The organism is Pedobacter sp. Leaf41 (assembly GCF_001422545.1).
GTDB lineage: Bacteria > Bacteroidota > Bacteroidia > Sphingobacteriales > Sphingobacteriaceae > Pedobacter.
In genome coordinates this window covers 173,015-288,357 of record NZ_LMLE01000006.1, presented here as the reverse complement: position 1 = coordinate 288,357, position 115,343 = coordinate 173,015, and the positions used below count along the sequence as shown (strand labels likewise).

Below are 115,343 nucleotides of genomic sequence, written 5' to 3'. Positions count from 1 at the left end.
GATGAAATCTTGGGGCGAAATCGGTGATTCGATATTTTCCATCCTCAGCGGTAATTTCGGTTCTTAAAACATTGGTATTTTCAATATAATATTGCGATGAAGTGAATTCACCTTGCGGTAAAATCGAAAATTCGCCTCCTTGATTTTTATCTAATAAACTTCCAAATACAAACGGACTATCAAACCGAGGCCAGCATAGCCACGATATGTCTGTATTTTTATTTACATGCGCCAAAAAAGCACAGTTCCCTATAATTCCAGTTTGATAAAGATGTTGTTCAGCCATACGCTCATTTTGTGTTTATTGATTAACAAGCTTTTGCCAAAAATGTTGGAGGAAATGATGATTTTAAGGAGAATTAACGTGAAGCAAGAAACAAGCCTTTGTTAAAGAAGCCTGATTGATTATAAATATTTTTTGCTGCAGCAGCCTTTAATATGCTGTCATTCTGAGGAACGAAGAATCTACAACCGATGAAACAGATTCCTCGTGCCTCGGAATGACAGAAGTTAAAAAATATTGAAACGTAAAGCAGGGCTGTAATCGGCAACGAAAGGGTGAACGTTAACTTTAAAGAACCTCATCCTATCAAAGAAAATAGTTGGGCTAGTTACTCCAATCACTCTCCTTGAAAAGATGGAGACAAAGGTTGCTGCTTTGAACCAATCTGTTCAAAAAATTTTGAAGTAATTATTTTAATAAATAAACATTAAAATTCTCAGGAAGGTGTAGATACAGCACTTCCTTAGTTTTAAGATTCATGTAGGCTGGCAACAAAAAAGCCAGTTCGAACGATTTCAAACTGGCTCATTTAATTATATTGATTATTTTAGATTACTGTTCCACTAGGTAAAACAGCACCTTTCTTTACTACTACAATTCCGTCCTTCACTGCATATAATTCGAAATCACCATCCTCTAAATGAGGACCTCCATTAATCTTAACATCATTGCCAATTCTGCAATTTTTATCAATGATCGCGTTATTGATGTAACATCTGTCGCCAATGCCGATTAAAGAATTTCCTTTTTCAGTTTCAGACTGTATCTCTTCAAGGGTTTGATACCTATCGCTACCCATTACATAAGTATTGGTAACTACGGTATCTTTGCCAATACGTGCCCTTATTCCTAAAACAGCGTGTTCAATTCTACTGGCCTGAACAATGCAACCTTCAGCAATAATGGCTTTTTCTAGTGTTGTGCCCGAAATTTTTGAAGGAGGCAACATCCTGGCTCTTGTGAAAATAGTATGATTACTATCAAACATGTTGAACTTAGGAATTTCGTCAGTTAAACCTAAATTAGCTTCAAAGAACGAGGAAATATTACCGATATCTGTCCAGTAACCCTCGTACTGATAACTCAATACACGACTTTCATTTATCGCTCTTGGCAAAATTTCTTTACCAAAATCTTTTTCATCTTCGTTCTCGTTTAAAATATTGATTAAATAATCACGATTGAAAACATAAATACCCATCGAAGCCAAAAAGTTACGTCCTTCTCCCTGCATTTCCGGACCAGTATCAGATACCCAAGCTTCCAAACCTGTTTTAGGCTTTTCAGTAAAGGAAGTAATCATGTTCTCTTCATCCGCCTTCAAAATACCAAAATCTGTTGCATCTTTTGCTGTTACCGGAATGGTGGCAATAGTAATTTCAGCCTGTGCTTCAATGTGCTTCTCAATCATATCTTTGAAATCCATCTGATACAATTGGTCGCCAGATAAAATCAAAATATAATCGAATTCATGAGAAACGATGTGATGCATACATTGACGTACCGCATCAGCCGTTCCCTGGAACCAACCAGCATTCTGTACCGTTTGTTCCGCTGCAAGAATATCAACAAAGGCCGTACTAAAATGGCTAAAGTGATAGGTGTTCTTAATGTGTTTATTTAAAGATGCCGAATTAAACTGGGTAAGCACAAACATACGGTGGATGCCAGAATTAAGGCAATTAGAAATAGGAATGTCTACCAACCTATATTTCCCTGCAATTGGAACTGCAGGTTTTGAGCGTGTCTGTGTGAGTGGCGATAATCTAGATCCCTGGCCACCGCCAAGGATAACGCCTAAAACTTTGTCAGTCATGTTTAAGCTTATTTAAGTATTTGGTATAATTCTATATAGTTCAGCGCTGCCCTATCCCAAGAATGATCAATTTTCATCATGGTTTTACGTACAGCCTTAAAAGTTTTTTTATCATTATAAAAGCCCACTGCCCTATCAATTGCATGGGTAACATCCCAAACGCTGGTTTGGTCATGGCAAAGGCCAAAACCACCATCACCAATATCTATCACCGTATCTTTCAACCCTCCTACTCTCCTCACTATTGGAACCGTTCCATATCTCAAAGCATACAATTGATTTAAACCACAAGGCTCGACCCTGGATGGCATCAAAAGAAAATCTGCTCCGGCATACATTTCATGCGATACCTGTTCGTTGTATCCAATGTAAGCATTATACTTGCCGCCAAATACATCTTTCAATTGGTTTAACCTCCCTTCAACCCAATTATCACCTGAACCTAAAACCAACACATTAATATTTTCGCGGTGTTGCTGCAATGCAGTGTAAAAAATATCAGGCAATAAATCTGCACCTTTTTCATCAACCAATCTTCCGATAAAGGTAAACAAGGGCTTAGATGCATCTAATTGAAAAACATCGCAGAGCGCCTTTTTGTTTGCTGCTTTTCCCGCTTCAACCGTTTTTAAACTGTAACTTTTTGATAGCATGGGGTCAGTTTCCGGATTCCAAACCTCGGTATCAATGCCATTTAAAATACCAACAGATTTCCATCGTTCCTGGCGCAACAAACTTTCCAAGCCTCTGGCGTTGTCCATCATTTCATCCAAATAACTTGGCGAAACGGTAGTAACTCTCCAGGCACATTTAATGGCCGATGCTAAGGGGTTTATGGCATCTTCCCAGCCCAACAATCCGCCTTTCCATAAATCGAAAGCTGGTAAATAGTACAATTTTTCCCAGCCGAATTGCCCCTGGTATTGTGCATTATGTATCGTTAAAACGGTAGGTACTTGATTGAGTGAACTATATTTTAAGCAATTCGAAACCATAAAAGGAATCAATCCGGTATGGTGATCGTGGCAGTGAATGATATCCGGGCGATGTTCCCATTGCGCCATCCAATCTAATGTTGCAATTTGAAAGGCGATAAAACGCTCGGTATCATCATCATAACCATAAACGCTTGGTCTATCGGTTAATCCCTGAATATGAATGATATATAGATCAAAACCGAGTTTATTGGTTTTTTCTTTTAAAACGCGATAAGAAAAATGATGATTGCCATAGTTAGACCAGGCATCGTAAGCCACTTCAAATTCGCTTTCCCTTACAAACTTTGTTTCGTATGCAGGAACAACCACCTTGGCAATGTGGCCAATTTTATTTTGGTATTTCGGTAAGGCCCCAACAACATCTGCTAAACCTCCAACTTTAGCAACAGGGTAACACTCGGCACTGATATGTATAATTTCCATTAAATATTTGGTGTAGATAACTTCGTTAAGTTAGCAATTGTTTTCTGATTTGAAAATAATTCAATATTAATTTTCGGCAATAGACTTTACCTGAGATTTAGAAGATTATCGCAGATTGAAATTAGATATTCCTTAATTGAATGATCATTTTTTGAAAGTGAAAGTTCATCACTTTTGGCCTGGTGCAGCCCTGCTTTTCATTACAATCTTTTTGTTGCTGTCATCCTTAGCCTACCGAAGTCGCAACAAAAAGGATCTCCATTTCAATCAGGCTTATTGAACGAAAGGCTGTATCTACCAAGGTGCATCACCGCATCAAATTTAACTGCTGCGAAATCAGCGGGCGTTCCTTAAAACAAAAAACCGCTAGATTTCGCCAGCGGCTTTTAACAACAAAACAAATATATAAATCAATTACCCTTAATATTCTTCAGCAATGATTTCGTAAAAATCTCTAATCGGTTGAAACTGCGGGTGTAAGGAAACCACATCACCGAAAATCAATAAAGCTGGCGCAGTAATCTTTTTATCCTGAACAACTTCCGCAATAGTATCCACTATGCCTACGGCAATTTTTTCATGCACCGTAGAGCCATTCTGGATTACAGCCACAGGAAGCAAACCTTTGTTTTCACCTTGAAAAATGGAAGCAATCTCTTCTACTTTTTCAATTCCGTTCAAAACTACAATCGTAGCCTTTGTTTTCGCTGCAATGTATAAATCTTCAGAGATTTCTCCCTTTGAGTTTGTTCCAGTTACTGCCCAAAAGCTTTCACTTAAGTCTTTGTAAATCATCGGAATTTTCTGCAAACTTGGCGCACCAGTGGCACTCGAAATACCTGGGATGATTTCAGTAGGAATGCTATATGATTCTGCAGCATCGATTTCCTCGTAACCTTTAGCAAAGAAAAACGGATCGCCGCTTTTCAACCGAACCACATGACCATAGTTTAGTGCATAATCGATGATCAGTTTGTTCACTGCCTCTTGAGAGAAATCTTCATCGTCGGTTCTTTTACCAACGTATACTTTAGGAATTCCCTCTGGCGCATAACACAGTAAAGCTTCGTTCACATTTGCATCATATAAAACAACATCAGCTGTTTTCAATGCTTTAACACCTTTTAAACTAAATAAATCAGGGTCGCCAGGACCAGCACCTATCAGCGTAATTTTTGGTTCAATGTTCGCTTTTTCTACTTTACTTAAAATCATGTCAGGAATTTTAGCTCGTGATTATTTTTATTAATTAATCAAATATACAAAGTCTATAGAAATTGTAGTAATTTATTTTAAAATAATTTATATCACCGCGTTTCGTCATTGAGAGGCACGATAGTTAAAGATTGCTTAGGCCCTCGTAGTGAAAACTGTTTTAAGCTTTGTCATTCTGAGTGCAACGAAGAATCTGCAACCGATTAGCATTGCCTCCAGTAGGTTAACAATCTGAAGAAAAAAAATTTTCTACAAGTTGCGGCATCATTGCAATTCAAAGATTTCTCGGCTTCGCTCGAAATGACGACAATGGTTGAAAGTGAAAATAAAAAAAGTCTTAGCGGGACGCTAAGACTAGAATAAGATTGCTTCATGACTCGCAAGGACGAGCAAGTGATTTTACTTCTATTATAATTTATTTACAAGGCACTTCAGCAAAAGTAAACTTACCCGCATCGTAATTAATAGGTTTGCCCTTAACAAAATACGACCGGCCTAAAGTGGTTTCAATTTGAGCAACCCCCATGATTAATTTCCCATCCTTCTTTAAAAAAGCCAAGGGATTTGTAAATGCTTTTGTAGTATCTGCGCCAGTGTTAAAACGATAATCAACTAACAAAGTATCACCGTTGAATTTGCCGTCTATCTTCCCGTTGTTCTGAGGTTTATCGCCATACTTAATTAACAATGAACCCGTAACTTTACCCGATGCCATTGTTTTTACAATCATAGCAGCGCTGTCTTTTTCAAACGCCGAAGCATAACAGGTTTCACTTATTAGCGAATCTTTCTTTGCGGTTTCAGCTTTTTTATCTGATGAGTTACAAGCGTAAACAAATGGAAATAGAGCAATGACAAGGTAAAAAATTTTGTTCTTCATCTTCTGAATTTTAAGGGTTAAATTGATTTATTAAATATAGGAATACGATGAAATGTTTTTGCTATTTCCATAAGGCAAAATTTGAAGTTTACTTATTTTCCTTTATTAGCTGAACAACAATTTCGTTAAAGTCGTTCCGTTTATTTTTTATCACCGAAAAGAAATCTTTATCGAAAGTTTCAACTGTTTTGAGCGCAAGTTTAGTTATAGAAATTCCCGCATCGGTTAGTTGAATAACTTTTGCCCTCGTATCAGCACTATGTTCTTTGCGAGCGATTAAGCCTTTTGTTTGCAAGGTTCTTAAAACTGTTGAAGTTGTCATTGGATCTATTTTGCTATGCGATGATAAATCAATTTGGGTAATATCTCCTTTTTGATTGGACAACCATAATAAACTAGCCAACAAAACAAATTGAGAATGCGTTAAATTATGCACATCTAACGCTTTTTTTATGCCTCTTTGCCATATTGCAGTTACTTGCCAAAGCAAAAAGCCTGAACTATCATCGGCATTTTTTACACTAAAACTTTTATCAGGCATTATTTCTTTAACATTTTGTTAGTAATTAGTTCGAAATCGAATTGCTTAATTTCAAAAAAGCCAAACCGAAATGGGTAGCCCCACGATTTCTTATTCTCTATAAATTGAAGTTCGGAAATCAATGGCAATATCGAAACTTCGTTGCAATTGATGAAATTTATATTTTTTCGATAAGGTTTGAAATTCTCTGAAATCTCAACTTGATAAGGTTCATCTTCTGTAACGCTTCCAATTGCTGTAAAAGCCCGGCATTTTTCATCACTTTCCATAAATTGTTTCAAAGAATAAAAGATTATCCAATCATTCGGTTTTAATCTTTTTAAGGCTGGTAATTTACCTAGATTAGCCTGCATAAAACCACCCTCAATACCTCTTTTCACATGATCTTTACAAGTAGCTGTAATCCAATATCTTGCTTTATTTTCCATTTAATTTTTTGAAGCATTTTTAATTTGGTTTGTAATGTCGTCTTCTAATTGCGCTACTATTCCTTTCATCACTATCCTGTTCCATAAAAAGGATAAAGCCCCGGTCATCGTCATCGTTATGGTAATTTTTAAGCCTTCAGCAGTTTCTTCATACCAATGTTCGCCATTCATTTTAGCTAATGGAAAATTGGTTTCGTCTTTAAAATAGGTGTATGGTTTTACATCGATAAGCTTAATATTAACATTTGGACCACCTTTTGGTTTAAATAAGAAACCCGAGCCGGTTTCAAACTTACCTTTAAGCTCTGAATTTTCTACCGATGTATCCCAATTTTTCCAATTGTTTACATCTGACATAAGTTTCCAAATTTGCTCTTTGTTGATTTCTTTTGTTGTTAATGAAAATGTTTTCTGTAGCATGATTTTTAAGATTAAATTATAAGTGCAATTATAATAAGTATACTTACTAAATGCAAATAAAAACTTGATTTTATTTTAATCTTCTAAAAAACTTACATCAAAATATTATGTTCTGGTGTAATAGCAGGCGGCAGGTCGGTTTCGTCAAGCATATCCCGCATATCAATTTCGATTGTTCTGGAGATATTCGTGATCGGAACATCATTTGCATTACCTTCAAACGGATTGGAGGAGCTTTCTCCCACAACATCTAAAGAATTAAAAACCCAGGTTAACAAAATAGCAAACGGAATATTTAACCAAATTGAATAACCTTCAATCAAGGTACCATTACCCAGTTTATTAAAGTCGTTAAGCAAACCATAAGGAACTAAAAACACGAAAAGATTAAGCATAATGGTTGCAATGGACGAGAAATGCCTCGGGTACGGAAAGTTTTTGATTCTTTCGGCTTTGCCTTGATTATCGTAAAAAACAGTGATTGCATTTTGCAAAGATTGCAATTGAAGATCGGATATATTTCCACTTGCAAATAACCTATTAATGTGGCTTGATTGTAGCGCCATCAATTGTGTCGCCTTATTTTTCTTTGTTAAAACGTAACTTAATTCATCAGCTGAAAGATATTTAGCTAAAACTTCTTCAAGTTTGTCTATTTTTTCTGCTATATGGTAATTTCTGGAGTATTCAACATTTCGGGGATCATCCATATTTTCCCATGCCCGTGGTTCTCTAAGTTGAAAACGCAATGCTGTTAGCCAAGCAAAGTGGCGGTAAAAAATCACTTTAACTTCAATACTTTTATCTTTTGATTCTAAAAAATCGCGGATCATCACACCAAATGCCCTGCTGATATTAATAATGCCGCCATAAATTTGTCGTGCTTCCCATAATCTCGAATAACTGGCGTTATTCTTAAAACCAATGATAAATGATACGGCTGTACCCAAAAGCGCAACCGGAACCCACGAAATAGAAAGAAAGGTAAAGCCACAAAAGTGATAAAGAATTGTTGGAATTACAGCAAGAATCGTTAATCGATATAGATCTCTACGAGTCCATAAAATAAATTCGAAAAAGGTATACTTTCTTCCGGCATGCATAATTTAGTCTTTAGTTTCTTGTGAATGTTTGTTTGAGGGATAAGCGAAGATAAAAAAAATAAAAATTTTGATGATGCTCTGAAGATAAACTTCCACATCAGGATTCGACCGGACGGAAATAAACCCGGTTGAAGTGAAAATCTTTTTTGTAGCAGCAACCTTAAATAAAGCTGTCATGCTGAGGCACGAAGCATCTGCGACCTATGGAACAGAGGCCTCGTACCTCAGCACGACGAAAGTTTACAAAAAATTGGAACGAAAAACGGGGCTGTCGTAACCGATGCCCCGCTGAAATTGCTTTCCTCTAATTAAGAGTTTCCATTATGATATTTGGTTATGGTTCTCCGTAGTTTTGCCAAAAACATCCCCCATTTCCATTGTATTTACTCAACAGCCGCTCTAAACATTAAAGCGCCAACTGTTAAATTCGTTCTGCTATCTACTAAAATAGCTGAACCATTTGCTCGGTTATCATCATATAAATCGAAAGCTAAGGCATCAGCTGTTTTAACAATTACTCTACCAATATCATTCAATTTGAATTCTTCTGCGGAATGTTTTTCTAGCGTGTTAATATCTACCTTATGCAAAATTTCGCTGATTTTACACTTTGTTAGTTTGCTGTTATGCTGAATTAAATATGTGATTGATGTATCTAATGCCCGTCCATCCATCCAGCATAAGTCTGCCTCAATTAATTTCGATTCTTGTGGCAAAGCTGATGCATTCACAATGGTATCTCCACGACTAATATCTACATCATCTTTTAAATGGATAATAACCGACTGACCAGCATGCGCAGCATCTGGGGTTTGATCAAAAAATTCAATTTTTTCGACAACAGAACTCGCTCCTGACGGTAAAACGGTAACCTTATCATTTAGGTTAAAAGTTCCGCTCAGCACACGCCCGGCGTAACCGCGGTAGTCGTGGAGCGCTTCCGTTTGCGGACGGATAACCCATTGTACAGGCATACGAGCTAAAGTTGATTTCTCCAGGCTATCGGTATCTACCTTTTCAAGAAAATGCAGCAAGCTTTCGCCTTCGTACCAATCCATCCGCTCAGAATTCTGAACGATGTTATCTCCTTTCAGGGCACTAACCGGAATATAGTTCACATCAACTAATTTCAGTTGCTGTGCTAATACTTTGTATTTCTCTATAATTGAATTATAAACTTCCTGACTATAATCAACCATATCCATTTTGTTTATACAAACAACAATGTGTTTGATACCCAATAGAGAAACCAGGTAAGAATGGCGGATGGTTTGTTCAACCACACCGTTTCTGGCATCGATTAGAATGATGGCAAGGTTTGCTGTTGAAGCACCCGTAACCATGTTTCTAGTGTATTGAATATGGCCAGGCGTATCAGCGATGATAAATTTGCGTTTATCGGTTTGAAAATATTTGTAAGCTACATCAATGGTAATTCCCTGCTCACGTTCTGCCCTTAAACCATCGGTTAAAATGGCTAAATCTATTGTTCCATCGTCATTTTTTCGGTTAGAGCTTTGTAAGGCTTCCAACTGATCAGCTAAAATAGAATCTGTATCGTATAACAAACGGCCGATTAGGGTACTTTTCCCATCATCTACACTGCCTGCTGTAAAAAATTTTAATATGTTCATGTTTTTAGATATGAGAAGTTAGATTTGAGATATGAGAAATAACCAATCTTCTAACTTTATTAATTTTATATCATTTCAGATTTCAGATGCAAGGTTCTCAAGTCTCACATCGCAATACTCAAATCTTTTAAAAATACCCTCCTTTTTTCCTATCCTCCATTGCGGCTTCCGAAACTTTATCATCCATACGGGCGCCACGTTCGGAGATTTTTGAAGCACTGATTTCAGTGATAATATCATCAATCAAAATTGCTTCAGATTCTACCGCAGCGGTGCAAGACATATCGCCAACGGTGCGGAAGCGTACTTGTTTACGAAAAACGATATCTTCATCATCCATATTTAAAAACGGAGAAGCGGCCATCAATTGCCCATTTCTGGTGATTACTTCACGCTCATGGGAGAAATAAATGCTTGGCAGTTCGATGTTTTCTCTTCGAATGTAGTTCCAAACATCAAGTTCGGTCCAGTTACTGATTGGGAATACACGCACATTTTCGCCTTTATGGATTTTACCATTGTATATATTCCATAGTTCTGGGCGTTGGCGTTTTGGATCCCACTGACCGAATTCATCGCGAACAGAAAAGATACGTTCTTTGGCCCTGGCTTTTTCCTCATCTCTCCGAGCCCCGCCGATGCAGGCATCAAATTCGTATTTTGCAATGGTATCTAACAAGGTTACGGTTTGCAAAGCATTTCTGCTGGCATTTTTACCTTTTTGTTCTACTACTTTTCCCTGGTCGATTGATTCCTGAACAGAACCAACAATTAACCTTTCACCAATCCTTTCAATCATCTGATCACGATAGTCGATCGTTTCCTGAAAGTTATGTCCCGTATCAATGTGCACTAAAGGGAATGGAAATTTCCCAGGGCGAAAAGCCTTTTCTGCCAAGCGAACCAAAGTAATCGAGTCTTTACCACCAGAAAATAATAATGCCGGTTTCTCAAATTGCCCAGCAACTTCACGTAAAATATGAATCGCCTCGGCCTCTAGTTCATCTAAGTAATCAAAATTATATGTACTCATTTGTAAATGTTTGAATTTTGAATGAGAGAATAAGTGACTGAGATTTTCAACAGTCTAATCTCTTTTAAAATGTTATATTCTTTTGTTGTTGTTGTTGTTATTTGTTGGAATGTTTTAAAGTTGAATTACATAGTTCCATACATTTCTATTTCTATAACCTCATCCTATCAATGTTGGGGCTTTGGCTTATTTTGTGCTCTCCCTCTCCTTGAAGAGATGAAACAAAGTGCTTGCGTTAAATCATCACGATTTATCCCTTGGCCGTTAACTCCCTCTCCTCAGGGAGAGGATGTGCTGAAGTGCTTACGAGCAGTTTCTTTCATAGGGTGAGATTTTGCAATAGTCTTAATCACCCTCGAACCTTCTACCTTCAACCTTTTTACCCTCAAGCTCCACAGCTTCCGTAGCATGCAAGCCACATTCCTTTTTACTTTGGTCTTCCCACCACCATCTTCCGGCTCTAAAATCTTCACCAGGTTGTACTGCTCTTGTACAAGGGGCACAGCCAATGCTCGGAAAACCTTTATCGTGTAAAGTATTGTAAATGATATTATTTTCTTTAATAAAAGTTTTTACATCTTCCAATGTCCAGTCAAAAATGGGGTGGAATTTGATCAATTGATTACCTTCATCCCATTCTAAATCGTGCATATCTTCACGGTTAGCGCTCTGCTCAGCCCTAATCCCGGTTACCCAAATTTCGTTTCCTGTTAATGCTCTTTTCAGTGGTTCAATTTTACGGATGTAACAGCATTCTTTTCTATTTCCTACTGATTCGTAAAAACTGTTTGGCCCTTTTGTATTTACCATATCCTGCAAAAGTTCATTTTTAGGATAATAAGCGTGAATGGGTTTGTTGTAAGCTTCTAAAGTACGGTTCCAAACATAATAGGTTTCTGGAAACAAACGACCCGTTTCCAGTGTGAACACTTTTATAGGAATATCATCGGCAAAAATTAAATGCGTAATGGCTTGGTCTTCCCAACCAAAACTGGTTGAAAAAATAATTCGATCTGCATATTTATTGGCCAAATACCGCAATTTCTCAATTGTACTTAAGCCTGTAAGTTCCGCCTTTAATTCCTCTACTCCCATCACTAAATTAATTTTAAAATAAACAAGATCACACTACGCAAACTTACGATCATTACGATGATACCAACTGCTACCATGATCGTTTTCGCTGAAATTTTGTTTGAGACTCTTGCCGCTATTGGCGATGCGATTGCGCTGCCAATAATCAATCCTAAAACGGCTTCCCAGTGTTTGCCCCCTAACATCGTAAAAAAAGTTAAAGAACTTAGCGTTGCGATAAAAAATCTGCTGATTTTTACCGTTCCTAATGAAAATAAGGGATGACGGCCACCGGCAATAAGACTTGAAAGCACTATAGAGCCCCATCCGCCACCAAAAGCAGCATCGATAAAACCACCTACAAAGCCTAAAAACCCAATCTTTCTTATCTTTTGATCGGCTTTTTTTCGTTTTATATTGAACGCTTTCATCAAAATTACACCACCTAAAAATAAGGTGTAAACGGCCACTACAGGTTTAACATAAGCACTATAATGCTCTAATGACGATAAAATGTATGCGCCTAAAACTGCACCAATCACTGCAGGAACGATCAATATTTTGAACAACTTCCAGTTTACATTTCCCATGCGGTAGTGCATCCATCCGGCAATTCCATTACTCATCACCTCAGAGATATGAATGGCCATACTCGCTGATGCCGGCGGTAAACCCATGGCCAAAGAAAATGAAGCCGTAGTAACCCCATAAGACATTCCGATAGCACCATCAATTAAAGCGAATACAAAGCCTGCGCCTAAGAACCAATAAAATAATGGATCAATATTCAGCAGGAAAGTCTGAAATTCAGGTTCGGTATTCCAAAGCGTTAACCCGATAGAACCAATTAATAAAATTGCAGCAGTCCAGATCAACCACTTAATATTGCGCTCTGCAAAGCTTTTTCGTGGGTTGATTAAACTTTGTGTAACCTTATTCAGCTTCTTCACTTTCGACGAAAAATCGCCGTTAAGTGTTTGCCGCAGAGCACTCATATTTTGTAAGGTTTCATCCAGCTCTGCCGGAATTCCCTCGTTCAATATTTGCTTTAAACGTTTGGCAATAGTTGGTGATTTGCCGTTTGTAGAAATCGCAATTTTTAAATCGCCTTTTTGAACGATTGAACCCAGATAAAAATCACATAAATCAGGTTTATCAGCTACATTAATAAGCAAGCCTTTTTCGTGTGTTACTACCCTAATTTCTTCGTTTAAAATATTATTGTTTGTTGCAGCGAAAACGATGTCGATATTTTCCAAATCAGAAACATCAAAGCTTTTTTGTTTCACTTTGATTTGTGGATAATCCGCGATAAGGGCATAAACCTCAGGAGAAACAATTTCGGCTACAATGGTAATTTTAGCCTGACGACTGTTATTTACAATTGCTGTTAGTTTCTCAAGCCCAATATTGCCCGCACCAATTAATAATGTACATAGCTTATTTAGTTTAATAAAAACTGGAAAAAGCTGATTACCTTTTTCATCATCAGAAAAAGGCAATGCATTATCAGGTTGGTTAGGCAATACTTGCATATTGTTTTACTAAGTTTTTAAATGAAGGATGTAAAGAAACTACCTCACCAAAAATTAAAAGTGCAGGCGCCTTAATATTTTCCTGCTGCACTAAGCTTTCGATGGTTTCCACTCTTCCAACAACTAGTTTTTCATCTTCAAATGATCCGTTTTGAACCACTGCTGCCGGCAAGTGTTGCCTGCCTGCTGCTTTGAAAATTTCTACAATTTTAGCTAGTTTTTTCAAGCCCATTAATACCAAAACTGTCGCATTTGATTCTGCTGCCTGATAGATATCATTGGAAACCTCTCCAGAAGTAGTTGTTCCTGTAATTACCCAAAAACTTTCGCTCAATCCGCGGTGTGTTACCGGAATTTGCTGCAAACCCGGAACTCCAATCGAACTCGAGATGCCAGGAATAACATCAACAGGGATGCTGTAAGAAGCTGCATAATCCAATTCCTCGTAACCTCTGCCAAAAACGAAAGGGTCGCCGCCTTTTAGCCGAACCACATGGCCGTAATTTAACGCGTAATCAATCATCAGTTTATTGATAGTTTCCTGCGGATATGAATGCTCTCCAGAACGTTTCCCTACGTATACTTTAATCGCATCAGCTGGCGCATGTTCTAATAAGGCTTCATTGGTTAAAGCATCGTATAAAACAACATCTGCAGCCTGCAAAGCTTTAACTCCTTTTAAGGTTAACAAATCCGGATCGCCCGGACCAGCGCCTAAAAGGGTAATTTTTGATTCTTTATGTTGATTATTCATAATTTTAAATTTTGAATGAATGAGTTTTGAATGAGTGAATGTTTTGACTATCGATTTTGCTAATTGCATATTCAATCATTCTATTATTCTCTAATTCTTTCATTTTTATTTCATTGCTACGGCTCTTTTTTCCTTAATCTGGTTTAAAAAAGCATCAGCTTCATTAAAATATTGCTCGGCAAACGCTGCTGTCGGCTCGTTTTTATTGATTTGTAAAACCAAATCTGAAAAGTTGCTTGATAAATTAAATTCACCGGTTTCTACGTAGTGATTATCAAATTCTCTGATGACGCCAACCTGGGTGCTGCTGTTTACCCCTTTATTTAAAAGCAATGATTTTGCAGCGCTAACAAAAGTGCTGTAGGTATGATAGATCGCATCAGCGTAGGCACCTTTTTCTAAATTCTGCTTTGCCCAACCAAATTTTTCATCAGCCTCTAAAAGTAGAGTGGCTACTAAATCAATTACTACGCCAGCACATTCGCCAACACCAATGGCAGTTACAAATTGCTCTACGTGGCCCCAATCCACAAATTCTTCTTGCTGAAGATTGGTTAAATCTGCCAATGGTTTTAAAAGTTGATAGAAGTGGTCTTTTCCTTTTCTATCATAATATTGGTGGAAATTTTCGTTCTCTTCGTTATTTGCTTTAAAATCATTTAAAATGAAATGCAAAACGCTGGTCGCTCTTTTCGATGGCACTTTAATAACACGTTCTGCCACACGCCCAACACCGTTTCCAACTGTTCCGCCGCCAAGCATTACCTGTACCGCTGGAACCACTTTCCCCTCGGCTTTTACCGAACTTCCGTGAAAACCAATTTCTGCTAACCCATGCTGTCCGCAAGAGTTCATACAGCCACTGATTTTGATATTGATGTTTTTCTCGTAAATAAATTCAGGAAAATCGGTGTAAATCACGTCTTCCAAAACCTCTGCTAACGTCATGGAATTAGAGATACCCAAATTACAAGTGTCGGTGCCTGGACAAGTGGTAATATCCGCCAGACTATCAAAACCAGCTGTTGTGAAACCAATTTTATTTAATGCTGAATATAATGATGGCAAGGCATTTTCGCGAACAAATTTCAGAAGCAAACCCTGATTTTGAGTGATGCGGATTTCATCAGCGACATAAGGCTTAATGGCATCAACAAAAGCACGGGCTTTCTCAGTCTTGATATCGCCAACCTGCACTTTCACATAAACGGCATAAAAACCATCTTGCTTTTGCGGAACGACGTTAGTTGCCGACCAGTGTTTATAATGCGTTTCGTTAAGAATTTCAACCGCCGGATATTCTTGTTCTAATGGTAACGCTGGTTGTTGAACGACATCTCTATCGATTTTAAAAGTTTTTACTTTGTTCGCGATTCGCTCTTCAGCAACAAGACGTATAACTTCTTCTAAGCCCAACTTCTGAACTAAATACTTTAAACGGGCTTTATTTCTGTTTGTGCGTTCCCCGTAACGATCAAAAACACGCAAAACCGATTCTGTAAACGGAATAAGCTGATCTTCGGGCAAAAACTCATGAATTGGACTAGCTAAAAACGGTTGTGCACCAAGGCCACCAGCAAACAGCACCTTAAAGCCACGCTCGCCATTTTCGTCAATTTTTGGGATAAAACCTAAATCATGAATATAACTAAAAGCCGTATCCTTATCGCTGGAGGAAAAAGAAATTTTAATCTTTCTGCCCATCTCCTGGCAAATTGGATTGCGCAAAAAATACTTGAAAACTGCATACGCATAAGGCGAAACATCAAAAGGTTCGTCTTTATCAATTCCAGCATTTGGTGATGCCGTTACGTTACGAACGGTATTTCCGCAAGCCTCACGAAGCGTAATGTCATCTTGCTCGAGCTTTGCCCAAAGTTCCGGCGTTCTATCCAAACTCACATAATGCAATTGAATATCCTGACGGGTGGTTAAGTGTAAATTGCCACTCCCATATTCATCGGCGATATCCGCAATACGCAACAACTGCTTAAAAGTAACCTTACCAAATGGGAGTTTAATCCTGATCATTTGTACCCCAGGCTGTCTTTGTCCGTAAACACCACGGGCTAAACGTAAACTTCTAAATTTCTCATCGTGAATGGTTCCATCTCGAAAAGCTTTAATCTTATTCTCTAAATCGATAATGTCTTGCTCGACAATCGGATTTTCGAGTTCTGTTCTGAAACTTTGCATATTGTGTTGTTAGCTTTATTCAAAAAATGCCTCTCTTATAACTGAGAAGCATCAAATATTTTATACCTATAAATTATCCAAATACCTTCCCCTACTGCGTTTTAAAACAATATTGCATCGATTTATTACAAATTTTGATAGATATAAAATTGAAGTTCATCTGTCAAATATATAAAGTATATAGGAATAGTAGTAATTTTTCTCAAAAAAGTTTTTGTTGTGAATATCAGAAGAAAAGTTAGCCGCAATTCATACCGAGGAAAATGAGAATTGATTGAGAAAAAATCGACTACACTGTAAGGGCGTTTTCACAATGTGATGATATGAAAAGCAAACGTTGTAGGATTGCTTCGTTCCTCGCAATGGCGAACAAGCAAAATACACAATAAGCAATTCCGGCCGTGATTTCTTGCCTGAGGCAGGAAGACGATGAGCGAAGAAATCTTAATGATACCTACTAATAAAGAAAAAAATATACGAAACGTAACGGTTAAATACTATCGATCCCCAACTTCAACGTATCTTCCCTACCAATTACATCAGCAATGCTGGTTTCACTGAGCACCTTAAGCGTTGCATCTCTTACATCGATAAATGCACTTCGAATACCACAAGTTTTTTCGTCAACACATTCATCACATTTGTGATAAAAATTTAAGCTGGCACAAGGAACCATAGCAATTGGGCCATCAGTAACACGCATTACCTGCACCAACAGAATTTCTTCGGGCTTTTTGTTTAAACTGTAGCCACCACCAGCACCTTTCTTACTGTATAAGAAGCCGGCGTTACGCAAATCTAACAGAATTTGTTCTAAGAATTTTTTAGGAATATGCTCCTCCTCAGCAATCTTTGAGATTTGCATAGGTGGTTTTTCTACATTTTTGCCAAGCGCAACGAGTGCCTTAATGGCGTATTTAGTCTTTTTTGATAGCATATATCTTACAAAGCTAATAAATTAAGTACAATTATGAAATATGCAAATATGGACATGCAAATGCCATGTAGCTGGTTTTGGTATCTATAAAAATATTAAGGCATAACGAAAATAATCATATCGTCCCACCAATAATTATTGGCTGTAGTGCCAATGCCATGCAAGAGGATATTAAAAAATGCTTAGCGGCTGGCATGAAAGATTTCTTAGCAAAACCTTTCACTTTAGATGATCTCCGCATGGTCATGATCAAGTGGACCAAAATTGAAGAACGCATTTAATCAAACAACCGTAAAAATAGTTCCAGTTTGAAACTTAAGTAGCAAAGGCCACGTTTAAAATCTATTTTTACATCCATACTTCATTTTTTTTATGAAACGAAAGATTAATTTCTTACCTATACTTGCCGTAATTGTTCTATTTTTTGCGCTTAATTCTTATGTGCTTTCGGGCTTTGGCACGCTCAACGAATCTTCCTTACTTGCTCCATTTTTTTGGGTATTCATTATTGGATTAACAGTTGCCCTGTTTTTCGCGATTACACAAATGCGGACAAATGGAATGGGTAAATTTTTCCAAATTATTACGCATGCATTTTTAATTGTGTTTACCGCGGAAGTAGTTTTTGCTTTTTTTCTACTCGTTGGAGATTTATTTCGGTTGGTTCTTTCGATATCCTCAAACTTTCAACCAGATGGATTTCAGGTGTTGGGGCGAAGCATTTATTGGGTAGATTTTGCCTTTGTAATGTTCTGCCTTACCGTTCTATTGTTCATTTTTGGGATTACGAGAGGCAAATATGCCTACAGGGTGATCAAACACAGCCTTTATTTCGATGATTTACCGGACAATTTTGACGGGTTCACCATTACGCAAATTTCCGACATTCATGCGGGAAGCTTTACTAAACCCAAGCAGGTACAAAAAGGCATCGACTTGATTAATGCGCAAAAAAGTGACCTGTTTGTTTTCACCGGCGATTTAGTAAATAATGCTGCTTCGGAGATCGTACCCTACATTGGCCATTTTTCACAAATAAAAGCGCCATTCGGCCAGTTTTCTGTTTTGGGCAATCATGATTATGGAGATTATATCAAATGGCCATCAGAAGCGGATAAGATTAACAATTTACAGCAATTAAAAAGCTATCATGCCGAACTTGGATTTAAACTACTATTGGATGCACATGTAGAGTTAACCAAAAATGGGGAGAAAATTATTCTTGCGGGTATCGAAAACTGGGGACTTGGATTTGGGGAACGTGGCGATTTAGCTAAGGCTTTGGCTGGCACACATGTGAACGATTTTAAGGTGCTGCTTTCTCATGATCCATCGCATTGGGAGGCACAGGTAAAAAATAATCCATCAAAAATTCAGCTGGCATTAGCTGGCCATACCCACGGGATGCAATTCGGTATTGAAGCGTTTGGCATTAAATGGAGCCCGGTTAAATATCGTTATAAACATTGGGGAGGCATAAAATTTGAAAACGGACGATATCTAAATGTGAACAGGGGCTTTGGCTTTTTAGGTTTTTCAGGTAGAATTGGAATCTGGCCGGAGATCACCGTAATTGAGCTCAAAAAGACCTCAAATAAATGAAACCACTTATCATACGCATATATTTAGCCGTTTAGTATTATCTTGTTATAAAATTATAAAACAGATGAAATTATTACTTTTATTCATTTTCACGTTTTCAATATTCGAAACACCAACTATTGAAAAAGACAGAGATAGATGGAAGCCTTATTACTCCGATACCAAACCTCAAAAAAATGCTGAAAACTGGTTCTTACCGTTTGATGTAAGCGATCGTAAAAAGATTAGCAACATCAAGGTTATTAGCATTTTCGGCGATCATCGAGATAGTTATTATAAAGGCCATATTCATACTGCTATTGATATTAATCCGGTAAAACCTACAACAAAATTAATTCCGGTTTATGCCATGGCCAATGGCGTAGTTTGTTCCGTTCATTTAGGTGAAAACCAAAAAACGGTGGTGGTTAGACATACTTTGAAAGATGGAAAAACCATCTTTACAAGCTATAAACATTTAAAAGAAGTTTATGTAAGCAATGGGCAGCAAGTGGATCAAAAGACCAAATTAGCTCGGTTATTTACAAAAGACGAAAGCAAAAAGTATGGTGGAGACTACCATCATCTTCATTTAGAAATACGCATAAAGTTTGATGATTACGGTTGCGCAAGCTGGCTTACGTTTAATAATACACAACTAAATGATCGCTTTTATAATCCCCAGGTATTTTTAAAACAATATGTAAAATAAACAGGCTGAATTTGAGGATAAAGCTGATAATTGATCAATGCTGAAGTATTTGAAATTATACTCACGCCTAATCATCTCCAAGTTATTAAGTGGAAAATTGTGAAAGGATTAAACAATCTGTTCAACACCTACAATCGAAATGGATCAGCAATACATATTCACTATATCTTGGAAGTCAAATTAGCAGCAACTCAAACAAATGCTGCTTTATTTAGTTTACCTTTAGGCGCTGAAAATTATAAAGCAATATATGACCATTTATCCTTTACCAAACAACGAGCCTGAGAGATTAAATGCTCTAGGATCTTATAACATTTTAGGAAGTGGCCAGGAACAAGATTTCGATGATTTAACAAAGCTGGCCGCCGAAATTTGTCAAACGCCAATTGCTTTGGTTACCATTTTGGATGACAAGACACAGTGGTTTAAATCGAACTTTGGAACAGAACTCACTCAAACTTCGAGAGAAGTTGCATTTTGTTCTCATTCTATTGCTGGCAATGGCGATATCATGATCGTTAATAATGCATTGACGGATGCCCGCTTTGCGCAAAATCCTTTGGTTACCGGACATCCGGAAATTATTTTTTATGCTGGCGTACCACTGATTAATCCCGAGGGTTTTGCTTTGGGAACCTTGTGTGTGATCGACCATCAGGAAAAAGGCTTAACTGACAGTCAGATTGCTGCGCTAAAAATTCTTGCCAAACAGGCGCAGCACCAGTTAGAATTAAGAAGGAAGGTTAAAGAGTTGGAGCTGGCCAACTCAGCTTTGAGTGAAGCAAATCTTTTTATAGAAAAGTTTGCACAGCGGGTAGCTCACGACATTAAGAATCCCTTATCCAGCATTATTTTATCTGCAGAATCTTTAAGGAAGAAATTCGATACACAGGGCGATGAAAAAGCAGTGAGACTGATTCAAATTGCCTTGCGCTCCGCCAGGAATTTGGTGACCTATGTTGATGACATGCTTGATTATTCGAAAGCACCATCAACCTTGTTAGCTAGGCAAGAACATGTTGATTTTCGTTACCTGCTGGAAAATTTAATTCCGATGTTGAATGTGCCCCAAGATTTCGAGATTACTATGCCTGAAAGTGTAAGTATCAAAACTTCTAAAATTGCGATGGAACAAATTATGCTCAACTTATTGAGCAATGCCATTCGCTATAACGATAAAAATAAACCACAAATCCAGGTATCTTGTTGTTTAGAGGATGATCAATATGTATTATCTGTGAAAGATAATGGCAGAGGAATTTCACCAGAGAACCTGCAAAATATCTTCCGAGAAGGCTTCACGGCCCAAGGATATGATCGCTTTAACCGAAAAGGAAATGGCTTTGGCTTAGATGCAGTAAGTAGCCTGGTAGCCAAACTGCAGGGCAGCATTAAAGTCGACTCGATATTGGAGCAAGGAACCACCATTTTTATCTCGCTTCCTGCTTAATTAATTTCTAGCGATATCCTTTTTAATTAAAAAGTGATAAAGGAAAGTTCCAGCGTTGTTAACACAGACTTTCACCCAATCCTATCTAATAGCAATCCTTAAAATTCTTTTGAGCCTAATGCTTTATCAACCAAAATTCCATTTACCATTTTTAAATTAAATGTTAGCTTACGTTTGGCTATCAATCGACTAGAAAATCAAGATGGAAATACACAAAAAAAGCCGCCTCAAAATTTGAGACGGCCTTAACCTATTGAATATACTTTATTAGTTAATAACCATTGTTACCGAATTCGGCAGCATTAGTAATGGCATCTAAAAAGTATTGTGGAATCGGCCTAACCGTATGTTTCTTCGGATCGAAGTTAGGGGCAATAATAGGGTTGGTTTGCTGAAAGTAAGCAGTTGATAAGTTTCCGGTTCTTTTCAAATCAATCCAACGGGTATGCTCACCAGCCAACTCTCTACCACGCTCTTTTAAAATGTATGCTACATTCATTTCTGCCGGTGTAGCCAGCATTTCGCTTTCGCGGCTAGTAACCGCAGCACGCTTACGAATTACATTTACATAATTAGACGCTTTCAAAACATCGTTATTAGCTAAGATGGCCGCTTCTGCAGCAATTAGATAAACCTCACCTAAACGCAAAATTGGAATGTCTCCCAACCAGTTTTGATTTGATTGTGCGTACATTTTACCAGAGAATTTTTTGAACGCTGGAAAAATATTAATCAAACTTGGCTCGTTCGGGAACGAAGCTGGTAATTTATAATTATTCGTGGCAGGGTCAAAAAGATCACTAGGATCTGCAACTAACGCAGGGATTTTCTTTTTGTCTGCCGCAGGAATTGTCCAGTTTGGTGTAAAGACAGAAAGCCCTACATCATTAGTCATATTTTTTTCCTCTTCGAAAGTACCACCTGAAGCAAGAAAATAATCCGGACCAGTGTAAGCTTGTCTGGTACTTAAAATAGTTTTACCCACAATTGAAGGATCTTTTTGATAAGCAGTTGCCAAAGCAGCAGTAATTACTTTGTCAGCACTTGCATAAAACTTATAAGTAAAGGTGTTCGCAAATCTGGTATCTGGTGTATTTTCCCTCGGATCGAAAATATTCGTTAGCAAATATTTGGTTGGTTTATATTGTTTAGAATTTGATCTTCCATAAAGTACAGTTGTTTCAGTTGTACCCCATTCCGCACCTCTACCACCTAAATCAGGCAAGTAATACTGACGGGTACGTCCTCTGTTAAAACCTTCAGGATTTAAACCAGAAACATCCACCGCCTGAAGAAAAAGAAACTCTGTATTACTCTTATTATTTTTCAAATCGAAAGCTTTTGCAAAGCCCGAACGTGTAGCATCACTTAAGTACAGTGCAGCATTGTATTTTGCCGGATTGTTAATTAATTCTTCGGCAGTTGTTAATGCAAGTTGTGCATATTGTTCTTTTTCACCTAAACGAGTGCGTTGTAGGTACACTTTTGCAAGCATTCCATAAGCCGCTTTTCTTGCTATCCGTCCTCTTAAAGCACCTTGAGTAATAGGCAATTTTTCACAGGCAAACTTCAGGTCAGAAATAATTAAATCATAAATTTCCTTCTCCGTACTTCGCGTTGGCTGAATATTATTTCCTTCTGTTGCTGCAGATTTTGTAGTCAAGTAAACTGCTCCAAACTGCTCCACCAAATTAAAGTAAGCCCATGCTCTCCAAAAATAAGCTTCAGCAACTTTTGCATCGATATCCGCCTGTGAGGCAAAACCTTTAACTTTCGAGCTGTATTCGATGGCCGTATTTGCCAGTCCAATTGCAGAATAACAACCTCCCCAAATGGTTTTGAGTGTAGACAAGTTGGTGTTTAAAGTGTTATCGTAAGTGGTAATGCCGATATCCGAACCTGCATAATTGATCCATAAATCAGTCCCCATTTCTGATGGACCGATGAAATCTACTTTACCATAGAAGAAGTAATTATCTACATAAATGGTATTAATCAATCCTTCAAAACCCGATTTATTGGTATAAGCCGTTTCTAAAGTAGTGGCACCAGGATTTACTTCATCAAGATATTTTTTACATGAAGTTGTGCTAAGCGAAAAGACTACAATTAAGCCTAGCGAATATTTATATAATGTTTTCATTCCCTATTTCTTTAAAATTAAAATGATGCGTTTAAACCAAAAACCATTTGCCTGTATAATGGAAAGCTATCGTTTCCAGCAGTTTCAGGATCGATATTTTTCAGCAAATCACTCTTTGCAAATACAAAACTGTTATAGGCTGTGCCATAAAATCTGATCTGGCTAAATCCAGCTTTGGTACTTAATTTGGTTGGCAGAGTATAACCTAGCGTAATGTTTTTTATTTTGAAATATGATCCATCAACAATTGATAGTGCACTAATTAGATTATTGTTTACAGCCCCAAGCGTTGGTCTTGGAAAATCATTAGTCGGATTTGTCGGTGTCCAATAATTATAGGTATCGGGCTGTGCAACAGAATTCCAATATCCCAAAAGTTGAGCATTAATGGTTTGTCCATAGCGCATGGTCATAAATACGGTTAAATCAAATCCTTTATAGGCGAAGGTATTTTGCAAACCTAAGCTAAAATCTGGTGTGTTGTGTCCCAGAATCATTCTATCTGCAGCAGTATATGGGTGAACGCCATTATCACTCACACCCGAGGCATCAATTCTAGGCACAGTCGCCAATTTCATATCGCCAGGTTTGGCGCCATATTTTGCAGCCTCCGTTTCTTCACCTAATTGCCAAATACCCAATTTTTTATATCCATAAATTACAGTTTGTGGTAATTGGCTGCCCACAAAAAGGTTATTGGTAATTAGCGAGGTTGCCGCTACAGAGTTTCCTAAGTCAATCTTAGTTAGCTCTTCTGTAGCTCTGGTAAAAGTAAATGCAGAATTCCATCTGAAATTTTTCGTATCGATATTTCTACTGTTAATAGTGATCTCAACACCTTGATTTTTAGTTTCACCAATATTGGCGTAAATGAAATATTGGTTTTTAGCATCGTAGCCACCATCCGTCGGCGGCAAGTTTCTTGGGTATAGTACGCCCTTAGATTTTGTGTGAAAATACTCTCCGGCAAAATCTACTCTTCCGTTAAATAATGTAAAATCTAAACCTAAGTTGAAATTGTATGAGCGCTCCCAGGTTAAGGCTTCGTTACCCAAAGCACGATTGGTAGAATACAATGGTAATGCAGTAGAACCTCCTAATGTAAGTGGAAAATCGCCAGATCTTGAAGCCACCAAAGTGCTGTTATTGTAAGCAGGGATATTTGGATTTCCGGCAACACCATAACCCGCTCTTAATTTCAGGTTAGTTACATAAGCTTTACTAAATTCCATAAATTTCTCGTCACTAATACGCCACGCCGCAGAAACTGATGGAAACGTAGACCACTTATCTATTAACTGCGATACACCATCCCAACGATTGGATGCCTGAAAAAGGTACTTTCCTTTGTAATTATAGTTGATTCTTCCGGCGAACGACATTCTGTTTTGTTGCGTATAACCTGTTGCTTTAGTGGTAGACAACGTTGCAGCTGCCAGATTATAGAACTTGTAGTCATCAAACTCAAGCCCAGTACCATAAATAAATGAGCGTTCTCCTCTTCTATCTTCAAATGATGTGATTCCTGTTACAGTAAACTGATGGTCCTTTGCAATTGTAAGATTATAGTTGATAATGTTCTCCCACAGATAATTGTAAGCAATATTATTTTCATAGCTGGCTTCTTTTGCGGTTCTACCTTCCGATAGGATATTATAAGAACGTTCGTTTGCAAAAGTACCTTGTCGGTTAGCCGAAAGGGTTAAACCTAAATTTGAACGGATAGACAGATTTTTAATTGGCGTAATTTCCACATAAGGATTTACAGCCAGGAAAAGACTTTTTGTATTGTTGATAAATACACCATCGGCGTAATTAGCAATCGGACTTACCGCAGAAACACCAGCAAGTGGAAGTGCGTTTACCGAACCATCTTCATTATATGCCGACCCTAGCGGATAAACACCAAATGCTTTATTAATCCGGCTATTCGTTTGGTCACCATCCCTTAAGTTGACGGTAGTTTGTAGCCCGGCTTTAAAATATTTGTTGAAGTTTACATCTACCCCACCGCGAACATTATAGAATTTAGATTGATCGCCTTGGTAAATACCCTTTTCTTGAATGTAACCCAATGACATGTATCCTTGTACCTTTTCAGAACCTCCACGAATGGAAATGTGGTGATTTTGTTGTGATCCGTTACGTAATGTTTCATCTACCCAATCAACCCATTGGCCATTGTTAATTGCGGTGATTCCCGATGCTGGCACACCTGCATCTGTTAAGTTTGCCGGATATCTACCATTTGCAGCGAAATAACGTTCGTTAATGTAACTTAACCAGGCATCGCGGGTTAAAGCTTTTGGAAATTCTGCTCTGCCGTTAGTACCGTAATACGAATCAACATCAATTTGTACCTTACCCGCTTTAGCTTTCTTAGTGGTGATCATGATTACGCCATTTGCACCAGCCACACCATAAATTGCAGTTGATGAAGCATCCTTCAATACATCAATGGTTTCAATATCGTTTGGATTTAAGCTGTTGATGTTTCCAATAATTCCATCAATAACATACAAAGGATTTTGAGAAGCACCAGGAATTGAACCGACGGTAATGGATCTATTTCCCCTAAGTAATACATTTGGTGATTGACCCGATTGCCCACTGGTACGCTGAATATCCAAACCGGCAACCCTGCCCTGTAAAGCTTCCATTGGGCTACTTACCGGACTAATGGTAATGTCTTCGCTTTTTACACTAGATACTGCACCTGTTAAATCTTTCTTCTTAACTGTGCCGTAGCCAACTACCACAACATCCTCGAGATTCGCTATATCCTCGCTCATCACGATTTTAACCTCTGTTTTTCCATTTACCGGAAATTCAGTCGACTTAAAGCCTACCAAACTTAAAACTAAGGTTTCATTTCCGGTCTCGATATTTAGCGTAAACCTTCCGTCTGCATCTGTAGCAACCGCGGCACCGCCTCCCTTAACTTTTACCACTACGCCAGGTAATGGTCCGCCTTTAGCGTCCACAACAGTTCCTCTTACCGGAACCACTTTCGTTAGCTTACTTTTTGAGATGGATACCAACGGTTTTGGCAATGCTACCGCAAAAGACAGAATAGGTAGCGTAACCATTCCTCCTATTACACCGAGAATACTGAGTGCCTTAAACAAAGGATTGTTATGTAAATTTTTGCTCATCGATTTATATTGGTTAGTTAAAAAAAGTTCAATAAAATATCATAAACGTCAAAAATACGGTTATGAATTTGATCTCGAATATTCGCATCACTTTTTTTACAAATGAGATTAATATTCTCTAATAAATTTTATCTAACCACAAATTTAGCAAGGACTCCTAACTTTTAACTGTACAATACTATCGATGAATTGTAAAATATTATCTAATTTCTATCAGTACTTCAGCAATAGATTTTTGCAAAATTGCCACAGCATTTTCCATCTCTTTTTCATTCAAACTGCCAAAGCCCAGGCGGGTAGCAATTAAATTTTTATTTTGATACAAGGTTGTTTTAGGCAGAAACAATCCGTTATCCAGACATTTTTTTTGGAACTTTATTAAACTAAAACTTGGCAGCCATTCTATCCAAACCGCCAAGCCCTGGTTAGGAACCTGAAATTTAATCGATCCTTCCAGTTTAAGATGAAGTAGCTCAACAAAATAATCCCTCCGCTCCTTGTATATTTTTTTATTTTTCTTCGCCAGGCGATGAACTTCTCCTTCTTCAATCCATTCGGTAAGTACCTGTTCCTTAATTACGTCAACACCGGATGCTAGTATGCGTTGATGTTTTTCTAATTCAGCGATGAAATCTGGCGGTGCCGACACAAATCCATAGCTAAAACCTGCCGGAAGAGACTTTGCAAACGAGCCAATATAAACCACATTCTTATAAGTATCAATAGCGGCTAACGGAAGCACAGTATTATTATCAAAATGAAATTCGAAATCGTAATCATCTTCAATGATGATAAAACGGTATTCTCTAGCCAGTTCCAATATTTCTATTCTTCGCTTTGCGCTTAAAGAAATTGTTGTAGGATAAAGATTTACGGAGGTGAGGTAAAGTACCTTAATTTGATGTGCTTTGCATATTTCACGAAGATTGATCACATTAATCCCCTCCTCATCTATTGTAACGGAAATAATTTGTGCTCCGCTATCCAGAATACTCATGTTGGAAAAATAATAGCCTGGTGAAGCAACAACAACCTTATCGCCAGCATTTATCAACAATTTCAGTACAAGAAATAAGCTGATTTCATGATTGGTGGTGGTGAGGAGATTTAATGGTGCTATTTTTAACCCGCGGGTTAGGTTTAGGTAATTGCAAAACTGCGCTTTAAAATTTAGGTGCGCTTGTGTTTGCAGTTGTTCCCAAACCCCGTTATTTCTGTTTCTCTTTAATTTCGAAACATACAACCGGGCCAGTACGTCCGTATGCACAAGCCGGGCATCGGGCAAACCATCATTAAATTGAAGGGATAAGTCACTTCCCTCAACTGGATTATCCAGAATATTTGATTTCTTAAAATCAAAATCGACAGCAACCGGGAGGTCATTTGGTAAAGAACGAATCCCCTCTTTCTTCACAACCTGCTTCTGACTAGATAGTATAAAGGTACCCTTACTCGCTGAAATTTTTATAAACCCTTGCGATTCTAAATCGTCAAAAGCTTTGATTAGCGTATTTCTATTTACACCCAATAGCCTACACAAAATTCTGCTGCCTGGCAATTTCGTTCCCTCGGGAAGAAAACCGAGTTGTATAGCTTTAATAAACTCAAAAACGATTTGTAAATAAATAGCTGTTGCGCTTTTCGAATCGAGCTGTATAAAACTTTTAAAAGGAATTTGAACCGGACTATCCATTTTATTTAAACTGGTATACTTTAGTGGTACGGCAAGATACTACTTTTGAAAAAAATTAGCCAAGTGAAAAAACTTTATTTTGCGTTACTGCTACTCTTCAGTGCAGAGTTATATGCGCAACAAAAACAAGATACTGTAATTAAGATTGATGATGTGGTCATTAATGAAAATGGTTTTAAAACCCCAATCTCAAAACAGAACAGAAATGTTTACGTAATCGATCAAACCGTAATTGCCAAATTGCCCGGTCGCAGCATCCAGGAATTGCTTCAATATGCCAATGGTGTAGATTTAAGGCAACGCGGACCTTTCGGCGGTCAGGCAGATATTAGTATTGATGGTGGGAGTTTTGAACAAACCGTTGTGTTATTAAACGGAACCAAAATTATTGATAGCCAAACGGCACACAACATGCTTAACCTGCCGATTCCGGTAGAAGCAATTGAAAGGATAGAGATTATTAGAGGCCCTGCCGCCAGAATCTACGGCATAAACAGCCTCACCGGCGCAATTAATATCATCACCAAAAAGCCTACACATTCTGGTGTGCTGGCAGATGTACATGCCGGATCGAACTTTGAAAAAAATACGGAAGGCACTGGAAAAACTTTTTATAACAACGGAGTTCAGTTGGGTGGCGTATTGAGCAAGGAGAAGCAACAACATTCGCTTTTTGGCGGTTTCGATAAAAGCAATGGCTATCGTTTCAATACGCAATTCGAAAACACGAAATTGCTTTATCAGGGAAATTTCCAGATTGACGATGCTAATGAAATTATTGCCGCGGCAGGTTATACCGAAAATGAATTTGGTGCCAACGGTTTTTATGCCGCTCCAGGCGATAGAAACTCGACAGAAAAGGTTCAAACTACGTTAGCATCAATCCAATCTAAACATATTTTATCTACCCGATGGACTTTGCTGCCACGCTTAAGCTACCGGTATAATTTTGATGATTACCGTTATTTTGGCAATGTAAATCCGAATGCTGGAGTAAGTAAACATGCTACCAATTCATTCGCAGCAGAAGTAACCAGCACATACAAAACCAATACTGGCGAACTCGGTTTCGGTGCCGAAGTGAGAAGCGAAAATATCAACTCGTCAAATATTGGAAATCACCGCCGTGAAAACGCAGGCTTCTATACTCAGTACCGCACTAGTTTCTTCGAAAGACTGGATATAAATGCCGGTGCCTACATTAACTACAATTCCTCCTATAAGTGGCAAATTTATCCAGGGATAGATGCGAGTTATGCCATTGGTAACGCACTCAAACTAATTGGTAGTCTCGGTACCAGTCAGCGGATTCCTTCTTTTACCGATTTATACCTTAACCAACGACCAGGAAACATTGGTAACCCCGATGTACAACCCGAAAATGCGTTTCAAAGCGAAGCGGGATTTAAATTTCTGGAGCGCAATTTCACCTTCAACTCCAGCTTTTTTTATAGAAACATAGATAAATTTATCGATTGGACAAGACTCGTAGCTACCGAACCTTTCCAGGCCAACAATGTGGGTACAATGGTTACCAGAGGGATTAATTTCCGCTCTAATTATCATTTAGCGCTACATGACCAATCCAACTTTAATTTTAGTTTGGCCTACTCTTATTTAGATTCGAAGTTTAAAAACATGGCGCAAGTGCTGGCTTCAAAATACCAATTGTCGGCGCTAAAGCATCAAGTTACCAATACCGTAGATTTCAAGTATCATCACTTTTCTGTGCTTTTGGCCACGCGATTTAATCAGCGGATAACCGGTCCATCTTACTGGATTAATGATTTCAGGTTGAGTCAATCTATTAATAAATTCACCATTTACATGGATGCACAAAATATTTTTGACACCCGGTATTTCGAAATTGGAGCCATTCCCCTTCCCTCCCGTTGGGTAAGTTTAGGAGTAAAATTTGTAACGCTGTAAATACGATAAGCATTTAAAAAACTTATTCGTAATTTTGCAACAATGATTTTTTATAAAACTGATGAACAAGTGGAGCTGATGCAAATCAGTGCACTTTTAGTAAGCGAAACCCTTTCCGAAATCGCTAAAATATTACGCCCCGGACTGCAGACCATTGAAATTGATAAACTTGCCAATCAATTTATACTTGATCATGGCGCTGTACCTTCATTTTACAACTATAGCGGTTTCCCACATCATATTATTACTTCAGTTAATGATGTAGTGGTGCATGGTTTCCCCGGTACAGAAACCCTAAAAGACGGTGATATTATTTCAGTTGACGTAGGTGTGATCAAGAACGAATACCATGGCGATCATGCTTATACTTTTGTAATTGGTGAAGCAAGTCAGGACATCCTGGATTTGGTAAGAACGACAAAGGAATCGCTCTTTGTTGGCATTAACGAAGCAGTGGTAGGCAAACGTTTGGGTGATATTGGTTACGCCATTCAAAATCACAACGAAAAGCAAGGCTATGGTGTAGTGAGAGATTTTGTTGGTCATGGTTTAGGCAAAAGCATGCACGAAGATCCTCAAGTGCCTAATTATGGCAAACGAGGTTCGGGTTTAATGCTTAAAGAAAATTTGGTTATGGCCATTGAACCGATGATTAACTTGGGCAAAAAAGATGTTTACATCGAAAAAGATGGCTGGACCGTAAGAACTAAAGATGGTAAACCATCCGTTCATTTTGAGCATGATGTCTGCGTGAAGAAAGGGAAAGCTTTAATCCTTTCAGATTATGCGCCAATTGAGGCTGCCGAGAAAGCAAATATTAATTTGAATACAAGCTACCAAAGCGTGTCAGCGGTTTAAAACGCAATAAATATTTTAAGTTGTGGTGGTTCCCAGCTGGGAACCACCACAACTTAAAATCAACCTCCTAATTTTCTCTACTTTCCAGGTTAAAGATCTGATTATCGGCACTCGCCCATTCATTATCTTGGTGCGTCACCATGATTACAGTGGTTTTTTGCTCCTCAAATATCAGTTTCAGCCTTTCCATCATCCGGTTTTTGAGTGCAGCATCAAGTGCAGAAAAAGGTTCATCCATCAACAATAATTTAGGCTTAGTAGATAGCGCTCGCAAAATAGCAAGGCGCTGCTGTTGGCCACCTGAAAGTTGTTTTGGATAGCGATATTTAAGTTGATCTAACTCACCCATTTCCAGCAATTCACGGATATAATTTAAATCCGTTGTGCCATAGCTCAGATGCTGTTCAACCGTCATGTTCGGAAAAAGTGCATAATCTTGGAAAACAAAGCCCACCTGGCGCTCCTGCACTTTTTTATTGTATTTTGTTTGGCCATCGAACCAAATGTTATTTTCAAACTTAATTGTCCCTTTATCTGGCAAGACAAGCCCGGCAATAATTTTTAACAAAGTCGATTTACCAGCTCCCGAAGGGCCTAAAATTCTGGTGACTGAATTTGATTGGAAGGCGCTCTTAACCTGAAGTGCCAAACTGCCAGAACCATTACCCATTTTTTTTTCAATATCTATCTCTATCATTCGAATGGGCTTTTAACTGCATTTCTATTGATGATAAAAACGCCTACTACGATGATGAAAGTGATGGCAAATAAAATAAGAGCATAAGAGTTGGCTGATGCATAATCCATGGTTTCCACTGCATCGTAAATCGCTATCGATGCTACTTTCGTTTGCCCGGGGATGTTTCCACCAATCATTAATACCACACCAAACTCTCCCAATGTATGTGCAAAAGTCAATACCACAGCTGTAAAAATAGAGGCTTTAATATTTGGCAAAAGTACCTTAAAAAAGGTTTGCGCTTTAGATTTACCCATCATGTAAGAAGCCTCTGCCATTGATTTTGGCAGGTGAGAGAAAGCTGCTTTTAGCGGACTGACCATAAAAGGAAGACTATAAATAATGGAAGCAATGACCAACCCTTTAAATGAAAAGACCAGTTGTAAATCTAAATGCGCCTGCAGCCACTCGCCAAAAGCATTACTCGGACTAAAAGCCAAAAGCAAATAGAAACCAAGTACCGATGGTGGCAATACTAAAGGCATGGTAATAAGCGCTTCGGCAATAAGTTTTAGAACAGTTTGCTTCCGCGATAGCCAATACGAAATAGGAACCCCAATAAAAAGCAGCAAAATGGTGGTAATGGCAGCCAACCTCAAACTTAGCCAAATCGGTTCCAGATCCATTATTTTTTAAGGTTAGTTTGGTAGATGATAACCATTGTTTTTAATAATTTTTCTGGCTGATGCCGACGAAAGATATTCATAAAATTTTAATGCATTATTTATTCCTGATTTTTTTGCATGCGACAGCAAAATAACCGCTTGTTCAATATTTTTATAACTTTTTTGATCTACCCTCGCCCATTTCAACTTAGCATTAAATCCGTTTTCATATAAGAAAGATTCGGTGGTAAAACCTAAACCTACAACTCCAGTTTGAAGGTAGGTGTTCACCTGGGCGATACTTTCTCCAAATACCAGTTTATGTTTTATTTTGTTCTCTAAATTATAAAATTTTAACGATTGCAGGGCGGCATAACCATATGGTGCAGTTTTTGGGTTGGCAATAGCCATTTTTTTTACCACATCCATCGATACCAGCTTTTGCCAATCTTTTATATCGCCTTGCACATTTCCACATATAATAAGACTGCCTAATGCATAAAGTTTTGGTTTTTGAATTCCATAACCTGCAGCAAAAAGTTTAGCGGGAAATTCTGTATCTGCAGAAAGGAAAACATCGTAAGGCGCCCCATTCATAATTTGAGTCGTAAGCTTACCAGATGCTCCTGAAATCACTTCGGTGTTGATGCCTGTCTGTTTTTTAAAATCGACTTGCAATTTTTTAATCACCGCTTGGGCATTTGCAGCTACCGCAATGCGAAGGGTTTGAGCGTAGATTTGTGCATTAAACAGCAGTAATATGCCGATGCAAGCCATCATCTTATTGGCAACTGTCTTAATTCTGATCATTTAGCAAACTCAATTTTTATACTCGTAACTTGTTTTATACATCTCGCTGCCCGCTTATCGTTTTCTACAATAATTCTAAACGGACCTTCAGTAGAAAGAAGTGGCTCATTGTCCACAGTATCTGCCAAAATAATCTTTTCATCTGTAAAATCCGCATCCAATTCGGCCAAAGAAAATACGACCTGATAACCATCAATCGCCTCAATAATCACATATTTTGTTAAGTTTTCTCTTCGTAAATCTTTACCGAGTGTGACCCCACCTTTAGCCAAAACCGTAGAAAGTAGCACGCCAGAATATTCATAATTTGTGCTATCACCATCTTTCCGTGAAACTTTAACCCTAGGCATTTTCGCCAAATCGGCTGAGGTTAGCGTGTAAGGTTTAGTAAGCACCCCACTTATCTTTACGGCATCGGTAGTCTGGGCGAAGGTTCGGCTAAAAGAACAGATCAGCAAAAATGAAAGAATTAATTTGGGGATGATATAGGGTTTCATAAATTTAATAGGTATGCTAATAAGCTAAAGTGAGCAAATATAATTTATAACAATCGGTTTTGAATTTGTTTAATTCAACTTTCGATATTCGTTGGGCGAATGGCCTAAAGGTTGTAAGATTGCTGTTGGTAGAACAACATCATTTTTACCATTATCAAATGCCAAGGATTACTAATATTCCGCCGATTGAAGTTCACATTATGGAAAATAATGAAGATGCTGGTGGTATTGGCGAGCCAGGTTTACCCCCATTTGCTCCGGCATTAACCGAGGCCATTTTCGATTTAACAGGAAAAAGGATAAGAAAATTACCATTCGATATGGCAAGTATTTAATTTTTATGCCAATCTTGCGGTTTGGTTCGAATAAAATCCCTGTATGAAAGAAATTGTTGATATTCTAGCTGCTTATCAAAAAGCCATCTCCGAAAATAAAAAGTCGGCCTTGGCAACGGTTGTAAAAGTAGAAGGTTCATCGTATAGGCGCCCCGGTGCCCGAATGTTGGTAACCGATGATGGATTTTTAACTGGTGCCATTAGTGGTGGTTGTTTAGAAGGTGATGCGCTCAGAAAAGCACTTTCGGCTATTCACCAGCAGGAAAACAAATTGGTCACCTACGATACCACCGACGAAGATGATGCAAAATTCGGTGTTCAGCTGGGCTGCAATGGCATTGTTCATATTCTTTTTGAGCCCATTTCGCCCGAAGACAAAGCAAACCCGATTGAGATTTTAAAAGCAGCAAATAGCAGAAGGGAAAACTGCGTTATTGCCACTTTGTTCTCATTAGAGAGCAAAAATCAGCCCGGCTCAATCATGTTATTCAGGGAGAAAGATAGCCTGGAAAAAATAACTGATGCCATTATAGCTTCCATTAAAAATGATGCTTTTGATGTATTAAAGTTAGGGTTATCGAGATTTGAAACTTATACTATTGAGGATCAGCATTTTGATGCCTTTCTGGAATTTATCCCTCCTCCTATTCAGTTGATTATTGCCGGCGCAGGAAATGATGCACAACCCCTTGCTGAGATGGCAAACATTTTAGGCTGGGAAATTACCGTTGTTGATGGCAGGCAAACACACGCTTCGCAACAAAGGTTTCCGAATGTGAAACAGGTTTTAGTAGCTAAGCCAGAAGGCCTTTTATCACAAGTAGAAATAGACCGGCAAACAGCTTTTGTGTTGATGACCCATAATTACAATTACGATACGGCACTTTTAGACTTGCTCTTACAAACGAATGCCCCTTACATTGGCACCTTAGGACCGAAGAAAAAGTTGATCAGAATGTTGGAAGAACTGAATCAACCGGAACAGGAAAGTAAAATAAATGGGCCAATTGGCTTGGATATTGGAGCGGAAACTGCCGAAGAAATTGCGATTTCTATTATTGCAGAAATTAAGGCCACCTTTTCGGGCGCATCTGCAGGGATGCTGAAAGACAAGAAAAATCCAATTCACGTTTACGATAACAAAAGCAGTTAATGAGCACCGCAATTATCATTTTGGCCGCAGGAAATTCCAGCAGATTGGGAAAGCCGAAACAGCTTTTAACCTACCAGGGCCAAGCTTTAATTGATATTACAATTGCAGCATCGGTAAAAACAAAGTTTCATCCGATCGTGATCGTATTGGGTGCTTATGCCGAAGAAATAAAGCAACGCTCTGCAGTAGCTGAGGTTTTTTATGTTGTAAATGAGCGCTGGGAAAATGGCATGTCGTCGAGCATTTCTTTCGGCTTACAAACCGCGTTAGCTATCGAACCTAAAATTGAAAATGCTATCTTTACAGTAGCAGATCAGGTACATATTAAGGCGGAAATATTCGAACAGTTAAATTCTGTTCATCAATCGACACTAAAAAACATAGTTACCTGTGCCTATGCTGAAACAACTGGCACGCCAACATTGTTCAACAAGAAATACTTTGAAGAATTGCTAAATTTAACCGGTGAAACTGGCGCTAAGCAATTACTGAAGACGCATGGCGATGACACCGTTAACATTCCATTTGAGTTGGGAAAGATTGATATTGATACTGAAGCAGATTACAATAATTTAATTAACAATAGATGATAGCAGATTCGTTTGGAAGGGTGCATGATTATTTGCGAATATCGTTAACCGATAATTGCAATTTCCGCTGCTTTTATTGTATGCCAGAGGAGGATTATGATTTTACTCCAGCATCGCGTTTAATGAAACCTGCTGAGGTACTCGCTTTGGCAGAACTTTTCGTAGCGCAAGGGGTAAAAAAAATCCGTTTAACCGGCGGCGAACCACTCGTTCGTAAAGATGCTGCAGAAATTATAAAAGGATTAGGCAAACTTCCGGTAGAATTGGTAATGACCACTAACGGAACCCGCCTTGCGGAAATGTTGTCTGTTTTAATTGAATCGGGTATTAAAACCATTAATATCAGTCTCGATACTTTACAGCCTGAAAAGTTTTTTATGATCACCAGGCGTGATGTTTTTCACCAGGTGAGAAGTAATATCGAACTGTTATTACAGCATAAAATCGCAGTAAAAATAAATATGGTGGTGATGAAAGGTCTTAATGATGGTGAAATAAATGATTTTATCAAATGGACAAAGCACAGCCCTATTCAGATCAGATTTATCGAGTTTATGCCTTTTTCAGGTAATAAATGGACAAGCAATAAAATGTTTTCCCTGCAGGAAATATTGCATGTTGTAGAAGAAGATTTTACCGTATTGCCTGTAAAATCTGCACCTCATGATACAGCCAAACACTTTATGATTCCTGGGCATGAAGGGTCATTCGCCATTATTAGCACCATGACTGCTCCTTTTTGTAGCACCTGTAACCGCATGCGCTTAACCGCTGACGGCAAACTGAAAAATTGCTTATTTTCTGATGGGGAAACTGATTTGCTAACGCCATTAAGAAACAAGGAGGATGTACTTCCCTTAATCTTTGCCTCCATTTGGAGCAAGAAAAAGGAATTGGGCGGACAACTAATTACCCATTTTGAAAACCTGGATGCTGACGCGATCAAAAACCGAAGCATGATAACCATTGGGGGATAAATGATAAGTGTTGAAGAGGCTAGAAAGCTAATTGGAGACCATATTTCTCCACTTAAACCGGTTTTAAAACCACTGCAGGAGGCTGCTGACCATATCCTTTCTGAAGATATCATTGCCGAATTCGATATTCCTGCTTTTCGTCAATCTTCTATGGATGGTTATGCCATCATTTTCGACGATGTGCATGAAGAGTTGCATTTGATTGGTGAGATGGCTGCCGGAACTGCTCAAAAATTAATCATATCCAAAGGCCAAACCAGCAGAATATTTACCGGCGCACCGCTGCCCGAAGGTGCGGACACAGTGGTAATGCAGGAAAAAACCAGCAAGAAAGATGATCGCATCACGTTCGATGATGAGAAGCTGGTAAAGGGTGCAAACGTGAGGGAAATTGGTTCGGAGATCCGTACTGGCAAGCTGGCTATGGCAAAAGGCGATTTACTTAGTCCGGCGGCTTTGGCTTTTTTAGCTGGCATTGGAGTAAGCGAAGTAATGGTTTATCCCAACCCAAGTGTGGCCATAATACTTACAGGAAACGAGCTACAGCAGCCAGGCTTACCCTTACAATTCGGACAGGTATACGAATCAAATTCTTATTCGCTTGCCGCCGCTTTAAGAAACGAAGGCATTTTTAATGTCGAGATTTTAAAAGCTGAAGACTCTTTGGAGACATTGACAGCTGTTTTGAGAGAAGCTTTAGTCAGAAATGACGTGGTTTTGCTCACTGGTGGTGTAAGTGTTGGCGATTACGACTTTGTGCTTCAAGCTGCGGCAGATTGTGGCATAAATCAAATTTTCCATAAAATAAAACAGAAACCTGGAAAGCCACTATTCTTTGGAAAAAAGGAAGACAAAGTTGTTTTTGGCCTTCCAGGAAATCCATCTTCTGTATTAAACTGTTACTATAATTATGTGGCTCCTGCGTTAAACCAGCTTTCAAATAAAGCAAACAGTTTAAAATCAATTCAGGCGGAATTAACACATCCCTATCAAAAGCCACCGGGATTAACCCATTTTTTGAAGGGAAATTACAAAGATGGAAAAGCCACTCCGCTTGGTGCTCAAGAATCTTACCGATTGAGTTCTTTTGCCCAGGCAAATTGCCTGATTCAGTTGAATGAAGGGCAAGAAAATTTCGCTGCGGGAGAAAATATAAATGTGATTTTGATTTAGGATTTGATTTAAATGGAGATAGAAATCATCAGCTTTGGAAAAATATCAGAATTCATCAGCAATCAAAAAATTACTATTGATTGTGGAACTACTGATGAGTTGAAGACACACCTTGAAAATATTTTTCCGCACCTTGCGGGAATGAAATACAAATTAGCGCTGAATAAAAATCTCGTTCAGCAGAATAGTGAGCTCAAAAATAGCGACAGCATTGCAATTATGCCACCATTTTCAGGAGGATAAAATGAATACGGAACGATACCAGAGGCAAATTATTCTAGGTGGATTCGGCATTGAATCTCAGCAGCGCTTAACCGAAGCGAAAGTTTTGGTTATCGGTGCCGGCGGTTTGGGCTGCCCTGCCCTACAGTATCTTGTAGCTGCGGGTGTTGGCTGCATTGGCATTGCCGATCATGATGTGGTGGAACTTTCCAATTTGCAAAGGCAAGTACTTTTCGGGATGGATGATATTGGATTATCAAAAGTGGAAGTTGCGGCGAAACGGCTTCAGCAAATGAATCCAGAAACCGAGTTAATCCTCCATCCTATTTTAATTAACAGAACAAACATCATCGAAATCATTTCTGGCTATGATCTTATTTTTGACGGCACAGATAATTTTGAATCGAGATACTTAATTAATGATGCTTGTGTCTTGCTTAAAAAACCATTGGTATTTGCTGCCGTTTCTGGCTTTGAGGGGCAAATTGCTATTTTCAATGTGGCTAACGAGTTTGTCATTAGTACCAATTATCGCGATTTATTTCCTGTTCAACCAGTCGCTAACGAAATCCCTAACTGTGCCGAGAACGGTGTTTTAGGTGTTCTCCCAGGAATTATCGGAACGATGGCGGCGGGAGAAGTCATTAAACTACTTACGAAGATTGGCAAACCATTAATAAACAAACTACTTCATTATAACCTGCTCAGTCAGGAGCAATATGAGATCAATATCAGTCCTTCAGATGATTATCAAAAAGTAACAACAGAAGCCGAATTAATGAATAATAATATTGAGAATCCGATACAAAGTTACATCGAGATTGATGCTGAAAGGATGATGGAGCTGAGTAAAAAAGATTCTACCCTAATTATCGATGTTCGGGAGCGGCATGAATTTCCGAGACTAAATGCCAAAACTTTCCAACAAGTTCCCATGTCGGAATTTGATAGATTTGCCTCCTCTAACATCGAGGCAGATCACATTGTTCTGCTTTGCCAACATGGCATCAGAAGTGTTGCAGCAGCAGAAAAACTGCATCAAAGATATGGAGATAAAAAAAGAATATACAGTTTAAAAGGCGGTATTGCTAAGTGGAGAAACCATTTTTTTAACCTTTTAGTATGAGCGAAAAGAAAATCAAGAATATATTTGTCGATGGCCCGGTTTCACCAGAATTTATAGCCAAAAGCATCGCCAACCACAATACTAAAACCGAAATCGGTGGTCATAGTATTTTCATGGGACAAGTGAGAAAGGATGAGATTGACGGAAAGATAGTTTCAGCAATTAACTATACTGCATTTGAAGACCTGGCATTAAATAAGATGCACGAAATCAGAGAGGAAATTTTTGACAAATATCCACTGAGTTGCATGCATATCCACCACAGTTTAGGGACAATCAGAGCTGGTGAAATTTGTCTATTCGTATTCACCTCTTCGAAACACCGTAAACCTGCTATCGAAGCCTGCAACGAACTGGTAGAAAGAATTAAATCAGAACTTCCCATCTGGGGAAAAGAAATATTTGCCGATGCAAGTCATCAGTGGAAAGAAAATATTTAAAAAATGGTGAACATCACAAAGAAGTCAAATACCTTAAGAAAAGCGATTGCAAGTGCAACAGTTCGAGTTTCCAAACAAGAAACAATCGATGCGGTGGTACAAAGAAAAGTACCTAAAGGTGATGTTTTCGAATTTGCCCGAGCAGCCGGTTTATTCGGTGTAAAACGCACTAGCGATGTCATTCCAGATTGCCATCCACTTCCTGTAGAATATTCTTCCATAACTTTTGAGATTAAAGAGATGGAAATTGAGATTTTGGTTGAGGTGCATACCATTTACAAAACTGGTGTTGAAGTCGAAGCCATGCATGGTGCTTCAGTTACGGCGTTAACGATGTATGATATGCTGAAGCCCATTGATAAAGGCATCGAAATTAAAAACATCAAGTTACTTGAGAAATCTGGTGGAAAATCAGATTTGAAAAACAAACGATTCGCTGAGCTTAAAGCTGCTGTGGTCGTTTGTTCTGATTCGATTTTTCAAAATCAAAATGAAGATTTATCGGGCAAAGCGGTAATTGCCAGGCTGGAACAGTTTGGAATAGAAACCTTAAAGTACGATGTTGTACCCGATGATGTGGATGTAATTAGAAAGGTTGCTACTGAACTTTCTAATGATCAACACCAGTTATTGATTTTTACTGGCGGAACCGGTTTATCGCCACGTGATGTTACACCGGAGGCCATTACGCCACTTTTAGATCGCGAAATTGAGGGCATTATGGAAACCGCCAGGCGCTACGGACAAGAGCGAATGCCTTATGCCATGCTTTCAAGAGGTGTTGCTGGTTTTATTGGAGATACGCTGGTACTGACTTTGCCAGGATCGAAAAACGGAGTTGAAGAAACAATAGACGCACTTTTCCCACAAATATTACATCTATTTAAAGTTAATAAGGGGCAAAAACATTAATAAACGACAGGTTTTTGTCCTTTGTTTTCAAAAAATTTTATTGCTTCTTTAATGTTTCCATCGGCTAACAAATCATCGAAACGGTCTTGTTTTGAAATCAGAACATCTGGAACAATATTTGGATGATAAACGCCATTTCTATCACTGTAATAAGAAGTTGTTAAGGCCATTGTCGCATCAAATGGAAGCTGCCAGTAAATATTAGCGGTTGTGGCACCGTAGGTAGCTTGTCCTATAAATTTTGTATTGGGTCTACCTTTAAATGCAATTGCCGTTACCTCCCCAGAGCTGGCCGTGAAGACGCCTGTTAAAACAGCTACTTTTGATTGATCTAACAATGCTCCGTTTGGTTTAATGTATGACATCTTCTTAGTTTCAAATAGATAATTGCCCGCTCTTAATTCATCTACACTTTGGGGTCTCTTGTTCACATCCATTACGCCCCAAATTTTATTATCTCCTAGAAAATCATACAAAGCCAACAGCATTGGCATAGAATTTCCGCCGGTATTGAAACGTAAGTCAACTATCCAACCCTCAATTTTTATATCGTTTTTAATAGCGGCTATCTGGTCATACATCGGCTGAGCAGTTTTGTGAATGTTTTCGGCGCTCAAATCGAAAAAGACCATTGCAGGCATTAGAATGTAAACATATTTTTCACCAATCACTTTTACCTCAAAGACAGGCTTACTATCGTACTTTATCTTCCATTGATCACTGTAAGCATCTTTCGAAACCATTTTACCTTTTGCTGCATACTTTTGTTTTTGGTAATAAACATTACAATGAGTTGCTCCAATTTGCTTAAATAGAAGCGGTAGTTCATTCAATGATGATTAAAATTGCCGTAAGAGGTTAACTTTTTGTTTGTTTCAGCTTCAACTGCTGACCAATCTACGCTTCCTTTGTGTAAGTATTTCTTTTTCAAGGCAGAAAAAACTTCCTTATAAAATATCGCAATACTATCCTGGCTTGTCTTTTTCTGAGCCCTTAAATTCAGAGAAGCGCTTAAAACAAATACCAGCAACAAAATTTTTTTCATCAATACTTACTCAAAAGATTAATCAGTGTTCAGCTATTTTAAAACAATCAAAGCAAAACCGCAGAACTTTATGGATCAGACGATGTTTTTGAAAGAATGGTTGCAAGTTGTCTCCTTGAAAGCTTTTTAAATCGTATAATGCAATGGGCAACAACATTCTACCTCACTTCGAAAAAATAGCTACCGGCTGAAATATTAATGTTATTATCAATCAGCTTTCCATTTAAGTATACTTTTTTTCCATTGATAACAGGAATTTCAACATTAGCTGTAGCATTCGCCGGAACCTTAACTTCATACTTAACACCCTTTGCATTCCGCTTCCATGACGATAAAATGGTGCCATAAGGGCTCTCGTGACTGGCCGTAAAATGTTCTAAACCCGAAACAAAATGTGGTCGTAAAAGAATATTTTTAAACCCAGGATTTTCTTCATCAATTTTGATTCCGCCAATCCCTTTAAAAAACCAGGCGCCTATTTCACCAAACATCATATGGTTATCAGAAATATCTCTTGTGGCTTTCATATCCCAGTTTTCGAGCAAAGTGGTCGCACCGTTTACAATCCACCATCCCCAGCCCGGGTAAGTATCCTGCGTTGCCAGCTTGTAAGCCGTTTCGGCTTGTCCATTATCGCTTAGCGCATTTAAAACCGCTTTAGCCCCTAAAACTCCAACATCTATGTGCATACCATCTGCAGCTACTCTTTTTGCCAAATTTTCGGCAACCCGCTGTCGATCGGTATCAGCTACTATATTCCACTGCAAAGCCATGCTCAATTCTGTTTGCACACCCGAACCATAAATTCCTGTTTCCGAATTGAAGTACTTATCATTGATGGCTTTTTTTATTTTTGCCGCCAATGCGCTATAGGTTAAATAATCATTCTGGTGATGAAACAGTTTGGCCGTTTTTGCCAAAATATCAGCATCAACATAAAAATAAATCGATGAAGTGTACTCCAGGTTCGATGTAGATTTTACGGGTACCCAATCTCCCCTTCCAAAACTTGTTAAACCATCCTTACTTGTGCTGTTGATGTAATTTACATACTGTTTAATGTTCTTATAATTATCTGCAAGCGCTTTAGTATCGCCATAAAACTGGTAAATATTCCAGGGAATGATGGCAATAGTGCTGGTCCAATCCGTCCCATTTGCAGTGCCGTAACCCCATCCACCTGTTGGAATAATATCTGGCAAAACGCCGTTTGGCTGCTGCTCATCGCGATGGTCAGCCATCCATTTCTCATAAACCGTTACGGCGTCGAAATTGTACAGGCCCGTTTCTACAGCAAAGTGCCCGTCGCCCGTCCATCCGTTCTTTTCCCGTTGAGGACAATCCGTTGGAAAGCCAAATAAATTCGATAAATAGGAGTTGTTTGTTGCCCACCAAATTTTATCAATTAATGGATTTGATGATGAAATTTTGCCTATCGCAGGTACGTCGCTGTGCATAAAATAACCCACTAAACTTTTTTCTTCCAACTTAATAACCTTGCTGGAGGTAACCTCAACATACCTGAAACCTTTGTAATTAAATAAGGGCATAAACTCTTCTTCGCCACTGCCTTTTAGAATAAAAATATCGGTCTGGAAGGGATCTTTATCATCTTTAGGGCGATAATAAACATCGATGTTAGATAAGTCTGCACGACCACTCGAATCCAACCTTTCTGCATGTTTTAACCGAATTGCTGTTCCTTCTGGCCCTGATACTTTTAGTTTTGATACGCCGGCGATGTTTCTTCCCAAATCAAAAAGATAGGTGGTATCACTAAATTTGCGTAGTTTTCTTGTCTTTATTTCCTCCACGTTCCGAATGGGATGCATGCTTTGAGCCACAATGTTTCGGGAAGGAGAAGCTCTTAAAGTGATACCTTTCCATTTCGAATCATCAAAATCAATCGTGTTCCAGCCTTTTTGTTCCAGGCGGGCATCATAATGTTCGGCGGTGTAAATGTTGTTTGATATAATGGGGCTCAAACTCGTTTTCCAATCATTACCCGAGGTTACTACATCAGTTGAACCATCGGTGTAAGTAATCCGAAGATCGAGGCAAAAAGTCGGCCGGGCCCTCCACGGTGCTTTATCAAAATTCCAAACCGCTAATGCCTGATGATTGTACCAGCCATTTCCCAGCAACACACCCACCGCATTTTTTCCCTGTTTCAGCTGTGATGTAACATCATAAGTCACATATAAATTTCTTCTATCAAAACGGGTATACATAGGATCTAAACGATGATTACCTACTTTTTCCCCATTTAAATAAAGCTCGTACAAACCCGATGCAACAATATAAGCCCTAGCCGATTTGATTTGTTTACCAGAATTAAAGACTTTTCTGAAATAAGGTGCCGGTCGGGTATCAACATCATTTCTGTCGCTAATCCAGGTACCTCGCCAGTTTTCCATCCCCATCATACCTGTTTCAAAACTCGAGATCGTTGACGAAACCAATTTATTATCTTTGTCAGCTACCAAAACCCTCCAGTAATACTTTGTAAACGGCCTCAAAGCCCTCCCCTTGTAAACCACTAAGCTGCTGCCTGACGATATTTTACCAGAATCAAAGTTAACGTTGAGCTTCCCCGTTAGGTTAAGCGAATCGGTGCCCACAATAACTTGATAGCTTAATTGCAAAGCGCCTCTTCTATCGTCATTCATCTTCCATGATAGCCTTGGCTCTGGATTATCAATACCGATGGGCCGCACCAAATGATCACATTGAAGACCAATTATTTCTGCTGCAGCAACAACTTGTATTGTCAGCGTGAGTATGAACGAAAGAAGAATTAGTTTGATTATAAATTTATTCATCGTTTTGATCCAGCTATTTGATGCCTGGTTAGTTTGATTAGGTTAAAAAAGCTTGGTGGAAAATATAGGCTTGATAGCAAATAAAATCACATCAATCGTTTTAGCAATTGCTCGAATATAAAAATATTAAACTCAATTATCTTCCAACTATCGATAATAACGATTGTCTCTTTTTTGTTTCAATAACAAAACAAGACTTTATAATTCTTTATGCGAATCCATTACCGAGCAAGGCATAATAAAAAAGCAAGCTTACAAAAACAAAATAAAACAACCCAAAAACGATGACTGGAACTTTGTTTTTGATTTTGAAGATCCAGACGAAGGCAGGCAAAAGTTGTAAAGCGTGTAAGCCAAAAAAATGTGCTATTCTTAAATCTCCATGCTTTATGCTCCAGTTAAAAAACCAAATTCCCTGCCCACCATCAGGAGCGCCAACGGTGTGCGCCATCCGTTGACCGATAAAGCCACCCTGAAAAGCAAAAAAAATAGAGGTAAGTAACCCTAATCTAATGGCCCAAACCATGGTCTCGGGTAATGCTGATGATAACGGTTTAAAAAACCGGATTGATAAAGCGAGCGAAAATATTGTTTGTAAAACGATGACAACCCCCATCAACGCATATAATATGATATTATAGGTGCCTGCCTGATTGAAGTGAGAAAGCTCGCCCCTCGCCGCCTGAGTGGCAACGCACAGCATCTCGAAGCTCATTGCGAAAACAGTAAACCTGACAAAATATTTTTTAATTTTCTCTCCCTCAATGTAACCCAGCAATACCACCCAGGTAAGCGAATAAATGGCTATGGAAAGCGCAAACTTAAGTGGCTTGATCCATAAATTGATGCCCAGCACTACCCGGTTTTCAAAGGGCAATAGGATCAGGAAAAACAGGGCCAACAGCAGGTGAATAACACCACAATAAAACAATAACTTAGTGGCACTTTGGCGATGCCTGATTAAATTCAACAATGTTTTCATTGGGGCAAAATTGCTTAAAAGAAAAGCATCCAAAAATAACCTAGGTTACTTATTTCCGGTCGACGTTTTAGAGTTTCCTGCCCGCGATATTTCTCCTGATTCGACTTAAACTTTGAGGGTGTATGCCCAGGTAGGTGGCCACATGTTGAATCTGTATTCTTTTCAATATTTTTGGGTAGGCTTTAATAAGATTAAGATATCGCTCTTCTGCAGACAAATTGGCAAGATCATACCGGGATCGCCCAATACTGATAAAAAGGCTTTCGGCGATCAATCTTCCAAAGCGCTCGAACCTGGCACCCAGTGAATAAAGCTCCTGCATATCGTCATAGCTCAGGCAATAAATTTCAGTATCTTCCAGGGCCTGGATAAAACTGGCCGAAGGTTGCCGCGTCAAAAAGCTTTCATAGTCACCAAGCCACTCGCCTTCAAAAGCAAACCAATGGCTTTGTTCGCCTTTTTCAGTGATGGTGAAATATCGCAATCCACCACGATTGATAATTACCATAGACTTGCAAATATCTCCGGTACTCAAGATAAATTCATTCTTCCTTACATTTCGCCGTTTGAGGCGTTTCATAAAAAGAAGAAGTTCCTCCTGATCAAAATCAACAAGTTCAGTTAAAGCATTGATGACATTTTCGTCCATAAACCGCAGCTACGTTTTGCGTAAAGATAAAATGTATTTATGATACCTCATCAATCGAAACTCCTTAATAAAGCGGATGGATTTACAATCTCAAATTAACAGTTATCAAAACTTTTAAACGCCATGTAACTTTTTCAACCAGGGTAATCGCCATCAATACACCCAACATCAACAGCACCAGTGCAAGCTGGAAGGATTACATTGTATCCGTAAGAGACATCGAAGCTGCTACAAGCTACAACTTGCTTTCTAGCTTACCGCAAAACATCCAGGATGTAGTGGAAAAGGTGAAAGATCCGGGCAATTAGTACTTAAAAATCTTTTTCTAACTGAAGAGGCTGTCTCATAAATCAGTTTATCGTTGAATCTTGTCACGTTGAGCTTGTCGAAACGCCTCAAAAAGCATATTTCGCAAGCCCTTCGACAAGCTCAGGATAACATTTTTTATTTATGATACAGCCTCTTTCACAGTCAAGCTGAATAGTGATCAATATTTACTTGCCTGATCATCCATCACGATTTGGATAAAGTGATTAATATTTACCTTAAGGAATAAATATTTGAAGCTGTCCCTTCATCAGCTGATGAAAACGCTGGCTAAGAAACATTATTCACTCATCATAAAATTCGCAATCCTTGCGAAGATAAGATCGTGGATGCTAGAACCGTCGACGCGGTAAAATTCACCCATTCTTTTTTGTATGTAACCTTTAAAAGATTGATTAATCATAATTCGATATAATCCTTCTTCACCTTTAACACCACTAATCACGACCACTTCACTCCCGATTTTTAATTCTTTTAACGTTGTTGCTGCCTTGAAATTCATAAGGCAAAAATTACTAAATTATTTAGCATAAAGAAAAGTGTTTATCAACATAGTTTAGAAAATAATAAACCTACAGGGGTTAGAAAGTTGGTTTACAATAAATCTCTTTGCTTCGAAGTTTCTTATCTTTAACTCCACAGCTATGGAAAAATTAAGTCTACTGTTTCTCTTTTATGTGTTCTTAGCGCTCCAAACTATTGTTGTGCATACTCAAAAGCCTTATCGCTTGAAGATACCATCGACCAACTATACCGCTATTAATTCAACTTTCTTTGTATCATTTTAACCTTTGGCCCGCAAAAATTTAAACATGAAATATGTATTCATTTTACTCCTAACATTTTCGTTCAAATCTAGAGCACTAAAACTTACGTATTAAAAAAGTGGTAGTATTTGCAGGTGCAAACCATAGAAAATATATGCATGATATTTTTCGTCGCATGCCCGGTGTAAGAGTTCAAAATATTAATGAGGTTGAATGATCACCATGAAAAATTTGAATATTGCAAACACAAAATAATTTACATACTTGAGATGAACCAAACGGGCGAAGATTGAAACCCTTATAATAAACAATTAATATAATATGGAAAATAAAAGTGACGATATAAGAGGAGCGATAAAAATTTTCATCGCGAAACGCTTCAATTTGCACATTGATAAGGCCAATGAAAGTGAAGTGGTGGATTCGATTTCAAGAAACTCCATCTTTGTAGGTGGCCCACTCTGGACACTTATCTTTGCGATCATTATTGCATCTGTAGGGCTTAATGTGAATTCTACAGCAGTTATTATTGGCGCAATGTTGATTTCTCCACTCATGGGTCCAATAATGGGTATTGGCCTTGGGATTGGAACTAATGATTTTGAACTGGTTAAAAAGGGAGGAAGAAACTTACTCATTGCCACGATCATTAGCATTATTACTTCAACAATATATTTTTATATTACCCCGCTACACGAGGCGCAGAGCGAACTGCTAGCCAGAACCACTCCTTCTATTTGGGATGTATTCATTGCTTTTACAGGAGGACTGGCAGGAATTATAGCCGCCACAAGGAGAGAGAAAAGTAATGTGATACCTGGCGTAGCAATAGCAACGGCGCTGATGCCGCCACTTTGTACAGCTGGCTACGGCCTTGCAATGGGTAATTGGCTTTATTTTTTTGGTGCGCTTTATCTCTTTTTTATCAATAGTATTTTTATCTGTATCTCTACTTATCTTATTGTACGGTTTTTAAAGTTCGATAAAAAACATTTTGAAGACCCAGGGGTAGAGAAAAAAGTATCGAGATATATCCTTATCAGTGTTCTTGTCACTATTATTCCAAGCATTTATCTCGCTTATGGCATTGTCCAAAAAAGTATTTTTGAAAGCAATGCGCAGACTTTCATTCGTGAACAGTTTAATTTCAAAACAACTCAGGTGATTAACCGAAATCTTCGTTACTCAAAAGGCGAAAAAGAGATAGACTTGTTGTTAATTGGTGCTGAACTTCCCCAACAACTTATAAATACTTTAAAAGGGAATCTTAAAAAGTATAAGCTGGAAGGAACAAACTTAAAAATAAGACAGGGACTTAACGCCCGGCAAGAAATTGATTTTTCACAAATAAAGGCGAGTATTATGGAAGATGTTTTTAAAAAGGAACAACAACCAGGTAAAACTGTCAAAATTGATAAATTTTCTCAGCCGCTGCCGGAGATTAGGGCCGAATTGATTCCCCTTTTTCCCGAAATCAAGAGCTACGTACTTTCTCACGTTATAATCAACCGGTTGGATACACCAATTAAAGATACACTCACACTTTTTAGCGCCGAAGTATCGAAAGTACCTACAGCTACAAACCAGCTCCGCATACGTTCTTGGCTGAAAGAAAGACTGAAGGTTGATACTGTTAAAACGATATTTGAACCGAAATAAAATATTTGGCGGATAACAAATCATAGTTAGTAATTAGGTAACCAAACAATAGCTAATGGCAGATTTGATATTTTTTAATTTAACTGTCTATATTTTCTTTGCATTGAAAAACCTTAAGCTCTTGAAAACCATATTGAGAGTTTTATTGATGCTACGCATGTTTTAGCCTGATGACCAACAATTCCCAAATTTCAATCCATCTAAAAAGCCAAACAGATAACATTGCATTAATATCCTGGTAATACTTCGCAGGCATCTTTGTGCCGACAAGCACCTGGTGGAAAATTCTTTAAAAAATTGGCAAATAAAGCACCAGAACAATCATTCTGGCGACTTAGCAATGCTCTATAAACGCTGGTCGATATTGCTTCGCGGTTATGCCGAGTATTATCTTAACGATTCCGGAGAGGCTAGCAGTATTGTCAACGATGTATTCTTACAACTCAATAGCCAGAAAAACGAGATCGAAAACATCAAGGGTTATCTGTTTAAGGCGGTTAAAAATGCCGCACTCAATCAAATTTCCAGCAATAAAAGGAAAAAAATTCAATACCTGGAGAGCCAGGAATTAGCGGTTCTTTCAGATCTTTCGCAACCGGCAGCATTTCCACCTTCCGAATCTGCACAAATGAACTTTCTGCAAAAAACCATTTCGCAGTTACCACAAAAGCGTCAACTGGTTTTTCGGATGCACAGGATAGAGGGTTTTAGTTACGCAGAAATTGCAGAACTCCTGCAGATTTCGCACCGTACCGTAGAGGATCATCTGGCAAAAAGCATGAGATTTATCCACGAACATGCTAAACATTTGTTTAACGAACAGTTAACAGAAGCTTAATCTAGCCAACCCGTATTTTCTGCTTTCAAATTTGTCTTTCATCATGAGCACCTACAAACGACCATGAAAGACGAAATTTGGAATAACATCATCAAAAGATTTACAGATACGGAAACGATCAATTCCCGGCAGGCATTAAACAGTTGGCTTGAAGAAGATTCTGAACACCAAAAAACCTTTAACGAAGTGGAAAAAATCTGGAAAATGACTGGGCAGCTCATGCCAGAAGAAAGTGAAGCACTACCTCAATTTGAGTCAGAACATTCCAGCACTGCTCCGAAATTAACATCACGTTCTTTTTGGCAATATGGTTTGGCGGCTGCCAGCATCGGTGCCTTATTGGTGCTGGGAAGCTTATTCTACAGAAAAAGTATTATTCCACAAACCTCAACATACATTACTCAAACCGCAGCGGCAGGAAAGCTATTGGAAATTAATCTTCCCGACGGATCAAAAGTAAATCTAAATGCGGGTAGCTCAATTCGGTACAAGAAAGACATGCTAAAAGATTCTTCAAGGATTATTCAGCTATCAGGCGAGGCTTTTTTTGATGTGAAACACCAACCCTCCAAACCTTTTGTGGTAGAGAGCCGTAAAATTAAAACGGTTGTATACGGCACAAGTTTCAACATTAGGGCATACCAAAATGAAAAGCAGATACAAATCGGGGTAAAAACAGGCAAAGTAGGCGTATTGAAGAGCGGTTCGCCAACTTCGGCTCCCATCTTTCTCCTGCCTGATCATCAGATTTCCTTCGACAACCAGACGGGACAATTTGCTGCGGTAACAAATAATCCCAATGTAGATGCTTGGAAAAGAGGTACGCTTATTTTCGATCAAACCCCAATAATAGAGGCATTGGAAACCATAGCCAGAAGGTTCAATGTAAACTTTGACACCAAAGGGTATCAACAAAGCTCTTGTAAGCTCAATGCTACATTCGAGAATAAGGATTTAAAAACGATCCTCAAAACGATACAAACTGTAATGAACATCAATATCAAACAAATCGACAAAACTATTTATGTAAAAGGAGGAAAAGCATGTAACGGAAACTAAAAAGCCGATCCCCACATAGGAAACGGCCTTAATAGGATCGATCAATGGCCACGAACCGTCGATTGATCTGGAAATATGAATAAATACGAACATTTAAACACACCCAAATTTATGAAAAATTTTAATGGGGCTAGCTGCTCTGTGAAAATAATTATGCGAATAAGCTTGATTTACGCTTTTACCTCTATCCTCTTTATCAACCTGTTGCAGGCTTCTCCGGCCAATGGACAAACCGGATTGGATAGAAAAATAAACCTTGAACTGAAAAACGTTTCATTAAAAGTTGCCTTTAAAGAAATTGAGCATAAAACAGGCGTAAGCTTTGTTTACGTTAATTCTGCTATTACCGAAAACAGAGTAACTGTTAGCGATCGCCAGAAAACTGCCAGAATAATTCTTGAAACACTATTGCAAAAAAATTCACTCATCATGATTGAAGAAAATGGGTTAGTGATGATTAAAAGCAAACCTCAAGTGCGGAAGATTGCAAAACCCGGATCTATTGTGGGTTATATTAAGGATAAGGAAAACGATAAAACTCTACCTTATGCAACTGTGGTATTAAAAGGCGCCAACAGAAAATTTATCACCGATGTGAATGGTTATTTCATTATCGATAATGTGCCTGTAGGTAAAGCAATGCTGGCCGTAAATTATATTGGCTATTCGCCAAGTGAATATACGGTAAGTATAGAAGATGGAAGAATCACCAATGTTGAGCTAAAAATTTCGGGATTGAATAACGATATGAAAGGCATCACCATTAATGGGATTAGACGTGGAGAGGCGGTTGCATTAAATAGCATGCGGAATGCAGATAACATTAAATATGTACTTTCTGAAGAACAAATTGAACGTTTTCCGGATGCAACAGTCGGTGAAGCGATGCAAAGAGTCCCTGGAATTGCCATGGATTACAGCTACGGATTACCACGAAATATCATCATCAGAGGGCTTGATCAATCTATGGGATCGGTAACGCTGAATGGTAACAGATTGCCTTCCACTTCCACAAATTCCAGAGAAATAGATTTAAACGGAATTTTGTCTTCTACGGTAGAAGCCATTGAAGTGAACAAAACGCTTACCCCAGATATGGATGCTGATGGCACATCAGGCTCGGTAAATATTATTTCTAAAACACCAAAACAGGGCCAGGAACAACTTCAGGTAAAAGGTTCATTCGGTCATAATTTCTTATTAGATAAGCAAAACATCGATGGTTCCATCACCTACGGAAAGCGAAATAATAAATGGGCATACCTTGCTGGGGTTAATTATAGCAAGAGCTTTAGAGGCGAAGATCGCGTTCAAAAAGATTATGATACTTATGAAATTAATGGACAGGAAAAGGTTTTGTTATCTAATTTAGAACTTGAAGGTTCTGATTTAAGACGTGAAAACCTGGGTTTGCAAGCAGAGCTCGATTTTTTCCCTACAGAGAAAAGCCAAATTTACCTGCGAGGATCTTTCAATAAGTTTTATGAACTTCAAACCAGAGGAACGAAAAGTTACAGCATTGGCGATTACACAGATATCAACCATGTAACCGGTGTAAACATTGGTTCGAGTGGTTCGCCTAGAAATTACAACCGCGATTTGACCAGTTTCTCATTAGGCTATAAAACCGATTTTAATAACTGGAAAGCGAACGTAGACTTCACTTATTCCACCGGTTTATACGATCAACCGCTATATTTTGATGGTTATTTCAGCAATACAGGTCTTTCAGCTGCGCTGGATGTATCTAATCCTAGAGCCCCTCAGTTTGATTTTGGAGTTGTAGACGCCAACAATGCCGCAAATTATAAAACAAACTATTACACCAACCGCCATCAGATTGCCCACGATAAAGATGGTCAGGCATCGGCAAATTTGCAACGCACTTTCGATTTGAGTGAAAAAAATAAATTGATGGTCAAGTTTGGAGGACGCTACAAGTATAAAGAAGACGACCATACCCGAGATTATTATCAATATACTCTAAAAACAGGAACACTATCGCTTTCCAACTTCCTCGGAAACTATGAGCGTGAGAAATATTTCGATGGCAATTATAACCTTTCGGGAGCAATTGCTGATGGTTATCTGGTAGAAGAATATTACCAAAACAACAAATCACTTTTTGTAGATAATACCACCTATATCCGTCAGAACACCGACCCAGATACTTACAATGGCAACGAAACATTGGCCGCGGGTTACGGAATGGGAAAACTAACCTTAAATAGGTTTGATATTATTGCTGGTTTGCGTTACGAACGCACCGGTTTCAATTACAATGGAAATATCGTAAATTTTGATAACACCGGTAATTATGTGAGTACCAATAAGGTGAACACAAAATCATCTTTCGCTGGATTTTTCCCGAGTTTAAACCTAAAATATGCTTTGGATTCGAGAACCAATTTTAGAGCTGCAATAACCAGATCACTTTCCCGTCCTGGTTATTACGATCTAGTACCTTGGCAGGAAGTGGAACCGCGAAGAAAACGGATGAAAATCGGGAATCCCAATCTTGATCAAGCGACATCCACAAATGTTGATTTCTTATTTGAGCATTATCTAAAATCCCTCGGTCTAATTTCGGGTGGTGTATTTTACAAAAACATAGAAAACTACATTTTTGAAAGTATTTACACCCAGGTAGGCGGGCAGTTTAATGGCTATCAGGTAACACAAACCGTTAATGGCGCTAATGCGCATGTTTACGGTTATGAAATTGCCTGGCAACAACAGCTTACCTTTTTACCGGGTTTCTTAAATGGCTTTGGTATCTACGGTAACTTTACCCAAATTCAATCTAAATTTACTGTTCCTGGAATAGTTAGCGAAAGAACAGTTAGACTTCCATCTATGCGCCCAAAGGTTGGAAACGCCTCTTTGTCTTATGAGAAGTATGGTTTCTCTGGTCGTATTTCTGTGAATTTCTACGATACTTTTATCTCGGAACTGGCAGAGGTGCAAGCAAATGATTTGATGGAAAAAGGAAGAGTGCAGTTAGACTTTTCGGCATCACAAAAAATCAGCAAAAAATTCTCCATTTTCATGGGAATCAGTAACATCAATAACGCCCAAATCATACTCGATTATGGTGATGGACGCCCGAACGACCACAAATATTATTCATCATGGGCCAACCTAGGCTTCAAATACACTCCTTTCCAATAATGAAAATAAAAAAAATTCTCTTATCCATAAGCCTTTTACTATCTGCTGCTATTTACAACCAGGTTAAGGCACAAAATTTTAACGCAAGCCCTTTTCCGGATCGAATTATTCTCACCTGGTCTGGCGACCCTAAAACCACTCAGTCGGTTACCTGGAGAACAGATAGCACAGTACGTATAGGCTACGGGCAGATTTTGCTGGAAAGCAGTTCGCCAAAATTAGAAAAGCCGGATGCGAAGGAATATCAAGCAGTCACTTCCACTTTAAAAGGCAAAGAATACCAGTCGGCAAATTATCACAGCATCACTTTTAGCGATTTGCAACCAGATCGTTTATACACCTATCGTGTTGGCGATGGTAAAAATTGGAGTGAATGGTTTCAGTTTAAAACTGCACCAGCTACAGACAAGCCCTTTTCTTTTATTTACCTTGGCGATGCACAGAACGATATCCGTTCAAAATGGTCGAGAGTAATTAGAAAGGCCTTTACCACACATGGTGATGCCCGTTTCATTATTCATGCCGGAGATTTAATCAACAGATCCAACAACGATAATGAATGGGGTGAGTGGCACTTTGGTGGCGGCTTTATCAATGGGATGATTCCGAGTATTCCATCATCGGGTAACCATGAATATTTTAGAGATGAGCAGCGTACGTTAACTTTAGATCCGCATTGGCAGGCGCAATACACGCTACCAGAAAACGGTCCTGAGCGTTTAAAAGAATCGGTATATTATATAGATTATTCGAATGTGAGGGTAATCTCGCTCAATTCACAAATGATTGTACTGGATTCTACCTCTTTAAAATTGCAAGCAAAGTGGCTTGAGGAAGTCTTGAAAAATAATCCAAAAAAATGGACGATGATTACTTATCACCACCCAATTTATTCTACGGCAAAAGGGCGAGATAATAAGGAATTCAGAGAATTATTTAAACCACTCTTTGATAAATACCATGTCGATTTATTGTTGCAAGGACATGATCATACCTATAGTCGTGGTCAAAACCTGCCTTTCGGAACTTCTGGCAAAGTGGGCGGACCAATGTATGTGGTTTCTGTAGCTGGACCGAAGATGTACAAGGTGGATGTTAACCCAAAATGGATGGACGTTTTTGCCGAAGATACGCAGCTCTTCCAAATCATTTCTGTAAATGGTGACGATTTGAATTATACGGCTTACAAAGCATCTGGAGAAGTGTTTGATCAGTTTAAGCTGAAGAAAACTTCTAAAAACAAAGCAGGGGAATTTACAGACCTGAGAAAGAATAAATAATAAAATTACTTAGTTAAAATGGCCCAGATCTTCATCTGTGGCCATTTTTAATTTTGACTGGAGCGTTTTAATGTTTCATTATTTAATTTGAACACCGTTAATGCGAAGCTTCGTCCAGGTTCCTGGAAAACCCTGCCCCTTAATATAACCAACCACAAAAGGATGTCCTTTCAAATTCGGATGATAAATGGAATCGAATGAAAAGCGCATTTCAGAATCTGTTTTTTCGGTAACGGTAACCTGTTGGTCGGTATCAGTACCAGACCCCATGGTAAAAAACACATCCCCAACTTTTGCGTTAAAGTCGGCTAGTATAACCCTCAAGTCTGGGTATTTTGGATCACTAGCGATAAGTTTACCTTGCTCATCAATACGCAAATAAGAAATGCTGATGCCATCTCCTCCAATTAAGGAGAAAAACTTGTAGAACAGCTTACCATTGATCAGCGTGCTATCTTGAATTTCCGTGTAGTTTTCTTTGTTGGCATACCAAAGGTTTCCTACCTGCATTGGAAGAAAAGAATCTACTGGTTTTGGTTGAATGACACCAAGGTCTTTTTTACAACTGAGAAAAATAGTTGAGACAAAGAACAATAATAAAAGACTGTTTTTTAGAGCGATATTTTTCATTGGTTTTTGGTTTAGTATTTTATCATCAAAACGAGAACAGATGTATTTATGCTACACTTGAAAGAATATATATTTCATTGATTTGCAGGGCCAGCAGATTTTCTGGATTGTATCATTTCTAAATCTTCGTTTTGTAAAGATGATATTAAAAAATTCATCCTTGAAACCGTCGATCGAAGAAAAAAATAATCCAAACCAAATCCAGTTATTGCTGTTCAACTAACACTAATATCATCTTATGAAACAACCGATACAAAACGCATTATTTTTCCTTTTACTGATTACGCTCTTCACCTCATGTAAAAAAAGAAGCATTGAGGACCTGCCCGATTCTTCACCATTTGACATCTATGCAGCAGGAAGAGAAGGATATGTGGCTAAATACTGGAAAAACGGCAATGCCATAACTTTGGGAAGCGGCTCAGGCTCATCTGATGCAAATGCAATGGTGGTATCCGGATCGGATGTGCATATAGTAGGATATGAAATTAATGCAGCTGGAAAATATGTTGCAAAATACTGGAAAAATGGAACAGCAATATCACTCACCGATGGCACTAGAGACGCTTATGCCAATGATATTTTTATACAAGGAAACGATGTCTACATTGCCGGACAGGAAATAGCCAACGGGCGAACAACCTATCAGGCTAAATACTGGAAGAATGGAACGCCGGTAGTGCTTACCAACGAAAACCAACAGGCTATTGCATCGGGTATTGCCCTTGTAGGCAGTGACGTTTATGTGATAGGCGAAAGACGAAATCTTGACTGGCTGACTCCGATTACCTGCTACTGGAAGAACGGACAATTAACCGATCTTTCTGATCAAACAAGAACAGCCGGCGATCAGGCCTTGACACTATCTGGGAACGATCTTTATATGGCATGGTCTGAAAGCTATAATAGTTCAGGGCAGTCTCAAACTCGCTACAGCAAAAACCTGGGGGCACCAGTTCTTATCAATGATGGTTCTGCCGATGTAAGAGGTACTGCTATTGCAGTGAGTGGAAGTGACGTTTACATTGCTGGCTCAGCTATCGGAAGTAACGCCATTGTTGCTAAATACTGGAAAAACGGAGTGCCAGTTGCGCTGTCCAATGGTCCTCAAAGTGCCTTTGGTCAATCCATAGCCGTGGTAGGATCAGACGTTTACGTAGCTGGTTACAGTGACGCTGGAGCATCCGGAACAGCACAATATTGGAAAAACGGAAGTGTGGTCACGCTAACCAATGGAAACCAGGCTGCCCTTATCCGTAAGATTGTGGTGGTAAAAAAATAAAACTGGCGGTAAGGCCAAGCGATTCAAAAATAAAATTGTGTTGAGTAATAAAATCTCAAAAAGGTTCAACACCATCATTGAATTTAGGAAAAATAATGGTTAGCTAAAACCCAAATAATTTATTTTACAACCCTATTCTTAAGGATTAAATATAAAGTTAATTCGGTTTGATCAGCAATGGATCAAGTGTACGCAAGCTCGATAATTGTTTTGAGGGTTTTTTTAATCTCTTCCTGACCGGATGGCTCTTGGAGGTTGATACCACAAAAAGGGTTTTCCTGCATATTGCTATGAAGTGTAAGATAATACACTCCACCCATCAATATCGCATAAATTGCCCGAAAATTCTTATCGCTATCATTGAAGGTTTTATCGAAGATCTCACGCAACAGCTGATCACCTATATTCTCTCGCTTCGAGTCTAATTCCTTTAAAACAGATGACTTTTCGCTCAGCCCCCAGGTAATGATCCGTCTCATTTCCTCGCTACTCATTAGGCTATTGAACTGGTTTTCCAGAACCTGGTAGGCAAATGCTTTCCCATCATCTACTTTACTCGATTCAACAATCTCAGTGATTGCCTCCGGACTAATTTTCCAATAGTCCTTGTTATTGAGGTATTCTTTCACCAAGCCCTCTAAGCCACCGAAATAGTCATAAATCAATCTTCTGTCTACCTTTGCCTTCTCAGCAACCCTACTGATGCTCACTCCCGAGAAACCATCATTTTTTAAAATTTCTCCAAGTGCATCGACCAGATTTTTCTTGGTACGTTCCTTGTTCCTGACTGGGCCATCCGTTACTTTTCTTGCCATTTGAATAAACTTTGCTGCAATTTGCATTTTTTTCATCGCACCGTCAAAGCTTCTACCTATAAAACGAAAGGCTGTTTCATTTCTGTCTAATGATAATCTAAAGCTTGAAAGCTGAGTGTTTATTGAACCAAACTAAAATATCACAAGAATAAATTATGGTTTTGTTTAATGATAGATGATGCCTCACCAGTTTTTGTTCACCGTATTCAGCCCTGTCTTCTTTTGAAAAATTGTTACCTGTTTAAGATTTTGGCAAACGTAAAATAAATTTAACTCTCAATGTTGAGATATAATAATATTTTGATAAATTTGAAGCTTTAACAATAAAAAAAACGAATGAAAACTGAAGTTTCAGATCAAAATATCGAATCCCTAAAAAAACAGCGAAACCTGATGAAAGGTGTTGCGATAGGATATGCGCTGGTAATGACTGTAGCCATAAGCCTAGCATTGTATTTAACCTTTACCAGACAGAATGCATATTTACTGGCTATCGTTCCAGTTTGCCTGATCGTGATGATACCTATATTGATGAGAGTTAGTCAACTTAATACTGCTATAAAAAACAGACATAATTGATAGTGGAAAACTCAAAACATCCGGATCTACATTCCTGCTTAAATTGTCAGACGGAAATCTATGGGACTTACTGCGCAAATTGCGGGCAAAAAGCAAGCACTCATCGCTACTCATTAATTCATTTCATGGAACACGATCTGATTCATGGTGTTTGGCATGTTGATTAAGGAGTCTTATTTACACTAAAAGAGCTGATTTTAAGACCGGGTGATAGCGTGAGAGAATTCATTCAGGGCAAAAGGGTGAGGTTTTTCAATTTTGTGACCTTGGTTATTCTTTTACTTGCCATTTCTAGTTTACTATCGCCATATGTAAAAATCCATTTATCAGACATCATGCCATTGAACAGTAAGCAAACAATGAGTGCCTATGAGGGTTTCGCCAACAAATATCCAAAGGTGATCATTTTGATATTGATCCCCCTTTAATCTTTATTTAGCTATTTCTGGTTCAAAAAGGCTAACTTAATTATACCGAACACCTGGTCTTGAATTCTTACAAGACGGCAGTAGAGCTTATTTTTGCTTTAATATTTACAGTAGTTACGATATTTTACACTCATATCCCTACGCTATTAATCTTCTATTATGTATTTGTAGTGGTAGGTGGCTTCCTTTACAGTATTTGGTTTTATAACCAGTTTTTTACTGGGTATGGCTATTCAAAGAAATCAAAACTGTTAAGAGCAATAATGATCCCTGTCTCTTATTTAATTATTTCGATGCTGGTAGGTTTTTCAATGGCACTGATCAAACTGATTAATTAAAATATTTCAAACGCCTTCAAATTCTAATCGAGTGGTTCAAGCAAACAGGAAATTTTAAATGCTGTAAATTACAATATCAAATTTAACCTCATGAATACGACACAGGAAATGAAGCAGCTATCTGACCAAGAGCTACTTAAAAGACATCAGACAGCAAAATCAAGTTTAACTATTACCTGTATACTTATTGGTGCTTTGGTGGGTGTTGCAATCTATAGTTCACTAAAAAACGGGCCTGGATTTTTTACTTTTTTCCCTTTATTTTTTGTGTTCCTGATCATTAATTACCAAAAAACCAGCAAAGCTATTGCCGCAGAAATTAAAAATAGAGGGTTAACCTAAGAATTTCTTCTTAGAACTACTAACATCAGCCTTTGTCTTCTCCTAAAAGAGGGGAAAGCCTGTCTGTTTAAAAGTCAGAATAATCTGCTGGATATAAAAATAAGGTGACGTTTTTGGATACATTATACTGATACTGAGGCAAACCGCTGATCTTTTTATATTCCGGACCAAAAGCTGCCCAATGGCTATCTCGATCGACCTTATTATTAAAAGTTGTCAAATACATTAAATTAGGCATTTTACCACCTGAAATCACCTGCCCATAAAAAACAGCATTGAAATTCAACTTTGAAAAAATTGCGACTTCATAATCGTTGAACATCTCAATTTTGTTGCGGGAAAGATTTTCCGTTGCCGCTTCGTAACTTCTTAATTCATAAACCCGTTCATTTTTAGGTGTAGTGAGTTTTGGAAGCGAATATTCCGGCATCGAAGCAAAAGCCTTCAAAATGATTGATTCTATACGGGTATACGGAGCCTCATTGTATGCCGCGTTCAAATAAAGTTTTCCTTTCTCAGCAAACGCTTTATCCTTGCCAACCTCCGTATTGATTCTATCCAAGTCCGTCAGCTTTTTAAGCGGTATAAAAACGTAAATCAGCCTATCTGAAGTATCTTTGGCAATCGGTTTAAAAACACCAACATCCTTAATACCTGTGCTGTGCAACGCGGGCAAAAAAGCAGTTTTTAAATATTCATCAATGGTTTTCTCCTGCTGATCAGTTTTAAAATGATATACTTTAATCTGATAATAAAATGACTGCTTTACTCCATAAACATGAGCTGATAAAGCTATGAAAGCAACAGTTGAAAAAAGGATTCTTTTGAGGAAGGATTTCACGATATGATCTGATTTAAATTAACATCTACAACTTTATAAATAAGATTTTGTTCAGTCCAAATTTACGATAATCCTTGTTTGAAAACCATCTATTTCAAAAATGCTGGTGCACCATCATACTCTAATACTAACATAAAGTAAGTTGACTATCACTATCTATGGTATTTAAGGGGAACGTTAAGTTTTAAAAACCGTGCTGTTTTTTTGACTTTCATCCCCGCGATTGGCCGCTAAATTATCATCAAACCATCAAGACAATACTAGTTCCCCGAAAGTAAGGTAGTACAATTTACATCTTGAAAAAAGATCCGACAGCCATGAGTATTTCAGTTATTGTCGAAATCGAAAACACTCCTGATCATTACACAAGGTGCTGAACCATTCAAGAGCCTCGAGATGCAATCCGCTAACTATCCAGGCATACCCTAAGCTGGTCAAATCAAGATGTACTAAAAAAAGCTTAACAGAACTCATTTCCCGAAAACTTGTATCACAAAACAGATTTTAATAAATTTACAGAAGAACGTGTTAATGATGCAATAAATAAAAAATTGGATACGTCGTCTACGCTTATAATCCTATACAAAGACAAAATGCACTCGATATATAGCTGCTAATGGTACAGATTGGAAAATCAACATTAGAAATAACTATGACAATAACACAGAAAACAATTTGGATGCGCTATTTACTACTTGGGGTTTTTAGCGTGAGTTTTTTTGGCTTTTCTTGCAAGAAAAGAGTCGATTATGCACAATATGCTGAATTCCATTATTTAAACTCAACAAGCAAGAAAATAGTAATGGACTATCCCAAGAAAAAATTCGCAATTGAAGCTAATGGAGGGGAATATTATTTTGAGGTTAAAGGGATTGGGCCTAAAACGATCTCACCAGACAGCTATAATTTTTCACTCCCGATAAATTTAAGGGAAGAAAATAGAATACCCGTTACAATAAAAATTGGAGAAAAATGCTTTACTTCAACAGAAAGAAGCGAACATACTTTAATTAATGTGAATAGTTATCAAATCGAAAAAATTGATGAGGGTCACTACAAATTCACCTACACCTTTACCGAGGCAGATTATAACCTTGCAGTAAATTGCCCATAGTTTTGAAATTTTGAATAAAGATTGAAGTTTTGGAAGCAGGTAATTTAGGTTTTTGCTGCTCTTATCATAAACATTATTGTAAACTTTACAGAAATAAAAATGAACTAATATGACGACAAACTATCCACCTGATAAGAATTTTCCCCGCCTCAATTCTACCCTGATTATGCTGTGACAAATAATAGATGCAGATGCTGACGAAATCATGGAAATATTATATTTTGATAGTATAAACGCAAGTTATCTAATGAAGCAATCCCCACGACATAAGGTGAGTGGAAAGATAACATTATAAACAATTATGACAATGGTACAGAAGCATATGTCGAAACATTATTTAATCTTTGGCTTAATTATTAGCATTGTCTCTATTTTAGGAAGTTGCGTAAAGGATAACTTTTACGACCAATACGGTCAATACCAATTTATAAATAAAACGAATTATAATATTACATATAATACAGGCTTAGAAGAATTTAATATTCTGCCAAAATCAACAATTATTTTTGAAGAAAAATCTAGAGGTGAAGGTGAAAAACCTGAAGCTTCAAGTTATAATAGCCCATTTAAATATTATAGTAGTGATTTAGTAATTAAATTTAATGGTTTAAAATGTTTAGTAAATATTAAGGATAATGATGTACATAGTATTAGAAACATTAAAAAATCATACAGCTGAACGTGTAAGTGATGTAACTTATAAATTCACCTACACTTTTACCGAAGCTGATTATAACCGGTCGGTAAATTGTCCATAGTTTTGATTTGAGAAACCTATTTTAATAAACCAGATGCGCATATTGAACGGATTAATCATTGGCTTAAGGTATTGGGACACCTTTAGATATTCAGATCGTTAATACAAAAGATAATCTAGACAAAGGTGGGATCTTGTTCTAGACCGTGCACTCAATCTCATAAAACGTAAGCAAATCCGAGAAAAGTATTAGAGCATTATAAAGACAAATAAAACAAGATGAATAAACCAGCTTTTGAAGTTACTTTAAATGGACAAAAAATCGCGACCGCTCAGATCGAATCTGATTTTGGCGTTGTAACAACAATTGTTACCTGGGTTAGGCGAGACGACAATAGCGAATCATTAAATGTCAGTATTAGTGGGCGAGACTCGATAGCGGAGAAAAACATAAAATGGGCTGCCCAAGATCTGAAAATAGGTGATAAATTAGTAGTTTCAATTATTGATGAGACCACTACGCAAACTGATGAAGGAGTAGTCGAAATTTTTGATTCCATCACTGTTTTAGATCACAAATTGATGACCTATCATAAATTAAAAGAGGAACTCAAAGAATATTTAAATGAGCTTTAGTATCAGAGAAAAAATTTCTCACAAAACGAAGGTAATACTCCTCAAATTCCATTTTTTATTTTAGCTCCATCCAGTTTTTGAAACGTTCGGTAACTTGGACAGTGATACATTTATTTATAATCATTGTTGCCTTTAGTTAATTATCTTTGAGCATGTTTGAGGTATTTGAAGCATACTTACGTGATTGAGTTGAAATTTCAGATGACGAATTAAAAATCATTCGTGCAGCCAGCACGGAGAAAACTTTACGCAAGTGGCAATCTCTTCTGCACGACGGCGAAGTATGGAAAATCAACTGTTTCATTTCTTCGGGTTGCTTCAGGCTTTACCGGTTCGGCAATGATGGAACAGACCATACCTTGCGTTTCGGGGTAGAAAACTGGTGGATCAATGATCAGGAGAGCTATAATCACGGAACACCATCGCTAAATAATATTGAAGCCTTAGCGCCCAGCACCGTTATTATCTGGACGAAAGAGCATTGGGAACATTTAATGATGACCATACCTGCACTGAAACTGTTTTACGAGAAGCTTCTGGCCCGGGGTTACGAAACGAGCCAGCACCGCATTTATTCACTAATAAGCGCTTCAGCTGAAGAAAAATACATTGAATTTCAAAAGACCTATCCAAAGGTATTTAATAAAGTCCCTTTGCATATGGTAGCTTCCTATCTAGGGATATCTAGAGAAACTTTAAGCCGTATCAGAAAACAGTTTACGAAACCAAAATAAGAGAGGGACTATCATTTGTGATCAACCCTCTCCCGTTTTTATACTATTGGGTGGAGACTATTTACCTCGCTAACACTTTCCAATAAAGAAGCGACATGTAAAATCGTTGATTCTGCCTGCCAACTTCCTACAAGCTGTACCGCGATCGGTAATCCTTCCTTACTGGTGCCGAAACGCATAGCGATTCCAGGTAAGCCGGTGATATTGAGCGGCACGGTAGCGCCTTGAAGATAAGTTGCGTCTACTTTTTGTCCATCGATCACAAACTCCTCTACACCATGCTTATGGGCAGGAATTGGCAACACGTGGGTAAGCAGTACATCGTATTTTTGAAAGTATCCGGCAAAGCCATCTCTTATCCGCTCAGCCGCCTGTTCGGCAGCGATAAAATCTTTCATCGACGTGTCGGGCAATGAGAGCATCGTTTTGGCCATTTTATAAAGCTCATCCTCTCTTCTGCCTGCCGTAGCCACCCTGAATGCTTCTTTCATTTCCATTACATGTAGCTTGTTGAAAACATCAAGTGCAAAATCTCTTTCAAGCGCAGGTATGTTCACCGGCTCCACGGTAAGGCCAAGATTTTTCAGCGCATCCGCTGCAGCTTCTACCGTAGCGGCCACCTCAGCATCAACCGGACCAAAGCCTGGCCCCACCATCCAGCCTATGCGAATTTTGCGCTGAGGTGAGCTACCCATTCCGGAATCGAACCCGACTGTGCTGCTTGCAAAAGCATCAAGACCATCGGGACCTGACAGTACAGAAAAAGCCAGTTCCAGATCCCGGATACTTCGGGCCATAGGGCCAACATGCCAGAATCGGCGAGGTTCCCGCGGCCATATCCCGGTCATAGGTACCCGGCCATGTGTAGCTTTGAGCGATACAATCCCGGTCTGGGCTGCAGGTCCACGTACCGAGATGGCAAGGTCTGTGCCTAAGCCAAGTGGCGACATACCTGCGGCTATAGCGGCTGATTCACCCCCACTGGAACCGCCTGGTGTGCGGCTCAGGCCCCATGGGTTGTTAGACCTGCCGCTGAGTAAGTTATCACTTTCTATCCAGTAAGAAAACTCTGGTAGATTGGTTTTGGCAAGCAGAATCCCGCCAGCTTTTTTCATCCGTGCAACGCTGGTGGCATCTTGTTCTGGAGTACGTCCTTTAAAAATCGGCGAACCCCGCTGGGTCAGAACATTTGCAGTGTCTATTGAATCTTTTACCGTAAACGGGACGCCATGCAAAGGCCCAACTTTATCGCCCCGCATAATTGCCGCTTCCGCATCTTTTGCGGACTTTAATGCGTGCTCTGCAACTGTGACAATAGCATTGATAGCTGGATTCTGAGCCTCAATACGGTCGAGATGTACTTTTACAACTTCTACCGGTGATATTTCTCGCCTACGGATCAAATCTGCCAAAGTACTTGCATCCTGATAATAAATTGGATCTGTTTTGCTGGTTTGTGTTTTCATATTGATATCGCTTATTATTGTTCAAAAATGAGCACCAGTACATTGAAGTGCTTAAACAAAAATGAGAACTAACGGCGAGGGGAAACGAAGTCAGATAACACAAAATGACATTGACATTTGTCACACCTTTCAAATAGGCGAAAGCGATTATTCTATTTTTTCGATTGCAAAGAAATATAAATAGCAAGTTTTCATTTTCGAAAAATGAAGGTATCCTCCCTCCCGTTACCACTTCCTTCTTACTTATGGTTTCCTTAAAAATCGGCAAAACCAAATCACTCATGAAGTGTTTAGATGTTAAAAAATTAAAGCCCTTGTCATTGAAATCATTATCGAAAACCCGTTGGCGGATTGAGCCGGACCGTATAACAGTTTACCCATATGGCCTATCCTATATTCTTGCTGCCGTACTGTCCATTTTTTTTCTGAGCGGATACCTGGTCTATCTTTATTATCTCCGAAATTCTTTTACTTCTTCCCTGCCAATACTTATTATCCTGATAGTGGTAGTTGCCTTATTCATCCTTTGGGCGGGCACATCTGTAGAGTTTGACATTAGTGCGGGCGTCATGCGAAAAAAACTAATGGGCTTTTTGACCATATCCTCCCTTCCATTTTCTAAAATATACGGTATTTCACCTGTTTCCAACATGGCTGGTTCTTATACCTACAGGTTATTTAAAAAAAATGACCGATATGGAAAAGGGATATTGGTATCATCCAGTTATGGAAAAAATGATGATCCCAATGCAATCGCATTTGTCGATGAGGTGATCACCCCTCTACACCGTCATCTGGAGGCGCATGATAGCCCGGGAGATTTCGCCCCACAGTATATTGATGAGTATAAGTTTTTTATCCCAAATGGTGGCGCATACATTCTTAAAAGAAACACAATCGGCAGCCTTCTACTTGGCGTTTGTCTTTTGGCTATAGGCATTCATGAAATTACACCCTATGCATGGCTGGGCGGCGGCTTTAATATCGGGAGAGTTTGCTTTCTGCTTTTTACCCTGGTTGGAGGACCAGCGATTATCCTGTCGGGTTTTACCGAAATCACTCTTGACAAGGGTTCCAGAATGCTCACGCGAAAAAACCCTATCGGATTGGGAAACAGAACTTATTCATTTGATGATTTCAATGGAATCCAAACGGTTAGAAAATCAACTAATATGATTTATTCGGGAACCGATGTACAGGTATATTTTTTTAAACCGGGAAGCCAGAAAGAAGATGTGTTGGTTCTATCAAGTTTTTTTAGCACAAAAAAAGTGGAACGTTTTGTAGCGGAAGTAAACAGCATCCTGCTTTAACAAACCACATAAGTTCAATAGACCGGTAATTCAAATCAAAACAAATTAAATATTAGTCAAATAAGCTGTCATCAATGGCGACCCAAATTGAAACTCACAAAGAATATAGATCTAATGATTTTTTCTTCAGGTTCCGTATTATTTATTAAATCATCATCTGGAAAAATTAAAGAATGAGACTAGGCATTGGCAAATAGTAATTTGAACAAAACAAGAAAATATGCAGGGACTTACCTCGAAGCTTATACTCAACATATCTTATGTAGCAAATCGAGAATTACATCACTTTGATATCTGCTTCCTGGAAAGCAACCATGATGCGCATAAGCGTATCGCTCTTAAAAGCGGCTTCTACATACACATTGTTAACCCAAACTAAAACTTTAATTTCCACACTATCGGCTGCCAAATTATTAACTAAAATTTCTGGTGGGAGCTTGTTTACGGTATGGACTGATCCTTTAATCACTTCGGAAATGATTTCCTGAACCTGCTGCATATTAGCAGTGGAGCTTACTTTGATCAGCAATTCGGATTTCAGATAATCGTTGCTCAGCGTCCAGTTGACCAACCTGCCGGAAAGCAAATCGCCATTCGGGATGATCACTTCTGAGCCTTGTGGCGTGAGTAATTTGCTCGACCGGATACCAATATCCTGGACCTTGCCCCTCTTATCTGCAAGTTCTACATAATCACCAATACGGAAGGGTTTCTCGAAGATTAAAATAATGCCAGAAACGAAGTTGTTGACAATGTTCTGCATACCTAATCCAATTCCAACACCAAGTGCGCCCAAAACAACGGTAAGCTTATCCATCGGGAGGCCAGACGCGGTAAAAGCCAGAAGCAGTCCAATCACGATAATGATTAACCGAAAAAGTGCCACTTTTGAACCCTTATGATCACTGGCGCCATCGAAACTGATTTTTTGTTCGCCAAAAAATAACGGCACATGTTTTTGTAATTTATTGGAAACGTATATAATGATGAAGAAGAAAAGCACATTTCCTAGCGAAAAGTGGATGCTGCCGAAACTTCTTTCTTTGGAGAGTATGCCAGTCATCAGGCTATAAATCGCGGATGACATCCCCAAATTGTTAAATAAGATTAAAAGCCAAACAATAAAACTGAATACCTTAAGCACCTTTTTGAACTGCGATTTCATCGCATCAGGATTTAACCTGGAGAAGAAGCCTTTATTGCAAGAACTTATTTTGATCTGCAGTTCGAGTGCATCCAGCATGATCTGAATAAATACAGCCAGCGAAATCATTTGCGTCAGATTAATGACCCCAGCTATGCCAAAGAGTTTAGATAAGCTGATTCTGCCAAATACATTCATGATTATCGCCAGCCCGTTCATCAATACCAGCACCCAGATAACTAATTTAATGAACCTTTTGGAAAACTGCGGAATTTTTGTTTTCCCATACATCCTCACTCCTAAAAATAGAAAACCCAAATGGATGGCCAATAAAATCAATCTCGGCAAGAGCGCCTCACTGATCAGGCTGGAGGCAAAAACCAGGAACACAAAGCCACCGAGAATCATAAACCACAACCTTAATGCTTCTTTTGGCAAAACTCTTCTCAAATGGATAGTAATCAAAATCATTAAAATAAGTTGTACCACCTCAATAAAAATAGAGGGTGCATCAGAGTGAAAGGCAAGCAAAAGACATAAAAGAACAATGGAACTGGCCATGATGGGATAAGCCCGCAAATAGTCGAATTTGAGTTCTCCTATCTTTCGTTTAACTGATACACGACTTGCTGTTACAAAGTTCCGGTGAACCCAGATAAAAAAAGCTAGCACAACAATCAGTAACACAACGCCGGTATCCCAGATTGAATTGATAAAATATTGGAAGATTTCTCCCTGTCCGAAATAGGCATCGGACAATCTTGAACCAATTTGGCTAAAACCAAATAATTGTAAAGGTGCTGACCAGATGTATGGAACTTCCCTATTGGCAGCAATTCGTCCAGATTTTTCCAGTTGGTCATCAAGGGCAACCTGTAAATCATTTACCTCACTGCTCATGGAAGAACTTTTTGCTAAAAGTTCGCTTACTTTAGATAAGTTTCTGCCTGTAACCTCGCCCGTTTCGTGCAAACGGGTTTTTATTTGCAAGAGTTGAGGTCTGTACAACATTTTTTCTGACTCTTCCTGATCTGCAAGAAGCAACGAATCGGAATTGAGGTCAATTACCTGTTGCGACATTCGCTGAAGTTCAGAATTGGTTTTGACCAGGCGGGCAGAGATTGCCGAAAGTTCAGTCTGCACATCTTTGAGGATCAGTTTAAAACTAACCAGGCTTCTGTTTTCCGCATTACCTTTTCCATTGCCAAAATCCCTTTTTACCGAGGCAATACTAGAACCAAGTGCTGCTAGCCGATCTTGAATTGCACTCACATCATAGCCTTTTTTATTGGCTGCATAAATTTCCGTAATGGCCGCCTGGGCAGTCTGGATTCTGAACAGCAATGTATCAGGGATAACCCGAGCAGAATCCTGCGCTCTTTTCAAAGAATCTTGTGCCTTCGATGATCCTACCCAACACAGCGAAATTGTCAATAAAATGATAAGATTAAGTAAAGCTTTTGAAAACCGGGATTTGTACATTTTTTTAAAGTGATTTGAATTGATAACTGGCCCTGATTCTGGCGTCTGCTAAAATAACAGATTATCAGTTTTGCTTTAAGTTTATTTGAAAAATATCAATGAATGAGCTCGACATTCTCCCTGAATTTGGTTGCCTCGTAGACGGCACCAGGCATTGTCGCGATTGCAGCAAATGAATTGGCGTATAAATGGGTAAAACTCGATCGTTGATGTTATTCGAGATGTCTATTTCAACATCTCAAATAACATCAAAGCTGGGATGCTTTAAACAAACTAATGTTGTGCTGAATTTCTGTTTAGCGCTTCATTTTCCAGGTAAGTTTTTAAAGATTCCAGCGCTTCTTTCCAACCTTCCTCGTGTGGGTGTATTCCTTCAGTTTCACTTTGATTTTCCTGAGTGATCGTTATTTCGGATCCCTCTCCCACAGCTTCAAAGCCAACGGTAAGCAGATAATTGCCATTTTCAAGTGCTGCATCATCAACTATCCAGTTCCAGGTATAAACCAGTTTTTGTTCTGGAATTACAGATTGATACGTTCCCTCGATGGTTAATTTACCAGTGGCCTCGGCTTCACTTTCGAAATGATACGCAACTTTTCCGCCTTCCTTAATATCGTTCTCTACATTTGAAAGTATTTTCCCTGTTGGTTTCCACCAGGCTTTCAATGCAGATTCATCCGTCCAGGCCCTGAACAATGTTGCGGTGTCAACATTAAATTTTTCACTAATTTTAATGGGTTCGTTTTTCATGTTATTGATTTAAAAGTATAATTTACAACATCAAAAAACTGGAAAAGTTCCATTAATCTAAACTTCATAAGTGGCGATTGCGTGTTACCTTAACAAGAAGATCTTATTATTAAACCATGCGCCACCGCTTCCTAAAAAGGCGCAACAGCAAAGATATTCATGCTTAAAGAAGAATTAAACCAAGTTCTTCGAGCCTGCTCACAATCCATACCGAGATCCCTAATAAGAAAAACCATGTTCGGTGTTAGTGTCAGAAGTTATTGTTCAGATTATTTCTAATAGGTATAATAACACATTAAGCGGGAAACTTTGAACCAAAAAACTAGATATTGATTTTGGGCAATTATTCGTCCAATTTTCTTTATTTCAATTTATCAAAAACTCATTATAACACTAAGAAATTTACGGGATTATTGGAATGAGTTTACAGGAATCATGCTCAAAAAGCCATCTTTTTTGAAAAGGTTGCAACTAGTTGTTTCCTTCTTAGTTCTAACTCGATTCAAGAATTTTATGAAGAGTTATAGGGTATTCTCTGATCCTTACTCCGGTAGCATTATAAACGGCATTTGCAATAGCGGCAGCAACACCTACCAGGCCAAGTTCACCAAAACATCCGGACCTGCTAAGAGTCTATCTGCATAAAATTTTCCTGTTTTAAGCGGACCAGCATTAGAAGCGGTGATCACCCCAATGACACCCGGAAGTGATTTTGCTGCTGTTTGATGAATAGCCTCAATTCGCTCCTTTGCAATACCTGCTCCAACAATATATCCATATGCCGGTTTTATATTAGCTATTTGATGTTCATAGGCGTAGGTTGCACGGCCTGTTGTTTTCAATGGCCCGTCTATCCTATCAATCGGTTTACCCACCACTTTGAGCTGATTGATTGCATTTTCTCCCTGCTGGTTTATCAAATTTCATATTACCTTTTAGCTTGCTGAATAACTGATTCTATAGTGCGCTCGACCAGCATAATTTTATATCGGTTCTCTCCAGTTGGTCTTGCTCCAGCCAATAAATGTTCTGTAAACTGTTTAGAAGCTTTGGGCAAATCAATCTGTTCAAATTCTGGCTGCCTAACTTCCTTTAATCCTTTTGATGCTTGTTTCCTGTAAAAATCAGCTATCTTATTTTTAAGGATTGCCGAAAGCCAGGTTTTTTCACTGCTGTTTGCTTTAAAACGATCCAATTGTTGTAGTGCAGCTAAAAAAGTATCCTGCACTAAATCTCTTGCTACTTCTTCATCTCTTAATCTCGACATGCCAAAGCGATAAAGGAAGTCAGCATATTTTTCAACCCAGGTTATCGGGTCGGGATGAAGTTGATTGGTTACCATTAAACCTTGCTTTTCTTCATTCATCTTTTTACGTACATTGTATAAATATAGTGCTAACCGTTTAGTCGGTAGCAAATTAAATTCCTTACAAATTATTTTTTTTGTAAGGAATAATTTAAACCAACGACTAAGCCTTTAAATGATTACCATGGTTAGAAAGATAGTATTTGTGTTGTTTGCATTATCTGCGATAAGCTTAGCTTTCACTTTAAAACGAAAGAAACCTGCAGCGCCAGGTTTTGCAGTGACGAACTATTTACTTCGGAAGGCTGCTCAAGTTGTCCACCTGCTGATGCGCTAATAGCGAGAATAGAAAAAGAAAATAAGGATAAACCTGTTTACATTCTTGCTTACCATGTAGATTATTGGGATAAATTAGGCTGGAAAGATAGCTTTAGCAGTGCCAGAAACTAGAAAAGGCAGCATGAGTATTCCAACTGGCTGCGCCTTAATAACGTTTATACACCCCAAATCGTTGTAAACGGAAGCGAGGAATTTATTGGCTATGAGGAAAAAAGCCTTCGAAATGCGATTCAGAATGCTTTATCACAAACAAGCCAGAATCATTTGGAAGTTAGGATTGAAAAACAGAGTCGCACGGATATTTCTTTGAGTTATCAAACCGGCAACCAGATACGTAACAATAACCTGATTATAGCAATGGTAAGTCCAAACGCAACAAACAAAATCGAACGGGGGGAAAACAAAGGCAGAACACTTCACCATGTACAAATTGTAAAAGACTTTAAAACCGTTAACCTTAATGGTAAAGAAAATGGTTTGGTCAATTTAACTTTAGATAGTACAAAAGCGAATTGGAGCTAATTGCCTTACTGCAAAATAGTAGAAGCGGACAAATAACTGGAGTTACAAAACTGCTCATCAAACCGCACAGCTAATGGATTTCAGACAAATGATTGCATTAATGTTATATAAAGTCTAATGAAAGAAATAAAAGAAAAACACGCCTTTTTGATGCGATGGACACACTGGGTAAATTTCCCTGCACTTGCAATTATGATTTGGAGTGGAATGTTTATTTATTGGGCAAATGATGCTTACGGAATCTCCATTTTTGGCATTACATACATTAAATTTTTTCCGGAGTGGTTTTATAATTACTTCCATATACCACAACGTCTTGCCGAAGGAATGGCTTACCATTTCTTATTTATGTGGTTCTTTTTTATAAATGGATTGGTTTACATCGTCTACACTATTGTTTCTGGTGCCTGGCGGGAACTTATCCCTCAAAAAAACACATTTAAGGAAGCGTGGTTGGTTTTACTTCACGATTTACATATCAAAAAAACCATTCCCCCACAGAAAAAATATAATGCTGCTCAACGAATTGCCTACACAGCGATTATATTAATGGGTTTTGGCTCTATTATCACTGGTCTTGCCATTTACAAACCAGTCCAATTTTATTGGCTTTGCTGGCTTTGTGGCGGTTATCATTTTGCACGGATCATTCATTTTGCACTCACTATTGGCTACGTATTTTTCTTTGTGATACATATTCTTCAGGTTGCACTTGCGGGGTGGAATAATTTCAGGTCAGTTGTATCAGGCTTCGAGGTCATAGAAAATAAAGAGAAAGTTAAAGAAGAAAAATTATCAGAACATGGAACAGCCGACTAAGAAGAAAGTAAAAGCACCGCTTAGTATCGAACAGAAAATAAAACGCCGCAATCTTATCTCTTTCGGTGTATTTTTCACTTTTGGTGGTGGTGCGGTTGCAGGTTGGAGATGGTTGCTCCATTCACCTGAAGAGACGGCTGGAATTACCGGCGGCTCAAAACAACCTTTAAGAAGGGCATTAAATAAAACCGAACTATTTTTTCGAAACTTCTTTAGCAACAACCACCTGGTTAAAACCTACGACAAAGAACGTGCAGCAAAAACCGTTCGCATAAATAGCTTGATTGGTATTGAAGATGATAAGGACTTTGACGAGAAAAACTGGAAACTTGAAGTCAGAACCGGGGCAACCGACTCGTTACACATCGGCATTGAAGAGATAAAATCGCTGCCAAAAACGGAAATAGTTTTCGATTTTAAATGCGTAGAAGGCTGGGACCAAATTCAACACTGGGGAGGTGTTAAACTCAGTGATTTCTTGTCGCATTTTAAACTTGATAAGCTATCAGAAAAAAATTATATGGGGCTTGAAACCCCAAATGGCGAATACTATGTTGGTCTGGAAAGAGAGAGTGTTTTGCATCCGCAAACCATTTTGGCCTACGAAATGAACGGTGAGCAAATAACGAATGATCATGGTGCGCCCTTGAGATTGATCATCCCAGTAAAATACGGAATCAAAAACCTAAAACGTATCGGGCTGATGTCTTTCAGCGACCAGCGACCAAAAGACTACTGGGCAGAACAAGGCTATGACTATTATTCTGGCCTGTAAAAAAAGGCGACTCAAAAAATCCTCCGTGCTCATCAGCTTTGATTCTTAAATTCCGGTTTAATCAGTGCATTCATGCTTTTCCTGAGCTTTAGTACCTTGGGTCTGGAAACAGCCTGAATATAGCTACTATTAGGATTTAGCTTGTAATAGTCCTGATGGTAGTTTTCTGCTGGATAGAATACTTTGAAGGGTACCACCTGGGTAACGATTTTATCGCCATAATGATGAGCAGAATTTATCCTGGCCATTACCTGTTCCAATGTTTTTCTTTCTTCAGGATTCCTGTAGAATGCAACCGAACGGTAATCCGCACCTTCATCAGGACCCTGACGATTTAGCGTGGTTGGATCATGAGCATAAAAAAAGGCCTCTGAAAGCTGGGCATAGCTAATTACAGTAGGATCATAATAAACCTCTACAGACTCCGCATGTCCTGTGGTATCCGAACATACCTCTTCATAGGTAGGGTTTTTTACCGTCCCCCCAGAATATCCCGAAACAACTCTATCCACTCCTTTCAGTTCACTCATACCCTCGGCCAGTGCCCAGAAACATCCACCGGCGAAAGTTGCAACCTGTTCATTTGGCTTTGGTCTGGGTAAGTCTGCAAAGCGCTGCTGATTCTTTCTCGTCTGTGCATCCGTGCATGAGGAAAGAAAAACCAGTCCAACCAGCAATAATTTATACATTTTCATCATTGTCAAATTATTTTGATGGAATAAACTTCAGTGCATAAGAGTTCATGCAGTACCGCTGACCAGTCGGTGCAGGCCCATCATCAAATACATGTCCTAGATGGAGGCCTGTGCTTGCCTCCACAACTTCATCCCTGACCATGCCATCTGATGTATCACGGACAATTTTAATAGCAGTGGTATCAATTGGCTTAAAAAAACTAGGCCAACCCGTACCTGATTCAAACTTAGTGTCGGAGCTGAAGAGTGGTTTTCCTGTAGCTGCACTCACATAAATACCTTTTTTGTGGTTGTTCCAAAACGGGTTTTTGTATGGCGTTTCCGTTGAACTGTTCACCATGATATCATATGCTTGTGCAGAGAGTACCTGCTTCCAGTAAGCTGCAGTTTTTGCCTGTGGATATTTTTTGATATCTCTTGAGCGTGTATGGTTATCTGATGGGTTGTTCTGACCACAGGCATTCAATGCCAGTCCCAGAAACAGTATACTTAATACTTTTAAATTTCTCATATCTCCATTGGTCGTTAGAAAACTTAAATCCTTACAAAAGCCCAGAAGATATTTGTACCTAAAAGGCTGATATGATTTAATTTACGAATAAAGCACCTTGCTGGTTCTTCATAGGATTGTAAGTATAAGCCATACTAAAGAAACCCCGTCGGCTGAAAATAAATACCAGATAAAAGGGATTGAATAGGTTTTTACAATAACGGCTGAGCTGGCTTAACTGTTATGTGAAATAAAGCATCAGATTTCCGAAAATTCTGAAAAGCGATGAGTTGTCGCTTCGAAAAAAGTGACAATAGAGTAAGATCAGTGTCGACCACAAGGATGTTTTACAAAAGATAAGAGAATTTACTAAGAAGGCCATTTGAAACTCAAATGAATCTGTAAGTCAATACCTATTTCCAAAGAGATTGTAAAACCGCAAGATAAATACCTTAAGCGGCTTATGTTTGATTGTGTTTACAGCTAAATCGACCGCTTGAGCAACAGTTTTGTTCCGAAAAGATGGCTTTTAAAAAAAAGGGCTTCGAATAAACCGCAAGCCCTCTTAAACATAAATTGATTTAAGACTACATTTTGCTCATCGTATCTTTCATCATAGTGTCTGTCATCATGGTATCCTTCATCATCGTATCGGTCATCATCTTATCGGTCGAAGCATCAACCATGGTAGTGTCTGTACCAGCATCAGCTTTTTTTTCTGAACAGGCGGCAAATGTCAAAGATAGGGACAGGGCTAAAAAGCCTAATTTGAATGCATTTTTCATTTTGTTTTGTTTTGAAGTTTTACACTGATTAATTATGGGTTAATACGGCGTATAATTAAAAGGTAACCTATTTACAACCATTAGGGTTACTAATCCTCTCTAGGGATGTTTGATTTTAGATTTCGCTAGTAGTATCCTCTCGTCTCGAAATTTAGAAGCAATGTTTTTCTTAGAATTAACCAGCTTATGCTTTTCAAGAAAGGCTACGCAAAGATATCCTGGTTTCTATGAAGCGGTTAATTCCTACCAAATGATTTGGTCAATCTTTGCGAAGCTTACGGTCTACCATACAAATCCGGGAAGAACAGAGAAGAATAAGTGAAGCATTTAGAATAACTTATTATTTTCAACTAACCAGGCAATGAAAAGAAGCCCCTTAGAATTAATATGGCCTGTCTGATAGATGTTTTGACACTGCCAAGGGGCATATTTAGTTCTTCAGCAATCTCCAGGTGGGTATAGCCCTGATAGTAGGAGAGTTCGAGTATCGTTCGATGCTTCTCATTAAGTCCAAGCACCAGTTTTTTTAGGTCGATGGTATCCGTATTTACACTATGGCTAAAACTTTCCAGTTCAGAATGATGAACATCAATTTCGATGGTAGACTTGCTCTGCTTGCTGGATTTCAATCTAAGGTAATCAAAGGCCGTGTTTCTGGTAATATTTAGCATCCAGGTGAATAACCGGGCTTTTTTTTCATCATATAAAGGTAAATACCTTTTGATCTTTAAAAACACTTCCTGTAATAAATCCTCTGCGGTTTCCTGTTGGTTTAGAATTTTCATCAATACACCCATGAGGTTCGGCGCATACATTTCATAAAGTTGACTGAACGATCCTTCCCTGTTATCGAGTATGTTGCCCACTAATAGTTGCTCAGATGTTTTGCATTTTAATTGTAAACTTTTGGCATTCGAAGAATGAGTAAGTATAAATGCATGCATAGGCTTGTTTTGATTTGGTAACACTGCCTGTGGCTATTTGTTTTAGTTATTCCTCTGCGCTATACATCCTGTCCGGAAGCAAAATAAAAAAGCCGCTTCGGATATGGAGCGGCTTTTATTAAATCCTATTTATAAACTTATTTTGGCATTAATACAGTATCTACTACATGTATTACACCGTTTTTCTGATTTACATCAGCAATGGTCACTGTGCTCATTCCACCTTTTTCATCTTTCAGAACCAGTTTTTTGCCTTCCATCCATGCCCAAAGCTTGCCTCCTTGAACAGTTACCAGTTCCGCTTTACCATTTCCTTTTTTGATCGCGGCCGCAATGGCTTTGCTATCCATTTTACCTGCAACAACGTGATAAGTTAAAATTTTGGTTAATGTCGCTTTATTAGCTGGCTTAACCAAATTATCTACAGTACCTTTTGGTAACTTATCGAAAGCTGCATTGGTTGGTGCAAAGACTGTAAACGGACCTTTACCTTTTAAAGTTTCTACAAGGCCTGCAGCTTTTACAGCTGCTACCAGTGTAGTGTGGTCTTTTGAGTTTACAGCATTATCAATAATATCTTTTGTTGGATACATTTTAGCACCACCAACCATTTTGGTGCCATCCATTTTAGAACCAGACATTTTATCTTGGGCCTGTACTGTTGTGTTTACTGAAAATGCGATAGCTACTAAGGCAAAAGCAGTTAAAAAAGTTTTTTTCATGTTATTTAATTTCGTTGTACTGTCATGTACGTAAATAAAGCGAACTGTGGTTTTTTTGCTGATGCAATAACTTTTGTTAGAGAATAATATTTATTGTATTTGACTGTTTATCAGTTCATTGGTACTTTATTGAATAACATCGAGTTTAAGGATACGCCTAATTCGCCCGAATCGTTTTTCTAGTTTAGCCGATTTTTTTTCTGTTAATGGACTTGTAATAATTTTACCACCTCTCAAAGTAGCACCAATTACAATTCCTGCAGATATTAGCACAAAGTTTTTAATGATATATTGACCCAGTAAAGTGGGTACAAGCAGGGAATGGTTGAAGGTTTCGTTCGGAAAGAATAATAGCGGTAAGAATGTACCCGCCATCTGTAAATAAAGTAAAATCAGGGTTAGCCTAAGCCAGGCTTTGGATATCAGCCCTAATCCAATGATACATTCCCATATCGCTAAAACCGGCATCGATATTTCCGGTTTTACTAATCCAAAAGTTAGTTTTAATAGGGTACGACCGGCAATCTCCTCCGCAGAACTCACGCCTGGAAAGAACTTAAGTATTCCAAACCATATAAATATAATACCCAAACAAACGCGAAGAATATTCATGCCATTTCTTGCTTTCCAAGCTACAATTCTATTTTCTGTTAATGACTTGAATCCAAACATATCTATCTATTTATTCAAAATTTACATACGTGTATTACATACCGATAGTTTAGTCCCATAAGTTGTTTTATTTTTGAATAGTCCAGATTATAAGAGTAAATCTTGAGTTTGCATAAACTAACCGGTCATAACTAATTGCAGATGAAAACCCCATAAAAACTGAAAATGGATTTGAGTGGTCTGTGGCTAGCATATACTCCAAGAAGTTACTGAACTGTGAATAAACGGTAAATATCCACTCAAGTAAAGATATGGTTTGGTAAAACTTTTCTCTTACCGAGGCAACAATCTCCAGAAATACCAAAAGAATGCTTAGCAGGGATCAACACCAACAGCAAGACAACGAAGAGTTTTGAAGCTATTGGTTGGTAAGGTTTGGATTTCCCTATTTTATTTCAAGCAAGATTTATTAAATTTTACTTGCTGCACCAAAAGAAAACTCAAAAAAATTAAAAATACTACAGCTATTTATTATCCTGGCTAACTAATTATTACCAGAATTGGCTTCTTCTCGGTCATGACTCAGCCTTTCGAGAATTGCTTTCATTTGTGTAATTTATTTTTGCTGCGAGACGATAATATCCTGAGCAAGTCTTTTCAGCTCCGGATCGAATACCTTCAGGCAGTACCCAAACTATCACTTCTTGAAAGCTTTTCAGATCCGACAGCGGCTGTTCGGGCAATTAAAGAGAATCAACGGGTAGACTTTTTATTTCTGGACATTAACATGGAAATTTCCGGGCCTGATATCGCCAGAATTTTGAGGGATGATGTACGATTTATTGTATTTGTGACTGGGCATCCCGAACATGCACCCGATGCTTTCTCGGTGCACGCTGACCGATATCTGGTCAAACCGGTCAGCTTTCAAAAATTTGTATAAACAGTTAATGAATTAGAATGTCAAATGACCAGAACAAACTGCTAACTTGTTTGTCTTCATACAACCTTAGGCTTAAAAAGAGACCGATTATTTTCTGTTATTCTCCTCTGCTTAAGTTGGATTCAGAGAATCCGGAAACGTCTTGACCTTATATACATACAAAACATCAAACGATGCATAACATTAGACCAATAGATAGTCAGCAGCCACCTCAAACTGGCAAGCCAGTGGTTTACCGAAAGACCTTCCTTATTACCATCCTGATTTTCCTTGCGCTTATTTCCGGCCTATGGATCTGGAAAGCTGTTGAAAACAGGAGTATGCAATCTGAAAATGATAGGGCCAATAGACTTCTGAGAAGAAAAATTTCCATGCAAGTGGATGCGAATTTAAAAGCACAGCTTATATTGTTGGCTAAACCACTTGCCTGGGCCATTGGGGATAAAATGATCTCAGGGAACCGGCAGGACATTAGTGTTTATATGAATCAGATGGTGAAAGAGAAAAACTTCGAAGAAATCTCTATTGTGGATCAACGCAATATGATTTTGCTCTCTACGGATAAAAAGGAAGCAGGCAAACCTTATTCAACTTTTTACGATAGCACTTTCTTACGAAGTGACAGTACCAGGATTTATTCACAGCGTGGCAGGTCACTGGTTCTTACCACGCCGATTTTAGGCCTGAATAAACGTCTTGGAACATTGTCAATCAGCTATCACATGCCAGCCAACCCTCTCAATTAATTCATTGATCATGTGCATTCTGAGACTGATAAGTGAAAGGGCAATTTTAATTGATAATTCCTGAAACCGAGACAAATGGATAAATCACTACACAAACCCTCATTTAAGCTAAATGAGCTTCAGGCAACAGCCATATGCGGCAACGGCATCAGCTCTTTCTGCCTGTACGTTGCAGCACTGACCAGGGGGGACAACGTTGCGGTGCTGAACAGGGTCATGATTTACGTAGAGGAAAATGAGGCCACAAAAAAAATAAAGATAGTGCATATTGCAAACAGTGATAGCGATAATGAGAACCTGAAATCGGACATCCTGGTCCTGGATCGGGCCTATCCCGAAATTGATATTGATTTTGTGGAAATAGAGGGAGAATTCGGTCCCGAACTGATTGAACAATTATCTCAAAAGTGGGAAATTCCCAAAAACTTTATGTTTATCGGATCGCCGGGAGATAAATTTCCATACCATGTCTCCGAACTTGGTGGAGTTAGACTGATCATGTAAATTGAAAGATATGAATATTGAACATGCTTACAAGTTGATTCTGGATAAACTCAGCATCTGGGCCAAAGAGTTTATCAGGATCCTACCGAATATTGCCCTGGCAGCGCTTATCCTTGTTTTAGGCTTTTACCTTGCCAAATACATTCGCAATTTACTGCGCAGGATACTGAAAAGATTTATTCTAAATGAGGCACTTGACAATTTATTCAGTTCTGTAATCTACATCTTTTTGCTAGGCATCGTAGTCTTTATTGCCTTGAGCGTACTTCAGTTAGATAAAGCAGTGACCTCTATTCTTGCCGGAGCAGGAATTATTGGTCTGGCACTGGCATTTGCCTTTCAGGATATTGCCTCCAACTTTATTTCCGGCATATTTCTTTCGGTGAGGAAACCCTTGTATGTCGGAGATATTGTCAAAATAAAGGATTACATGGGAAAAGTGGAAGAGATTAATCTTCGTGATACCGTCATCAAGACCTATCAGGGGCAAATGGTGATCATCCCCAACAAAGATGTTTTTCAAAACCCTATTGAAAACTATACATTATTGGGTAAAAGGCGCTTAGATATGAATGTTGGAATCTCTTATGGTGAAGACCTGGAAAGCGTTAAATCACTGACCATCCAGGCAGTAAAAGATATAGATGGCCTTGTCGAGGAAGAGGAAGTGACAATGTTTTATACCGGTTTTGGGGACAGTTCGATTAACTATGTGATCCGGCTTTGGATAAATGTGCATGATAATGTCAATATTCTTGAAGTGCAGAGTCAATGTATCCTCAGGATAAAAAAGGTATATGACGAACATAATATTATGATCCCATTCCCTATCCGAACACTTGACTTCGGAATCAAGGGAGGTGTGTCATTAAGCGAGATGCAAGAAAAACATAGAAATGAATCGAAGTCATGATGTTGATTCGACAGGTGTCTTTAGTCGCCATTTTTTATCTATCAGTTAATTAAACGAAAATGAGCCAATATCTTTTACTGATGCTAATTGCCGGACTTGCAAGCATCGGTATGGCGTTTATTCCCAGCCTTGCCCGCAAAGTGAGGATGTCCTACTCTATCGTTTATGTTGCAATAGGAGCACTGTTATACCTGATATGGCCTAAAATCCTTCCCTCACCCTTGCCGCAAAAAGACAATGCGCTGGTGGTTCACCTCACCGAGCTTATTGTCATCATTTCGCTGATGGGTACTGGAATTAAGATCGATCGAAGTTTTTCTTTCAGGAAATGGTCCACTCCGCTCCGGCTGATCTTAATTGCTATGGTCTTATCGATCGTGATATCGGCATTGCTTGGCATTTTTGTTTTAGGTATGAGTGTTGCTGCTGCATTGCTATTGGCTGCAGTATTGGCGCCAACAGATCCGGTTCTAGCCGCTGATGTACAGGTTGGGCCGCCAAACGAGCGTGGTAAGTCCGAACCCCGGTTCGCACTCACTTCAGAGGCGGGACTCAACGATGGACTGGCATTCCCATTTACCTGGCTAGCTATTGTTGTTGCATCTGAAGGCATTACCACGTCTTCAATATGGCACTGGGCTTGGTTTTACGTTGTTTACAAGATTGCGGCAGGACTGATTATTGGCTGGCTTTGTGGCAAACTGGTAGGCTATCTGGTGTTCTCCATATCGGAAAAATACCGATTATTAAAACCTTCTGATGGGTTTCTGGCCATTTCGCTGACGCTTGTTACCTATGCAACAGCTGAATCACTTCATGCATATGGATTTATTGCGGTCTTCATTGCCGGGCTTACCTTGCGGCATTATGAAAAAACCCATGATTATCATCGGCAGCTTCATTCTTTTACCGATCAGATGGAGAGGATGTTACTTGCTGTGCTCCTGATTTTTTTTGGAGGGGCACTGGTAGGTGGTATACTCGCTCCATTGACCTTTAAAATGGCGATGGTCTCGCTTGCATTTGTGGTGCTTGTACGCCCTGTCACCACCTATTTGTCCCTGTTGGGAAATTCAACCCCGTTAAAAGAAAAGCTCGCCATTAGTTTTTTCGGCATCCGCGGAATGGGATCTATATATTATCTGGCGTTTGCATTTGGTGAAGTCAAATTCGATCAGCAGGAAGAGCTCTGGGCAATCGCAGCCTTCACCATTCTGATTTCTATTGTGCTCCATGGCATGAGTGCAACCCCTGTAATGGGAAAACTCAACAGCAACCGGGATAAATAGAATCATATCCTATTTAAATCACCATTTTATGTGCTCTTTTTTTCTAAACGAAGAAAATGAATAATGGTTATGCAGCAGCTTAAAAAATTTTTTAAGCGCTTCATTAATCTGTAAGTCTATTAACGCACTTCTACATTTTTAACCGCCTGCATATCGGCAACATAATCGTTTGTTAACGAGGTGTCCTGTGTTTCGAGTTTAAGTACAGGAATTTCTACTATATCTTTTGGTTTATTATCGGTATAGCCATTCCTGCATGCTCCGAAAGCCAATGCAAGCAAAGGAATTACCATCCATCTTCTTTTCATTGTTGATTGTTATTTCTAAAAAACGAAGCATAGCAAAGCAGCTTCAGTTAAAATTATTTAAAGCGCATTATGACCTATTGAATAGGCGAAAAACAGATAATACTTTTTAGAAATAAGTTAAGCGGTAAAGAAACCCATGCTGGGCAAAAGAAATTTGTGGCTGCTGATAGCCAATGATTGAATAAGGAACCGTATAATTCCGGGTGATCTTTTTTGCGAAAGCTTGTAAATTAAGACCGGAGTCATTCAGGTGTTTATATTTTTTACGGTATTTGCTCGCCTTGGATTTACAAAGCTAAAATGATGTTTTAACTGCTGGCTATCCAGTCCTACAAATTCCGTAACCTGTTCCCCAATATCTTCCAGATGAGACCCAACCTCCTGCCCAATACTCGGAAATGAAGAATTTAAAAGCGCAAAAAGTACCAGCACCAGCGTGAAAACGTTGCAACGCAGAGCCTGTATTGTACGGATTATAGACGTGTGGTTTCTTGACATTTTAAAAAAGGGATCCCGGCAAAGATAAAAAAAGCGAAAAAAACAATACAGGAGTCATTTAACAGAATTGAAACTTAAGGATTGTTTATTGGTGAGAAGGGATCTACGAGGTATGCCAGTCATCAATAATGCAAGTTGTTAAATCATTCTAATTGCTTGCCTATGATGCCAAGAATATTATTCATTATTACCGTACCCCAAATCTGATGTTGGTTCCAATATTCCCTCTCGCACTGGTAAGATCTTCATTTTTAAGAATAGCAGCAAATCCTGAGGTGCTGAAATAATGATAGGAAATAGTAGGGCGCATAGGCATGAACTGTTATACCTTCCTTAACTGCGGTCATGAAAGCATTTTCTATATTATTGTTCTGATTTATCAACTGCGATTATTTTATTAAACCCGATGATATGAGACGCCAGACCATTTGCATCATACATCGGTTTCCCATATGCCTTTAACCAATGGATGGAACCATCCCGCCATCTTACCTGATATTGGGCCTGATAAATTCCATGTATGGAAACAGCTTCGTCAACAGCACGCTTTATTTTTTCCCGGAATTCGGGCAATATTGCTTCAAAAAGGTCCTTATAGCTGAACGGCTCAAATTCACCGTAACCATAGTTTTTTTTCATCTGCACATTGGCCTCCATCTGCCCAGACGCAAATTCAACAATTGTATATCCCAGGCCTGTATCTTCAATAGCATTGAGCAGCACTTCGTTGGCCTGTTCGCTTATTTTTTTTGAGAAAATCTGGCTGGTGACATCATCGAGAAGAAAAATAATGTTATCAGGCTCATCACCCATCCTGCCAACAGGCTGCAGGGAGAGGTTTGCATAGATATACTTTGGCCCATCCTGAAAGTTTATCAGCACACTTGCTTCCTCGACGTGATAAGATTCGCGTGATAAATAAACTTTTTTTAGCAAAACCCCGAAATCTTCATTATTTACGCTCATGATGATTCCATCGAGTTCTCTTCCCAATAGTTCCACTTTCCCAAAATAATCCTGTATCCTATAGTTTGATTGCCAGATCCTTTTTTCTGCCCCTGAACAGATGCCCATGGCTACAGGTGCCTGCTGAAAGATCATCTCAAAACTATCCAAGACATTTTCTAATACACTATTTGCATTGGTCACTGCCTCCTGATAATCCATCAGATTAGACATCTTTTCAATTACTTTTTCATTTTCTGATATCAGCTGGACATTTTGCAAACGTGTCTGTGCATTTTCGGATACAGCAATCCATAGGTTCATGCGATCGGTCAAATCTTTTACAAATTTGACAAATAGCGACTCCCGTTTCAAATATGAACCAGATGATTTGTTACTCATCAACCACAGGGAGCCGATATTGTAGCCATCTTCTGTAACAATGGCTACACCAGCACAGTAATCTATGCTTTCCCCAAAGATTGCTGAAAACGCTGCAGTATGTTGATCATCCTCAATAACAGTTACTTCATCCGCCGTCAATAGTTCGCCAAGCAAACCCTTGGTTCTAGGCACTAATCTTTTACAAACCGTACCGAATGTGGCTTTAATATATATCTTTTCATGATCTATCAAAGTAATTGCGCAAACTGGCATTTCAAATGTTTCACAAGCGAGTTCTGCAAAATATTCAAGGTTATGTTCAGAAGGGCTGCAGGCAATTCTATATCGGTTTACCGTGGCCAATCTTGCGACCTCATCATAACCCAGACTTTGTTCATGTATTTTCATTCAATTATCAGATCACTAAACGAATATTATTTAATTTCAATCGGTGAGTGCGAAATTTATTCATTACTGAAAATAAATCTAGTGTATTTTTCCATGAATATGATTGCTTTTTAAAAACTTTTATTTACACTTTTATTCCATGGATCATTAACGACATATAAATAAAATCCCAAACAAAGATGAACCTATTGACCGAATTCCGCCAAACCTAACAACCCTCTATGAAATTTGTCAAAAAGGTAATATTAAACAGAAGCATACTCTAATGCAGGGGGGCAAAGATAACCTGTTCTGGGATGACAATATGTTTTAAACCGCTTTCATCGACCCAAAGTTCAATGATAACAAACTGAAAGTCAAACTAAAAGGGTTGCTTTTTAATGAGCAACCCTTTAAGGTTTTGGGCTTGAGCCCGGTAAAGTACCCAGCGCCGGAGTCGAACCGGCACGGTTTCCCACAGGTGTTTGAGACCAGCGCGTCTACCAATTCCGCCAGCTGGGCATGTGTTGGACGGGGTTGCAAATGTAGAAAACGAAAGTTAAAATGCAAAAAATAATTTAAAATAATTTGTAATGCACTTATTATAGGGCAGTTGCGTCCTTGGGTCTTTCATCTTTTAGCTTCCTATCTACAATAAATGGTGCAAAAGGCAACAATGAAGCCACAAAAATTAGCAGTGCTTTACCAAATTTCCATTTTTGTTCCTGCCAGGCAAGAACCAGTGTAGCAGCATATAGTACAAACAATAAACCATGAGCCCAGCCTGTATATTTAACATACAGCGGCAAATCGGCAAAATACTTTAATGGCATCGCAACGAAAAGCAAAAGCAAATAGGAAATTCCCTCTGCTACTGCCACCTTTCGGAAAATGGATAGTGAACTCATAAAATCTGATTTTGAGTCGAAAGTAATCCAAAGGAAAGCACAAACAAAAAGTAAAAAATGATTTTACACTTTGATGTTGCAATAAAACACGAACTTTTCAGGACTGCTAATAAGATGAAAATCACATTCTTCTTGCATACGAATATGGCTGTAGGTGAAATCAATCAGCATAAAGAAAAACATTCCAATAATTATTTTCATCTTTAGGGCTGAACTATTTTAAATGAAAGCGCTCATCACTACCATATTATGTGCTTTGTCTTTGTGTTTACAAGCGCAAACCAAAATTCCGGTAATTAAAGCCGGAAGCAAGTCTGCCAAAATTTATGAAGCGGGTAATTCAGTTTCATCATGGGGAATAGTTCCTAAAACCTCTCCCGATATCTATACCACTAACAAGATAACTAAACGAAAGAAAGTTACTTTCAAAACCGATATAGATTCCATTACCTTGTGGGTTAAGCCTGGCGAGCAAAAAGATTTAATCGTATTGCTGAACGGTAAAGACTCTTGCTTGACAAGGATTAAATCTCCAGAAATCAAAAATTTCAGCAATCTGAAGCCAGAATTGCATGACTCTATCCCATTCCGCCTTAATCAATACAATACCAATCTGATTGCTGTTTCCTTCAACCACCAGGATTCGCTTCAAATGAATTTCGATACTGGAGCAACGGAGATGTCATTAACTACCGATGCACTTACAAAAAAAGTAAAATCCAATCCTGAATTATATTCTCGCCTATTGGACATAAAATTGGGAAACCGCACTTATCAAAGTAAAGTTTATGATATTCAGGTGGTGGGTCATGAGGCTGATGGATTATTGGGCTGGGACATTTTCGACGGGATGATAGTGGAACTCAATTATGATAAAAAGCTGATGGCTATTCATTCCAGAATGCCGGATAATATCATCAATAATCCCAAAACCTCTAGATTTAAGATCAAATACATCAATAACAAACCTTTTATAGAAGGATTCATCTTCCACGATAAGCAAGCTTATAAAAATTGGTTTCTCTTTGATACGGGTTATCAGCGAACAGCAATGTTAGATAACGACTTGCTCAAAACGGATAAATTTCCTACGGAAAAGATGGAAGTAATTAAAAAGGTAATCATGCGTGGAACCCAAAACAATGAAATTCCTGTGATTACGGCGAAACTTCAGAAGCTTAAACTTGGAAAAGTTGTTCTTGAAAACATACCTGCGCAACTTTTAGGATCAGCTAAACCCATGCCTGGGATAAATATCCATATCCTGGGTTCTGATATCTTGAAACGTTTCAACACTTATATTGATTTGCAAAAAGATGTGATTTATTTAATGCCTAATCAATTGTACGGCATGAACTATGCTGATCAGAACAAAAGCTAATTCTTCTACCCTAGCCCCCACAAATCATCTGGTTCTTCCTTCCGGTTCTTTTTTGAAACATCTATCGCTGCCAAACGGCAACCTTGATTATCTGTTCCGCTGAAAACGTTTTCTACCTGCTTGCCGCTTTTTCACAAGCATCCTTACCAGCTAAGATTACCAATAAACATCGCATCCCTATTGCATCCCGAAGGCAGGATAAAGGCATGATACAGGCATTTTAAGGCATAGATAACAATATTAGATTGGTAACTGAAAACTCATAAGCCAGAAGAAACCGCTCGAAAATCTCTTTTTAACAAACAATTCTACCTATTAAAAAGACAAAGCCTCATTACGTCGATCATATTCTAAAACTAAAGAACCATACCAACACTTTTTCGTCGACAAATTACAGGCGTTGGTCTGATGCTTTCTTCGGCTGGTATAAAAGCCAATTTTCAGCTGAAACGTTTCCCGGGTGACCACGTCTTATTATCAGAAAACATTAAGAAACTTAAAATATAAAGTCATGAAAAATTTAACAAAAACATTATTCGCAGTAGCATTAACAGCAGTAGTATTTACCTCTTCAGCAATGAGCAGCGCTGCTTCAGAACCAGTAATTAAAGAAACTAAAGCTGCCGTAACTCTAGGCTTTAACAGAATTTGGGTTAGCGGCAACGTTAAACTGGTTTTAACAAAAGGAAAAACTCAGCACATTTCAGGTGCCGAAAATTTCGATGCCAGCAAAACTTCAGTAAATAGTGATGGAAAAACCTTATTCATCAATTCGATGGAGCATAACCTGGTAACCATCAATATCAGCATGCAGGATTTGGAAAGAATTGAAGCCTACGGACAATCTATCGTGGTAACTAGCAACAATTTCGACGTTAAAAACCTGCAGTTATTTTTGCACCAAAGTGCAACAGCGAAAATTAAAACAACCGCAGCCAGCTTGTACACCGTAGTTAATGAAGATGCGGTATTAAAACTAAACGGAAAAGCAGAGGAAAGCACCTTAATTGCGAGCAACATGAAAAATATAAGCACTAAAGATTTTGCTACTCTAAAATCAGCTACCTACCATTCAAAAGCAATGATGGAAGCAGAACAAAATGCGCTTGCATTAGCCAAGTAATCAGATAATCCTAGTAACACCTAAAAAAAATGCCCCACGAAGTAAATACTTCATGGGGCATTTTTATTAAACTATAATTTGAGTAAATCAGGTGAAAATCGGACATAACTGCATCATGATCATGATAACAATCGGATCTTATTGATTAGATTCCAATCCTCTACCTGTTTTATGTTGTAGTTCATCGATCCTTTTTGATGCTTCTGATTTAGATAAAGTTTCATCAAAGGATTCACCAGCTTCATCAGAAAGGGTTTTTAAATACGACTGCTGTGCACCCGTCATCGGCTCATCACCTGTCGTCCAGTCATCAGGATTTTTTACAGTATTGGAGCCTGTTAAGGTATTGTGCTGATCATTGGCAGAATTTTCATTCTGAGGAACTTGTTTTTCTTCGTTGGTATTCATGACATGATTGTTTTAATGTTCAATTTCAACACAAAAACAATAGGCAATGTTTTGTTTACTCCGATAACGAATCCGAATACTGATATACAGCTACCAAATAAAATCAGGCGCCTGAAGTTTCCGCTTAATACCCGGTTCCCCGGCCGCCCCTTGGACTAAATTTGCTTTGAAATGCCGGACATGTTCTTTGCGAACAAGCTGAGAATAAAGTTAGAAGTATTAGGGCAGTGAAAATGTAAGCGAGCTTCATGGAATTTTTTCTTTCAAATTTCGGCTTCTGCTTTTATTACTAAAATAGTCTTTTATGGCTATAGCCAAAACTTTAAATAGCTAAAGTGGTAACATTCTCAATGCAATATTTTCTTATTTAAGCTTATAACATTACCTTAACGCAGCTTTATAAATCCTTCAATGAAAAATTTACTCGTCGCCTTTTTACTTATCGCATCCTTCAGATTATCTGCCCAGGAAAACCTAAATTTTGGCAAACAGAAGGAACTTGTCTCACCAGAAATTCATACTGATAAAAGTGTAACTTTCCGATTGTACGCACCACAGGCAAATAAAGTAGAGTTGCAAGGCGATATGCTCAATCAGACGGGAAATGCGCAAATGCAAAAACAAGCCGACGGCATCTGGACTTACACCACTGCTCCATTGAAATCGGAATTATATAGCTATTCATTCGTTTTAGATGGTGTAAAAACAAGAGATCCGAGCAATGTTTACCAGATCAGAGATGTAGCTTCGGTTGTAAATGTGTTTTTAGTGGGCGATGGAAAGGCAGATCATTATGCAGTGACTGATGTTCCCCATGGCACCCTGGCTAAACGCTGGTATAACTCGCCAAGAAACAATATGAACAGAAGATTAACGGTTTACACTCCGCCTGGCTACGAAAGCGGAAAGCAAAAATATCCGGTGTTGTACTTGCTTCACGGCATGGGTGGCGATGAGGAGGCCTGGGCAGCACTCGGACGTACGGCTCAGATTTTGGATAACCTGATTGCCAAAGGAATTGCTAAACCAATGATTGTGGTAATGCCGAATGGCAATGTTGCACAACAGGCAGCGCCGGGTGAAGATGTAAAAGGATTTTATAAACCCACCATGCAACTTCCTCATACGATGGATGGAAAAATGGAAGAAACCTTTGGCGATATTATTAAATTTATAGAAAGCAGTTATCGGGTAAATGCTAATAAATCGCAAAGAGCCATTGCTGGTCTTTCTATGGGCGGCTTCCATTCCTTACATATTTCCAGGTTTTATCCCAAAACTTTCAATTATGTCGGGCTATTCTCTCCCGCCATAATGCCCTTCGGAAAAACCAATTCTCCGGTATACGAAAATATAGATCAAACCTTAAAAAACCAGTTTAGCAACGGCTTAAAACTGTATTGGATAGGAATTGGTAAAACAGATTTCCTTTACAAAACGGTTGCCGATTACCGCAATAAACTGGACAGTAATCAAATGAAATACACTTATGTAGAAAGTGAAGGTGGGCATACCTGGGCAAACTGGAGAGATTACCTCGTTCTTTTTGTGCCGCAGCTGTTTAAATAGTAACAGTGTTTGCATGAATGGAGTTAAAAATCAAGCAATTAATTTTTCGGTAAACGCTCCCTGATTCTGGAAATATATTTTTGACGATAAAAAATATCTTTAATAGCGGGTAGTAAGCTTTCCGCATCAGCAGGACTTTCATCAAACTGTTTAACCAGTTTATCCAGCTCTTTTTCAAGCTGCTGCTCAATAACATCTACCTCGCCCCGCACCTGCGATAATTTGTCGGCATCAGGCTCAAATTCCAGATCCATCAGCGCTTCATTCACCTCCATCATTTCCATCAAAAAACTTTGCGGTAATTGATATCCTTCATCGGTTTCTACAATTCCTTTAAGTTCCAGCACATATTTCAATCTTCTTTTAGCATTGCTCAAAGTTTGATAAGCTTTATTGTTCAGAGTGGATAAAGTCAAAACTTCATCTTGTTTTTCAGCGCTTTCATTTGCGTAAAAATCTGGATGGTATTGCTTGCTCAAAGCATAGAATTTAGCTTTTACCTGCTGCTGATCGGGATTAAACTGCACAGGCAATTCATAGAAATCGAAGTAATTAGGTTGTTGCGTTTGCTCACTCATAATAGGATATCATTAAAAAGCCGCAGATGCAGTTCGAAAATCAAACTTCATCTGCGGCAATATTATTAATTTGATTTTACTTCCCGAAAGATTTTAAAATATCATTACCAAAAGCAAACACCATCAAGCAAATGAGGATTACAAAGCCTACAATTTGAGCCTTCTCTAAAACCTTTTCGCTTACTGGTTTGCGTTGTACCATTTCAATAAGTAAAAACACTACGTGGCCTCCATCTAAGCCTGGGATAGGCAACAAATTCATAAAGGCCAACGCCATTGAAATTAATCCTGTAAGTGTCCAGAATTTTACCCAATCAAAGGTTGAACCATAAACTTTAGCAATACCAATCGGACTGCTGATGTTACGGGCGCTTAATTTACCGGTGATCATTTTCCCAATCCCTTTCGCATTATCTAAAAAGGTACTGTAAGCCATCGTTGCACCAATAGGTAGCGATTCGGCAAAGCCAAAACTTACATGCGCAGTTTCTGGCATTTTAAATCTTGGCCCAATTCCGATTGTTCCGTCTTTGCCAACATTCACATCAAAATTGATTTCCTTTCCGCCTCTAAGCGCAGCGATACTTATCTTTTTACCCTTATTTGCAAAAACCTCATCTTTAAATTGATCAAAGAAGGTAACTGGTTTTCCGTTAACAGCTAAAATGCTATCTCCTTTTTTAATTCCGGCAGCATAAGCTGGATAAACCGGTTTTGTATAGGGCCTTTTAAATAATTTATCAAAAAACGATTGTTTGTCGGCTTTTTCATCTGGTTCCAAAACGGTTTCCACTCTTGCCATTCGGTATCGTGGGGCAATAAAGTTCTCTTTATCATTTTTAGAAAGTTTATTTAAAATAGTATCTGGAACAGAAATATAAAGCGTTTGATTGCCACGCAAAATAGTCAGCTGTGCTCCATCAAATAATACTTTACTAGAGATGGCATCTTCAAATTTAATCAGCTTGCTTCCATTAATGGCCAAAATTCTATCTCCGTTTTTAAGCCCGATTCCTTTTCCTATCGAACCAACAGAGATTCCATCTGTTAACTTTCCATTTACAGTATAGGTTTGTCCATATTTAAAGGTAAGCATCCAGAAAATGATTACACCTACCACTATATTGACAATGATACCGCCAAGCATCACAATTAAACGCTGCCATGCTGGTTTCGAGCGAAATTCCCAGGGTTGAGCAGGCTGAGCCATTTGCTCGGTGTCCATACTTTCATCAATCATCCCCGCAATTTTCACGTAGCCACCTAACGGCAACCATCCCACACCATATTCAACATCTCCTTTTTTGAAGCTGAAAAGTTTAAAACCCCATGCATCAAAAAATAAATAAAACTTTTCTACTTTAATGCCAAATGCTCTTGCTGCAAGAAAATGCCCTAATTCGTGTAGTATTACCAATAAAGACAATCCGAGCAACAGCTGCCCCGCCATAATCAATCCATTCATATTTGCTTATAAAATTTTTATGTTAGATGTTAAACTTTACTTTTTGTTACTAATTCGCTGGCGAAGATACGGCTATGTTTGTCAGTTTCTAAATAATCGCTCAATTGTGGCTTCTCAATGAAACTAATCTCTTGCATACATTGCTCAATTACTTCGCTCATTTGCAGGAAACCAATTTCATCCTTTAAAAAAGCTTCAACTACAACCTCATTGGCTGCGTTTAAAATACAAGGCATGTTTCCACCCTTCCTCAAAGACTGAAATGCCAGTTCTAAGTTTCTAAAGGTTTCCATATCTGCCTGCTGGAAGCTAAAATTTGGATAATCCAGAAAGTTAAAACGTTTAAAATCGTTTTTTAGCCTTTCGGGATAATTTAAAGCATACTGAATAGGCAATTTCATATCCGGAACCCCCATCTGTGCCTTCATTGATCCATCAGTAAATTGAACAATGGAATGAATAATCGACTGCGGATGCACAATCACGTCTATTTGATCTACTTCAAGATTAAACAACCACTTTGCTTCAATTACCTCCAATCCTTTATTCATCAGCGAGGCCGAGTCGATGGTTATTTTCGCACCCATTACCCAATTGGGATGTTTTAAGGCTTGCTCTTTTTTTACTAAGGATAAAAACTGTGGATCTTTACCCAGAAACGGGCCTCCGGATGCAGTAAGGTAGATTTTTTCGATTTCATTCTGCTCCTCGCCTACCAAACACTGAAATATGGCTGAATGTTCTGAATCAACCGGAAGGATTTTAACCTGGTATTCCTCTGCTAAATTTGTGATATACTCTCCAGCAACAACAAGGGTTTCCTTATTGGCAAGGGCAATATTTTTACCTGCTTTAATGGCGGCAATGGTTGGCTTTAAGCCCACTGAACCCATCAATGCCGTCAGCACAATATCGCTTTTTGGATAGGCAGCTACTTCTGAAAGTGCTTCCTCGCCTGCTAAAACCTCGATGTTAAAAGACGATAATGAATCCTTTACATACAAATATTGGCTTTCATCACAAATCACAACGGTTTCGGGCTGAAATTCCCTTGCCTGCTGGATAAGCAACTCAGCATTTTTAAGCGCAGACAACACAGAAATCTTAAATATTTCAGGATGATCCCGAACAACATCGAGTGCCTGTGTGCCTATACTTCCTGTAGAACCTAATATGGTTATGTTTTTAGGAAATTGTTGTATTGTAATATTGTTCAATTGTTTTTCTTCCTCTCGTTTAAAGAATGGCCATATTTAAAAAGCGCTTTTCTTTTTCTCGTTTTAATGCCTAGCTAAGCGTTGTTAAACTTTTAGCTTTGCGTTTGTAAACTTTATTAACTGATGAATTTCTTTTGGCAAGGTTTCAAATGTTGCAAAAATCTTGGCATACATATCTTCATTAATTAATTTTCTAACCTTAGCTTTTTCATTCCAGGCTAAGCATTCCTTAACCGATCCAAAGCATAATAATAAAATTTGGTCTTATCTTTTTTGTGATATCGACCAAACCCCTCTGCAATATTTGCAGATATTGAATCAACGGCATCAACAAATTGCTGCCCTATCGTATATTTTCCAAAGTTGTCCCAATTGGAGGTTACTTCCCATACGAAATTACTTAAATGAAAAGCCTTGGTATACGCAGTGATTTGATTCAATTGTAAATAGTTCTTTTCCATCGTCTAACCTTAAAGTTACCGCTCATTTAAGGAACAATTTAACAATTTTCAACTACTTAATGCTAAGCAATAAAGCAATTAAACAATGTATACCTCCAACTCATCAGCCAACTTTCTATCATTACTCAATCTGGGTACTTTATTCTGTCCGCCCAATTTACCCTGGCTTTTCATATAATTTACAAAAGCATCTTTTTGCAAAGTACGTATTATTAACGGCTGAAGAATATTTCCCTCAATGAGGTCAAAGTAGTAAATATTTTTCTTTTGCAAAGCCTGATCAACTTTTTTGCTAAATGAGATCATATCTTTTGGAAGCGAAGAAAACTCCACAAACCACTCATGGTAAGGCAATTCACTAGCTTCAGGATTTACCTGGGGCGCCACTGTAAATTCCGTAATCTCCACTTTTTCTTCGTTTGCCACAGTTAACAAGGCATGCTCTACCTCTTCACCAATTACATGTTCGCCAAAAGCAGAAATAAAATGTTTAATGCGCCCCGTAACTACAATTTTATACGGATTTTTGGAAACAAATTTAATAGTATCGCCAATGCTGTAACCCCATAAACCGGCGTTTGTATTAAGTACGAGCGCATAATTGGTTTCTAACTCAATTTCCCCAAGCGATAAACGAGTAGGTTTTTCGTTGTAATATTCATCCGATGGAATAAACTCGTAAAAAATCCCAGCATCAGCCAATAACAACAAACCTTTATCTTTTTGCGAGTCCTGATAAGCAATGAAACCTTCTGATGCGGGATAAGTTTCAATCGAATCGATTCTCTTGCCGATGCTTTGTTCTATTTTCGCCCGATAAGGTTCAAAGTTCACTCCGCCATAAATAAACAAGCTAAAATGCTTGAAGATATCGGCAATTTTCTTTCCTCCGCTCTTTTCTGATAGTTTATCGAAATACATCTGCACCCAAGGTGGAATACCAGAAATCAAAGTCATGTCTTCGCTGATGGTTTCATCTACAATGGCATCCACTTTTTGTTCCCAATCTTCGATAATGTTGGTTTCATAAGAAGGCAATCGATTTTTTTGCAAATAGCCAGGAACATGGTGCGCCACAATGCCTGACAAGCGACCAACGTTGATTCCGTTCTTTAGCGTCAGCACAGGACTCCCCTGTAAAAAAATCATTTTCCCGTTTACAAAATCTGTTTTACCAGTTTCATGAATATAAGTGAGTATGGCATTCCGGGCAGCTTTGATATGCTCCGGCATGGATTCTTTGGAAAGCGGGATATATTTTACGCCAGAAGTTGTTCCTGATGTTTTGGCAAAGTAAAGCGGCTTTCCTTTCCAAAGCACATCACTCTCGCCTGCAACCACCCGATCTACATAGCCTTTTAACGCTTCGTAATCGCGAATGGGAACATTTTCTTTAAAATCCTGGTAATTTTTGGTCTCCGCAAAGCGATGGTCTTTCCCAAAAGCGGTCTTTTCGGCCATTTTAACAAGATTTTGAAGAATTTTATTTTGTGCCTCAACGGCATTCTTCTTCCACTTATTGATTTGCCACACTGTAAATGCTGCAAAAGGTTTACTTAACGCCGCTTTTAACCCCATAACTCCAAACCCTTAAACGGGCTTCTCCTTTCTAATGTTAATATTCAGTTCGTTAATAATAAAAAGCATAAAATTTACTCTGTTTTAACGCCCTCATTTTGGAGAGCTGAGACCTAAACGATATTGTGTAAAATATCTGGATGTTCAACGCCCTTATACTCTCCTGCGATTTTACGGTAGGCTACTGTTAATGCCACACTCGATAGAGGAACAATAATAAATGAGCTTAAAATATTTACGGCGAAGGCTACAAATGGCCAGTGTAACATGTTAAAAACCAAATAAATTAAATAACCCCCACCTAAAACCAGTAACAATAAAAGAATTTTAGTGAAGTTTCCTTTAGTAATGGCAAGACTTAATTTAATAGATTCGAAAGGCGCTACATTTTTATCGATGATGAAAAAAGGAAAAAAAGAAATCCTAAGCCAGGTGATAAATATGGCCACTATACCTACCGAGATGGCAACGTTTTTAATCACATCTAAACTTAAACCAGTGTAGATAAACGGAAACGCAATTAAGATAACCACCAGATAAACACCTAAAATACACCCAACAAAATAGAGTGTAGCGATCAGGAAGCGAATAATTTGCTGCCGTGTTGGAAGTGTATCTACAATTTTGACATCATTTTCCTCATCATCCATTAAATGAAAAATGTATTTGAATAGCGATAAATTGATGGTAAAGTAAAGAAAGACAAATATAATGGCCATTACAGCACTCAACGCTTTGCTCACATCTTTGATAAAAAATGCCATTAAACTGGATGCGCTTGCGGTGATAAACATCAGGAAGCAGAGCGTAGCGATAGAAAAATAGTGTTTTCTGGTAATGCCCCATGCTTTTTGAATAACATCGTTAACGGCAAAAGTGCTTTCTTTTAGATAATTGATCATTGTTGTTTGAATACCACTCGTTTAAATAAATCCTGTATAAATCCGAAACCATAGGCGGTTAGTTGGATGAACGAAGATATAATGCTCAAAAATGCAACTTTTAACGATTTATTTACAGCCCAGGAATGAAAAAATATTAACATAAAATACACCAAAAGCAGAAAGTTACAAACATAGCCTAATGGAGGATAGAGGAAGTTACATAAAATGGTGAAGCCAAGGCCAATGGTAAATACTGCTGGAAAAAAGTGGACCAACTTGAGCTCTTTTGGGAAGTGTTTATAAATATTGATCCTTGCCCGCCCGAAAAAGTGCAATTGCTTATAAAACTGGCTAAAACTAGTTCTGCGTTTGTGGAATACTTTCGCCTCTGGAATTAACCCGATTTTAAAGCCAGCTGCATGGATCCTGATGCTATACTCGATATCTTCCCCTAAACGGGTTAAGATGAAACCACCAACTTTTTCCCAGGCCTGGCGAGAAACGCCCATATTAAAACTTCGGGGATGAAACTGGCCAACATGTTTTTTGTTACCTCTGATGCCACCGGTTGTGAAAGGCGATGTCATGGCGTAGCTAATGGCTTTCTGTACTGGTGTGAAGCTTTCGTGTGCAGCATCCGGACCACCATAGGCATCTAAGTGATGCTCGTAAAGATAGTTCCTTACAATTTCCAAATAATCTGGCGGAACCAGAATATCAGAATCGAATATGATGAAATAATCTCCTGAAGCCCGCTCGAAAGCATAATTCCGGGCGAAACCTTGTCCTGCGTTTTCTTTGAAATAATATTTTATATCGAGTTTTTCCGCATAAGAATCTACAATTTTCTTAGCATCATTTTTAGAACCATCTTCAATCACCAAAACTTCAAACTGTAAATAAGTTTGTTTAGTTAAGGTGTACAAAAGCTCGTCGATTTCTTGCGGACGATTATAAAGCGGAATGATTATAGAGAAAAACATATAAAAAGGTTGAAGGTTGAAGGTATAAAGGTTGAAGGTTATGGCGGCTAACGCCCTCCGCCTTCTTGCCTTCTACTTTAATTCCTTTTCTATTAAATATTGATTTCTTTCTGGTGCGTTCCGAGACAAGAGTTCGGCAATAAAGCCTGCTAAAAACATCTGCGAACCCACTACTATTGCCACCAACGACAGATAAAATAATGGCTGCTGAGTTACGTCGCGATAGGCTAAGCCTTTCCAAATGAGAATCTGCTTTTCTACTAGTACATAAAGTGACATGATAATCCCCAAAAAGAAACTCAATACCCCTAATGAACCGAAAAAGTGCATAGGCCTTTTACCAAATTTACCAACAAAGAAAATGGAAAGTAAATCTAAGAAACCATTAATAAATCTACTAAAGCCAAATTTAGTTGTTCCGTATTTACGGGCACGATGCTCTACAACTTGTTCTGAAATCTTATTAAAACCGGCCCATTTCGCTATTACCGGGATATAACGGTGCATTTCTCCATACACTTCAATGGTTTTAACCACATCGCTCCTATATGCTTTTAAACCGCAGTTGAAATCGTTTAATTCAATCCCACTCATTTTGCGTGTGGCTGCGTTAAATAATTTAGTCGGCACAGTTTTAGTTATGGGATCGTAACGCTTTTTCTTCCAACCCGAGATCAAATCAAGTTTTTCTTCTTTAATTCGACGGTATAATTCTGGAATTTCATCAGGACTATCTTGTAAATCGGCATCCATTGTAATAACCACATCGCCTTGAGTAGCCTCAAAGCCAACATTTAATGCAGCAGATTTACCGTAATTTCTTCTGAATTTGATACCCTTAATCGCTGGATTTTGAATTCTAAGTGCTTCGATAACTTCCCATGATCGATCAGTACTTCCATCATCAACTAAAACAATTTCATAACTGAAATTATTTTCAACCATCACTTTATCAATCCAGGCCGTTAATTCGGGCAGCGATTCATCTTCGTTAAATAAGGGTATTACAACTGATATATCCATTGTTAAGCATAAACCTCGCAGGTTTTTAAAACCTGCGAGGTTTGTTTAAAGTAAAACGTGCAAATTTCATCAAATTAAATGATAAAACCTGCACGTTCGAAATTTTGTAGATAGAAATTAGATTTCTGAGTTGAAATCTTCGAATCTTAATGGTTTTTCTCGTTTAAATATTGCTGCAAAAATTAATGCAAAAACAAATATTATTGAAATCGCGATTGTAATATTCTTAAAAACAGACTGTGGTGTAAGCTCATTTTGCTTGGCGAATTGCTCATCCATCTTTTTACCCTCTTCATCTAACTTTTCTTGTTCAGTGCCCTGATTTTTCATAAATATCAAAGTTGTATCCTTTATATGCTCCTGCATCTTTTCGGTAGCACTAGGATCGATTACTTTGGTATAAAGTAAATTCAAAGAGAAGGAAGCAAGCCATCCTACTAAAAAAACAATGAAAATTGATTTTAAAGCTTGCTTGAAAGTCCAATATCCGCCTATATTTTTACGGAGATTTTTTAACACAAAGACAGACAAAACAATTGGACCTACAACTAAAAATACTAATGGATAGATAATAACCATTGTCCAAAAAGAATTTGCGGTTTGCATTAAGAATAGTAATGCAATTCCTAAAACAAACATTGCTAAACCTAATATTAAACCACTTTTAAATATTTCTTCGTAAACTTTAGGCTGTGCATCGTTTGAAATTATCTGCTTTTCCATCTCAATATTTAATTTAGTTATTAATGGTTGTAATCAATATATAAGTAGCCGAATCGAACGATTTGTTACTGCTAAATTGAATTATTTCTTTGGTTGTGGTTGCACTACCTTCTACATCAAGGAAAAAAACCATAAAAGGGACAAATAATTCTTGCATTTCTTCGCTAATGCTAAGCGTTGGAGCGGTATTACAAATCTCTTCTACGCTGCTCTCGGCTAATTGCTGATTGCTGATCATTTCTTCGTAAATTTCAAACTCATCTTGAAATTCATCATCTTCAACCAGTAAAAACTCTTTTAAGAAATCACCCAATTCTGGCTCAATATCTTCATCTTTACATTCTTTGATGTATAAAAGAAGGTTTAAAAGTTCCGTTCCTCTATCGATAGTTTCTTCCTCTATATTAGCCCATTCATCGCTTTCTAAGTAATCATCTTCTAGTTTTTGAACATCGCTGCTAAAGAAATTAACCATCAACAAGTCGAAAAATACCTCACGCAATTCTTCAAATTTTGCATGCGAATCGAACACTTCGTCAAAAGCAACAACTTTGTCCATGAACTTCACATCAAGCTCGAAAGCCGCAATGAGTGCTGTTTCGAAACCTTCTACGTTGATAGCCGCAACTTCAGCATATTTATTTAACGATGCGACAAGCGCCTTTTTTACTCTGTTATCCATATTTTAAAATTTTAATGAGCAAAGATGAAAGGACAATGATTAAAGGTAATAAGCCTAATAAAATCTTCTCCTTTCTTAATCTTCACCGTTGCCCCTTATATTGTTCTTTGTTCCTTATTCTTTAATCCTTAAACAATTGTTGATTATTATAAACTAATGTTACTTTTCCAGTTAGTTCTGTCCCTAAAAGTGGACTATTAGCAGATTTTGAATAGTTATTTGCCGCATCATATAGCCATTTTTCATTCGGATTATAAACCGTAAAATTAGCTACAGCACCTTCTTCAATTACAGGAATATTTAAATTTAGCAATTTACGTGGGTTAATCGCCAATTTCTCTGCAATTAAGCTGGCGTCCAATCCTGCCTTTAACAGTAATGGAAGAACGGTTTGCAACGCAATGATACCGTAATGTGCAATTTCAAATTCTACATTTTTAAATTCAATTTCTTCAGGGCGATGTTGCGAAGTGATGGCATCAATTGTACCATCTTTCAAACCTGCGATAAGTGCTTTTACATCAGCTTTGCTACGTAATGGCGGTTTCACCTTGTAATTGCTATCGAAATCTGTCAGCAAATCTTCCGTAAAACCCAAATGATGTGCTGTAACATCGCATGAAATTTGAACGCCATCTTTTTTCGCCTTGCGTATTAAAGCAACTGAACCAGCCGTAGAAATATTGCTGATGTGAATTTTTGTTTCATTGTACTGTGCTAAAAAAATATCGCGGGCAATATGCATTTCTTCGGCCAAGGCTGGCAAGCCTTTCATGCCTAAAAGAACCGAATTTTTGCTCTCGTTAATTTGCGATTTGCCTGCAATGGACTTATTTTCCGGGTAAACCATCAGCAAAGCATCAAAACCCTTGGCATATTGTAAAGCACGACTCATAAAACCATCGTCTTGTAGCGCTTTGTCGCCATCGGAAAAAGCGACCGCACCTGCCTGCTGCATATCAAACAGTTCTGCCAATTCCTTTGCCTCCCGATTTTGACTGATTGCTCCTACCGGATACACATCAACCAGATTATTTTTCGCCTTGTTAATGATATATTCTACCTGCGATTTTGATTGAATAACCGGATCAGTTTGCGGCAAAAGTGCCAAACCAGTAAAACCACCAGCCTTTGCCGTAGCAGTTAAAGTTTGAATATCTTCTTTAGTTTCGAAACCAGGATCGCCGGCAGCGCAATTTAAATCGAAAAAACCGGGAGTTAAGAAAGAACCTTCAGCATCAAAAATTTCTTCTTCTTTTTCTGGTGATAGTTTTCCTATGCTTTGAATTTTACCATCTATTACCCGAATATCGCATTGCTGCTTATTAAAACTACTTTGCGGATCGGCAATGGTTACATTTTTAACTAGGAGATTCATATTGTTTTTTTAGGGTTGTTAAAAAATCGAATGAGCAGAATTTCAGCAGCAATAAAAATCAGCGACAAAATTAGACAAAGTTTCCATAAAGTTTGCCCGATTTTATTAGCACCTGCAATTAATTTTACCGCATCTTTATCAGCATCAAATACTTTCAAATTACTTTCAGCCGCAAGATTATCCAATGTTGTTTTACTCAAATAATGCATATCAGATTCCGTTCTACCGCTATTAATTGCATAAACGGAAATCAAGGAGTCTGCTAAATTGAGGTTATAAAAGCCCGCACTTTTTATTTGATCAGCGATATAAATAAGCGTTTTGCCATTAACCTGACGGATTTCGGGAATTGCCTCGAAGTTTTTAGCGCTTAGCTTTAAGGTTTGATTTTTACCCAAATTAATCTTCTTACTGGCCAATGCATTATCGTTTCCAAGATTATAATACATTGCTGTTTCATTACCAGCGTTTAAAGCCAAACGGTACATTAAAGGAACAAAAACCGGGTGCCGAGCTAAATTCCCATCACCGGAGTTAAGGCCCGTTGCTGATAAATAAACAGCGCCATTACCAGCGCCGTATTTAGCGAAGAAAAGTTTCCCACCCGGAAAGGAAAGAATATTCTCTTTGTTAGCCGAATTACTTTCAATAAAAGAAAAATATCGTTGAGCTACTGGCAAATCGAGATTTTTAGGAATATCTTCGAAAACAGTTTTAAAAATCGGGTTCTGTAAATCAATCTGATCTACTTTAGTTTCTGTAGTATTTAAACTCTGAATAATAGGTAACGACAAGCCACTTAAAAAAGCATTGTAGGTTTGTATATTAGCATCTAAATCCGGAAAAATTACAATGGCTCCGCCTGCATTTAAATAAGTCTTTAACTGTTGTACCAATCCAGTAGATGGATTTTTCAATCCGTTAAGTACAATTAAACCGTAATTAGCAAAACCACTGTAATTTATATTGTTTTCTCCATTCTCAGTGAGTTTGTAGTAATTGTCTGCAGCAAAAAGCGCTTTGATATAATTTCCTGCGTTTGCTCCGTTAATACTCAAAACAGATAAACTTTCATCAACCTTAAAACTGAAAGATAGCGTATCATCAAACGTAACCGGGAAATCTTTAATGGCTATTTGGCCCTTTTTCCAGCCTGCTTTCAAGCCAGAAAAACTCAGAGTATCGGTTTTAGTTTTTCCTGCAGAAATAGTCATTGCACTTAAACCTTTCTGCTGGTTATTAATGGTTAGTTTCAAAGGGATATTCGTCGCCTCCTCATCAGAATAATTTTTCAACTGAACAACAAGTTTCTCACTTGCACCGGGCTGGTGGTTAGGAGAAAGTGTCCATACGCTATCCACAGCAACATTTGGTAAACCAGTAGCATTCAACTTTATGAAAGCATATTGGATGTCTTTCTTTGTTGATAATGTTGGTCCTTTAGCAATATTTTTCTGAAAATCTGAGATAATGAAACTGTATTTGTTGACTGAGCCAGTTAAAACATTGCCTTGCCGGTTTAATATTTGCTGCAGATTTCTATTTGCCGCGGAAATTTGAACATCATCAAGTGCTTTCAAAAACTCATCGGCATTTAATAATCTTTGATGTTTTCCCTCGAAATCGTTTGTTAAAAGCTGAAAACGATCATTTACCCCGAAGCCTTCGATTAACTCTTTTGCTCTCCGTTTCGCCTCATCCAACAAATTACCATCCTTGTTGATGGCCTCCATACTATAAGAATTATCAATATAAATGCTAATTGAGTTGTTCTGGTTGGTAGTTTTTTGACCTTTGAGCGGGATATAAGGTTGCGCAAATGCCAGTACCAGGAAGATTAATGCTAAAATCCTCGAAAATAAAATCAGGAAATTTTTAAGTTTTTCTCGTGATGAATTTTGTTGCTCAACTTCTTTTAAAAGCTGAACATTAGAGAAATAGACTTTTTTAAACTTTCGGAAATTGAATAAATGAATGATAACCGGAATTGCAACCGATAATAGTGCGAAAAGGAAGCCCGGATAAAGGAAATTCATTAAAAACCAAAGATAGAAAAATTATGGAAAGAGGCGAACTTCAATTGTAATAAACTGGCTCTAATACGCAAAGCCCGGAAATTCGATGTTTACGATTTTCCACTGATCATTATGCAGTACAAAGTACAGCTTAAACGGACCGCTTACAATTTTTGATTGTTTCTGAATCACATCTCTATAACCGGCCACACCTTCTACAAAACCCATTCCTTTCCCATCGGCTAACAACTCCAAATTAACATCAATAATATCGTATCTGCCACCGACATATTCATCAGATTTACCAAAAATTCCTTTCAGCCGGCTAACAATAATCCCTTTGCCAATCACCTTGTTTCCAGGTAAAATAAAGAAATCGTTAAGCTCTTCAGTAATCGATTTAGACTGTTTGAACCATGAGTTTATAAATCTAATGGCACTGTTAACAATGTCGGCTTGATGATTAAAGGTGGTATTGTCTTGCATGGTAATCTTTCGAAAAGTAATCGACCGGCATAAAACCGGTCGATTAAAAAACTTGGCGAAGTTAACTATTCTTTATTGTTTCTTTATTTAATAGCGGCAAGAGTTGCTTCTACGCTACCTTTTCCTCTTCTTCCTTCTCTGGAAACATGACCGATAAAATCACCGATATAATTAATACACCTCCAATAACAATCAGCGAATAAACTGAATCGATGTGGAAGAATGGAGCAATAATCATCTTGATCCCAATAAAAGACAGGATAATTGCCAAACCGTATTTTAATTTACTGAACAAATGAATGAAGTTATCCAATAAGAAAAACAAAGCACGTAAGCCCAAAATGGCAAAAATATTTGAAGTATAAAGGATGAAAGGATCTTTAGAAATCGCAAAAATAGCAGGGATGGAATCGACTGCAAAAAGCAAGTCGGTAAATTCGATTACTGCGACAACAACCAATAATGGCGTAGCTAATTTCACCCCATTTTCCATGGTAAAAAACTTGTCTCCGTCGTATTTATCGCTTACTCTGAAAAATTTCCTCACTAACCTTGCTCCTCTGGTGTTATTATAGTCTTCATCATCGTTGTCATCATCAGCCGACCACGACTTTATTCCGGCGTACACCAGGAATAAGCCGAACAGTGTCATAATGATATTGATGTCATATTTAAAGCCAGCCACTCCAAACAGACTCAAAATTTTATTTAAGTAGGTTAACTCAATGAAAAAGGCGCCAGAAAAAATAAAAATCGCCCTTAAAACCAAGGCACCGATAATTCCCCAAAATAGCACTTTGTGCTTGTTTTCATTGGCAACATCAAAAAATTTGAACACCAGAATAAAAACGAACAGGTTATCTACAGAAAGTGCTTTCTCTATCCAGTAAGCTGATTGAAACTGAGTGAATTTATCAAAACCCAACTCATAATAAACAGCGCCACTAAAAATCATTGAAAGAGAAATCCAAACGATTGACCAGGTTATGGCTTCTTTATTGGATATGGTGTGGCTTTTTTTGTTGAAGAGACCTAAGTCAATGATCAGCATTATAACAACCACTACTGCAAAGCCTGCAATTAAAAGTGGGTGATCAAACATGTTATTATTCATTACAGTTATTTTGGTTTATTTATTTGCAAGCGTTATTAAAATTACCCTTCCACCATCCTCTTTAGATAGTAAAAGCTTCTTTCCGTCTGTTAGTTCGACCATTGAACCGATAGGAATTTCCTTTTCTTCAGTTTTATCTACCAAAGATGTGAGTTTTTGATTAACTAATACCCATTTTCCCTCGTGAAAAGTAAAATAACCCACTGGTATTTTTTGTTCGTCTGTTAGCTTCTCATTTCTAACCACATTTCGGTTTACATGCCACTGAAATAAATATTGATTATTGTATACCATCAATCTGTGGTTTTCAGGTTTCCAAACTGAGGGCTGAAATTGATAATATAAATCCAATATGGGCAAAGTTCCTTTATGGCTGGTGCCGCAAAACGGACATTTTGGGATAGAGGTATTGTCGAAAACATACCATTTCTGATCGCAATAAATGTTGCTGCATTGCTGCATTAAATCTGTAGTTTTAAGCAAAGCAATTTCCCACTCTTCAGCCGTTGGGCGCTGCATAGGATTGTGTAAACCATCAATAAACGCCTTATCAAAGAGTGCTTTTAAGTATGGCCCGGTAATGGTATAGGGTATTTTATTCACATCGGCCCAATAAGTATCCCATTTGGAAACTTGATTCATTTTTGGACGATTTGATGAATCTGTTGGGTGTTCCACAAATAATGCCTTCTCGCCCATACTCAACAAATCATCTTTTTCTGTATCCAGATCATGAACCTTTCCGCCTTTTAAGGGATGCCGATGCAGCAAATACATATAAATTAAACAAGCTAAAGCATGTAAGTCGGTTAACCGGTTTGGTAATTTCCTGGCGGCATCGTTTTTTTCCAGATGTTTAGTAGCCAAAACTTCTGGAGCGATAAAATCTGCCGTCCCGATTACTTCGGCTTGGAATATGCCAGGAACAACCAAACCATCCAAATCGATCATACAAGCAGAGCCAGTTGAAGGATCTATTAATACGTTGTTGTATGATAAATCGGAGTGAGAAAGTCCCATTTGGTGCATTTTTTTTACCCCACGGGATAAATTAACGCCAATTTGAAAATAATTAAGCCATCGGCCCAATTCATTTTGATCTAAACTTAAGGGGAATTGTCTATTTCTAAACTTGGCTGCCGCAAACCACTTTCCATTTTTCTCCTCTCCTTTGATTAAATCGCTTGAGGTATAACCTTTGGAAAAGAAAAATTTGGAATCATAAATCGGAACGATAATTCCAATGCGATCATGGGTTTCGATAATATCAGTTGGCCAACGATAAATTTCTTCTAAATAATACTTTCCAGCCTCTCTGGTTTCTATCTGATTGAGGTATTTAGTAACTATTTTGGTCAGCCTTTCTTTTTGATTGAAATCTTGTTTCTCTTTAAAAATCGCAACAACGTACTTTCTATCCGGGCTAAAATAAACATTCTTTGCAGTTCCATTTTTCGGATCGCCATTATCCACATATTGATAAGATTTGCCTGTGAGGGAAGATTTAACGGTAATTGTAGACATAGTTTCTCTCTAAAAAATAACAGCTAAAGTTCGATCATCGTGATTACCGGAACTCCAAAAATCCATCCATGCAGATAATTGATCAGCAATTTTTTCATTATCAGACTCGAAAGTAACTCCCGCACCATCTTCATTGTTGCCCTTCAAATCTTCTACAAATGTTTTCCAATTTTCGAGCTTTTCCAGATTGGCTTCCACAACAAATTTTGCATCATAAATTCCATCGGTCATGAGCATAAGATAAGAGAAATCTTCGATTAATGTAAAGCCAAAACGAGTAGAAAATTTTTCACTTGTAAAAATTTCCGGCATAGTGATAAATCTTGTTCCTCCGCCAAATTCGCCAACATCGAGCCAATTCATTAACTTGATGTCGGTTAAATCTTTGTTCAATAAACCTATCGGACAATCGCCTACGCCAAATGTTAATATGGCATAACCGAAATCGTATTTTTTAAAAAGTGCAAAAATCAAGGTACTGTGAAAATCTTTTAACGGACTTTCTGTTTTTGTAGCGAACTCGTCTATTTTATAATGGGCGAATTGAGCTGCCTTTGATAGGTTATTATAAACGAAATGGCTAATCTTTTTTTGTGCATCCTCTCCGATTTTATGATGATAATCGAAAAGAATCTGATCAAAATCCTGAAAATTCTTTTCACTTAAATTATCTGAAAAATATTCGATGATGGCGTCACAGGCAATTTTCGATCCTTGGCGAGCTAATTTTGCACTTCCCGCACCATCAGCAACACAAACTATACTCCAGCCGTTTTCGTCAAAGTGTTTGAAGGCATAATCATCATCTCTAAACGATCCCACATTGGCATGGCTCCTTCCACGTTTTGAGGCCACAACAATATGTTTATCGCCTATCGGCCGAAAATTATTGATATTATCTTCCTTCCAATAATTAGCAACTTTCCAATTTTCATCTTCCCCTTCATCACTGGCAATATTTTTCCATAGAGATTTTGGATTCGCATTCACCACTAAAGAAAGCATTTTTTCATATGCCTCGGTATCCAATTCCTCCCCTAAAACATTAAACTTCATTTTAATTTTGAAATCGCCGCTTAGGCTCGGGTCGCCTTCAATTACATTTAAAGTTGGATTGAAAGTTAAACCATATTGTTCCAATCCCTCAAATTCAACATTTGTGATATCACTGAAACCTAACTTTTCAAACTGTAGGTTTGCATAATAGGGTTTCCCAACGGTTGCATTTGGAATGACAATTTGCTTGGCTAAAATATCTTCGATTTTGTTTTTCAAAATCCATTTATCTACCATAATCTTTTGCTTTTCTCTGATCTGTTTTACCGCTTCAACATTAAATGCTTCATTAACATATTTTTCAAAAAGATGTTGCCTTGCGGCTGAGACCTCAATGTTCTTGCTTTTGAGCAGATTTTGTATGTATTGTTTAGTTTCGAGCATGATTAACCCTGTGCTCTTCCTACATCGAAGCCACCTTCTCCATATCCATAACTACCAAAATTACCACACCAAGGGCAAGTACTCATGGGTTCGTTGCCGATACAATGTATTTTTTGGCATACACAAACTGCCAATCCAAACTGATTCCCGCAACACGGACATGCGGGTGCTCCAATTAACTCTTCGCTATTAACTTTTTGCTGTACTGCACTTTCATCGCAGTATTCATAATAAGAATTATCAACCTGGAACCCGCCCACCAACCGGTAAGCTTGTGTTTGTAAATTCAAGCCTTCAAAGCCCGATTCATTCATTACCTTTCGGTATTTCATCAAATATGGACGTTTTGTGTTTTGACATTTGGCCGATAAAACGACATAATTATTATCAATATACTGCGTATTTGCTGGTGCTTTTGAAATATCAATTTTTGAAAGTGTATCGCCATCCATCTTAGCCAGTTCAAAGCCCGATTCATTATTTTCTACACTGATACTACTTGTTTTAATGGAATCTGTTACCCATTTGAAAAACCTGTTGTAATCTTCGCCGGTGGCATTTTTAAAATGCAGTACATTTTCTGTTAGTTCGGATAGCACTCGGGTATCCGTACTATCGCCAAAAGAAATGGCCACCATGTTTGCCGTACGTTGCCAGTTTTGCTTCCACTCAGATATTGCTGTTTTAGTATCATCAGTGGGTACGCCATCGGTAAACAAAAATACGATAGGTTTCCAATCCCCCTTTTGTTCCATGGTAGTTTTTACAATGTCTTTCCGCATCTGGTACATTAAATGCCCCAAGCCCTTACTTAATGAAGTGCCACCACCAATTGGAAATTTTGGAGGGTAAAAACTTACCACTTCCTGCAATGGCACTAATGTTTTAGCCTGGCCTGCGAAAACAATAATCGAGATCCATACGGTTTCAATTGCATAAGGATCAGTTTTTATAGCTTTTATGATAGTGGCCATACCGTCTTCAACCTGCTGGATTTGGTCTCCAACCATCGATTCGGAAATATCTATTAAAAAATAAATGGGTAATCTTCTCATATTAAAAATAGTTGTTTATCAGCAAGAGTATAATCAGCAATATAATCTGAGTCATATCAACCGCCAAGCCCTGCCCTACTTGAAATGGTTTTATTAAGGTTTTTAAAAAATTAAGAACAGGCTGAAAAATACCTTGGAAAAAATTAAATGCACTTTTATATCTAGTATTTAGCTTATCCATATGTGGTACCAATTTCGAATATAAAAACAGCCCGACTATTAAAACATTTAGAAAAATCCTGAAGGCCAAAATCATACGAAAATGGCTTTCCGGATTTCTCCAGCAATGATTTTGTAGCTATCCTTTACACGTTCGTTATAACTGGAACAACCATAAATGAGTATATTTTTGCTATCTCCTAAATGGTTGATAGAAAAGTACGTAACCACATCACTATGAACTTCCTTCATTTCTCCGGTTTTGGTTTTGCGATCAAAAACATCTACAAATCCGACGCTTAAGTACAAACAGTTGCCCGCCAAACGGGTAGCCAACAAACTAAATTTCATATGATGGCTATTTCTCAAAGTACGTTCAACATGATGCATATTTAATTTATCAACGCTAAAAGTTTCATAGCAATTTACTATTCTATCTAAAGTCCCATCTTGAAAAGGATCAAGCGGTTTGTTGTGGCTGTGTTGTGCAGGTACATCATGGTCTTCTCCACCAGAGGTTATTTTAACGATAAAACCAATGATGGTAATTGCTAAACTGATAATGCCGAGTACGTCCATTTAGATTACCATTGTAATTTCACTTGGTGGCGGTGGTAGTGCAACACTTTCTCCTGTTCCCTGGCTTTTGTTACCTTGTTCGATGGTTTCAGAAACCCATTTAAAAAACTGCTTCAGTGTAGAACTGTCGGCAGTATCCAAATGAACAACATCGGGTGTGAGTTCTTTTAGAAGTGCATCATTTGCAGAATGTCCGGCAGCACAGCCAACAATTGCACCGAAGTTTAATGATTTTATTTTCGGCACCATTTCGCGATACAACTGCAAATCGCTAGGTTTTCCATCAGTGAAGAGAAATAAAAGCGGCTTCCAATCTCCCTTTTGCGTTGAATTCCCTTTGATCAGATCATTTTGAACTTTATCATATAACATATCCAAAGCCTGGCCTGTATGGGTTGGGCCACTTTGCGGACAAGTAATTTCAGGAAGCTGAAAAGAAGCTAATTCGGTTAAAGAAACAATTTCTTTTACCTCACGATCGAAAGTGATCATCGAAATCCAAAGCGAATCCAGTGCCTGTGCATCGGTCCTCAAAGTATTAATCATCCCACTTAGGGCGTTGTTCAAAGCCTGTATCGGCTCTCCATACATGGATCCCGAAGTATCAATTAGAAAGTAAACGGGTAGTCTTCTCATAATTTTCTGTTAAACAACGATATTCAACTCAGATGGTGGTGGAGGAAGTTCTTTCAACAAACTAATTTCCTTCCCTGCATCTTCAACTTTTGTAGAGGTTACACCAATTGAAGCCGTTACCCATTGAAAGAACTTGCCAATACTCGTAGAATCTGCTGTATCTAAACTTACAACATTATCTGTGATTTGTTTAAGCACAGCGGTATCTGCCCCTGATCCTGCTGCGCAGGCAACAGTGAAAGCGACTTTTTGCCTCTTAAATTCAGCTAAACCTGGCAACCAATCATCGGTTGGTACGCCGTCAGTCATGATAAAAACCAATGGCTTCCAATCTCCTTTTTGTTCGGTTGTAGTTTTGGCTACTTCACTTTCAATTCTGTTGGAAACCAATCGTAAAGCTTCGCCTAAAGCCGTAACTCCAGTAGCTTTTAAGTCGACCATTTGGAAAGATGCCAAATCGGTGAGCGGAATGATTTGTTGTGCAAAACTATCAAAGGTGATCACACTTAAAAAAGCGGTTTCGATGGCTTGAGGATTTTGTCTTAAGGAACTAATCATCACCTGAACTCCATTTTTAACGGCTTCTATAGGCTCTCCACTCATAGAACCTGATGTGTCTAGCAGCAGGTAAACGGGTAATCTTCTCATATAAAATTATTGAGGAATATTGTAAGTGTTGGCGGTTTCGTTGTTATTATTTGGCACATTGTAAGTGCTACCATTATTATTTTGTCCAGTAATATTGTAACCAGTTCCTGTACCATAAGTAGGATCGTTTTGGTTTATATGCGACATAATTTCGACAGTATAATCTTTGCCTCCACTTAAAATAGTATAAATATTTTGTATAGTATAAACAGGCCCCCATGGAATTCCCCACCATCCTAAAAAAAAGTTGGTAAACAAATGCCCTAAACCAGGTACCACTCTACTTTTACCGGGATGGATAAAATGGAAATCAGATGGGTTATTGAATGTCATCACCACTACTGAGATGCAATATTTATACATTACAAACTTTCCTCCCTGCGTTACCAAACTCCTAATTTGATCGCCAGATAAACCTTCTATATTTTTAATGTTCATTACAAATAAGATTTAATGATTAAATGAATGGTTTGCCCTAAAAACGTATCAGGCGTTGGATCGCCTATGGCATCGAATTTCCATTCATCATTACGTTTGTACAATTTGCCTAAAATCAGCGCTTTTTTACCTGCATAACTTTGTTCGGCAGAAACGTTGTAAGATGCAAAAACTTCTTTCACCTGTGTAGGTGTACCTTCGTACATTCTAATTTTTGAATATGGAATTTGAGAGAAATCCTCTTTCCCAACATTATTCAAAAAGAAAAATATTTTAGAAACTTTTGGGTCAATTTTAGCTAAATCGACTGTGATAATCTCATTATCCAATCCATCATCGCCACCAGAATCTCCTTGCAAGTCATCGCCAGTATGCCTCAAAGCACCATCTAATGAAACCAATTTCCCTTTTGGCAAACCAAATTGCTGTAAGAAATCAATATTGTACAGCGGCGAGTAGATATGATCACACAAATTGTTGTTCTCATCGATTAGAATGCAACTTAAATCTAAATCTACGCTTTGTTTATTGGTAGATAAACCGAGAAATCCTTTTTTTTCTATTGCGCCCCAGTTAACGCCTACACAAAAACTGGTGAGTTTTGCACCGGTTTCTTTACGTAGATCAATTTTCTGCCCTTTTGATAAATTGATAGCCATCCTTTAGTTTAGTTTTAGTTATACTTATTCAAGAAAAATTCAAGCCCATCTTTCATCCCGGCACCTACTGCCTCAAATTTCCATTCGCTATTTCGTTTATAAATCCTTCCAAATTCTACCGCTGTTTCAATTGAAAAATCTTCTTCCAACTCATATTTAAGTATCTCGGTTTTGGTACCATCGAATATTCGGATATAAGAATTTCTGATTTGTCCAAAATTTTGTCGCCTGTTTTCAGCATCGTGAATGGTTACCACAATACAGATTTCGGCAGCAGTTGCTGCAATTTTTGAGAGGTCGACTTTTATTTGTTCATCATCACCATCGCCATCACCAGTTAAATTATCACCAGTGTGTTCTACCGCCCCATCTGGCGTTTTCAAATTATTGTAGAATACGAAATGCGCATCGGATAGTAATCTTTTGTTTTCGCCTAATACGAAAACCGAGGTATCTAAATCGAAGCTAGTACCAGTTGATGAACTATTAGTATCCCAGCCTAATCCGACTGTAAATTGTGGCGCACTAATTGATTCTCGTTGCCCCTTTTGCAGGTTAATTGCCATATTTGGTTGTATTTTAGCTTGAAGTTATCTTTGCTGAATTAGTGTATAAAATCTATTTAGTTCGCGTATTTTTTCAAAACTTCCAAAAAGCTGTCTGTTGGATGAGGCTCTCCAATGGCTCGGAATTTCCAGCCATCATCTTTACGATAGGCCTCAGCAAAAACCATTGTACACATACCATTTAACGAAGCATCGCCAGAAAGGCTGTATCTCGTAATTTCTTTCCCTTTTGCATCAACAGCTCTGATAAAGGCATTTTCAACCATGCTAAAATGTTGGTTGTTCTGCCTCCCTTGATAAATCGAAACCACAAAAACAATCTTTTGATAAATGGGATTCAAGGCATCTAGTTTAACGATAATCTGTTCATCATCGCCATCGCCCGCCCCGGTTCTATTATCACCAGTTAGCCAAATATTACCCGATGGATGTCTCATGGAGTTAAAGAAAATAATATCTCCTTCGAAAAGACCAACCTGACGGCCGTTTTGATTAATGGTTCTGCCCAAATTCATAATTTTATCGTTTCCATCGAGGAGAAAAGCAATGGCATCTAAATCGAACTCTTCCTCCTTAGGACCAAAAAGTTTCCCTAAAAAGCCTGTGTTTTTTTGTCGGACATCCCACCCCAAACCCATCGTCACTTTTGATAAATCGAAAGATTCCCCTTTATCATTTTTTCGGAGATCAATAGTTTGACCTTTTACTAAGTTAATAGCCATACAGAGCGTTGTTAATTTACTTTATAATTTGACCTTTGAAATATTTCGATAAAAAGAACGATAAATCTTCACGATACCCGATTCCTGAAGCTTCGAATTTCCATTTACCTTCACGTTTATAAAGTCTGCCAAACTCTACACCAGTTTCAATAGAAAAATCTTCGCCCAACTCATATTTTGCCACTTCTTCACCTGTGCTATCATCAACTATTCGGATATATGAATTTCTAACTTGTCCATAATTTTGTCTACGGGTAATGGCATCATGGATGGTTACTACAAAAAGAATCTCCTGGATATTGGCATCAACCTTCGACAAATCAACCTGAATACTTTCATCATCGCCCGTAGCACTATTTCCTCCTGTCGGATCATCGCCTGTATGGTGTAATGCATGATCAGGTGAGTCTGTATTGCCATAGAAAATAAAGTACTCTTCCACAGGAATTAGTCGGTTTCCATCAATCATAAAAGCCGAAGCGTCCAAATCGAAATCATAGCCAGTACCTTCATTTGGATCCCAGCCTAAACCAACAGTAATTTTAGATAATCCGATATCAATTTTTTGTCCTTTTTGTAAATTAATAGCCATTGTTAAATTTAGTTTTTCTTGTTTTATGTTGTAAAAAATGAGATGTACGCGACACTCCGCTACATAAAAATGCAGCCCGACGCTGAAAAATTGAATCGGATTAAAACCGACGCAAACAATCTTAATAAAATAAATAGGGATAGAACTGGCTACAGCGACAAGGGTTGAGCGCTAATTTTTATATCCTGTAACGGGGTTTATCTGTTTAAATGTTTCTTAACAAATATATTATTTTGGATTTTAATTGCAAATTTCCTACTCAAAAATGTTGTAAATTTTGAGCTACAATCTATACTTTTTCATGGCGACCCAAAGCTTTTCGTCCATTTGATAAACATCAGGGCGATATTCTATTTTATTGTTTTGAGCCCAGGCTGTGAAATAAGTAATAATTAATGGTACTGGTTTTTTTGGACCAAACCAAGCTGGTTTAAGTTTAAATGCTTTCGTGGTGTCGGCTTTCGCGGCCATGCGCTTTTTGTACCATTTGTTATGCGTACTGTCAACCGGCGGCAAATCTACCTCTGCCCTAAGTTTATCATAAGTATAACCATCGCCAACCAATTTTTCGGCAAACTCAAGTGGTTTTTCTACGCGAACGCAACCATGGCTAATTGCTCTATTGGCTAAGTTAAAACCGTTCTTGTTATTCGTATCGTGAAGATAGATGCTGGAGCTATTATCAAATATAAACTTAAATTTCCCTAAAGCATTACCACTACCTGAACCTTGTTTGAACTTGAAAGGAAGTTTATCGCGTGAGTACCTGCTCCAGTTTATGGTATCTGGCTCGCCAATAAGTTTATCTTTATAATAAACGTTAATGTTGCTGTTTGATAGATAATAGGGGTCCTTTCTGGCCATCCAATAAATTTCGCTCTGCGCAATACTCACGGGAATATTCCAAACCGGGTTGGCCTGTATAGAATTAATTTTACTAAACAACAACGGGGTTTCATGGTTTTTGGGCTTATCATCCAAATTTCCAGATTTGGCAAAAGCCTTCAGCTTCTCGTCGTATCCATTTTCGCGTTTACCACCCACACAAACTTTCATCGATATTACCGTATCTTGTTTATCGAACCAGGTAAGTTTAAAATCCGGGATGTTTACTTGTACATAATTGTCCCCAGTCTCGGGCATTTTCCAACGAAAACGCTCCATATTTAAAAGCAAAATACGTTTTTCATCCAATTCATCGGCCTTTAAGTATGCTTCTTGTAAAGCTTTATATTGGCTTGATTTCGGCTGAACTATACGTAAGGTATCAATTAAACTTTCAGAAGCAAGGAGCTTTGTCATCCCCAAACTGTCTGGCCGTTTTACTTTAATATAATACCTGGAGAAAATATTGCGAGGATTTACAACACCGTATTTTAAATAATTATTGTAATTAAGGTAGGCATTAGCGGATAATAATTCCAGTTTTGCAATTACCGGATAGGTTTCCTCAACATTTTTAAATTTGTTTTCCGCTAACTCAGCTAGTAAACCTTTTATTTCTTCAGTTTTAAATATTTTCGGATTAAAGCCATGTACCTTACTATTTTCTAAATACGTAACTAGTGAATCTAATTCCCCATCGGTGTAGAATTTTGTAACCAATTTTGGCTCATTAGTCGTGGAAGTATAATAAGCTTTAATAGTTTTAGGATTTACAAATGATTCTGATAAACTATTCATAGTGGAAACAAACACGCTATCGAAAGCAACAGTATCAAAATCTTTATAAATCTTATTTTTGAAATGTTCCGATAGCACTTTGCCAATCTCTGGTGGCTGTTTAAACCATCCACAGGCAGAAATACAAATAATTATAGGAATAAAAAAAAAGCGAAAGTTTTTCAAAGCGTCGGGTTTTTA

112 protein-coding genes, 1 tRNA gene and 1 pseudogene (1 of these 114 cut by a window edge) are annotated in these 115,343 nt (G+C 38.2%); 41 read left to right on the top strand and 73 right to left on the bottom strand.

Annotation, left to right across the window (positions count from 1 at the left end; translation table 11 throughout):
- The 16 genes from ASE92_RS08585 to ASE92_RS08510 form a co-directional block, all read right to left on the bottom strand.
- Positions 1-286 carry the beginning of a glycoside hydrolase family 15 protein gene (locus tag ASE92_RS08585; protein WP_056849693.1) on the bottom strand. It extends 1,499 nt beyond the left edge of the window, so the window shows 286 of its 1,785 coding nt (coding positions 1-286); it begins with the start codon at positions 284-286; the stop codon falls past the left edge of the window.
- Positions 287-830: 544 nt separating this feature from the next.
- On the bottom strand, positions 831-2,099 hold the full coding sequence (locus tag ASE92_RS08580; protein ID WP_056849692.1) for a glucose-1-phosphate adenylyltransferase: 1,269 nt from the start codon (positions 2,097-2,099) through the stop codon (positions 831-833).
- A gap of 8 nt (positions 2,100-2,107) precedes the next feature.
- Entirely contained in the window at positions 2,108-3,520 is a 1,413-nt protein-coding gene (locus ASE92_RS08575; RefSeq protein WP_056849691.1) for a glycogen synthase, read from the bottom strand.
- A gap of 420 nt (positions 3,521-3,940) precedes the next feature.
- The gene (gene cobA / locus ASE92_RS08570) at positions 3,941-4,735 is read right to left on the bottom strand and encodes a uroporphyrinogen-III C-methyltransferase (protein WP_056849690.1); all 795 of its coding nucleotides are present in this window, start codon (positions 4,733-4,735) and stop codon (positions 3,941-3,943) included.
- A gap of 415 nt (positions 4,736-5,150) precedes the next feature.
- Positions 5,151-5,615: a hypothetical protein gene (locus tag ASE92_RS08565; RefSeq protein WP_056849689.1), complete on the bottom strand. Its 465-nt coding sequence runs from the start codon at positions 5,613-5,615 to the stop codon at positions 5,151-5,153.
- Positions 5,616-5,703: 88 nt separating this feature from the next.
- Positions 5,704-6,156 (bottom strand): MarR family winged helix-turn-helix transcriptional regulator, encoded by a 453-nt coding sequence (locus ASE92_RS08560; RefSeq protein WP_056849688.1) that lies wholly within the window; start codon positions 6,154-6,156, stop codon positions 5,704-5,706.
- Positions 6,156-6,584 carry an EVE domain-containing protein gene (locus ASE92_RS08555; RefSeq protein WP_056849687.1) on the bottom strand — a complete coding sequence of 143 codons (429 nt, stop codon included), beginning with the start codon at positions 6,582-6,584 and terminating at the stop codon, positions 6,156-6,158. The genes ASE92_RS08560 and ASE92_RS08555 overlap by 1 nt, the downstream gene beginning before the upstream one ends.
- Positions 6,585-7,004 (bottom strand): SRPBCC family protein, encoded by a 420-nt coding sequence (locus tag ASE92_RS08550; protein ID WP_056849686.1) that lies wholly within the window; start codon positions 7,002-7,004, stop codon positions 6,585-6,587.
- Positions 7,005-7,096: 92 nt separating this feature from the next.
- A complete protein-coding gene (locus ASE92_RS08545; protein ID WP_056849685.1) occupies positions 7,097-8,107 on the bottom strand; it encodes a bestrophin family protein in 1,011 nt (336 codons plus the stop codon).
- A 383-nt stretch (positions 8,108-8,490) separates the two neighbouring features.
- On the bottom strand, positions 8,491-9,741 hold the full coding sequence (locus tag ASE92_RS08540; protein WP_056849684.1) for a sulfate adenylyltransferase subunit 1: 1,251 nt from the start codon (positions 9,739-9,741) through the stop codon (positions 8,491-8,493).
- Between the two features lie 127 nt (positions 9,742-9,868).
- Positions 9,869-10,774 carry a sulfate adenylyltransferase subunit CysD gene (gene cysD / locus ASE92_RS08535; protein ID WP_056849683.1) on the bottom strand — a complete coding sequence of 302 codons (906 nt, stop codon included), beginning with the start codon at positions 10,772-10,774 and terminating at the stop codon, positions 9,869-9,871.
- A 345-nt stretch (positions 10,775-11,119) separates the two neighbouring features.
- Positions 11,120-11,869 carry a phosphoadenylyl-sulfate reductase gene (locus tag ASE92_RS08530; RefSeq protein WP_056849682.1) on the bottom strand — a complete coding sequence of 250 codons (750 nt, stop codon included), beginning with the start codon at positions 11,867-11,869 and terminating at the stop codon, positions 11,120-11,122.
- A gap of 2 nt (positions 11,870-11,871) precedes the next feature.
- Entirely contained in the window at positions 11,872-13,383 is a 1,512-nt protein-coding gene (locus ASE92_RS08525; protein WP_056849681.1) for a TSUP family transporter, read from the bottom strand.
- Positions 13,367-14,137: a uroporphyrinogen-III C-methyltransferase gene (gene cobA, locus ASE92_RS08520; RefSeq protein ID WP_056849680.1), complete on the bottom strand. Its 771-nt coding sequence runs from the start codon at positions 14,135-14,137 to the stop codon at positions 13,367-13,369. Before cobA (ASE92_RS08520) ends, ASE92_RS08525 begins: the two co-directional genes overlap by 17 nt.
- 105 nt (positions 14,138-14,242) lie before the next feature.
- Complete coding sequence (locus ASE92_RS08515) at positions 14,243-16,333, bottom strand: HEPN domain-containing protein (protein ID WP_056849679.1); 2,091 nt, start codon at positions 16,331-16,333, stop codon at positions 14,243-14,245.
- Between the two features lie 490 nt (positions 16,334-16,823).
- Positions 16,824-17,270, bottom strand: coding sequence for an Rrf2 family transcriptional regulator (locus ASE92_RS08510; protein ID WP_056849678.1), 447 nt, complete (start codon positions 17,268-17,270; stop codon positions 16,824-16,826).
- A gap of 372 nt (positions 17,271-17,642) precedes the next feature.
- On the opposite strand from ASE92_RS08510, the gene ASE92_RS08505 reads away from it, so the two are divergent.
- From ASE92_RS08505 to ASE92_RS08490, 3 genes are all read left to right on the top strand, one after another.
- On the top strand, positions 17,643-18,872 hold the full coding sequence (locus ASE92_RS08505) for a metallophosphoesterase (protein ID WP_056849677.1): 1,230 nt from the start codon (positions 17,643-17,645) through the stop codon (positions 18,870-18,872).
- Positions 18,873-18,936: 64 nt separating this feature from the next.
- Positions 18,937-19,563, top strand: coding sequence for a M23 family metallopeptidase (locus tag ASE92_RS08500; RefSeq protein ID WP_056849676.1), 627 nt, complete (start codon positions 18,937-18,939; stop codon positions 19,561-19,563).
- Positions 19,564-19,813: 250 nt separating this feature from the next.
- Positions 19,814-21,013, top strand: a complete 1,200-nt coding sequence (locus ASE92_RS08490) for a GAF domain-containing sensor histidine kinase (protein WP_056849674.1) — start codon at positions 19,814-19,816, stop codon at positions 21,011-21,013.
- A gap of 271 nt (positions 21,014-21,284) precedes the next feature.
- Here the strand turns inward: ASE92_RS08490 and ASE92_RS08485 are convergent, their stop codons facing one another.
- From ASE92_RS08485 to ASE92_RS08470, 3 genes are all read right to left on the bottom strand, one after another.
- On the bottom strand, positions 21,285-23,156 hold the full coding sequence (locus ASE92_RS08485; protein WP_056849673.1) for a RagB/SusD family nutrient uptake outer membrane protein: 1,872 nt from the start codon (positions 23,154-23,156) through the stop codon (positions 21,285-21,287).
- 17 nt (positions 23,157-23,173) lie between these two features.
- A complete protein-coding gene (locus ASE92_RS08480) occupies positions 23,174-26,311 on the bottom strand; it encodes a TonB-dependent receptor (RefSeq protein WP_082454985.1) in 3,138 nt (1,045 codons plus the stop codon).
- Between the two features lie 199 nt (positions 26,312-26,510).
- Positions 26,511-28,004 carry a PLP-dependent aminotransferase family protein gene (locus tag ASE92_RS08470; RefSeq protein ID WP_056849670.1) on the bottom strand — a complete coding sequence of 498 codons (1,494 nt, stop codon included), beginning with the start codon at positions 28,002-28,004 and terminating at the stop codon, positions 26,511-26,513.
- A 63-nt stretch (positions 28,005-28,067) separates the two neighbouring features.
- Between ASE92_RS08470 and ASE92_RS08465 the strand changes: the two genes are divergently transcribed.
- Both ASE92_RS08465 and map read left to right on the top strand, forming a co-directional pair.
- Positions 28,068-29,933 carry a TonB-dependent siderophore receptor gene (locus ASE92_RS08465; RefSeq protein WP_056850025.1) on the top strand — a complete coding sequence of 622 codons (1,866 nt, stop codon included), beginning with the start codon at positions 28,068-28,070 and terminating at the stop codon, positions 29,931-29,933.
- A 42-nt stretch (positions 29,934-29,975) separates the two neighbouring features.
- Positions 29,976-30,791 carry a type I methionyl aminopeptidase gene (gene map, locus ASE92_RS08460; protein ID WP_056849669.1) on the top strand — a complete coding sequence of 272 codons (816 nt, stop codon included), beginning with the start codon at positions 29,976-29,978 and terminating at the stop codon, positions 30,789-30,791.
- Between the two features lie 67 nt (positions 30,792-30,858).
- Here the strand turns inward: map and ASE92_RS08455 are convergent, their stop codons facing one another.
- Genes ASE92_RS08455 through ASE92_RS08440 form a run of 4 tightly spaced genes read right to left on the bottom strand, consistent with a single transcriptional unit; the run spans position 30,859 to position 33,442 of the window.
- The gene (locus ASE92_RS08455) at positions 30,859-31,488 is read right to left on the bottom strand and encodes a sulfate/molybdate ABC transporter ATP-binding protein (RefSeq protein WP_056849668.1); all 630 of its coding nucleotides are present in this window, start codon (positions 31,486-31,488) and stop codon (positions 30,859-30,861) included.
- Complete coding sequence (gene modB, locus ASE92_RS08450; protein ID WP_056849667.1) at positions 31,485-32,156, bottom strand: molybdate ABC transporter permease subunit; 672 nt, start codon at positions 32,154-32,156, stop codon at positions 31,485-31,487. The genes ASE92_RS08455 and modB overlap by 4 nt, the downstream gene beginning before the upstream one ends.
- 12 nt (positions 32,157-32,168) lie before the next feature.
- Positions 32,169-32,945: a molybdate ABC transporter substrate-binding protein gene (gene modA, locus ASE92_RS08445; RefSeq protein WP_056849666.1), complete on the bottom strand. Its 777-nt coding sequence runs from the start codon at positions 32,943-32,945 to the stop codon at positions 32,169-32,171.
- Positions 32,942-33,442 carry a molybdopterin-dependent oxidoreductase gene (locus ASE92_RS08440; protein ID WP_056849665.1) on the bottom strand — a complete coding sequence of 167 codons (501 nt, stop codon included), beginning with the start codon at positions 33,440-33,442 and terminating at the stop codon, positions 32,942-32,944. Before ASE92_RS08440 ends, modA begins: the two co-directional genes overlap by 4 nt.
- Positions 33,443-33,600: 158 nt before the next feature.
- Here ASE92_RS08440 and ASE92_RS08435 point away from each other — a divergent pair, with 158 nt between their 5' ends.
- From ASE92_RS08435 to moaCB, 9 genes are read left to right on the top strand one after another with little or no spacing between them, the layout of a single operon-like run.
- Positions 33,601-33,777, top strand: a complete 177-nt coding sequence (locus tag ASE92_RS08435) for a hypothetical protein (RefSeq protein ID WP_200926374.1) — start codon at positions 33,601-33,603, stop codon at positions 33,775-33,777.
- 43 nt (positions 33,778-33,820) lie between these two features.
- Positions 33,821-34,930, top strand: coding sequence for an XdhC family protein (locus ASE92_RS08430; protein WP_056849663.1), 1,110 nt, complete (start codon positions 33,821-33,823; stop codon positions 34,928-34,930).
- Positions 34,930-35,520, top strand: coding sequence for an NTP transferase domain-containing protein (locus ASE92_RS08425; RefSeq protein ID WP_056849662.1), 591 nt, complete (start codon positions 34,930-34,932; stop codon positions 35,518-35,520). Before ASE92_RS08430 ends, ASE92_RS08425 begins: the two co-directional genes overlap by 1 nt.
- A complete protein-coding gene (gene moaA / locus ASE92_RS08420; protein ID WP_056849661.1) occupies positions 35,517-36,497 on the top strand; it encodes a GTP 3',8-cyclase MoaA in 981 nt (326 codons plus the stop codon). Before ASE92_RS08425 ends, moaA begins: the two co-directional genes overlap by 4 nt.
- A complete protein-coding gene (gene glp, locus ASE92_RS08415; RefSeq protein ID WP_056849660.1) occupies positions 36,498-37,670 on the top strand; it encodes a gephyrin-like molybdotransferase Glp in 1,173 nt (390 codons plus the stop codon).
- A gap of 12 nt (positions 37,671-37,682) precedes the next feature.
- Entirely contained in the window at positions 37,683-37,913 is a 231-nt protein-coding gene (locus tag ASE92_RS08410; RefSeq protein ID WP_056849659.1) for a MoaD/ThiS family protein, read from the top strand.
- Position 37,914: 1 nt separating this feature from the next.
- Complete coding sequence (locus ASE92_RS08405) at positions 37,915-39,018, top strand: HesA/MoeB/ThiF family protein (RefSeq protein ID WP_056849658.1); 1,104 nt, start codon at positions 37,915-37,917, stop codon at positions 39,016-39,018.
- Positions 39,015-39,458: a molybdenum cofactor biosynthesis protein MoaE gene (locus tag ASE92_RS08400; protein WP_056849657.1), complete on the top strand. Its 444-nt coding sequence runs from the start codon at positions 39,015-39,017 to the stop codon at positions 39,456-39,458. Before ASE92_RS08405 ends, ASE92_RS08400 begins: the two co-directional genes overlap by 4 nt.
- A gap of 3 nt (positions 39,459-39,461) precedes the next feature.
- Positions 39,462-40,370, top strand: coding sequence for a bifunctional molybdenum cofactor biosynthesis protein MoaC/MoaB (gene moaCB, locus ASE92_RS08395; RefSeq protein ID WP_056849656.1), 909 nt, complete (start codon positions 39,462-39,464; stop codon positions 40,368-40,370).
- Here the strand turns inward: moaCB and ASE92_RS08390 are convergent.
- From ASE92_RS08390 to ASE92_RS08365, 5 genes are all read right to left on the bottom strand, one after another.
- Complete coding sequence (locus ASE92_RS08390; RefSeq protein ID WP_056849655.1) at positions 40,367-41,203, bottom strand: S41 family peptidase; 837 nt, start codon at positions 41,201-41,203, stop codon at positions 40,367-40,369. The two genes, moaCB and ASE92_RS08390, sit on opposite strands and share 4 nt — an antisense overlap.
- A gap of 370 nt (positions 41,204-41,573) precedes the next feature.
- On the bottom strand, positions 41,574-44,237 hold the full coding sequence (locus ASE92_RS08380; RefSeq protein WP_082454984.1) for an alpha-L-rhamnosidase: 2,664 nt from the start codon (positions 44,235-44,237) through the stop codon (positions 41,574-41,576).
- 208 nt (positions 44,238-44,445) lie between these two features.
- Positions 44,446-45,219, bottom strand: coding sequence for a hypothetical protein (locus ASE92_RS08375; RefSeq protein WP_056849653.1), 774 nt, complete (start codon positions 45,217-45,219; stop codon positions 44,446-44,448).
- Positions 45,220-45,286: 67 nt separating this feature from the next.
- Complete coding sequence (locus tag ASE92_RS08370; protein ID WP_056849652.1) at positions 45,287-45,868, bottom strand: Crp/Fnr family transcriptional regulator; 582 nt, start codon at positions 45,866-45,868, stop codon at positions 45,287-45,289.
- Positions 45,869-46,475: 607 nt separating this feature from the next.
- Positions 46,476-46,697, bottom strand: coding sequence for a hypothetical protein (locus ASE92_RS08365; protein ID WP_056849651.1), 222 nt, complete (start codon positions 46,695-46,697; stop codon positions 46,476-46,478).
- A gap of 586 nt (positions 46,698-47,283) precedes the next feature.
- On the opposite strand from ASE92_RS08365, the gene ASE92_RS08360 reads away from it, so the two are divergent.
- The 5 genes from ASE92_RS08360 (at position 47,284) to ASE92_RS08340 (ending at position 54,969) form a co-directional block, all read left to right on the top strand.
- On the top strand, positions 47,284-48,621 hold the full coding sequence (locus ASE92_RS08360) for a TIGR00341 family protein (protein ID WP_056849650.1): 1,338 nt from the start codon (positions 47,284-47,286) through the stop codon (positions 48,619-48,621).
- A gap of 277 nt (positions 48,622-48,898) precedes the next feature.
- Positions 48,899-49,459, top strand: coding sequence for a sigma-70 family RNA polymerase sigma factor (locus ASE92_RS08355; protein WP_056849649.1), 561 nt, complete (start codon positions 48,899-48,901; stop codon positions 49,457-49,459).
- 63 nt (positions 49,460-49,522) lie between these two features.
- Complete coding sequence (locus tag ASE92_RS08350) at positions 49,523-50,518, top strand: FecR family protein (protein ID WP_056849648.1); 996 nt, start codon at positions 49,523-49,525, stop codon at positions 50,516-50,518.
- 111 nt (positions 50,519-50,629) lie between these two features.
- A complete protein-coding gene (locus ASE92_RS08345; protein WP_056849647.1) occupies positions 50,630-53,689 on the top strand; it encodes a TonB-dependent receptor in 3,060 nt (1,019 codons plus the stop codon).
- Positions 53,689-54,969, top strand: a complete 1,281-nt coding sequence (locus ASE92_RS08340) for a metallophosphoesterase family protein (protein ID WP_235527323.1) — start codon at positions 53,689-53,691, stop codon at positions 54,967-54,969. Before ASE92_RS08345 ends, ASE92_RS08340 begins: the two co-directional genes overlap by 1 nt.
- Before the next feature lie 78 nt (positions 54,970-55,047).
- Here ASE92_RS08340 and ASE92_RS08335 read toward each other — a convergent pair whose 3' ends face one another.
- Entirely contained in the window at positions 55,048-55,599 is a 552-nt protein-coding gene (locus ASE92_RS08335) for a hypothetical protein (protein ID WP_056849645.1), read from the bottom strand.
- 238 nt (positions 55,600-55,837) lie between these two features.
- Between ASE92_RS08335 and ASE92_RS08330 the strand changes: the two genes are divergently transcribed.
- Positions 55,838-56,881 (top strand): hypothetical protein, encoded by a 1,044-nt coding sequence (locus ASE92_RS08330; RefSeq protein WP_056849644.1) that lies wholly within the window; start codon positions 55,838-55,840, stop codon positions 56,879-56,881.
- A 182-nt stretch (positions 56,882-57,063) separates the two neighbouring features.
- Here ASE92_RS08330 and ASE92_RS08325 read toward each other — a convergent pair whose 3' ends face one another.
- Positions 57,064-57,696 carry a TetR/AcrR family transcriptional regulator gene (locus tag ASE92_RS08325; protein WP_056850024.1) on the bottom strand — a complete coding sequence of 211 codons (633 nt, stop codon included), beginning with the start codon at positions 57,694-57,696 and terminating at the stop codon, positions 57,064-57,066.
- Positions 57,697-58,032: 336 nt separating this feature from the next.
- On the opposite strand from ASE92_RS08325, the gene ASE92_RS08320 reads away from it, so the two are divergent.
- The 4 genes from ASE92_RS08320 to ASE92_RS08315 all read left to right on the top strand — a co-directional run bounded on the left by ASE92_RS08320 (position 58,033) and on the right by ASE92_RS08315 (position 59,383).
- Positions 58,033-58,275, top strand: coding sequence for a hypothetical protein (locus ASE92_RS08320; RefSeq protein ID WP_056849643.1), 243 nt, complete (start codon positions 58,033-58,035; stop codon positions 58,273-58,275).
- Positions 58,276-58,490: 215 nt separating this feature from the next.
- Positions 58,491-58,703 (top strand): hypothetical protein, encoded by a 213-nt coding sequence (locus ASE92_RS21700; protein WP_369817401.1) that lies wholly within the window; start codon positions 58,491-58,493, stop codon positions 58,701-58,703.
- Between the two features lie 59 nt (positions 58,704-58,762).
- Positions 58,763-59,041 carry a hypothetical protein gene (locus ASE92_RS21485; RefSeq protein WP_235527322.1) on the top strand — a complete coding sequence of 93 codons (279 nt, stop codon included), beginning with the start codon at positions 58,763-58,765 and terminating at the stop codon, positions 59,039-59,041.
- 90 nt (positions 59,042-59,131) lie between these two features.
- Positions 59,132-59,383, top strand: coding sequence for a hypothetical protein (locus tag ASE92_RS08315; RefSeq protein ID WP_056849642.1), 252 nt, complete (start codon positions 59,132-59,134; stop codon positions 59,381-59,383).
- A gap of 67 nt (positions 59,384-59,450) precedes the next feature.
- On the opposite strand, the gene ASE92_RS08310 is transcribed toward ASE92_RS08315, so the two are convergent.
- Entirely contained in the window at positions 59,451-60,224 is a 774-nt protein-coding gene (locus ASE92_RS08310) for an NIPSNAP family protein (RefSeq protein WP_157255692.1), read from the bottom strand.
- Between the two features lie 652 nt (positions 60,225-60,876).
- Here ASE92_RS08310 and ASE92_RS08305 point away from each other — a divergent pair.
- The 4 genes from ASE92_RS08305 (at position 60,877) to ASE92_RS20750 (ending at position 63,405) form a co-directional block, all read left to right on the top strand.
- On the top strand, positions 60,877-61,338 hold the full coding sequence (locus ASE92_RS08305; RefSeq protein ID WP_056849640.1) for a hypothetical protein: 462 nt from the start codon (positions 60,877-60,879) through the stop codon (positions 61,336-61,338).
- Positions 61,339-61,645: 307 nt separating this feature from the next.
- Positions 61,646-62,017 carry a hypothetical protein gene (locus ASE92_RS08300; RefSeq protein WP_157255691.1) on the top strand — a complete coding sequence of 124 codons (372 nt, stop codon included), beginning with the start codon at positions 61,646-61,648 and terminating at the stop codon, positions 62,015-62,017.
- A gap of 297 nt (positions 62,018-62,314) precedes the next feature.
- On the top strand, positions 62,315-62,671 hold the full coding sequence (locus tag ASE92_RS08295) for a hypothetical protein (protein ID WP_056849638.1): 357 nt from the start codon (positions 62,315-62,317) through the stop codon (positions 62,669-62,671).
- Positions 62,672-62,865: 194 nt separating this feature from the next.
- Positions 62,866-63,405, top strand: coding sequence for a Crp/Fnr family transcriptional regulator (locus ASE92_RS20750; protein ID WP_369817409.1), 540 nt, complete (start codon positions 62,866-62,868; stop codon positions 63,403-63,405).
- Between the two features lie 38 nt (positions 63,406-63,443).
- Here the strand turns inward: ASE92_RS20750 and ASE92_RS08285 are convergent, their stop codons facing one another.
- Positions 63,444-64,871 carry an amidase gene (locus ASE92_RS08285; RefSeq protein WP_056849637.1) on the bottom strand — a complete coding sequence of 476 codons (1,428 nt, stop codon included), beginning with the start codon at positions 64,869-64,871 and terminating at the stop codon, positions 63,444-63,446.
- 281 nt (positions 64,872-65,152) lie between these two features.
- Between ASE92_RS08285 and ASE92_RS21130 the strand changes: the two genes are divergently transcribed.
- Positions 65,153-66,184, top strand: coding sequence for a hypothetical protein (locus ASE92_RS21130; RefSeq protein ID WP_157255690.1), 1,032 nt, complete (start codon positions 65,153-65,155; stop codon positions 66,182-66,184).
- Positions 66,185-66,461: 277 nt separating this feature from the next.
- Here the strand turns inward: ASE92_RS21130 and ASE92_RS08270 are convergent, their stop codons facing one another.
- The 4 genes from ASE92_RS08270 to ASE92_RS08255 all read right to left on the bottom strand — a co-directional run bounded on the left by ASE92_RS08270 (position 66,462) and on the right by ASE92_RS08255 (position 70,926).
- The gene (locus ASE92_RS08270; RefSeq protein ID WP_056849634.1) at positions 66,462-68,810 is read right to left on the bottom strand and encodes a mechanosensitive ion channel domain-containing protein; all 2,349 of its coding nucleotides are present in this window, start codon (positions 68,808-68,810) and stop codon (positions 66,462-66,464) included.
- 273 nt (positions 68,811-69,083) lie between these two features.
- Complete coding sequence (locus ASE92_RS08265; RefSeq protein WP_056849633.1) at positions 69,084-69,560, bottom strand: SRPBCC domain-containing protein; 477 nt, start codon at positions 69,558-69,560, stop codon at positions 69,084-69,086.
- A gap of 590 nt (positions 69,561-70,150) precedes the next feature.
- Positions 70,151-70,480: a hypothetical protein gene (locus ASE92_RS08260; protein ID WP_056849632.1), complete on the bottom strand. Its 330-nt coding sequence runs from the start codon at positions 70,478-70,480 to the stop codon at positions 70,151-70,153.
- Between the two features lie 8 nt (positions 70,481-70,488).
- Complete coding sequence (locus ASE92_RS08255) at positions 70,489-70,926, bottom strand: RNA polymerase sigma factor (protein ID WP_056849631.1); 438 nt, start codon at positions 70,924-70,926, stop codon at positions 70,489-70,491.
- Between the two features lie 124 nt (positions 70,927-71,050).
- Here ASE92_RS08255 and ASE92_RS21480 point away from each other — a divergent pair, with 124 nt between their 5' ends.
- From ASE92_RS21480 to ASE92_RS08240, 4 genes and pseudogenes are all read left to right on the top strand, one after another.
- Positions 71,051-71,203: a hypothetical protein gene (locus ASE92_RS21480; RefSeq protein WP_235527321.1), complete on the top strand. Its 153-nt coding sequence runs from the start codon at positions 71,051-71,053 to the stop codon at positions 71,201-71,203.
- Positions 71,203-71,727: pseudogene (locus ASE92_RS08250) on the top strand (DUF1223 domain-containing protein). The gene ASE92_RS21480 and the pseudogene ASE92_RS08250 overlap by 1 nt, the downstream one beginning before the upstream one ends.
- 117 nt (positions 71,728-71,844) lie before the next feature.
- Positions 71,845-72,546, top strand: coding sequence for a cytochrome b/b6 domain-containing protein (locus ASE92_RS08245; protein ID WP_235527320.1), 702 nt, complete (start codon positions 71,845-71,847; stop codon positions 72,544-72,546).
- Positions 72,530-73,321, top strand: a complete 792-nt coding sequence (locus tag ASE92_RS08240; RefSeq protein ID WP_056849629.1) for a molybdopterin-dependent oxidoreductase — start codon at positions 72,530-72,532, stop codon at positions 73,319-73,321. The genes ASE92_RS08245 and ASE92_RS08240 overlap by 17 nt, the downstream gene beginning before the upstream one ends.
- Before the next feature lie 32 nt (positions 73,322-73,353).
- Here ASE92_RS08240 and msrA read toward each other — a convergent pair whose 3' ends face one another.
- The 6 genes from msrA to ASE92_RS08210 form a co-directional block, all read right to left on the bottom strand.
- Positions 73,354-74,019 carry a peptide-methionine (S)-S-oxide reductase MsrA gene (gene msrA / locus ASE92_RS08235; protein ID WP_235527319.1) on the bottom strand — a complete coding sequence of 222 codons (666 nt, stop codon included), beginning with the start codon at positions 74,017-74,019 and terminating at the stop codon, positions 73,354-73,356.
- A 7-nt stretch (positions 74,020-74,026) separates the two neighbouring features.
- Entirely contained in the window at positions 74,027-74,527 is a 501-nt protein-coding gene (gene msrB, locus ASE92_RS08230; RefSeq protein WP_082454980.1) for a peptide-methionine (R)-S-oxide reductase MsrB, read from the bottom strand.
- Between the two features lie 566 nt (positions 74,528-75,093).
- Complete coding sequence (locus ASE92_RS08225; RefSeq protein WP_056849627.1) at positions 75,094-75,291, bottom strand: hypothetical protein; 198 nt, start codon at positions 75,289-75,291, stop codon at positions 75,094-75,096.
- Positions 75,292-75,641: 350 nt separating this feature from the next.
- Complete coding sequence (locus ASE92_RS08220; protein WP_082454979.1) at positions 75,642-76,235, bottom strand: RNA polymerase sigma factor; 594 nt, start codon at positions 76,233-76,235, stop codon at positions 75,642-75,644.
- A gap of 137 nt (positions 76,236-76,372) precedes the next feature.
- A complete protein-coding gene (locus ASE92_RS08215) occupies positions 76,373-76,957 on the bottom strand; it encodes a fasciclin domain-containing protein (RefSeq protein WP_056849625.1) in 585 nt (194 codons plus the stop codon).
- A gap of 126 nt (positions 76,958-77,083) precedes the next feature.
- Complete coding sequence (locus ASE92_RS08210) at positions 77,084-77,629, bottom strand: DoxX family membrane protein (RefSeq protein ID WP_056849624.1); 546 nt, start codon at positions 77,627-77,629, stop codon at positions 77,084-77,086.
- A gap of 517 nt (positions 77,630-78,146) precedes the next feature.
- On the opposite strand from ASE92_RS08210, the gene ASE92_RS08205 reads away from it, so the two are divergent.
- The 5 genes from ASE92_RS08205 (at position 78,147) to ASE92_RS08185 (ending at position 81,964) form a co-directional block, all read left to right on the top strand.
- On the top strand, positions 78,147-78,512 hold the full coding sequence (locus ASE92_RS08205) for a LytTR family DNA-binding domain-containing protein (RefSeq protein WP_082454978.1): 366 nt from the start codon (positions 78,147-78,149) through the stop codon (positions 78,510-78,512).
- 173 nt (positions 78,513-78,685) lie between these two features.
- Complete coding sequence (locus ASE92_RS08200; protein WP_056849622.1) at positions 78,686-79,258, top strand: hypothetical protein; 573 nt, start codon at positions 78,686-78,688, stop codon at positions 79,256-79,258.
- Positions 79,259-79,333: 75 nt separating this feature from the next.
- Positions 79,334-79,762 carry a hypothetical protein gene (locus ASE92_RS08195; protein WP_056849621.1) on the top strand — a complete coding sequence of 143 codons (429 nt, stop codon included), beginning with the start codon at positions 79,334-79,336 and terminating at the stop codon, positions 79,760-79,762.
- A gap of 10 nt (positions 79,763-79,772) precedes the next feature.
- A complete protein-coding gene (locus ASE92_RS08190; RefSeq protein WP_056849620.1) occupies positions 79,773-80,675 on the top strand; it encodes a mechanosensitive ion channel family protein in 903 nt (300 codons plus the stop codon).
- 59 nt (positions 80,676-80,734) lie between these two features.
- Complete coding sequence (locus tag ASE92_RS08185; RefSeq protein WP_082454977.1) at positions 80,735-81,964, top strand: sodium:proton antiporter; 1,230 nt, start codon at positions 80,735-80,737, stop codon at positions 81,962-81,964.
- Positions 81,965-82,083: 119 nt separating this feature from the next.
- On the opposite strand, the gene ASE92_RS08180 is transcribed toward ASE92_RS08185, so the two are convergent.
- From ASE92_RS08180 to ASE92_RS08160, 4 genes are all read right to left on the bottom strand, one after another.
- On the bottom strand, positions 82,084-82,272 hold the full coding sequence (locus tag ASE92_RS08180; protein WP_056849618.1) for a hypothetical protein: 189 nt from the start codon (positions 82,270-82,272) through the stop codon (positions 82,084-82,086).
- Positions 82,273-83,133: 861 nt separating this feature from the next.
- Positions 83,134-84,507: a PAS domain-containing protein gene (locus ASE92_RS08170; RefSeq protein ID WP_056849616.1), complete on the bottom strand. Its 1,374-nt coding sequence runs from the start codon at positions 84,505-84,507 to the stop codon at positions 83,134-83,136.
- 421 nt (positions 84,508-84,928) lie between these two features.
- Positions 84,929-85,008 (bottom strand) — tRNA-Leu (locus tag ASE92_RS08165).
- Positions 85,009-85,088: 80 nt separating this feature from the next.
- Entirely contained in the window at positions 85,089-85,394 is a 306-nt protein-coding gene (locus ASE92_RS08160) for a DUF3817 domain-containing protein (protein ID WP_056849615.1), read from the bottom strand.
- A 223-nt stretch (positions 85,395-85,617) separates the two neighbouring features.
- Between ASE92_RS08160 and ASE92_RS08155 the strand changes: the two genes are divergently transcribed.
- Positions 85,618-86,775, top strand: a complete 1,158-nt coding sequence (locus ASE92_RS08155; protein WP_056849614.1) for a hypothetical protein — start codon at positions 85,618-85,620, stop codon at positions 86,773-86,775.
- A gap of 511 nt (positions 86,776-87,286) precedes the next feature.
- The gene (locus ASE92_RS08150; protein WP_056849613.1) at positions 87,287-87,898 is read left to right on the top strand and encodes a GIN domain-containing protein; all 612 of its coding nucleotides are present in this window, start codon (positions 87,287-87,289) and stop codon (positions 87,896-87,898) included.
- 138 nt (positions 87,899-88,036) lie between these two features.
- On the opposite strand, the gene ASE92_RS08145 is transcribed toward ASE92_RS08150, so the two are convergent.
- Positions 88,037-88,306, bottom strand: a complete 270-nt coding sequence (locus ASE92_RS08145) for a DUF3072 domain-containing protein (protein WP_056849612.1) — start codon at positions 88,304-88,306, stop codon at positions 88,037-88,039.
- 411 nt (positions 88,307-88,717) lie between these two features.
- On the opposite strand from ASE92_RS08145, the gene ASE92_RS08140 reads away from it, so the two are divergent.
- The gene (locus ASE92_RS08140; protein WP_056849611.1) at positions 88,718-89,875 is read left to right on the top strand and encodes an esterase; all 1,158 of its coding nucleotides are present in this window, start codon (positions 88,718-88,720) and stop codon (positions 89,873-89,875) included.
- A 38-nt stretch (positions 89,876-89,913) separates the two neighbouring features.
- Here ASE92_RS08140 and hscB read toward each other — a convergent pair whose 3' ends face one another.
- The 26 genes from hscB to ASE92_RS08005 form a co-directional block, all read right to left on the bottom strand.
- On the bottom strand, positions 89,914-90,453 hold the full coding sequence (gene hscB / locus ASE92_RS08135; protein ID WP_056849610.1) for a Fe-S protein assembly co-chaperone HscB: 540 nt from the start codon (positions 90,451-90,453) through the stop codon (positions 89,914-89,916).
- Positions 90,454-90,529: 76 nt separating this feature from the next.
- A complete protein-coding gene (gene rseP / locus ASE92_RS08130; RefSeq protein ID WP_056849609.1) occupies positions 90,530-91,918 on the bottom strand; it encodes an RIP metalloprotease RseP in 1,389 nt (462 codons plus the stop codon).
- Between the two features lie 29 nt (positions 91,919-91,947).
- Entirely contained in the window at positions 91,948-93,135 is a 1,188-nt protein-coding gene (locus ASE92_RS08125) for a 1-deoxy-D-xylulose-5-phosphate reductoisomerase (RefSeq protein ID WP_235527318.1), read from the bottom strand.
- Between the two features lie 218 nt (positions 93,136-93,353).
- Positions 93,354-93,596 carry a four helix bundle protein gene (locus ASE92_RS21360; RefSeq protein ID WP_056849608.1) on the bottom strand — a complete coding sequence of 81 codons (243 nt, stop codon included), beginning with the start codon at positions 93,594-93,596 and terminating at the stop codon, positions 93,354-93,356.
- A gap of 78 nt (positions 93,597-93,674) precedes the next feature.
- Positions 93,675-95,174 carry a GH3 auxin-responsive promoter family protein gene (locus ASE92_RS08115; RefSeq protein ID WP_056849607.1) on the bottom strand — a complete coding sequence of 500 codons (1,500 nt, stop codon included), beginning with the start codon at positions 95,172-95,174 and terminating at the stop codon, positions 93,675-93,677.
- 113 nt (positions 95,175-95,287) lie between these two features.
- Positions 95,288-96,076: a hypothetical protein gene (locus tag ASE92_RS08110; protein ID WP_056849606.1), complete on the bottom strand. Its 789-nt coding sequence runs from the start codon at positions 96,074-96,076 to the stop codon at positions 95,288-95,290.
- On the bottom strand, positions 96,073-97,041 hold the full coding sequence (locus ASE92_RS08105; RefSeq protein WP_056849605.1) for a glycosyltransferase family 2 protein: 969 nt from the start codon (positions 97,039-97,041) through the stop codon (positions 96,073-96,075). Before ASE92_RS08105 ends, ASE92_RS08110 begins: the two co-directional genes overlap by 4 nt.
- A 72-nt stretch (positions 97,042-97,113) precedes the next feature.
- Positions 97,114-98,064, bottom strand: coding sequence for a glycosyltransferase family 2 protein (locus tag ASE92_RS08100; RefSeq protein WP_056849604.1), 951 nt, complete (start codon positions 98,062-98,064; stop codon positions 97,114-97,116).
- A 117-nt stretch (positions 98,065-98,181) separates the two neighbouring features.
- Positions 98,182-98,787 (bottom strand): DUF4199 domain-containing protein, encoded by a 606-nt coding sequence (locus tag ASE92_RS08095; RefSeq protein ID WP_056849603.1) that lies wholly within the window; start codon positions 98,785-98,787, stop codon positions 98,182-98,184.
- Between the two features lie 13 nt (positions 98,788-98,800).
- Positions 98,801-99,469, bottom strand: a complete 669-nt coding sequence (locus ASE92_RS08090) for a hypothetical protein (RefSeq protein ID WP_056849602.1) — start codon at positions 99,467-99,469, stop codon at positions 98,801-98,803.
- 121 nt (positions 99,470-99,590) lie between these two features.
- The gene (locus tag ASE92_RS08085) at positions 99,591-100,847 is read right to left on the bottom strand and encodes a dihydroorotase (protein WP_056849601.1); all 1,257 of its coding nucleotides are present in this window, start codon (positions 100,845-100,847) and stop codon (positions 99,591-99,593) included.
- Positions 100,844-102,883: a BatA and WFA domain-containing protein gene (locus tag ASE92_RS08080; protein ID WP_056849600.1), complete on the bottom strand. Its 2,040-nt coding sequence runs from the start codon at positions 102,881-102,883 to the stop codon at positions 100,844-100,846. Before ASE92_RS08080 ends, ASE92_RS08085 begins: the two co-directional genes overlap by 4 nt.
- Before the next feature lie 60 nt (positions 102,884-102,943).
- A complete protein-coding gene (locus ASE92_RS08075; protein WP_056849599.1) occupies positions 102,944-103,348 on the bottom strand; it encodes a hypothetical protein in 405 nt (134 codons plus the stop codon).
- Positions 103,349-103,457: 109 nt separating this feature from the next.
- On the bottom strand, positions 103,458-104,462 hold the full coding sequence (locus ASE92_RS08070) for a hypothetical protein (protein ID WP_056849598.1): 1,005 nt from the start codon (positions 104,460-104,462) through the stop codon (positions 103,458-103,460).
- Positions 104,463-104,477: 15 nt separating this feature from the next.
- Positions 104,478-105,986 (bottom strand): helix-hairpin-helix domain-containing protein, encoded by a 1,509-nt coding sequence (locus tag ASE92_RS08065; RefSeq protein WP_056849597.1) that lies wholly within the window; start codon positions 105,984-105,986, stop codon positions 104,478-104,480.
- 9 nt (positions 105,987-105,995) lie between these two features.
- Entirely contained in the window at positions 105,996-107,426 is a 1,431-nt protein-coding gene (locus tag ASE92_RS08060; protein WP_056849596.1) for a PP2C family serine/threonine-protein phosphatase, read from the bottom strand.
- Positions 107,427-107,428: 2 nt separating this feature from the next.
- Positions 107,429-108,481, bottom strand: a complete 1,053-nt coding sequence (locus tag ASE92_RS08055; RefSeq protein ID WP_056849595.1) for a TerY-C metal binding domain-containing protein — start codon at positions 108,479-108,481, stop codon at positions 107,429-107,431.
- Between the two features lie 252 nt (positions 108,482-108,733).
- Positions 108,734-109,219 (bottom strand): hypothetical protein, encoded by a 486-nt coding sequence (locus ASE92_RS08045; protein WP_056849593.1) that lies wholly within the window; start codon positions 109,217-109,219, stop codon positions 108,734-108,736.
- Positions 109,220-109,855: a VWA domain-containing protein gene (locus tag ASE92_RS08040; protein ID WP_056849592.1), complete on the bottom strand. Its 636-nt coding sequence runs from the start codon at positions 109,853-109,855 to the stop codon at positions 109,220-109,222.
- A 9-nt stretch (positions 109,856-109,864) separates the two neighbouring features.
- Positions 109,865-110,503 (bottom strand): VWA domain-containing protein, encoded by a 639-nt coding sequence (locus ASE92_RS08035; RefSeq protein WP_056849591.1) that lies wholly within the window; start codon positions 110,501-110,503, stop codon positions 109,865-109,867.
- Between the two features lie 6 nt (positions 110,504-110,509).
- Positions 110,510-110,941: a hypothetical protein gene (locus tag ASE92_RS08030; RefSeq protein ID WP_056849590.1), complete on the bottom strand. Its 432-nt coding sequence runs from the start codon at positions 110,939-110,941 to the stop codon at positions 110,510-110,512.
- Positions 110,941-111,600, bottom strand: coding sequence for a TerD family protein (locus ASE92_RS08025; RefSeq protein ID WP_056849589.1), 660 nt, complete (start codon positions 111,598-111,600; stop codon positions 110,941-110,943). Before ASE92_RS08025 ends, ASE92_RS08030 begins: the two co-directional genes overlap by 1 nt.
- 14 nt (positions 111,601-111,614) lie before the next feature.
- Positions 111,615-112,166 (bottom strand): TerD family protein, encoded by a 552-nt coding sequence (locus ASE92_RS08020; RefSeq protein ID WP_056849588.1) that lies wholly within the window; start codon positions 112,164-112,166, stop codon positions 111,615-111,617.
- Positions 112,167-112,222: 56 nt separating this feature from the next.
- The gene (locus ASE92_RS08015; protein ID WP_056849587.1) at positions 112,223-112,888 is read right to left on the bottom strand and encodes a TerD family protein; all 666 of its coding nucleotides are present in this window, start codon (positions 112,886-112,888) and stop codon (positions 112,223-112,225) included.
- 16 nt (positions 112,889-112,904) lie between these two features.
- Entirely contained in the window at positions 112,905-113,480 is a 576-nt protein-coding gene (locus ASE92_RS08010) for a TerD family protein (protein WP_056849586.1), read from the bottom strand.
- Between the two features lie 282 nt (positions 113,481-113,762).
- Positions 113,763-115,328: a L,D-transpeptidase family protein gene (locus ASE92_RS08005; RefSeq protein WP_056849585.1), complete on the bottom strand. Its 1,566-nt coding sequence runs from the start codon at positions 115,326-115,328 to the stop codon at positions 113,763-113,765.
- Positions 115,329-115,343: the final 15 nt, after the last annotated feature.

Coding starts and splice junctions, on each gene's coding strand:
- ASE92_RS08580 (WP_056849692.1), bottom strand. CDS start 2,099: ATGACTGACAAAGTTTTAGGCGTTATCCTTGGCGGTGGCCAGGGATCT.
- ASE92_RS08575 (WP_056849691.1), bottom strand. CDS start 3,520: ATGGAAATTATACATATCAGTGCCGAGTGTTACCCTGTTGCTAAAGTT.
- cobA (WP_056849690.1), bottom strand. CDS start 4,735: ATGATTTTAAGTAAAGTAGAAAAAGCGAACATTGAACCAAAAATTACG.
- ASE92_RS08565 (WP_056849689.1), bottom strand. CDS start 5,615: ATGAAGAACAAAATTTTTTACCTTGTCATTGCTCTATTTCCATTTGTT.
- ASE92_RS08560 (WP_056849688.1), bottom strand. CDS start 6,156: ATGCCTGATAAAAGTTTTAGTGTAAAAAATGCCGATGATAGTTCAGGC.
- ASE92_RS08555 (WP_056849687.1), bottom strand. CDS start 6,584: ATGGAAAATAAAGCAAGATATTGGATTACAGCTACTTGTAAAGATCAT.
- ASE92_RS08550 (WP_056849686.1), bottom strand. CDS start 7,004: ATGCTACAGAAAACATTTTCATTAACAACAAAAGAAATCAACAAAGAG.
- ASE92_RS08545 (WP_056849685.1), bottom strand. CDS start 8,107: ATGCATGCCGGAAGAAAGTATACCTTTTTCGAATTTATTTTATGGACT.
- ASE92_RS08540 (WP_056849684.1), bottom strand. CDS start 9,741: ATGAACATATTAAAATTTTTTACAGCAGGCAGTGTAGATGATGGGAAA.
- cysD (WP_056849683.1), bottom strand. CDS start 10,774: ATGAGTACATATAATTTTGATTACTTAGATGAACTAGAGGCCGAGGCG.
- ASE92_RS08530 (WP_056849682.1), bottom strand. CDS start 11,869: ATGGGAGTAGAGGAATTAAAGGCGGAACTTACAGGCTTAAGTACAATT.
- ASE92_RS08525 (WP_056849681.1), bottom strand. CDS start 13,383: ATGCAAGTATTGCCTAACCAACCTGATAATGCATTGCCTTTTTCTGAT.
- cobA (WP_056849680.1), bottom strand. CDS start 14,137: ATGAATAATCAACATAAAGAATCAAAAATTACCCTTTTAGGCGCTGGT.
- ASE92_RS08515 (WP_056849679.1), bottom strand. CDS start 16,333: ATGCAAAGTTTCAGAACAGAACTCGAAAATCCGATTGTCGAGCAAGAC.
- ASE92_RS08510 (WP_056849678.1), bottom strand. CDS start 17,270: ATGCTATCAAAAAAGACTAAATACGCCATTAAGGCACTCGTTGCGCTT.
- ASE92_RS08505 (WP_056849677.1), top strand. CDS start 17,643: ATGAAACGAAAGATTAATTTCTTACCTATACTTGCCGTAATTGTTCTA.
- ASE92_RS08500 (WP_056849676.1), top strand. CDS start 18,937: ATGAAATTATTACTTTTATTCATTTTCACGTTTTCAATATTCGAAACA.
- ASE92_RS08490 (WP_056849674.1), top strand. CDS start 19,814: ATGACCATTTATCCTTTACCAAACAACGAGCCTGAGAGATTAAATGCT.
- ASE92_RS08485 (WP_056849673.1), bottom strand. CDS start 23,156: ATGAAAACATTATATAAATATTCGCTAGGCTTAATTGTAGTCTTTTCG.
- ASE92_RS08480 (WP_082454985.1), bottom strand. CDS start 26,311: ATGAGCAAAAATTTACATAACAATCCTTTGTTTAAGGCACTCAGTATT.
- ASE92_RS08470 (WP_056849670.1), bottom strand. CDS start 28,004: ATGGATAGTCCGGTTCAAATTCCTTTTAAAAGTTTTATACAGCTCGAT.
- map (WP_056849669.1), top strand. CDS start 29,976: ATGATTTTTTATAAAACTGATGAACAAGTGGAGCTGATGCAAATCAGT.
- ASE92_RS08455 (WP_056849668.1), bottom strand. CDS start 31,488: ATGATAGAGATAGATATTGAAAAAAAAATGGGTAATGGTTCTGGCAGT.
- modB (WP_056849667.1), bottom strand. CDS start 32,156: ATGGATCTGGAACCGATTTGGCTAAGTTTGAGGTTGGCTGCCATTACC.
- modA (WP_056849666.1), bottom strand. CDS start 32,945: ATGATCAGAATTAAGACAGTTGCCAATAAGATGATGGCTTGCATCGGC.
- ASE92_RS08440 (WP_056849665.1), bottom strand. CDS start 33,442: ATGAAACCCTATATCATCCCCAAATTAATTCTTTCATTTTTGCTGATC.
- ASE92_RS08435 (WP_200926374.1), top strand. CDS start 33,601: ATGCCAAGGATTACTAATATTCCGCCGATTGAAGTTCACATTATGGAA.
- ASE92_RS08430 (WP_056849663.1), top strand. CDS start 33,821: ATGAAAGAAATTGTTGATATTCTAGCTGCTTATCAAAAAGCCATCTCC.
- ASE92_RS08425 (WP_056849662.1), top strand. CDS start 34,930: ATGAGCACCGCAATTATCATTTTGGCCGCAGGAAATTCCAGCAGATTG.
- moaA (WP_056849661.1), top strand. CDS start 35,517: ATGATAGCAGATTCGTTTGGAAGGGTGCATGATTATTTGCGAATATCG.
- glp (WP_056849660.1), top strand. CDS start 36,498: ATGATAAGTGTTGAAGAGGCTAGAAAGCTAATTGGAGACCATATTTCT.
- ASE92_RS08410 (WP_056849659.1), top strand. CDS start 37,683: ATGGAGATAGAAATCATCAGCTTTGGAAAAATATCAGAATTCATCAGC.
- ASE92_RS08405 (WP_056849658.1), top strand. CDS start 37,915: ATGAATACGGAACGATACCAGAGGCAAATTATTCTAGGTGGATTCGGC.
- ASE92_RS08400 (WP_056849657.1), top strand. CDS start 39,015: ATGAGCGAAAAGAAAATCAAGAATATATTTGTCGATGGCCCGGTTTCA.
- moaCB (WP_056849656.1), top strand. CDS start 39,462: ATGGTGAACATCACAAAGAAGTCAAATACCTTAAGAAAAGCGATTGCA.
- ASE92_RS08380 (WP_082454984.1), bottom strand. CDS start 44,237: ATGAATAAATTTATAATCAAACTAATTCTTCTTTCGTTCATACTCACG.
- ASE92_RS08375 (WP_056849653.1), bottom strand. CDS start 45,219: ATGAAAACATTGTTGAATTTAATCAGGCATCGCCAAAGTGCCACTAAG.
- ASE92_RS08370 (WP_056849652.1), bottom strand. CDS start 45,868: ATGGACGAAAATGTCATCAATGCTTTAACTGAACTTGTTGATTTTGAT.
- ASE92_RS08365 (WP_056849651.1), bottom strand. CDS start 46,697: ATGAATTTCAAGGCAGCAACAACGTTAAAAGAATTAAAAATCGGGAGT.
- ASE92_RS08360 (WP_056849650.1), top strand. CDS start 47,284: ATGGAAAATAAAAGTGACGATATAAGAGGAGCGATAAAAATTTTCATC.
- ASE92_RS08350 (WP_056849648.1), top strand. CDS start 49,523: ATGAAAGACGAAATTTGGAATAACATCATCAAAAGATTTACAGATACG.
- ASE92_RS08345 (WP_056849647.1), top strand. CDS start 50,630: ATGAAAAATTTTAATGGGGCTAGCTGCTCTGTGAAAATAATTATGCGA.
- ASE92_RS08340 (WP_235527323.1), top strand. CDS start 53,689: ATGAAAATAAAAAAAATTCTCTTATCCATAAGCCTTTTACTATCTGCT.
- ASE92_RS08335 (WP_056849645.1), bottom strand. CDS start 55,599: ATGAAAAATATCGCTCTAAAAAACAGTCTTTTATTATTGTTCTTTGTC.
- ASE92_RS08330 (WP_056849644.1), top strand. CDS start 55,838: ATGAAACAACCGATACAAAACGCATTATTTTTCCTTTTACTGATTACG.
- ASE92_RS08325 (WP_056850024.1), bottom strand. CDS start 57,696: ATGGCAAGAAAAGTAACGGATGGCCCAGTCAGGAACAAGGAACGTACC.
- ASE92_RS08320 (WP_056849643.1), top strand. CDS start 58,033: ATGAAAACTGAAGTTTCAGATCAAAATATCGAATCCCTAAAAAAACAG.
- ASE92_RS08315 (WP_056849642.1), top strand. CDS start 59,132: ATGAATACGACACAGGAAATGAAGCAGCTATCTGACCAAGAGCTACTT.
- ASE92_RS08305 (WP_056849640.1), top strand. CDS start 60,877: ATGACAATAACACAGAAAACAATTTGGATGCGCTATTTACTACTTGGG.
- ASE92_RS08300 (WP_157255691.1), top strand. CDS start 61,646: ATGGTACAGAAGCATATGTCGAAACATTATTTAATCTTTGGCTTAATT.
- ASE92_RS08295 (WP_056849638.1), top strand. CDS start 62,315: ATGAATAAACCAGCTTTTGAAGTTACTTTAAATGGACAAAAAATCGCG.
- ASE92_RS08285 (WP_056849637.1), bottom strand. CDS start 64,871: ATGAAAACACAAACCAGCAAAACAGATCCAATTTATTATCAGGATGCA.
- ASE92_RS21130 (WP_157255690.1), top strand. CDS start 65,153: ATGAAGTGTTTAGATGTTAAAAAATTAAAGCCCTTGTCATTGAAATCA.
- ASE92_RS08270 (WP_056849634.1), bottom strand. CDS start 68,810: ATGTACAAATCCCGGTTTTCAAAAGCTTTACTTAATCTTATCATTTTA.
- ASE92_RS08265 (WP_056849633.1), bottom strand. CDS start 69,560: ATGAAAAACGAACCCATTAAAATTAGTGAAAAATTTAATGTTGACACC.
- ASE92_RS08255 (WP_056849631.1), bottom strand. CDS start 70,926: ATGAATGAAGAAAAGCAAGGTTTAATGGTAACCAATCAACTTCATCCC.
- ASE92_RS21480 (WP_235527321.1), top strand. CDS start 71,051: ATGGTTAGAAAGATAGTATTTGTGTTGTTTGCATTATCTGCGATAAGC.
- ASE92_RS08245 (WP_235527320.1), top strand. CDS start 71,845: ATGAAAGAAATAAAAGAAAAACACGCCTTTTTGATGCGATGGACACAC.
- ASE92_RS08240 (WP_056849629.1), top strand. CDS start 72,530: ATGGAACAGCCGACTAAGAAGAAAGTAAAAGCACCGCTTAGTATCGAA.
- msrA (WP_235527319.1), bottom strand. CDS start 74,019: ATGATGAAAATGTATAAATTATTGCTGGTTGGACTGGTTTTTCTTTCC.
- msrB (WP_082454980.1), bottom strand. CDS start 74,527: ATGAGAAATTTAAAAGTATTAAGTATACTGTTTCTGGGACTGGCATTG.
- ASE92_RS08225 (WP_056849627.1), bottom strand. CDS start 75,291: ATGAAAAATGCATTCAAATTAGGCTTTTTAGCCCTGTCCCTATCTTTG.
- ASE92_RS08220 (WP_082454979.1), bottom strand. CDS start 76,235: ATGCATGCATTTATACTTACTCATTCTTCGAATGCCAAAAGTTTACAA.
- ASE92_RS08215 (WP_056849625.1), bottom strand. CDS start 76,957: ATGAAAAAAACTTTTTTAACTGCTTTTGCCTTAGTAGCTATCGCATTT.
- ASE92_RS08210 (WP_056849624.1), bottom strand. CDS start 77,629: ATGTTTGGATTCAAGTCATTAACAGAAAATAGAATTGTAGCTTGGAAA.
- ASE92_RS08205 (WP_082454978.1), top strand. CDS start 78,147: ATGACTCAGCCTTTCGAGAATTGCTTTCATTTGTGTAATTTATTTTTG.
- ASE92_RS08200 (WP_056849622.1), top strand. CDS start 78,686: ATGCATAACATTAGACCAATAGATAGTCAGCAGCCACCTCAAACTGGC.
- ASE92_RS08195 (WP_056849621.1), top strand. CDS start 79,334: ATGGATAAATCACTACACAAACCCTCATTTAAGCTAAATGAGCTTCAG.
- ASE92_RS08190 (WP_056849620.1), top strand. CDS start 79,773: ATGAATATTGAACATGCTTACAAGTTGATTCTGGATAAACTCAGCATC.
- ASE92_RS08185 (WP_082454977.1), top strand. CDS start 80,735: ATGAGCCAATATCTTTTACTGATGCTAATTGCCGGACTTGCAAGCATC.
- ASE92_RS08180 (WP_056849618.1), bottom strand. CDS start 82,272: ATGAAAAGAAGATGGATGGTAATTCCTTTGCTTGCATTGGCTTTCGGA.
- ASE92_RS08170 (WP_056849616.1), bottom strand. CDS start 84,507: ATGAAAATACATGAACAAAGTCTGGGTTATGATGAGGTCGCAAGATTG.
- ASE92_RS08160 (WP_056849615.1), bottom strand. CDS start 85,394: ATGAGTTCACTATCCATTTTCCGAAAGGTGGCAGTAGCAGAGGGAATT.
- ASE92_RS08155 (WP_056849614.1), top strand. CDS start 85,618: ATGAAAGCGCTCATCACTACCATATTATGTGCTTTGTCTTTGTGTTTA.
- ASE92_RS08150 (WP_056849613.1), top strand. CDS start 87,287: ATGAAAAATTTAACAAAAACATTATTCGCAGTAGCATTAACAGCAGTA.
- ASE92_RS08145 (WP_056849612.1), bottom strand. CDS start 88,306: ATGAATACCAACGAAGAAAAACAAGTTCCTCAGAATGAAAATTCTGCC.
- ASE92_RS08140 (WP_056849611.1), top strand. CDS start 88,718: ATGAAAAATTTACTCGTCGCCTTTTTACTTATCGCATCCTTCAGATTA.
- hscB (WP_056849610.1), bottom strand. CDS start 90,453: ATGAGTGAGCAAACGCAACAACCTAATTACTTCGATTTCTATGAATTG.
- rseP (WP_056849609.1), bottom strand. CDS start 91,918: ATGAATGGATTGATTATGGCGGGGCAGCTGTTGCTCGGATTGTCTTTA.
- ASE92_RS21360 (WP_056849608.1), bottom strand. CDS start 93,596: ATGGAAAAGAACTATTTACAATTGAATCAAATCACTGCGTATACCAAG.
- ASE92_RS08115 (WP_056849607.1), bottom strand. CDS start 95,174: ATGGGGTTAAAAGCGGCGTTAAGTAAACCTTTTGCAGCATTTACAGTG.
- ASE92_RS08110 (WP_056849606.1), bottom strand. CDS start 96,076: ATGATCAATTATCTAAAAGAAAGCACTTTTGCCGTTAACGATGTTATT.
- ASE92_RS08105 (WP_056849605.1), bottom strand. CDS start 97,041: ATGTTTTTCTCTATAATCATTCCGCTTTATAATCGTCCGCAAGAAATC.
- ASE92_RS08100 (WP_056849604.1), bottom strand. CDS start 98,064: ATGGATATATCAGTTGTAATACCCTTATTTAACGAAGATGAATCGCTG.
- ASE92_RS08095 (WP_056849603.1), bottom strand. CDS start 98,787: ATGGAAAAGCAGATAATTTCAAACGATGCACAGCCTAAAGTTTACGAA.
- ASE92_RS08090 (WP_056849602.1), bottom strand. CDS start 99,469: ATGGATAACAGAGTAAAAAAGGCGCTTGTCGCATCGTTAAATAAATAT.
- ASE92_RS08085 (WP_056849601.1), bottom strand. CDS start 100,847: ATGAATCTCCTAGTTAAAAATGTAACCATTGCCGATCCGCAAAGTAGT.
- ASE92_RS08080 (WP_056849600.1), bottom strand. CDS start 102,883: ATGAATTTCCTTTATCCGGGCTTCCTTTTCGCACTATTATCGGTTGCA.
- ASE92_RS08075 (WP_056849599.1), bottom strand. CDS start 103,348: ATGCAAGACAATACCACCTTTAATCATCAAGCCGACATTGTTAACAGT.
- ASE92_RS08070 (WP_056849598.1), bottom strand. CDS start 104,462: ATGAATAATAACATGTTTGATCACCCACTTTTAATTGCAGGCTTTGCA.
- ASE92_RS08065 (WP_056849597.1), bottom strand. CDS start 105,986: ATGTCTACAATTACCGTTAAATCTTCCCTCACAGGCAAATCTTATCAA.
- ASE92_RS08060 (WP_056849596.1), bottom strand. CDS start 107,426: ATGCTCGAAACTAAACAATACATACAAAATCTGCTCAAAAGCAAGAAC.
- ASE92_RS08055 (WP_056849595.1), bottom strand. CDS start 108,481: ATGAGAAGATTACCCATTTATTTTTTAATAGATATTTCCGAATCGATG.
- ASE92_RS08045 (WP_056849593.1), bottom strand. CDS start 109,219: ATGGACGTACTCGGCATTATCAGTTTAGCAATTACCATCATTGGTTTT.
- ASE92_RS08040 (WP_056849592.1), bottom strand. CDS start 109,855: ATGAGAAGACTACCCGTTTACTTTCTAATTGATACTTCGGGATCCATG.
- ASE92_RS08035 (WP_056849591.1), bottom strand. CDS start 110,503: ATGAGAAGATTACCCGTTTACCTGCTGCTAGACACATCAGGTTCTATG.
- ASE92_RS08030 (WP_056849590.1), bottom strand. CDS start 110,941: ATGAACATTAAAAATATAGAAGGTTTATCTGGCGATCAAATTAGGAGT.
- ASE92_RS08025 (WP_056849589.1), bottom strand. CDS start 111,600: ATGGCTATCAATTTATCAAAAGGGCAGAAAATTGATCTACGTAAAGAA.
- ASE92_RS08020 (WP_056849588.1), bottom strand. CDS start 112,166: ATGGCAATTAACCTGCAAAAGGGGCAACGAGAATCAATTAGTGCGCCA.
- ASE92_RS08015 (WP_056849587.1), bottom strand. CDS start 112,888: ATGGCTATTAACTTAGTAAAAGGTCAAACTATTGATCTCCGAAAAAAT.
- ASE92_RS08010 (WP_056849586.1), bottom strand. CDS start 113,480: ATGGCTATTAATTTACAAAAAGGACAAAAAATTGATATCGGATTATCT.